This is a genomic window from Streptomyces sp. NPDC047000 (assembly GCF_040644295.1).
Lineage (GTDB): Bacteria > Actinomycetota > Actinomycetes > Streptomycetales > Streptomycetaceae > Streptomyces.
Window position 1 is genome coordinate 1 of record NZ_JBEYWE010000009.1, and the last position, 115,343, is coordinate 115,343.

At 72.3% G+C, this 115,343-nt stretch carries 85 protein-coding genes and 1 riboswitch; of the genes, 25 read left to right on the top strand and 60 right to left on the bottom strand.

Annotated elements, in window-relative coordinates; genetic code table 11:
- Positions 1-252 (top strand): hypothetical protein (locus tag ABZ862_RS16510; RefSeq protein ID WP_360958194.1); only part of this gene is annotated, 252 nt, incomplete at its 5' end.
- Positions 253-373: 121 nt separating this feature from the next.
- Here ABZ862_RS16510 and ABZ862_RS16515 read toward each other — a convergent pair.
- The 3 genes from ABZ862_RS16515 to thyX form a co-directional block, all read right to left on the bottom strand.
- Positions 374-2,059, bottom strand: a complete 1,686-nt coding sequence (locus ABZ862_RS16515; protein WP_360958196.1) for a ribonuclease J — start codon at positions 2,057-2,059, stop codon at positions 374-376.
- A 173-nt stretch (positions 2,060-2,232) separates the two neighbouring features.
- Positions 2,233-3,132, bottom strand: coding sequence for a 4-hydroxy-tetrahydrodipicolinate synthase (gene dapA, locus ABZ862_RS16520; protein WP_360958199.1), 900 nt, complete (start codon positions 3,130-3,132; stop codon positions 2,233-2,235).
- 255 nt (positions 3,133-3,387) lie between these two features.
- Complete coding sequence (thyX, locus tag ABZ862_RS16525) at positions 3,388-4,128, bottom strand: FAD-dependent thymidylate synthase (protein WP_360958202.1); 741 nt, start codon at positions 4,126-4,128, stop codon at positions 3,388-3,390.
- A gap of 219 nt (positions 4,129-4,347) precedes the next feature.
- Between thyX and ABZ862_RS16530 the strand changes: the two genes are divergently transcribed.
- A complete protein-coding gene (locus ABZ862_RS16530) occupies positions 4,348-4,899 on the top strand; it encodes a hypothetical protein (protein WP_360958205.1) in 552 nt (183 codons plus the stop codon).
- Positions 4,900-4,949: 50 nt separating this feature from the next.
- On the opposite strand, the gene ABZ862_RS16535 is transcribed toward ABZ862_RS16530, so the two are convergent.
- From ABZ862_RS16535 to rpsO, 5 genes are all read right to left on the bottom strand, one after another.
- Entirely contained in the window at positions 4,950-5,402 is a 453-nt protein-coding gene (locus ABZ862_RS16535) for a hypothetical protein (protein WP_360958208.1), read from the bottom strand.
- Positions 5,403-5,415: 13 nt separating this feature from the next.
- On the bottom strand, positions 5,416-6,168 hold the full coding sequence (gene dapB / locus ABZ862_RS16540; RefSeq protein WP_360958211.1) for a 4-hydroxy-tetrahydrodipicolinate reductase: 753 nt from the start codon (positions 6,166-6,168) through the stop codon (positions 5,416-5,418).
- A gap of 111 nt (positions 6,169-6,279) precedes the next feature.
- Positions 6,280-7,659 carry a pitrilysin family protein gene (locus tag ABZ862_RS16545; RefSeq protein WP_360958214.1) on the bottom strand — a complete coding sequence of 460 codons (1,380 nt, stop codon included), beginning with the start codon at positions 7,657-7,659 and terminating at the stop codon, positions 6,280-6,282.
- The gene (locus ABZ862_RS16550) at positions 7,656-9,890 is read right to left on the bottom strand and encodes a polyribonucleotide nucleotidyltransferase (protein ID WP_360958217.1); all 2,235 of its coding nucleotides are present in this window, start codon (positions 9,888-9,890) and stop codon (positions 7,656-7,658) included. Before ABZ862_RS16550 ends, ABZ862_RS16545 begins: the two co-directional genes overlap by 4 nt.
- A 456-nt stretch (positions 9,891-10,346) precedes the next feature.
- Complete coding sequence (gene rpsO, locus ABZ862_RS16555; RefSeq protein WP_360958220.1) at positions 10,347-10,634, bottom strand: 30S ribosomal protein S15; 288 nt, start codon at positions 10,632-10,634, stop codon at positions 10,347-10,349.
- 289 nt (positions 10,635-10,923) lie between these two features.
- Here rpsO and ABZ862_RS16560 point away from each other — a divergent pair, with 289 nt between their 5' ends.
- The gene (locus ABZ862_RS16560) at positions 10,924-11,217 is read left to right on the top strand and encodes a DUF397 domain-containing protein (protein ID WP_360958222.1); all 294 of its coding nucleotides are present in this window, start codon (positions 10,924-10,926) and stop codon (positions 11,215-11,217) included.
- A gap of 151 nt (positions 11,218-11,368) precedes the next feature.
- Here the strand turns inward: ABZ862_RS16560 and eccD are convergent, their stop codons facing one another.
- On the bottom strand, positions 11,369-12,874 hold the full coding sequence (gene eccD / locus ABZ862_RS16565) for a type VII secretion integral membrane protein EccD (RefSeq protein ID WP_360958791.1): 1,506 nt from the start codon (positions 12,872-12,874) through the stop codon (positions 11,369-11,371).
- Positions 12,875-13,221: 347 nt separating this feature from the next.
- On the opposite strand from eccD, the gene eccCa reads away from it, so the two are divergent.
- Positions 13,222-17,196 (top strand): type VII secretion protein EccCa, encoded by a 3,975-nt coding sequence (gene eccCa, locus ABZ862_RS16570; RefSeq protein WP_360958225.1) that lies wholly within the window; start codon positions 13,222-13,224, stop codon positions 17,194-17,196.
- 81 nt (positions 17,197-17,277) lie between these two features.
- Here eccCa and ABZ862_RS16575 read toward each other — a convergent pair whose 3' ends face one another.
- From ABZ862_RS16575 to eccB, 7 genes are all read right to left on the bottom strand, one after another.
- Positions 17,278-17,577 (bottom strand): WXG100 family type VII secretion target, encoded by a 300-nt coding sequence (locus ABZ862_RS16575; RefSeq protein ID WP_360958228.1) that lies wholly within the window; start codon positions 17,575-17,577, stop codon positions 17,278-17,280.
- 58 nt (positions 17,578-17,635) lie between these two features.
- Positions 17,636-17,980 (bottom strand): WXG100 family type VII secretion target, encoded by a 345-nt coding sequence (locus ABZ862_RS16580; protein WP_360958231.1) that lies wholly within the window; start codon positions 17,978-17,980, stop codon positions 17,636-17,638.
- A gap of 75 nt (positions 17,981-18,055) precedes the next feature.
- Entirely contained in the window at positions 18,056-19,201 is a 1,146-nt protein-coding gene (locus ABZ862_RS16585; protein WP_360958794.1) for a S8 family serine peptidase, read from the bottom strand.
- Positions 19,202-19,399: 198 nt separating this feature from the next.
- Positions 19,400-21,157, bottom strand: coding sequence for a hypothetical protein (locus ABZ862_RS16590; RefSeq protein WP_360958233.1), 1,758 nt, complete (start codon positions 21,155-21,157; stop codon positions 19,400-19,402).
- A gap of 2 nt (positions 21,158-21,159) precedes the next feature.
- Positions 21,160-21,585 (bottom strand): hypothetical protein, encoded by a 426-nt coding sequence (locus tag ABZ862_RS16595; protein WP_360958236.1) that lies wholly within the window; start codon positions 21,583-21,585, stop codon positions 21,160-21,162.
- 234 nt (positions 21,586-21,819) lie between these two features.
- On the bottom strand, positions 21,820-23,067 hold the full coding sequence (gene mycP / locus ABZ862_RS16600; protein WP_360958239.1) for a type VII secretion-associated serine protease mycosin: 1,248 nt from the start codon (positions 23,065-23,067) through the stop codon (positions 21,820-21,822).
- Between the two features lie 146 nt (positions 23,068-23,213).
- Positions 23,214-24,737 carry a type VII secretion protein EccB gene (gene eccB, locus ABZ862_RS16605; protein ID WP_360958242.1) on the bottom strand — a complete coding sequence of 508 codons (1,524 nt, stop codon included), beginning with the start codon at positions 24,735-24,737 and terminating at the stop codon, positions 23,214-23,216.
- A gap of 272 nt (positions 24,738-25,009) precedes the next feature.
- Here eccB and eccE point away from each other — a divergent pair, with 272 nt between their 5' ends.
- From eccE to ABZ862_RS16620, 3 genes are all read left to right on the top strand, one after another.
- Positions 25,010-26,380: a type VII secretion protein EccE gene (eccE, locus tag ABZ862_RS16610; protein ID WP_360958245.1), complete on the top strand. Its 1,371-nt coding sequence runs from the start codon at positions 25,010-25,012 to the stop codon at positions 26,378-26,380.
- Complete coding sequence (locus ABZ862_RS16615) at positions 26,380-27,174, top strand: hypothetical protein (protein WP_360958248.1); 795 nt, start codon at positions 26,380-26,382, stop codon at positions 27,172-27,174. Before eccE ends, ABZ862_RS16615 begins: the two co-directional genes overlap by 1 nt.
- A 356-nt stretch (positions 27,175-27,530) precedes the next feature.
- Positions 27,531-30,632: an SCO5717 family growth-regulating ATPase gene (locus ABZ862_RS16620; protein WP_360958251.1), complete on the top strand. Its 3,102-nt coding sequence runs from the start codon at positions 27,531-27,533 to the stop codon at positions 30,630-30,632.
- Positions 30,633-30,715: 83 nt separating this feature from the next.
- On the opposite strand, the gene ABZ862_RS16625 is transcribed toward ABZ862_RS16620, so the two are convergent.
- From ABZ862_RS16625 to rimP, 9 genes are all read right to left on the bottom strand, one after another.
- Positions 30,716-31,675, bottom strand: a complete 960-nt coding sequence (locus tag ABZ862_RS16625) for a bifunctional riboflavin kinase/FAD synthetase (protein WP_360958254.1) — start codon at positions 31,673-31,675, stop codon at positions 30,716-30,718.
- Between the two features lie 175 nt (positions 31,676-31,850).
- Entirely contained in the window at positions 31,851-33,647 is a 1,797-nt protein-coding gene (locus tag ABZ862_RS16630) for a serine protease (protein ID WP_360958256.1), read from the bottom strand.
- A gap of 465 nt (positions 33,648-34,112) precedes the next feature.
- On the bottom strand, positions 34,113-35,018 hold the full coding sequence (gene truB / locus ABZ862_RS16635) for a tRNA pseudouridine(55) synthase TruB (protein WP_360958259.1): 906 nt from the start codon (positions 35,016-35,018) through the stop codon (positions 34,113-34,115).
- Entirely contained in the window at positions 35,015-35,461 is a 447-nt protein-coding gene (gene rbfA / locus ABZ862_RS16640; RefSeq protein WP_360958262.1) for a 30S ribosome-binding factor RbfA, read from the bottom strand. The genes truB and rbfA overlap by 4 nt, the downstream gene beginning before the upstream one ends.
- 95 nt (positions 35,462-35,556) lie before the next feature.
- Positions 35,557-35,853 (bottom strand): DUF503 domain-containing protein, encoded by a 297-nt coding sequence (locus ABZ862_RS16645; RefSeq protein ID WP_360958265.1) that lies wholly within the window; start codon positions 35,851-35,853, stop codon positions 35,557-35,559.
- Between the two features lie 175 nt (positions 35,854-36,028).
- Positions 36,029-39,157 (bottom strand): translation initiation factor IF-2, encoded by a 3,129-nt coding sequence (infB, locus tag ABZ862_RS16650; protein ID WP_360958268.1) that lies wholly within the window; start codon positions 39,155-39,157, stop codon positions 36,029-36,031.
- Between the two features lie 152 nt (positions 39,158-39,309).
- A complete protein-coding gene (locus ABZ862_RS16655; RefSeq protein ID WP_360958271.1) occupies positions 39,310-39,606 on the bottom strand; it encodes a YlxR family protein in 297 nt (98 codons plus the stop codon).
- Positions 39,607-39,707: 101 nt separating this feature from the next.
- Positions 39,708-40,694 carry a transcription termination factor NusA gene (gene nusA / locus ABZ862_RS16660; RefSeq protein ID WP_360958274.1) on the bottom strand — a complete coding sequence of 329 codons (987 nt, stop codon included), beginning with the start codon at positions 40,692-40,694 and terminating at the stop codon, positions 39,708-39,710.
- A 2-nt stretch (positions 40,695-40,696) separates the two neighbouring features.
- Complete coding sequence (gene rimP, locus ABZ862_RS16665; RefSeq protein WP_360958276.1) at positions 40,697-41,206, bottom strand: ribosome maturation factor RimP; 510 nt, start codon at positions 41,204-41,206, stop codon at positions 40,697-40,699.
- A 220-nt stretch (positions 41,207-41,426) separates the two neighbouring features.
- Between rimP and ABZ862_RS16670 the strand changes: the two genes are divergently transcribed.
- From ABZ862_RS16670 to ABZ862_RS16680, 3 genes are all read left to right on the top strand, one after another.
- Complete coding sequence (locus ABZ862_RS16670; RefSeq protein WP_360958279.1) at positions 41,427-42,047, top strand: hypothetical protein; 621 nt, start codon at positions 41,427-41,429, stop codon at positions 42,045-42,047.
- On the top strand, positions 42,044-42,571 hold the full coding sequence (locus tag ABZ862_RS16675; RefSeq protein ID WP_360958282.1) for a ferritin-like domain-containing protein: 528 nt from the start codon (positions 42,044-42,046) through the stop codon (positions 42,569-42,571). Before ABZ862_RS16670 ends, ABZ862_RS16675 begins: the two co-directional genes overlap by 4 nt.
- An 84-nt stretch (positions 42,572-42,655) precedes the next feature.
- Positions 42,656-43,555 (top strand): aminoglycoside phosphotransferase family protein, encoded by a 900-nt coding sequence (locus ABZ862_RS16680; protein ID WP_360958285.1) that lies wholly within the window; start codon positions 42,656-42,658, stop codon positions 43,553-43,555.
- 353 nt (positions 43,556-43,908) lie between these two features.
- Here ABZ862_RS16680 and ABZ862_RS16685 read toward each other — a convergent pair whose 3' ends face one another.
- From ABZ862_RS16685 to ABZ862_RS16715, 7 genes are all read right to left on the bottom strand, one after another.
- Positions 43,909-45,612: a proline--tRNA ligase gene (locus ABZ862_RS16685; RefSeq protein WP_360958287.1), complete on the bottom strand. Its 1,704-nt coding sequence runs from the start codon at positions 45,610-45,612 to the stop codon at positions 43,909-43,911.
- 82 nt (positions 45,613-45,694) lie between these two features.
- Complete coding sequence (locus tag ABZ862_RS16690) at positions 45,695-46,225, bottom strand: GNAT family N-acetyltransferase (protein ID WP_360958290.1); 531 nt, start codon at positions 46,223-46,225, stop codon at positions 45,695-45,697.
- Between the two features lie 101 nt (positions 46,226-46,326).
- Complete coding sequence (locus tag ABZ862_RS16695; RefSeq protein WP_360958293.1) at positions 46,327-47,175, bottom strand: GNAT family N-acetyltransferase; 849 nt, start codon at positions 47,173-47,175, stop codon at positions 46,327-46,329.
- Positions 47,176-47,462: 287 nt separating this feature from the next.
- Positions 47,463-48,620, bottom strand: a complete 1,158-nt coding sequence (ispG, locus tag ABZ862_RS16700; protein WP_360958297.1) for a flavodoxin-dependent (E)-4-hydroxy-3-methylbut-2-enyl-diphosphate synthase — start codon at positions 48,618-48,620, stop codon at positions 47,463-47,465.
- A 169-nt stretch (positions 48,621-48,789) separates the two neighbouring features.
- The gene (locus ABZ862_RS16705; RefSeq protein WP_360958797.1) at positions 48,790-50,082 is read right to left on the bottom strand and encodes a site-2 protease family protein; all 1,293 of its coding nucleotides are present in this window, start codon (positions 50,080-50,082) and stop codon (positions 48,790-48,792) included.
- A gap of 8 nt (positions 50,083-50,090) precedes the next feature.
- Positions 50,091-51,362 (bottom strand): 1-deoxy-D-xylulose-5-phosphate reductoisomerase, encoded by a 1,272-nt coding sequence (dxr, locus tag ABZ862_RS16710; protein WP_360958300.1) that lies wholly within the window; start codon positions 51,360-51,362, stop codon positions 50,091-50,093.
- 229 nt (positions 51,363-51,591) lie between these two features.
- Positions 51,592-53,535: an acyl-CoA dehydrogenase family protein gene (locus ABZ862_RS16715; RefSeq protein ID WP_360958303.1), complete on the bottom strand. Its 1,944-nt coding sequence runs from the start codon at positions 53,533-53,535 to the stop codon at positions 51,592-51,594.
- A gap of 347 nt (positions 53,536-53,882) precedes the next feature.
- On the opposite strand from ABZ862_RS16715, the gene ABZ862_RS16720 reads away from it, so the two are divergent.
- Positions 53,883-54,899, top strand: a complete 1,017-nt coding sequence (locus tag ABZ862_RS16720; RefSeq protein ID WP_360958306.1) for a LacI family DNA-binding transcriptional regulator — start codon at positions 53,883-53,885, stop codon at positions 54,897-54,899.
- Positions 54,900-55,031: 132 nt separating this feature from the next.
- Here ABZ862_RS16720 and ABZ862_RS16725 read toward each other — a convergent pair whose 3' ends face one another.
- The 6 genes from ABZ862_RS16725 to ABZ862_RS16750 form a co-directional block, all read right to left on the bottom strand.
- Positions 55,032-55,748, bottom strand: coding sequence for a hypothetical protein (locus tag ABZ862_RS16725; RefSeq protein WP_360958309.1), 717 nt, complete (start codon positions 55,746-55,748; stop codon positions 55,032-55,034).
- A 46-nt stretch (positions 55,749-55,794) separates the two neighbouring features.
- Positions 55,795-58,029, bottom strand: coding sequence for a glycoside hydrolase N-terminal domain-containing protein (locus ABZ862_RS16730; protein WP_360958312.1), 2,235 nt, complete (start codon positions 58,027-58,029; stop codon positions 55,795-55,797).
- Positions 58,026-60,008 carry a beta-galactosidase gene (locus ABZ862_RS16735; protein WP_360958315.1) on the bottom strand — a complete coding sequence of 661 codons (1,983 nt, stop codon included), beginning with the start codon at positions 60,006-60,008 and terminating at the stop codon, positions 58,026-58,028. The genes ABZ862_RS16730 and ABZ862_RS16735 overlap by 4 nt, the downstream gene beginning before the upstream one ends.
- Before the next feature lie 134 nt (positions 60,009-60,142).
- A complete protein-coding gene (locus tag ABZ862_RS16740; RefSeq protein ID WP_360958318.1) occupies positions 60,143-61,093 on the bottom strand; it encodes a carbohydrate ABC transporter permease in 951 nt (316 codons plus the stop codon).
- 5 nt (positions 61,094-61,098) lie between these two features.
- Entirely contained in the window at positions 61,099-62,130 is a 1,032-nt protein-coding gene (locus ABZ862_RS16745) for an ABC transporter permease subunit (protein ID WP_360958321.1), read from the bottom strand.
- 47 nt (positions 62,131-62,177) lie between these two features.
- Positions 62,178-63,872 carry an extracellular solute-binding protein gene (locus ABZ862_RS16750; protein WP_360958324.1) on the bottom strand — a complete coding sequence of 565 codons (1,695 nt, stop codon included), beginning with the start codon at positions 63,870-63,872 and terminating at the stop codon, positions 62,178-62,180.
- A gap of 425 nt (positions 63,873-64,297) precedes the next feature.
- Here ABZ862_RS16750 and ABZ862_RS16755 point away from each other — a divergent pair, with 425 nt between their 5' ends.
- Positions 64,298-67,168, top strand: a complete 2,871-nt coding sequence (locus ABZ862_RS16755; RefSeq protein WP_360958327.1) for a glycoside hydrolase family 3 C-terminal domain-containing protein — start codon at positions 64,298-64,300, stop codon at positions 67,166-67,168.
- 118 nt (positions 67,169-67,286) lie between these two features.
- Here ABZ862_RS16755 and ABZ862_RS16760 read toward each other — a convergent pair whose 3' ends face one another.
- From ABZ862_RS16760 to ABZ862_RS16770, 3 genes are all read right to left on the bottom strand, one after another.
- On the bottom strand, positions 67,287-68,747 hold the full coding sequence (locus tag ABZ862_RS16760) for an aldehyde dehydrogenase family protein (RefSeq protein ID WP_360958330.1): 1,461 nt from the start codon (positions 68,745-68,747) through the stop codon (positions 67,287-67,289).
- Positions 68,748-68,894: 147 nt separating this feature from the next.
- Positions 68,895-70,538: a PucR family transcriptional regulator gene (locus ABZ862_RS16765; RefSeq protein WP_360958333.1), complete on the bottom strand. Its 1,644-nt coding sequence runs from the start codon at positions 70,536-70,538 to the stop codon at positions 68,895-68,897.
- A gap of 136 nt (positions 70,539-70,674) precedes the next feature.
- Positions 70,675-73,113 (bottom strand): ATP/GTP-binding protein, encoded by a 2,439-nt coding sequence (locus ABZ862_RS16770; RefSeq protein ID WP_360958335.1) that lies wholly within the window; start codon positions 73,111-73,113, stop codon positions 70,675-70,677.
- 297 nt (positions 73,114-73,410) lie between these two features.
- Between ABZ862_RS16770 and gabT the strand changes: the two genes are divergently transcribed.
- Positions 73,411-74,745: a 4-aminobutyrate--2-oxoglutarate transaminase gene (gabT, locus tag ABZ862_RS16775; protein ID WP_360958338.1), complete on the top strand. Its 1,335-nt coding sequence runs from the start codon at positions 73,411-73,413 to the stop codon at positions 74,743-74,745.
- A gap of 449 nt (positions 74,746-75,194) precedes the next feature.
- The gene (locus ABZ862_RS16780) at positions 75,195-75,941 is read left to right on the top strand and encodes a phosphatase PAP2 family protein (protein WP_360958341.1); all 747 of its coding nucleotides are present in this window, start codon (positions 75,195-75,197) and stop codon (positions 75,939-75,941) included.
- Here ABZ862_RS16780 and ABZ862_RS16785 read toward each other — a convergent pair.
- From ABZ862_RS16785 to ABZ862_RS16815, 7 genes are all read right to left on the bottom strand, one after another.
- On the bottom strand, positions 75,880-77,721 hold the full coding sequence (locus tag ABZ862_RS16785) for a glycoside hydrolase family 18 protein (RefSeq protein ID WP_360958344.1): 1,842 nt from the start codon (positions 77,719-77,721) through the stop codon (positions 75,880-75,882). The two genes, ABZ862_RS16780 and ABZ862_RS16785, sit on opposite strands and share 62 nt — an antisense overlap.
- A 114-nt stretch (positions 77,722-77,835) precedes the next feature.
- Positions 77,836-79,266, bottom strand: coding sequence for an FAD-dependent oxidoreductase (locus ABZ862_RS16790; protein ID WP_360958347.1), 1,431 nt, complete (start codon positions 79,264-79,266; stop codon positions 77,836-77,838).
- A 44-nt stretch (positions 79,267-79,310) separates the two neighbouring features.
- Positions 79,311-80,111: an ABC transporter permease gene (locus ABZ862_RS16795; protein WP_360958350.1), complete on the bottom strand. Its 801-nt coding sequence runs from the start codon at positions 80,109-80,111 to the stop codon at positions 79,311-79,313.
- A complete protein-coding gene (locus tag ABZ862_RS16800; RefSeq protein WP_360958353.1) occupies positions 80,112-81,041 on the bottom strand; it encodes an ABC transporter permease in 930 nt (309 codons plus the stop codon).
- On the bottom strand, positions 81,041-82,207 hold the full coding sequence (locus tag ABZ862_RS16805) for an ABC transporter ATP-binding protein (protein ID WP_360958356.1): 1,167 nt from the start codon (positions 82,205-82,207) through the stop codon (positions 81,041-81,043). The genes ABZ862_RS16800 and ABZ862_RS16805 overlap by 1 nt, the downstream gene beginning before the upstream one ends.
- A gap of 4 nt (positions 82,208-82,211) precedes the next feature.
- Positions 82,212-83,459 carry a spermidine/putrescine ABC transporter substrate-binding protein gene (locus tag ABZ862_RS16810; protein WP_360958359.1) on the bottom strand — a complete coding sequence of 416 codons (1,248 nt, stop codon included), beginning with the start codon at positions 83,457-83,459 and terminating at the stop codon, positions 82,212-82,214.
- Between the two features lie 56 nt (positions 83,460-83,515).
- The gene (locus ABZ862_RS16815; RefSeq protein WP_360958362.1) at positions 83,516-85,060 is read right to left on the bottom strand and encodes a gamma-aminobutyraldehyde dehydrogenase; all 1,545 of its coding nucleotides are present in this window, start codon (positions 85,058-85,060) and stop codon (positions 83,516-83,518) included.
- 179 nt (positions 85,061-85,239) lie between these two features.
- Between ABZ862_RS16815 and ABZ862_RS16820 the strand changes: the two genes are divergently transcribed.
- Positions 85,240-85,824 carry an NADAR family protein gene (locus ABZ862_RS16820; protein ID WP_360958365.1) on the top strand — a complete coding sequence of 195 codons (585 nt, stop codon included), beginning with the start codon at positions 85,240-85,242 and terminating at the stop codon, positions 85,822-85,824.
- A gap of 25 nt (positions 85,825-85,849) precedes the next feature.
- On the opposite strand, the gene ABZ862_RS16825 is transcribed toward ABZ862_RS16820, so the two are convergent.
- Positions 85,850-86,179 carry a DUF4190 domain-containing protein gene (locus ABZ862_RS16825; protein WP_360958367.1) on the bottom strand — a complete coding sequence of 110 codons (330 nt, stop codon included), beginning with the start codon at positions 86,177-86,179 and terminating at the stop codon, positions 85,850-85,852.
- 660 nt (positions 86,180-86,839) lie between these two features.
- Here ABZ862_RS16825 and ABZ862_RS16830 point away from each other — a divergent pair.
- The 3 genes from ABZ862_RS16830 (at position 86,840) to ABZ862_RS16840 (ending at position 90,708) form a co-directional block, all read left to right on the top strand.
- Positions 86,840-87,985, top strand: a complete 1,146-nt coding sequence (locus ABZ862_RS16830) for an adenosine deaminase (RefSeq protein WP_360958799.1) — start codon at positions 86,840-86,842, stop codon at positions 87,983-87,985.
- Positions 87,986-88,021: 36 nt separating this feature from the next.
- The gene (locus tag ABZ862_RS16835) at positions 88,022-88,732 is read left to right on the top strand and encodes a glycerophosphodiester phosphodiesterase (protein ID WP_360958370.1); all 711 of its coding nucleotides are present in this window, start codon (positions 88,022-88,024) and stop codon (positions 88,730-88,732) included.
- Between the two features lie 188 nt (positions 88,733-88,920).
- Positions 88,921-90,708: a metallophosphoesterase family protein gene (locus tag ABZ862_RS16840; protein WP_360958373.1), complete on the top strand. Its 1,788-nt coding sequence runs from the start codon at positions 88,921-88,923 to the stop codon at positions 90,706-90,708.
- Between the two features lie 39 nt (positions 90,709-90,747).
- On the opposite strand, the gene ABZ862_RS16845 is transcribed toward ABZ862_RS16840, so the two are convergent.
- The 7 genes from ABZ862_RS16845 to ABZ862_RS16875 form a co-directional block, all read right to left on the bottom strand.
- Positions 90,748-91,860 (bottom strand): hypothetical protein, encoded by a 1,113-nt coding sequence (locus tag ABZ862_RS16845; RefSeq protein ID WP_360958376.1) that lies wholly within the window; start codon positions 91,858-91,860, stop codon positions 90,748-90,750.
- Positions 91,857-93,122, bottom strand: coding sequence for a hypothetical protein (locus ABZ862_RS16850; protein ID WP_360958379.1), 1,266 nt, complete (start codon positions 93,120-93,122; stop codon positions 91,857-91,859). The genes ABZ862_RS16845 and ABZ862_RS16850 overlap by 4 nt, the downstream gene beginning before the upstream one ends.
- Positions 93,119-94,486 carry an alkaline phosphatase family protein gene (locus ABZ862_RS16855; RefSeq protein WP_360958382.1) on the bottom strand — a complete coding sequence of 456 codons (1,368 nt, stop codon included), beginning with the start codon at positions 94,484-94,486 and terminating at the stop codon, positions 93,119-93,121. Before ABZ862_RS16855 ends, ABZ862_RS16850 begins: the two co-directional genes overlap by 4 nt.
- Complete coding sequence (locus ABZ862_RS16860; protein ID WP_360958385.1) at positions 94,483-96,177, bottom strand: glycosyltransferase family 39 protein; 1,695 nt, start codon at positions 96,175-96,177, stop codon at positions 94,483-94,485. Before ABZ862_RS16860 ends, ABZ862_RS16855 begins: the two co-directional genes overlap by 4 nt.
- Positions 96,174-98,732, bottom strand: coding sequence for a glycosyltransferase (locus tag ABZ862_RS16865; protein ID WP_360958388.1), 2,559 nt, complete (start codon positions 98,730-98,732; stop codon positions 96,174-96,176). Before ABZ862_RS16865 ends, ABZ862_RS16860 begins: the two co-directional genes overlap by 4 nt.
- Positions 98,733-99,003: 271 nt before the next feature.
- Positions 99,004-101,184, bottom strand: coding sequence for an RNA polymerase recycling motor ATPase HelR (gene helR / locus ABZ862_RS16870; protein WP_360958391.1), 2,181 nt, complete (start codon positions 101,182-101,184; stop codon positions 99,004-99,006).
- A 183-nt stretch (positions 101,185-101,367) separates the two neighbouring features.
- A complete protein-coding gene (locus tag ABZ862_RS16875) occupies positions 101,368-102,807 on the bottom strand; it encodes a gamma-aminobutyraldehyde dehydrogenase (protein WP_360958394.1) in 1,440 nt (479 codons plus the stop codon).
- Positions 102,808-103,032: 225 nt separating this feature from the next.
- On the opposite strand from ABZ862_RS16875, the gene ABZ862_RS16880 reads away from it, so the two are divergent.
- From ABZ862_RS16880 to ABZ862_RS16910, 7 genes are all read left to right on the top strand, one after another.
- Positions 103,033-103,548, top strand: a complete 516-nt coding sequence (locus tag ABZ862_RS16880) for an Lrp/AsnC family transcriptional regulator (RefSeq protein ID WP_360958397.1) — start codon at positions 103,033-103,035, stop codon at positions 103,546-103,548.
- On the top strand, positions 103,533-104,915 hold the full coding sequence (locus ABZ862_RS16885; protein WP_360958400.1) for an aspartate aminotransferase family protein: 1,383 nt from the start codon (positions 103,533-103,535) through the stop codon (positions 104,913-104,915). Before ABZ862_RS16880 ends, ABZ862_RS16885 begins: the two co-directional genes overlap by 16 nt.
- A 278-nt stretch (positions 104,916-105,193) precedes the next feature.
- The gene (locus tag ABZ862_RS16890; protein WP_360958403.1) at positions 105,194-105,937 is read left to right on the top strand and encodes an ATP-binding cassette domain-containing protein; all 744 of its coding nucleotides are present in this window, start codon (positions 105,194-105,196) and stop codon (positions 105,935-105,937) included.
- The gene (locus ABZ862_RS16895) at positions 105,919-107,355 is read left to right on the top strand and encodes a hypothetical protein (RefSeq protein ID WP_360958406.1); all 1,437 of its coding nucleotides are present in this window, start codon (positions 105,919-105,921) and stop codon (positions 107,353-107,355) included. Before ABZ862_RS16890 ends, ABZ862_RS16895 begins: the two co-directional genes overlap by 19 nt.
- Before the next feature lie 123 nt (positions 107,356-107,478).
- Positions 107,479-107,886 carry a VOC family protein gene (locus ABZ862_RS16900; protein WP_360958409.1) on the top strand — a complete coding sequence of 136 codons (408 nt, stop codon included), beginning with the start codon at positions 107,479-107,481 and terminating at the stop codon, positions 107,884-107,886.
- Between the two features lie 40 nt (positions 107,887-107,926).
- Complete coding sequence (locus ABZ862_RS16905) at positions 107,927-109,057, top strand: LOG family protein (protein WP_360958412.1); 1,131 nt, start codon at positions 107,927-107,929, stop codon at positions 109,055-109,057.
- A gap of 176 nt (positions 109,058-109,233) precedes the next feature.
- Positions 109,234-109,968 carry an LAETG motif-containing sortase-dependent surface protein gene (locus ABZ862_RS16910; protein ID WP_360958415.1) on the top strand — a complete coding sequence of 245 codons (735 nt, stop codon included), beginning with the start codon at positions 109,234-109,236 and terminating at the stop codon, positions 109,966-109,968.
- A gap of 78 nt (positions 109,969-110,046) precedes the next feature.
- On the opposite strand, the gene ABZ862_RS16915 is transcribed toward ABZ862_RS16910, so the two are convergent.
- The 4 genes from ABZ862_RS16915 to rlmN form a co-directional block, all read right to left on the bottom strand.
- On the bottom strand, positions 110,047-111,069 hold the full coding sequence (locus tag ABZ862_RS16915; protein WP_360958418.1) for an ABC transporter ATP-binding protein: 1,023 nt from the start codon (positions 111,067-111,069) through the stop codon (positions 110,047-110,049).
- On the bottom strand, positions 111,069-112,670 hold the full coding sequence (locus tag ABZ862_RS16920) for an iron ABC transporter permease (protein ID WP_360958421.1): 1,602 nt from the start codon (positions 112,668-112,670) through the stop codon (positions 111,069-111,071). Before ABZ862_RS16920 ends, ABZ862_RS16915 begins: the two co-directional genes overlap by 1 nt.
- A gap of 71 nt (positions 112,671-112,741) precedes the next feature.
- Positions 112,742-113,830 carry a thiamine ABC transporter substrate-binding protein gene (locus tag ABZ862_RS16925; RefSeq protein WP_360958424.1) on the bottom strand — a complete coding sequence of 363 codons (1,089 nt, stop codon included), beginning with the start codon at positions 113,828-113,830 and terminating at the stop codon, positions 112,742-112,744.
- 90 nt (positions 113,831-113,920) lie between these two features.
- Positions 113,921-114,028: riboswitch (TPP riboswitch) on the bottom strand.
- Positions 114,029-114,073: 45 nt separating this feature from the next.
- Positions 114,074-115,177 carry a 23S rRNA (adenine(2503)-C(2))-methyltransferase RlmN gene (rlmN, locus tag ABZ862_RS16930; RefSeq protein ID WP_360958427.1) on the bottom strand — a complete coding sequence of 368 codons (1,104 nt, stop codon included), beginning with the start codon at positions 115,175-115,177 and terminating at the stop codon, positions 114,074-114,076.
- Positions 115,178-115,343 lie beyond the last annotated feature (166 nt).

The following is a 115,343-nucleotide window of genomic DNA, read 5'->3' on the forward strand; positions in this document are numbered from 1 at the left end:
TATCTGGCGTTGATTTTTGGCACGCTGTTGAGTTCTCAAGGAACGGACGCTTCCTTTGTACTCACCCTCTCGGGCTTTCCTCCGGGCTTCCCTTCTGCTTCCAAGTCTACCAGATCGTTTTCCGATCCGATTTCCTCGGCGCTTTCCAGGTTCTCGCTCTTTCGGGCGATTTCCTTTCCGGCGCTCCCGACTTTATCAGAAGTTCTGAGCCGGGTTTTCCGCCCCTTCCGGGAAGGACTCCGGCAAGCATGAAGCTGCCGGTTCCCCATCGGGCGGAGTCGTAAACGTACTGGAGCGGGGTGCCCCGATGCAAATCGGCGCACCCCGCTCCGGTTTCCGTGGCCCTCGGGTCACACGGAAGGCCGTACGGGCGTCAGACCTCCACCACGACGGGGAGGATCATCGGCCGGCGGCGGTAGGTGTCGGACACCCACTTGCCCAGCGTGCGGCGGATCAGCTGCTGGAGCTGGTGCGGCTCCATGACGCCGTCCTGGGCCGAACGTTCCAGCACCTCCGCGATCTTCGGGGTGATCTCCGCGAAGGCGGAGTCCTCGATGCCTGAGCCGCGGGCCTGGATGTAGGGACCACCGGTGGTCTTGCCGGTCGAGGAGTCGACGACGACGAACACCGAGATGATGCCCTCGTCGCCGAGGATCTTGCGGTCCTTGAGCGCCGGCTCCCCGACATCGCCGACCGAGAGGCCGTCGACGTAGACGTAGCCCGCCTGGACCTTGCCGGAGATCTTGGCCCGGCCGTCGATCAGGTCGACGACGACGCCGTCCTCGGCGATGACGATCCTGTCGTGCGGAACGCCGGTCAGGGCGCCCAGCTCCGCGTTGGCCCGCAGATGGCGCCACTCCCCGTGCACCGGCATCAGGTTCTTGGGGCGGCAGATGTTGTAGAAGTACAGCAGCTCGCCCGCCGACGCGTGGCCGGAGACGTGGACCTTGGCGTTGCCCTTGTGGACGACGTTGGCGCCCCAGCGGGTCAGGCCGTTGATCACGCGGTAGACGGCGTTCTCGTTGCCGGGGATCAGCGACGAGGCGAGGATCACCGTGTCGCCCTCGACGATGCGGATCTGGTGGTCCCGGCTGGCCATGCGGGACAGGGCGGCCATGGGTTCGCCCTGGGAGCCGGTGCAGACCAGGACGACCTGGTGGTCCGGGAGATCGTCGAGCGTCTTGACGTCGACGACGAGACCCGGGGGGACCTTCAGATAGCCGAGGTCGCGGGCGATGCCCATGTTGCGGACCATGGAGCGGCCGACGAAGGCGACCCGGCGGCCGTGCTCGTGCGCCGCGTCCAGGATCTGCTGGATGCGATGGACGTGGCTGGCGAAGCTCGCCACGATGATCCGCTTGCGGGCGCTCGCGAAGACCTGGCGCAGGACGCTGGAGATGTCCCGCTCGTGCGGGGTGAAGCCGGGGACCTCGGCGTTCGTGGAGTCGGCGAGGAGCAGGTCGATGCCCTCCTCGCTGAGCCTGGCGAACGCGTGCAGGTCGGTGAGACGGTTGTCCAGCGGCAGCTGGTCCATCTTGAAGTCGCCGGTGTGCACGACCATGCCGGCCGGGGTGCGGATGGCGACCGCGAGGGCGTCCGGGATGGAGTGGTTGACGGCGACGAACTCGCAGTCGAAGGGGCCGATGCGCTCACGGTTCCCCTCGGCCACCTCGAGGGTGTACGGGCGGATCCGGTGCTCCTGGAGCTTGGCCTCGATGAGGGCGAGGGTGAGCTTGGAGCCGATCAGCGGGATGTCCGGCTTCTCCCGCAGGAGGAAGGGGACACCGCCGATGTGGTCCTCGTGGCCGTGGGTGAGGACGATGCCCTCGATGTCGTCGAGGCGGTCCCGGACGGATGTGAAGTCCGGCAGGATCAGGTCGATGCCGGGCTGCTCCTCCTCCGGGAAGAGAACGCCGCAGTCGACGATCAGCAGACGGCCGCCGTACTCGAAGACCGTCATGTTGCGGCCGATCTCGCCGAGGCCGCCGAGCGGGGTGACCCGCAGACCGCCCTCGGGGAGAGGCGCGGGCGCGTTGAGTTCAGGATGCGGATGACTCAAAAGACTCTCCTCACCACGCACGCCACGTACCGGGGGCACGTGGCGTGCGTGACGTTCGTGCAGAAGCAGTTGTCGTTGTGGGGTGGAACGGCGCAGGCACTTCGGTGGCCCGCGTACTCAGCTGTCATGCGGTTGTGTCATTCGGTTGTGTCATGCAGTTGTGAAGTCTGGTGCTAGAGCTGTACCCCGCCCGCGGCAAGATCGATCTTGAGCTGCTCGATCTCTTCCGGGCCGCACTCGACCATGGGCGCGCGCAGCGGTCCGGCGGGCAGGCCCAGGAGGGTGAGCGCGGCCTTCGTGGTCATGACGCCCTGGGTGCGGAACATGCCGGTGTAGACCGGCAGCAGCTTCTGGTGGATCTCGGTGGCCTTCTGGACGTCGCCCGAGGTGAACGCCTCGACCAGGGCGCGCAGCTCCGGGGTGACCACATGGCCGACCACGGAGACGAAACCGACGGCGCCGATGGACAGCAGCGGCAGGTTCATCATGTCGTCACCGGAGTACCAGGCGAGGCCGGAGCGGGTGATGGCCCAGCTCGCGCGGCCGAGGTCGCCCTTGGCGTCCTTGTTGGCGACGATGCGCGGGTGCTCGCCGAGGCGTACGAGGGTCTCCGTGCTGATCGGGACGCCGCTGCGGCCGGGGATGTCGTAGAGCATCACCGGCAGGCCGGTGGCGTCGGCGACGGCCGTGAAGTGGCGGTACAGACCCTCCTGCGGAGGCTTGTTGTAGTACGGGGTGACGACCAGCAGACCGTGCGCGCCGACGCGTTCGGCGGCGTGGGCGAGTTCGGTGCTGTGGCGGGTGTCATTGGTTCCGACGCCGGCGACGACGTGCGCGCGGTCGCCGACCGCCTCGAGTACGGCTCGTACGAGGTCCGCTTTCTCCGCGTCGCTGGTGGTGGGGGACTCGCCGGTGGTGCCGTTGACGATCAGGCCGTCGTTGCCTGCGTCCACCAGGTAAGTGGCGAGCCGCTGCGCGCCGTCGAGGTCGAGTGCGCCGTCCGCCGTGAAGGGCGTGACCATGGCGGTGAGGACCCGCCCGAAGGGGGTCTGCGGAGTCGAGGTCGGAGCCATGGGTAACACGCTACTCGCTGCTCACTGCCAGGTCTGCCTGCGGGGCGGGCGACAGGTGCGGACAAATGCGGAGCCCGGCACTGCCCGCTCGGGGGTTCAAGCAGTGCCGGGTCCGTTTGATCAGGCTAGATGAACTTCAGCAAAAGCCGCAATACGGACACCTCGGAAGGCTGAACCGTACATCTGTCCTCGACTCGGCCGGGTCCGCGACGGGCGCCGACGGCGTGCACCTGCGGCGCGCAGCGGCGGCGGGCGCTACGGTGCGACCCGGCCGTTCTGGTTGAACGCGGCGTGGGTGAGCGGCATGAGGCCGGCCCACAGGGCCTCCATCTTCTCGCCGACCATCTCGATCTCCCGCTGCGGGAAGGACGGCACCTTGGCCAGCTCGTGCTGGGTGCGCAGGCCCAGGAAGTGCATCAGCGAGCGGGCGTTGCAGGTGGCGTACATCGAGGAGAACAGGCCGACCGGGAGGGTGGCGCGGGCGACCTCGCGGGCCACACCGGCGGCGAGCATCTCCTGGTACGCCTCGTAGGCGTGCCGGTAGGAGTCCTCCATCACCCGGCCGACCAGCTCCTGCTGACCCTGGGTGCCCTCGACGAAGCGGTACTTGCCGGGACGGCCCTCCTGGACCAGCTTGCGGGACTCCCCGGGGATGTAGAACACCGGCTGGAGCTCCCGGTAACGGCCGGACTCCTCGTTGTAGGACCAGCCGACCCGGTGGCGCATGAACTCGCGGAACACGAAGATCGGGGCGCTGATGAAGAAGGTCATCGAGTTGTGCTCGAAGGGGCTGCCGTGCCGGTCCCGCATCAGGTAGTTGATGAGACCCTTGGAGCGCTCGGGATCCTTGCCCAGCTCCTCCAGGGACTGCTCGCCGACGGTCGAGACGCGGGCGGCGAACAGCACATCGGCGTCCGAAGCGGTGTGCTTGACCAGCTCGACGGTGACATCGCTGCGGAAGGCCGGCTTCGGGTCGTCGGCGGGGGTGTCGGTCACGGCTCGGGGGGTCCTTCCATCGCGTCTGTCGGGCGGCGCCCACTTTACGGCGCGGCACCGGTCCTCTCCTCCTCCGCGGCCTCGTCCGCCGCGCGAACGGCATCATTGGCACGAATGCCTCAGCACGTACCCCCTTGGCCCTCCGAGGGTGGTGAGCAGCAACGACGGCGGATAGCCTCACCGGGCACAGCCCACGCATGGATGGAGTGAGGATCCGTCGTGCCCCTGCACTTCCTGACAGCCGACCGCGCCTTCGAGGCGGCCGACGTCGCGCTGCCGTACGACGACCCCGACCGCTGGCGGCGTCCTTACCGGCCGGGCCCGTGGCGCGTCGGGGCGGCGGCGCTGTGGCTGCTGCTCGCCTCGTACCTGCTGTTCGCGGCCGTCGCCCTCGCGCTCACCGGGAAGGTCTCCGACGCGGGGATCGTGCTCGGTGCGGGTCTCGTGGTCATCGCCGGTGCGGTGCGGCTGCTGCGCATGGGTGTGTGGGTGAGCGCGCGCGGACTGCGGCATGTGGGCTTCGCCGTCACGCGCAGTGTGCCGTGGGGGCGGGTCGTCACGGTGCGTACGGTGCAGCGGCCGGTGCGCTGGCTGGGTCTGCCGCGGACCGTGCAGGGGGAGGCGCTGACCGTCGTACGGCGGGACCGGGCACCGGAGGAGACCCCGGCGCTGCTGACCACACACAACGCGGACTTCCTCGGGCGCCCGGAGGCGTTCGACCGGGCGGCCGACACCGTGGAGGCGTGGGCCGCCGAGCACCGGCTGCGCTGAGCGCCCGTACGCCGCGGCTGGCGCCCGTACACCGGGGTCGCCGGCCGCGCTCAGGCGCGGACCGGCCTGCCGTCGTGCAGGGCTATCGCCCGTTGCATCGCCCTGCGGGCCCGGGGCGTGTCGCGGGCGTCGTGGTAGGCGACGGCCAGCCGGAACCAGGTGCGCCAGTCGTCGGGGGACGCCTCCGTCTCGGTCTTGCGGCGGGCGAAGACCTCGTCGGCCGAGTCACGGTCGATACGGCCGCCCGGGGTGCGTTTCAGCTCGTCGACGGGCAGGCCGCCCTCGGCGTCGAGTTCGGCGGCGAGAGCGTTGGCCCTGCGGACGAAACGGGTGTTCTGCCACAGGAACCACAGCCCGATCAGCGGCAGGATCAGCACCGCCACGCCGAAGGTGACGGTGAGAAGCGTGCCGGCCTGGATGAGCATGACACCGCGGCTGCCGACCAGGACGAAGTAGAAGACCAGGACGGCGGCCGTGACGGTGTAGGAGATCTTCGCGCGCATCGCGGGTCCGGTCTCAGCCCAGGTCCATGAAGTGCTCCAGGCCGTAGGTCAGGCCCGGGGTGTTCACCACACTGCGCACACCGAGCAGGATGCCCGGCATGAAGCTGCTGTGGTGCAGCGAGTCGTGGCGGACGGTGAGGGTCTCGCCCTCGCCGCCGAGCAGGACCTCCTGGTGGGCCAGCAGACCGCGCAGCCGGACGGCGTGCACCGGGACACCGTCGACGCTGGCGCCGCGGGCGCCCTCCAGGGCGGTGGCCGTGGCGTCGGGCGCGGGGGCGGAACCGGCCTTGGCGCGGGCCTCGGCGATCAGCTGGGCGGTGCGGGTGGCGGTGCCGGACGGGGCGTCCACCTTGTTGGGGTGGTGCAGTTCGATGACCTCGACGGACTCGAAGTACGGCGCGGCGATCTGCGCGAACTTCATGGTGAGGACGGCGCCGATGGAGAAGTTGGGCGCCACGAGGACACCGGTCTCCGGCGACCCGGCGAGCCAGCCCCGCAGCAGGGCGAGGCGCTCGTCGTTCCAGCCGGTGGTGCCGACGACCGCGTGGATCCCGTGGTGCACGCAGTAGTCGAGGTTGTCCATGACCGAGGCGGGCGTGGTGAGTTCGACGGCGACCTGCGCGCCGCTCTCGGTGAGCCGCTCCAGCGGGTCGTCACGGTCGAGGGCGGCGACCAGGTCCAGATCACCGGCGGCCTCGACGGCCCGGGCGGCCGCCGAGCCGATGCGGCCCTGGGCCCCGAGGACCGCCACGCGCAGCTTGCTCATGTCTCTTGCTTCCTTCAGCCGAGGACGGTGGTACGGGTGTGAGGGTGTACGGGTCCGCCCGTGACGAGCGGGTCGGGTCGGGTCGGACCGTGGTGAGCCGGGTCGGACCGGTCAGGCGACGGCGTCGTGGAGACGTGCCGCCTGTTTGTCCTTGAGCGGCCCTATGACGGACAGCGACGGGCGCCGCCCCAGGACGTCGCGGGCGACCGAGCGGACCTCGTCCGGGGTCACGGCCGCTATCCGGGTCAGCATGTCGTCGACCGACATCTGGTCGCCCCAGCACAGCTCGCTCTTGCCGATGCGGTTCATCAGCGCCCCGGTGTCCTCCAGGCCGAGGACGGTGGAGCCGCGGAGCTGGCCGATGGCGCGGCCGATCTCCTCGTCGGACAGGCCGTGTTCGGCGACGTGGTCGAGTTCGTCGCGGCAGATCTTCAGCACGTCGTGCACCTGGCCGGGGCGGCAGCCCGCGTAGACGCCGAACAGGCCGCAGTCCGCGAAGCCGGAGGTGTACGAGTAGACGCTGTACGCGAGGCCGCGCTTCTCCCGGACCTCCTGGAAGAGGCGGGACGACATGCCGCCGCCCAGGGCGGTGTTGAGGACGCCCATGGCCCAGCGGCGGTCGTCGGTGCGGGCCAGGCCCGGCATGCCGAGGACGACGTGTGCCTGCTCGGTCTTTCGGTCGAGCAGTTCGACGCGGCCCGCGGTGCGCAGGGTGCGCCGTCCCTCGCGCGGGGCGCGGGGCACGGCGTCCGCCGTCCGGAGGGCGCCGGCCTTCTCGAAGGCGGCGCGGACCTGCCGTACGACCTTGGTGTGGTCGATGTTGCCCGCGGCGGCGACGACGAGGTGCGTGGGGTCGTAGTGCTTCCGGTAGAAGCGGCGGATGCGGTCCGCGCCGAGGGCGTTGACCGTGTCGACGGTGCCGAGGACGGGGCGGCCGAGGGGGTTGTCGCCGAACATGGTGTGCGCGAACAGGTCGTGCACACAGTCGCCCGGGTCGTCCTCGGTCATCGCGATCTCTTCGAGGATGGCGCCGCGCTCGACGTCGACGTCCTCCTGCCGGATCAGGGAGCCGGTCAGCATGTCGCAGACCACGTCGATGGCGAGCGGCAGGTCGGTGTCGAGCACGCGCGCGTAGTAGCACGTGTACTCCTTCGCCGTGAACGCGTTCATCTCGCCGCCGACCGCGTCGATCGCGGCGGAGATGTCGAGCGCGCTGCGGCGTGCCGTGCCCTTGAAGAGCAGATGCTCCAGGTAGTGGGTGGCGCCGCCCAGGGCCGGCGTCTCGTCGCGGGAGCCCACGTGCGCCCAGATGCCGAAGGTCGCCGAGCGCACGGAGGGCAGCGTCTCGGTGACGACGCGCAGACCACCCGGAAGAATGGTCTTGCGGACGGTGCCGATGCCGTTGCTGCCCTTGATCAGGGTCTGGGTACGGGCGACGGCCCGCGCCTCCGAGGAGGTTCGGGCCGTCGCCGTGGAGTTGTCCGATGTCACTTGTCGTCCGCGCCGCCGTCGGCGGCGTCCTTCTTCGCGTCGTCGGAGTCCTCGCCCTCGATCACCGGGATCAGGGAGAGCTTGCCGCGGGAGTCGATCTCGGCGATCTCGACCTGGACCTTGTGGCCCACGCCGAGGACGTCCTCGACGTTCTCCACGCGCTTGCCGCCGGCGAGCTTGCGGATCTGCGAGATGTGCAGCAGACCGTCCTTGCCGGGCAGCAGGGAGACGAACGCGCCGAAGGTGGTCGTCTTCACGACCGTGCCCAGGTAGCGCTCGCCGACCTCGGGCATCGTCGGGTTGGCGATGCCGTTGATCGTGGCGCGGGCCGCCTCGGCCTGCGAGCCGACCTGCGCACCGATGTAGATGGTGCCGTCGTCCTCGATGGTGATCTCGGCGCCGGTGTCCTCCTGGATCTGGTTGATCATCTTGCCCTTGGGGCCGATGACCTCACCGATCTTGTCGACCGGGATCTTCACGGTGATGATCCGCGGCGCGTTGGGGGACATCTCGTCCGGCGTGTCGATCGCTTCCATCATCACGTCGAGGATGTGGAGGCGGGCGTCACGGGCCTGCTTGAGGGCGGCGGCCAGGACGGAGGCGGGGATGCCGTCCAGCTTGGTGTCGAGCTGGAGGGCGGTCACGAACTCCTTGGTGCCGGCGACCTTGAAGTCCATGTCACCGAAGGCGTCCTCCGCACCGAGGATGTCGGTGAGGGTGACGTAGTGCGTCTCGCCGTCGATCTCCTGGGAGATCAGGCCCATGGCGATACCGGCGACCGGGGCCTTCAGCGGCACACCGGCGTTCAGCAGCGACATGGTGGAGGCGCAGACGGAACCCATGGACGTCGAGCCGTTGGAGCCGAGGGCCTCGGACACCTGGCGGATCGCGTAGGGGAACTCCTCGCGGGTCGGCAGCACCGGCACGAGGGCGCGCTCGGCGAGGGCGCCGTGGCCGATCTCGCGGCGCTTGGGGGAGCCGACGCGGCCGGTCTCGCCGGTGGAGTACGGCGGGAAGTTGTAGTTGTGCATGTAGCGCTTGCGGGTCACCGGGGAGAGGGTGTCCAGCTGCTGCTCCATACGGAGCATGTTGAGGGTGGTGACGCCCAGGATCTGGGTCTCACCGCGCTCGAACAGCGCCGAGCCGTGCACCCGCGGGATGGCCTCGACCTCGGCGGCCAGGGTGCGGATGTCGGTGACACCGCGGCCGTCGATGCGCTTCTTCTCCTTGATGACGCGCTCGCGCACCAGGGACTTGGTCAGGGAGCGGTAGGCGGCGGAGATCTCCTTCTCGCGGCCCTCGAACTCCGGCAGGAGCTTCTCGGCGGCGAGCGCCTTGACGCGGTCGAGCTCGGCCTCGCGCTCCTGCTTGCCCGCGATGGTCAGCGCGGAGGCCAGCTCCGGGCGGACGGCACCGGTGAGGGCCTCCAGGACGTCGTCCTGGTAGTCCAGGAAGATCGGGAACTCGCCGGTGGGCTTGGCGGCCTTGGAGGCGAGGTCGGCCTGGGCCTTGCAGAGGACCTTGATGAAGGGCTTCGCGGCCTCGAGACCGGAGGCGACGACCTCCTCGGTGGGCGCCTCGGCGCCGCCCTTGACCAGCTGGATGGTCTTGTCGGTGGCCTCGGCCTCGACCATCATGATCGCGACGTCGCCGTCCTCCAGGACGCGGCCCGCGACGACCATGTCGAAGACGGCGTCCTCGAGCTCGGTGTGCGTCGGGAACGCGACCCACTGGCCGTTGATCAGCGCGACGCGGACGCCGCCGATCGGGCCGGAGAAGGGCAGACCGGCCAGCTGCGTGGACGCGGACGCGGCGTTGATCGCGACGACGTCGTACAGATGGTCGGGGTTGAGCGCCATGATCGTGCAGACGACCTGGATCTCGTTGCGCAGGCCCTTCCGGAAGGACGGGCGCAGCGGGCGGTCGATCAGCCGGCAGGTGAGGATGGCGTCCTCGGAGGGACGGCCCTCACGGCGGAAGAAGCTGCCGGGGATCTTGCCGGCGGCGTACATCCGCTCCTCGACGTCCACCGTGAGGGGGAAGAAGTCGAGCTGGTCCTTGGGGTTCTTGGAGGCGGTGGTGGCCGACAGCACCATGGTGTCGTCGTCCAGGTACGCCACGGCGGAACCGGCGGCCTGCTTGGCCAGGCGGCCCGTCTCGAAGCGGATGGTGCGGGTGCCGAAGGAACCGTTGTCGATGACGGCCTCGGCGTAGTGGGTCTCGTTCTCCACCAGCGTTTTCTCCGTTACTTGTCGTCTTTCGTCCTCGCCTGCCCGTGTGGCAGGGGGACGGTCGCGGAGAGGCGCTCCTTCTGGTGCGGGCCGGTCTTCGATCGAAGCACCCGGGGCTCGCATCCCCCGGGGGCCACTACCGAGGACCGGCGGCGGCGAGGTGCGCGTCTCCTCGTTGTGTGTCGTGCGTCGTGCTGTGGGCCGTACGGCAGGGGTGCCGTACGGCTTGCGTTCGGTCGTGCGGCGGCGGCCCTGCCCGCGCGGCGGTCGTGCCGCGTTGCGCGTGCCGCGTGGCACGTGGTGCCCCGTACGTTGTCGTACGTTCTCGTACGTGGTGCTACCACACTACAAAGCGTGAGTGACACTCCGCACGTTTCCGCACGTACGTACGGGCTGTCCGTGTACGGCAAAGGGAGCGGTCCCCGATCACCGGGGAACCGCTCCCTTCACGGCGTCCTACCTGGCGCCCGCCGCACCGCGGCGGATGCCGAGGCGGTCGACCAGCGTACGGAAGCGCTGGATGTCCTTCTTCGCCAGGTACTGCAGCAGGCGACGGCGCTGGCCGACCAGGATCAGCAGACCCCGGCGGGAGTGGTGGTCGTGCTTGTGGGTCTTGAGGTGCTCCGTCAGGTCGGAGATCCGACGCGACAGCATCGCGACCTGCACCTCGGGGGAGCCGGTGTCACCTTCCTTGGTGCCGAACTCGGCGATGATCTGCTTCTTCGTGGCGGTGTCGAGCGACACGCGTGCTCCTCGGTGGGTGAGGGCCGACCGAGCGCCCCCGGTCTGCTTCTCGGGGGGCTTCCTCGACTCGGAGGGCGGTGGTCCGGCGGGCGCGGTCACCAGAACTCCGGGGACGCGCACACGAACGGCCGTCACTCAGGGTACCAGGAGGTGGCGGGGGGTCTCACCGGGGTATGCGGACCCCCGGACGGGCGGGGGCGGGACTACTAGGGTGAGCGGTGGACTGATCACGTCCGGCGCACGCGCACGAGGCGCGCGTGCGGACCACGTCGGGAAGGGGTCGCTGCGGATGGCGGAGACGGCGGAGGAGATCAAGGCCCGCAAGGAGCGGGAGCGGGACGAGCTGTACGCCCTCGACATCTCGGGGGTCGAGTGGCACTGCGCACCGGGCACCGAGCAGCACGAGGAGCGGGTCGAGATCGCCTATCTGCCCGAGGGGGCCGTGGCGATGCGCTCGTCCCTCGACCCGGACACCGTGCTCCGCTACACGGAGGCGGAGTGGCACGCGTTCGTCCTGGGCGCGCGGGACGGGGAGTTCGACCTGGAGCCGGTGGAGCCCGACGAGGCGCCGGCGGCGGAGTGAACAGCCCGCGGTGATCGCGGGGTGCGGGGGGCCGCGGACGTGAACAGCGGGGAGGAGGGCGGCACACGCGTGCCGCCCTCCTCCCCGTGGTCCCCGCAGGCTCCGCCGCGCCGCTGCCTGCCGTTCCCGCGTCGGTCCCGCTCCGTGGGGGCTAGCTGGTCATCGCGCGGGCCCGGGCGTAGACGTCGAAGACGGCGAGTGCCAGGGGGATCAGGGTGAGCAGGACGAAGCTCTCCGCGATCTCCAGGAACCGGCCCCAGAAGGGCGTGAGCCCGCGCCGCGGGGTGATCAGTCCGATCGCGGTGACCAGGGCCGTGGCCACGCCGACCGCCGCGGCGAGCCAGACGCTGCGGATGTCGAGGGCGGTGGTGTCACCGTGGAGGGCGTCGAGCACATAGCCGTGGGGCGGGTTCAGGGCGAGCCCGAGGCCGAGGAAGACGATCGCGGCGAGGCCCGCGGCCAGGGTGGCGCCGACCTGCGCGGTGTAGCGGAACAGGTTCGCCCGCATCAGCATCGCGACACCGGTCGCGAGGGCCAGGAGCTGGGCCCAGACGTCGCTGGAGAAGCCGAGGACGATCGACGCGCCCACGGCGAGCAGGGCGCAGCCTCCGACGAGACCCACCAGGAGTTCGTGCCCGCGCCGGGCCCGTGCGGACACCCGCTCGAGGTCCACCGGTTCGTGCGGGGCGGGCTCGCCGGTGCCGTAGCCGCCGCGGGAGGGGCTGGGCGGTTCGAAGCCGATGGGCAGCCGCGCGAAGCGCATGGACAGGCCCGGCAGGAAGGCCAGCGCCACCACGGAGAGCGGGGCGCAGACGGCGGCCGTCTCGATCGGCTTCAGTTCGGTGAGGACGGCGGCGAACGTGGTGACCAGTCCGATGGCGGAGGCCAGGACGAACGCCACGAAGGGCGCGTCGCCGCCCGGTGACAGCAGGGTCAGCACGAGGGACACGACGAGGACCGCCGTGCAGGCGAGGAGGAACTGGAGCCGTCCGATGCCCTGGCCGTCGGCGAGCGGCAGAAGTCCGGAACCGCCCACGGCGGCGTTCGGCAGGGCGCCGAGTCCCAGGGCGACGGCGGAGCCCCGGTCGTCGTAGACGCGCGCGCGCACGCACGCGACGGTGACGAGCAGGATGCCGGTGACGGCCGCGATGACACCCTGAAGACTGTGCATGTCGTGGTGGATCCGGGAGCTCCAGGCCACGAACGCGAGCAGCGCGGGCAGGATGCCGCCCGCGACGAGACCGGCGGCACGGGTGAGGTCGCCGTTCCACAGGGTGCGGTCGCGGGTGACGGCGGCGGCCACCGCCTCGGAGACGTCGTCGAGGACGGCGGGCGGCAGCGACTCGGCGAACGGGCGCAGGGTGAGCAGTTCGCCGTCGAGGATGCGCTGCGCCGTGAAGGACCGGGCACCGTCGAGCACGGTGCCGTCGCGCCGTACGAGGTGGTAGCCGACCGGCGCGCCCTCCGCGGGGCTCTGCTGGGACAGGCGGAGGATCTCCGGGTACAGGTCGGCGACCGGTACGTCGTCGGGCAGTGCCACGTCGATGCGGCTGTCGGGGGCCACGATGGTGACCCGGCAGAATCCGAATCCCATGCCCGCCCCGGACAGGGGTCCGGTGCCCGGACCCGTCGCGCCGGGCGGCGCGGAGGCCGTCATGCTCACCTGCTGTTCCCCCTTTGTCGGTGACGGGCGGGCGACGCCGGTGCCGCCGTGCGCCCTTCCGCCCGTGAAGTTGCCGTGCAGATCGTGCCGCGCCGTCCGCTCGTCCCGTCGTGTCCGGGCCTCGCGGGCAGGCGGTGGGAGTGAACCGCCGCGAACCGTCGTGAACCGCCGCGATGTGTGCTGCCGTTCCGGCCCGGTTCGCACCTGCTCACATATCTCACCGGCACCATACCGCCCGCCGATGTCCGTGGTTGTCAGTAGGATCACGCTGCGCGGTCGACGTCCGCCTGACACGGGGCGGTGGACGAAAAATCTCGGTCCGGCAAGGGAATGGGTGCGTAGTGAGCCACATCGTCGTCAAGCGCCCACCACGGACGCTGCCGAGGGAAGTGCCCACGGACGAGGTCCTGTTGCAGGCTCCGCCCGAACTTCCGCGTGGTCAGCAGGAAGGCGCCCTGATGCAGCTCCTGCCGATGCTCGGCATGGGCGGATCGGTGGTGTTCTTCTTCAACCCCCAGGCCCAGCCCTTCATGAAGATCATGGGCATGGTGATGGTGGCCTCGACGATCGCCATGGGCATCTCGATGCTGGTCCGTTACCGCCGCGGGAACCAGGGCCAGTTGGCCGATCTGCGCCGCGACTATCTCCGCTATCTGTCGCAGACCCGGCGGGCCGCCCTGGACACCGCGACGGCCCAGCGTGACGCCCAGTACTACCTGCACCCTTCGCCGGAGCAACTGTGGGCGCTGGTGGCCGAGGGCAGCCGGCTGTGGGAACGGCGCGCGGGCGACGAGGACTTCGGGCAGGTACGGGTGGGCCTCGGCCCGCAGTCCCTGGCCACTCCCCTGGTCCCGCCGCAGACCGCGCCGGTCGACGAGCTGGAGCCGCTGACCGCGGGGGCCATGGAGCGTTTCCTGGCCACCCACAGCACACTCGACGACCTGCCGATGGCGGTGTCGCTGCGCGCCTTCTACCACGTGACGATCAGCGGCGAGCCCGGCACCGTGCGCGGCGCCGCCCGGGCGATCGCCGCGTCCCTCGCGTCGCTGCACTCCCCCGAGGACCTGGTCGTCGCCGTCGTCACCGGACGCGAGTCGGCGCCCGAGTGGGAGTGGGCCAAGTGGCTGCCGCACGCGCAGTCCCCGGGCCTCGCCGACGGCGTCGGCAGCATGCGCCTCATCACCACCGACCCCGTGGAGCTGGAGGACCGGCTCGCCTCCCGTCTCGAGGGCCGCCCGCGCTTCCATCCGGGCGGGCCGCCGGTCGCCGAGCAGCCGCACCTGGTGGTCGTGCTCGACGGCGTCTCGCTGCCGCCGGCGTCGCTGCTGGCCAACCCCGAGGGACTGCAGGGCGTGACGGTGCTGGAGGTCGTGCCGGGCGACCTCACGCTGGGCCGCGGCGACCTCGCGGTCGTCGTGCACCCCGGGGAGCTGCGCCTGGAGTCGGCGCACGGCATGGTCTACGAGGGGACGCCGGACGTGCTGTCGTACGCGGCGGCGGAGGCGCTCGCCCGTCAGCTCGCGCCGCTGCGGGTGGCGTCGGGCGGGGACGACGACGAACCGCTGCTCGCGAACCTTGAGTTCACGGACCTGCTGAACCTGGGCGACGCGGCCTCGGTCGACCCGAAGCGGACCTGGCGGCCGCGCTCGCAGTCGGAGCGGCTGCGGGTGCCGATCGGTGTCGGCGAGGACGGCCGGCCCGTGATGCTCGACCTCAAGGAGGCGGCGCAGGAGGGCATGGGCCCGCACGGTCTGTGCGTCGGCGCGACCGGTTCCGGCAAGTCGGAACTGCTGCGCACGCTGGTCCTCGGCCTCGCCGTGACCCATTCCTCCGAGACGCTCAACTTCGTCCTCGCCGACTTCAAGGGCGGCGCCACGTTCGCGGGCATGGCCCAGCTCCCGCACGTGGCGGCGGTGATCACCAACCTCGCGGACGACCTGACCCTCGTCGACCGCATGGGCGACTCGATCCGCGGCGAGCTCAACCGCCGCCAGGAGATGCTCCGCGACGCCGGCAACTACGCCAACATCCACGACTACGAGAAGGCCCGCGCGGCGGGCGCGCCGCTTCAGCCGGTCCCGTCCCTCGTCCTGGTGATCGACGAGTTCAGCGAACTGCTCACCGCGAAGCCCGATTTCATCGAGATGTTCGTCCAGATCGGCCGGATCGGCCGTTCGCTGGGTGTCCATCTGCTGCTGGCCTCGCAGCGCCTGGAGGAGGGCCGGCTGCGGGGCCTGGAGACCTATCTGTCGTACCGCATCGGTCTGCGGACCTTCTCGGCGGCCGAGTCGCGTGCCGCGCTCGGTGTCCCGGACGCCTACCAGCTGCCGAACGTCCCGGGTTCCGGGTTCCTGAAGTTCGGTACGGACGAGATGGTGCGCTTCAAGGCCGCGTACGTCTCCGGGGTGTACCGCACGAGCTCGCAGCAGGCCGCCGCACTCGGTGGTCCGCTGCCCGTCGACCGCAGGCCGGTCCTGTTCACCGCGGCCGAGGTCCCGGTGCATTACGTGCCCGTCCCGCGGCAGCGCCAGGACGCCGCCGGGGGACAGCAGGACGACGCGCTCGCCGACACGGTGCTCGACGTCGTCGTGCGGCGCCTGGAGGCTCAGGGGCCGGCCGCCCACCAGGTGTGGCTGCCGCCGCTGGACAGCCCGCCCTCGCTGGACGCGCTGCTGCCGGGGCTCGCCCCGGTGCCGGGCCGCGGCATGACCCAGCCGGGCTACGAGGGCGCGGGACGGCTGGTGGTCCCGGCCGGCCTCATCGACAAGCCGTACGAGCAGCGGCGCGACCCGCTCTGGATCGACTTCGGCGGCGCGGCCGGTCACATGCAGATCATCGGCGGCCCGCAGTCCGGCAAGTCGACGCTGGTGCGCTCGCTCATCGCGTCGTTCGGGCTCACCCACACACCGGTGGAGGTGCAGGTCTACGGGCTGGACTTCGGCGGCGGCGGCATGGCCGCGGTGGCCGGTCTGCCACACGTGGGCGGTGTCGCCTCACGCCTGGACCCGGAGAAGGTCCGGCGTACGGCGGCCGAGGTGTACGGCGTCATGACCCGCCGGGAGGAGTACTTCCGCTCCGCGGGCATCTCCTCCATCGCGGAGTTCCGTTCGCGCCGCGCCCGCGGCGACATCTCGGTGACCGACCAGCCCTGGGGCGACGTCTTCCTGTTCATCGACGGCTGGGGCAACTTCCGCACGGACTACGAGGCGCTGGAGCCGCTGGTCCTGGACATCGCCGCGCGGGGCCTGGGCTACGGCATCCATCTGGTCCTCACCGCCTCACGCTCCATGGAGGTCCGCGCGAACCTCAAGGACCACCTGATGAACCGCCTCGAGCTGCGGCTGGGCGACCCCATGGACTCGGAGATCGACCGCAAGGTCGCGGCGAACGTTCCCACCGGCGTGCCGGGACGCGGGCAGACCCCGCAGAAGCAGCACTTCATGGCGGCGGTGCCGCGCATCGACGGCCTCTCCTCCGACACCGACCTCGCGGAGGCGACGACCGCCCTGGCCGCCGAGGTCACCCGGCACTGGCAGCAGCCCGGCGCCCCGGAGGTCCGGCTGCTGCCCCGCGAGTTCCCGGCGGCCCAGCTCCCGCCGGGCGACCGTTTCCCCGACCGCGGCATCTCCTTCGCGCTCGACGAGGACAACCTGGAGCCGGTGTTCGTGGACTTCGACCAGGATCCGTTCTTCCTGGTCTTCGGGGAGAGCGAGTCCGGCAAGTCGAACCTGCTGAAGCTGATCGTCGGGCGCCTCACCGAGCGCTACGACGGCGGCACCTGCAAACTGCTCGTCGTCGACAACCGCCGCTCGCTGCTCGGGACGATCCCCGAGTCGCACCTGGCGGCGTACGTCCCCATGTCGAACCAGATGCAGCACCACATCGACGCGCTGGCGGAGCTGATGCAGCGCCGCACGCCGACGGCCGACGTGACCCCGGAGCAGCTGCGCAACCGCAGCTGGTGGCAGGGTCCCACGGTGTACGTCGTCATCGACGACTACGACCTCGTGTCCACGTCGAGCGGCAACCCGCTGGCGGCGCTGACGGAACTGCTGCCGTTCGCCCGCGACGTCGGCGTCCGCTTCGTCATCGCGCGGTCCACGGCGGGCGCGGGACGCGCCGGCTACGAGTCCTTCATGCAGCGCATCAAGGAACTCGGCGCCCAGGGTGTCGTCCTCGCGGGTGACCCGGCCGAGGGCGACCTGCTGGGCGGTGTGCGGCCACGCCAGATGCCCGCGGGGCGCGGCGTCTTCGTGTCCCGGAAACGGGGCAAGCCGATGGTGCAGGTCGGGCTGGTCCCGGACACGGCGGGCTGACGGCCGCACGGCAACGGGGTGGGCGCCTCCCGTGCGCGCCCACCCCGGATGTGTTTCCGCGAGCCGTGTCCTGAGCCGTGCCTAGTGGAAGTAGCTCGCCGCCTTCTTGTCGCCCTCCATGTACTCACCGCCGGACTGGGCGACGACGTGGCCGATGCCGGTCAGCGCCTGGTGGATGTCGTTCGCCTCCTTGTCCCAGCGGGTCAGCTTCTCGTGGAAAGTGCCCTGGGCGTGGCCCTCCCAGTACTGCTGGCTGCTCACCACCATCCGGCGGAGCTCCTGAAGGTCCTGCTCGAGCTGGCTCGCCTCGTTGCCGATCTTGGTGGCCGCGACGTCGAGCCCGTCATAAGTGACTGACAGCCCGTCAGCGTTGTTCCCCATGCCTGATTACCTCGTCTCGCTGGTGTGTACCGGTGTACGTGTGGATGGCGGCGTCGGCTCAGTAGGAGCTCAGGGGGGACACGGTGGGGGCGCCGTCGTGGACGTCGATCTTGTTGACGGCCGCACGCACCTCGTCCTCCTTGCTGTCCTTGATGTTGCGCGTGGTGGTCATCGCCTCGATGACGTCGGCGAGGATCGTGCCGATGTTGCGCAGCGACTCGTTGATCTCGTACTGCTTCTTGTCGAACGCGGCGCGGCCGATTCCCTGCCACTGGCCCTCGAGGCCGTCGATCACGCCCTGCAGTCCGTGCACCCGCTTCTGGATGCCCTCGTACTTCTCGGCCATCTGCTTCTGCAGGTGGACTACTGCCGCGTCTTCGAGTTTCTGGTTACCGTCGGCCATGATCAGCCCTGCCTTTCGTGTGTCCCTTGTCGGTCTGATGGTTTCGGCTCACCGCGGTGGTGACTTTCCCGGGCCTCACCCCGCGCGACGCGCCCTCGTCACGGCCACGGCGCCTCCGCCGATCACGACGAGCGCGGCGACGGCGCCCAGCACGATCCACGTGGTGCTGCCGCCGTCACTCGACGAGGACGCCGCCGCATTCGATGCTGACGCCGCGTCTCCGCCGGCGGAACCCTTTTCCCCCGCCTGTGACGCGGCTGATGCAGACGCCGTCGGTGACACCGCGGAAGAGGAGGCGGGGGAGGAATTCGACTTCGCCAGGAGGTCGCCGCCGTTCTCTTTGGCGAGTGGATCGACGTGCGCCGGACCGGCGTCGTAGTGGGCATTCGCCAGAACGACCCGGGGGCGAACGGCACCGTAACCGAGGTACGTGCTCGGCTTGTTCTTCGGCCAGTCGCGGCCGGCCGTGTCGACCAGAGCTCGGGTGACCTGGTTCACCGTCCAGTCCGGGTGCGCGGACCAGATGAGGGCGGCGGAGCCTGAGGCGATCGCCGCCGCCGAACTCGTCCCGTTGACGTTGTCGCAGTACGAGCGGAATGTGGCATCGCACCAGCCGGGGAAATTCTGGCCCGGCGCCGAGAGGTCGACATAGCCGCCGGATGACGAGAACTTGGAAACGGTGCCGGAGGAGTCGGTCGATGCCACACCGATCACGTAGGGGAATGCGGCTGGGTAACCGATGGTGTCACCTGCTTTCAAGCCGTCATTACCCACTGCGGCGATCAGGAGCTTTCCCTTTGAGGCCGCGTATTCGATGGCTGCCTTTTCCTTGGAGCTCGGCCCCACCGCACCGAAAGACATGTTGATGATCTTCGCGTCGGTGTCGGCCGCCGCCCTGATCGCTTCGGTGGGGTCGGGCGTCTTCTTCAGCTCATCCGCCCCGGCCTTCAACTGCTCGAATTTGACGCGGATCGGGATGATCTTCGCCCCCGGCGCCAGACCCTTCAGGCCACCACCAGCCCCTGTGCCGGCGATCAATTCGGCCATGGTGGTTCCGTGACCGCCGTAATCGTCGGTGGCACGGTACCCGACCGCTTCAGGGACCTCATCCGTAAGAACCTGCCCCTTGAGCGAAGGCGTTTGCGCGTTCACCCCGCTGTCGATGACGGCGACCTTCACGCCCTTCCCCGTGCTGACCTTCCACATCTGTTCGGCCTGCATGGGTCCCAGGTACCACTGCTTCGACTGGACGTCGTCCGCTGCGGCACTCGGGGCAAGGCCCACGAGCGCAGCGGCCAGGACACCGACGGCCGCGCCCACGGCACGCACTCGTCCGCCGCGGCGCGTTCTGTGGCGCACAGCCTGCTCGGCTCGTCGGCCGGTCCCTGACTTCATCGTCTTCCGTGTCCTCGCTCGTACTCAGCCGGCCACCGGCGGCTCATCACGCCGAGGCTCGTCGGGCAGGGGTGTCTCTTCTTCGTGTGCGTCCTTCTCGCGCCCGGACCTCCTGTTACGGCCGCCCGCATCGCGTGCCAGCCCGGCACCGCCACGGGTCATGCCGTTGCGCTCCGCTCTCGCGGCGGAGGTGCGTGCGGTCGCCTTGGCCGTGATGTCCTCAGGCGTACCGGCGGCAGCACGGGAGCCGGTCGCCCTCGTGCCGGGCCGCTCCGTGGAAGCGGGTTCACCGAAGACCCCACGTCGGCCGAGCCGCCCCGTCGCGGGCCGGGACTCGGCCTCCGCCTCGCCACCGATGACCGTCCCGCGCGGGATCCTCGATCCGTTCTTCGCCGAGGAACCACCTGCGGCCGTAGGCCGTCCACCGACAACCCCGTTCGACCGGCCTGCGCCGGTGGCGGGGCCGCCGTTCGCCCGCGGGGCCGCCGTACCACCGGCTCGCGGGGTGCCACCGGTGATTCCCCGGCCCATCGGGGACGACCTGGGTCCGGACGCAGCGCCCCGTGCGGTCGGCCGCTCGGTCGACGCGGTCCGCCCCATCTGGTTCAAGGGTCCCTGCCCCGCGGCACGACCCGTGCTGGGAGCGCCCGTAGCCGGCGTGCCTCGGAAACCACCGGCACCACCCACCGCCCGGCCCACCGGGGCGTTGGGAACCGGCGTCCCGAAAGAGCCCTCGGACACGGGGGTCTGCACACCGCTGGAGGGAGTGCTGCCCATGGCCGGTGGGGTGTGGCTGGGGCCCGATACGGTCGTGGCCGGGGGCAGCGTGCCGGTGGTGTCGATGTGCGTGCCGACAGGCGTGTCGACGTGTCTGCCGACAGGCGTCTCGGTGCGCGGCTGCGGGACCTCGGCGGGGATGTGTGTCGTGGGTGTGGGACTGTCGCTCACCGGCGTGACGTGCTGGGGGACTTTGCTGGTCACCGTCGTGTGATGTGCCACCGGAGATACGTGACCGGTGGTTGCGTGCGAAACGGTGCCGGACACCGGACTGTTGTTGCCGGACCACGTCGAGGGCTGAGGAACCCCCACATCAGGCATGGATGTGAAGGTCGGCGTCTGGTCCTTGGCCGGCAGGGCCGCCAGCATCTCCTCCGACACCGAGTAGTACGAGCCCAACCGGTTCATCTGGTTGATCGCCTCTTGGCGGTCCTTCTCCACCTTGACGGCGGCGGCGTAGCCTTCCTTGTCCGCCGTCTTCTCGGCCGCGCTGAACATGTCGGGCCGCTTCCGGTTCGCCTGCGTGTCGCGAGCCGGCATGGCGCTGCGGACGGCGGCAAGGCCCACGGCGGCAGCCGTGATCTGGTCGCCCGCCGCTCCGGCGAAGTCGCTCAGGTGATGGGTGCTGACGACCAGCGTGCCGCCCCAGGTGCGGAACGCGTCACCCGAGTCTCCGACCCAGTGGACCTTCTGGATATGGCCGTCGAGCTCTTCCGCCGCCGTCTTGATCGCGTCGCGCGCGTCCCACAGGGCCTTGCCGGACGATTCGAGATCCTCCGGGTCCGTCCCCTCGACCAGGTCGATCATCGCGTTCAGGGAGAGGTCGCGCTTGCCGAAATCCGTCCGCGTGGCGACGGCGCGCCCGACGGGCGTGACCCCGACCGCCGCGCGGATGATGCCGTCGAACAGCCCGTTGCGCGGGCCGTCCTCGACACCCCGGACGAAGTCGGTGGCGTCGTTCTGATCGCCGACCCGCTTCAGGTCTGCATCGTGTTTGTCCGTCATCGTCACAACCCCGCACCGCTCTTGGCGTCATTACCGGCGTGCTGCGTCTGGTCGCCCGTGCCCTCGATCTTTCCGATCTGTGCCTGGATGGCCCAGAACCGCCGTCGTTGCCGCTCTTCGAGGTTGTCGAAGCCGACGCGTGCGCCCTGTACCGCGATGCCCATCGCCTCGATCTGGAGGTGCAGGCTCTTGGACAGGGTCGTCAACTCGGTGTGGACCCGCTGGTACTGGCTGTAGAGACCGTGTGCCTCAGGAAAGACGCTCTCCGTCCCCGACGTGAGGGACGCGGGCTTGATCGTCTGGGCACCGACCTTCGCGGGGTTGCCCGCGGAGGACTCCAGGTCGCCGAGGACCTTGTCCACCTTCGCCGCGAAATCACTCAGCGCCTCGCTGCTGGCCTCCAGGTTCGCTGTCCTGTCAGCCGACACGCCCCCCACCATGTCTGCCGGAAGCACGACGCTCCTCCCCGTTCCCCGTTTCCCCGTACGTGCGCCGGTTCCCGACCAGGTCGGGGGCCGACCGCCCGCTCACTGTACGATCGCAAAGCGAGCCACGTCTCACAACGCCTTTAACACTGTAGCCACGCCGTGCGACAGGTCCAACCAGGCTTTGTCCTGACTCAGTTACGATGTCGGGCAGGTATACGGAAGGTGTCCGTTTCCTCACTCGTACGAGTGAACTTCGCTTCGCGGTCTCGGGCGTCGGCGCCGGGCGTCCCGTACCGCCACCGCCGTACCGCTCAGTCCCGCGACCAAGATCAGGCCCCCCACCACCGTGTAGGTGGCCAGGCGGGTGTTGCGTTCCTCCGCGGTCTCGCCGAAGTGCAGGGGGGCGACCGACGGTGCCTCGCCCTTGGACACGCCGTCCTCGGGTTTCGGCGATTCGACGGGGTGCCCGGGGTCGACGTCCGTGAGTGCCTTCACCGGGTCCACCACGCCCCAGCCCACCAGCCGGTCACGTCCCGGGATCGAGCGTTCCGCGGTCTGTTCGATCTGGGAGACGATCTCCTGGACCGTCCACCGGGGATACTTGGCCTTCAACAAGGCGGCCACGGCGGCGACATACGGCGCCGAGAAGCTCGTTCCGTTGTCCGAGCAGTGGCCGCCGCCCGGCACCGTGGAGATCATGTCGACGCCGGGCGCCGCCACCCCGACGAAGTCTCCGGACTGCGAGAACGACGCCCGTTCGTTGTTCCGGTCGGACGCCGCCACGGCCAGGACGCCCTCGTAGGACGCCGGATACGTCACCTTGACGTTGCCGCCGAGGCCGTCGTTGCCTGCCGAGGCCACGACCACGACGTTCTTGGCCAGGGCGTAGTCGACGGCGCCCTTCAGATCCGACCCGCCGGCGATCGCGTTGACCGTGTCCTGGGAGATGTTGATGACGTTCGCGCCCACGTCGACCGCGTAGCGGATCGCCTCGGCCAGCGTCCGTGTCGTACCGTCGCCCTCTGCGTCGTTCTGTTTGACCGGGATGACCGTGGCGTCCGGTGCGAGGCCCACGAAGCCGGTTCCCCGCATCGGGCGGGCCGCGATGATGCCCGCCACACGGGTGCCGTGGCCCACCGTGTCCGTGGTGCCCGACTTGTTGCCGCGATCGATCCGGTCGCCCTCGGAGTTCTTGGCCGGCAGCAGGTTCTTGCCCTTCGCCGCGTCCACCGCCTTGGTGAGCTGCGGGTTCCTGACGTCCACTCCGGTGTCGATCACGGCGACCCGGACGCCCTTGCCGGTGGACTGTGCCCACAGTTCGTCCAGGTTGACGCGCTGGAGCGCCCACGGCCGGGCCGCGTAGCTCTTCGACGGGAACGTGCACTGGCCGTCCTCCGCCCGGGCCGGGGAAGCGGGCAGGGCGACCGTCGTGGCCGTCGCCGTGAGGACGACCGCGGCGGCCGTCACCGCGGCTCGGACCACTGCCCCCGGTACCACTGCCCCCGGTACCACCGTCCCCGGCGTCGCCGTCCCCGGCGTCGCCGTCCCCGATGTCGCCGTCCCCGGCGTTCTCGCCCTCAGCATGCGTCCGCTCTCCTCCGTGCCTCTCCGCTCTCCTCCGCCCGGTGCTACGAACCCTGCGGCTGCCGGGCCGCCGCCTCCGACAGGCGGGGGCCCGTCGGCAGGAACGTGGACCACGCCATGGGGACGGGTGCGGGGGTCACCTTCTCGTAGCCGAGGCGGGTCTGCGCGATCTTCGCCTCGGTCAGCTCCTCCTTGCGCTCCTTGGCGGAGGTGCCGATGCCCTGGTCGTCGGTGGCGCTGTCGCTGTTGGACTGCAGGGCGTAGCGCAGGCCTGTGTCGGTGACCAGGAAGACGCCGCCCGCCGAGGTCTCGCTGCCCTGGAACTGGCGGTAGAGCTGACCGGAACCGGGTGTGACGTACGCGCTGGAGGAACCGGTGGGCAACTGGGCCGGGAAGTCGGTACCCACCCAGGTCGACAGGGTGGTCGTGCCGTCGGAGCCGACGGACCGCAGGACGTTGCAGAGGGTGTTGCGGCCGCTGGTGGTGCTGGAGCCGTCGTTCACCGTCCGCGGCTTGTGCGTCGGCCATTTCCGGTCGCCGTCGAACGTCGTGCTGTCCGTCACCGCGCCGGGACTGACCTGCTGCGCCTCACCCGCCTGGCCCACGCCGACGAGGGCTCTGCTGTTGAGCAGGAGCGTCGCCGTGAACTCGGAGACGCGGGCCACCTTTCCCTTCAGTACGACGTAGTACTGCATGGCCTGGCCGTCGTACGCCTTGATGACCTCGCCGACCTTGTCGTACTGCGCCGGCAGACCGGGGGCGCCGGCCTTCTCGCCGGGTGTCCCCCCGATCGACGGGATGGAGACCGGGTCGCCCTTGTGGAGGGTGTCGAGCCATCCCTGGGAGACGCGCTGCGGAGCCCGGCCCTGGGTGTCGAGGGCCTTGAGCAGTTCCGTGTCGCCCGGGTCGGCGATCCGGTACGCCGTGCCGCGCGCGTCGACGACGTACTGCGTGGCGCCGTCCTGCCCGACGACGTACATCAGATCGCCACCGGTGAGTCCCGCGGCCCCCTCGGTCCTGGACCACTCCTTCTTCGAGAGGACGAACGCCGCCTTCTGGATGGCCCGGCCGCCGTCACCGGGCCGTTCGCAGACCGCCCAGCGCTTGGCGGCCTCGGCCTCGCCCGCGGAGGGCAGGCGGTCGGGTGCGTAGGGGATGCCGATGGTGGCGCCGTGCGGCGGCTTGCCGCTGTCCAGGACCTTCTCGTCGACGGTGATGACGCTGTCCTTGTCGGGGCTGAGCAGCAGCTTGGCCGAGGCCATGTTGAGGACCGGGTGCAGCTGCTTCTGCTTGCCGGTCTTCAGCACGACGTACCGGGTGGTCGACTCGCTCGCGACGATGACGTGTGCTTCCGGGTCGTCCCAGCCCTTGGGCGCCGTGGGACTGAACATGCCGATCGCGCCGAACACCGCGAGGATCACGATGCCGACGACGAGGCCGGGCACCAGTGCGCCCAGCGGCTTGGGGGCGCCTTCCTCCGAGCCGGACGGCGACGGCTGGAGGAAGGATGCGAGCATGCGGCGCTTCGCGAAGGTGTAGGCGTTGAGTTCGTCCCGCCGGGATGCCATCTGTGTCCGTTCTCTCCCCGTTGTGGAGCGGTGGGGCCGGGCACGGCCTGTGGAGGTCCGTCCCTGGCCCCGTCACCGTCCCCGTCACCGTCGCTGTCCACCGTCCTCGGCCGCTCCGGTGCCGCGACGGTGTACCGACGGTCTCTCGACTGTCAGACCCGGCCCCTACTATGCCTGTTGTGCGGTCGTACGTGTGGCACGGGTAGGGTGCCCGGGGCGAGAAGTGACCGGAAGTGCGGCACATTCCGGAAGAGTTCGGGGGTTTTGGAGTGATGGCTTCCGCAGCGCGGATCCGGTCGCGATCGCAATCGGGTTCACGGTCAGATGGAGCGGGCCGTCCGGATGCCCGCGACCCGTCCTCCGCGCAGCCCGGCGGACGGCCGGCACCGGCGTCCCTCACGGGCACCTTCACGCCGTACAAGGACTCCCTCTCGGGGCGTGGCGGTTCACCGGTGGTACGGCGGCTGGTGCTGCTGGAGGTCGCGGGCGCGCTCGTGGTCTGCGGATGGCTGGTGGGGACGGTCGCGCTGATCGCCGCGGGGGCGGTCGCCGCGGTGGTCGTCGTGCTGGCCGTCGGCCGGCGCCGGGGGCGGGCACTGCCGGAATGGCTCGGCACCCTGCTGGCGTTGCGGGCCCGCAGACGGCGGGCCGCGAGCACTCCGGTGCCACCGGGCACCGACTCCGGTCTCGCGCCTGCCGTGGAGTGCGACCCGGCCCTGCGCACCTGTAGTTACAGCCGTGGTGAGAGCCGCGACCGGCGGCCTATCGGCATGGTGGGCGACGGGAGTTTCCTGACCGCGGTGCTCCAGGTGGAGTCCGACGCCGACGCGCTGCGGGCGGAACGCGGCCGCAGACCGCTGCCACTGGCCCTCGTCCGGGACGTCCTCGAGGTCGACGGGATCCGCCTGGAGTCGGCGCAGATCGTGCTGCACACCCAGCCCGCGCCCGCGCTGCACCTGCCCCAGCAGTCGGTCGTCGTCAGCAACTACGCGCCGTTGCAGGCCCGGACCGGTTCGCCCGCGGTACGCATCACATGGATCGCGCTGAAACTCGATCCGGAGCTGTGTCCCGAGGCGGTGGCCGCCCGCGGCGGGGGGCTGCCGGGGGCGCAGAAATGCCTGGCGCGCACGGCCGGACACCTGGCGAGCCGGCTGACCGGCGCCGGGTTCCGGGCGAACGTGCTCACCGAGGAGGAACTGACGGCCGCCATCGCCACCTCCGCGTGCGCCAACCCGATGATGACGGCCCAGGCGACCCAGTCCGGGCGCGGCGAGGCGCCGCAGCGACGGACCGAGGAGTCCAGTCGCAACTGGCGCTGCGACAACCGCCGGCACACCACCTACTGGGTGCGCCGCTGGCCCCCGTTGGGCGGTTCCGGCGGTTCGCTGGCGCAGCTGGTGGCGCAGCTGACCGCGGTGCCCGCGCTGGCGACGACGTTCAGTCTGACGCTGGCCAGGGGCGCTCGTCAGGATGTGGCCCTCACCGGCCACGTACGGATCACGGGGCGCAACAAGCAGGAGCTGGTCGACGCACGGCGCGCGCTGGAGCACGCCGCACGCGAGGCGCGGACCGGTCTCGCGCGGCTGGACCGCGAGCAGCTCCCCGGCGTACTCGCCACGCTGCCGCTCGGAGGTGCCCGCTGATGGCCGCCACGACATCGTCCGCCTCACCGGACCGGACCCCGGCGGGCCGGACCGCTGCGGACGGGACCCCGGTGGCAACGGGCCTCGGCGCGCGGCTGCGCACCGGCTTCGGTCTGCGGGGACCCCGCCACCCGCGGCACGCGCTGCCCGTGGAACAGGCCGACACGCTGACCCTGCCCGTCAGCGACGACGGTGTGGTGGTCGGCGTCAACAACGAGGGTGAACCGGCCGTCCTGGGCATCAACCGTCCGACGCCGTACGACGTCGTCCTCATAGGCGGTCTCTGGACCGCACAGGTCCTCGCGCTGCGGGCCGCGGCGACGGGGGCGCGGGTGGCGGTGGAGACGGGACGGCCGCAGGCCTGGATGCAGATGGTGCACGCGATGGGCGGCGGGCAGAACGGGCTGGCCGTCCACGACGTGGGGCGGGTGCCGCCGCAGGGCGCGTCGGCGGGCAGTCCCGTACTGGTGGTCCGGGACTGCGGTATGCGTCCGCCACGCGGGCGTGTGGTGTCGGGGCCCTGGCAGTCGGTGCTGACGCTGCTGCCGTATCTGAGCCCGGTCGCGCCCCGGCTGCTGCGGCAGGCGCGCCTCGCCGGGATCCAGCGTGTCTCGCCGGACGAGGCCGCCGAGCTGGGGCGTGCCATGGCGCTGTCGCGGACCGAGGTGGAGTCGCTGCCCGCGCTGCCCGACGGCGTCACCCTGTGGTGTGCCGACCGTGACCGGCAGTACGTGATGACGCAGCCCACGGATGCCGAGACCGGTTTGCTGGGCATGCCGCGCCGGATGGACTGACGTCCCCGGTCCGGACGGCTGTTCAACGTCCGGTGGGCGTTCTTCCCTTTTCCGGGGCCGACTTGTCCGCCCCTATCGACCGGTTTGCACCGGGGTGTGCCCGCTCGGTGCGGCAACTGCGTTCCGGGAGCGGTCTGCTGGGCTGGTGCGGAGGGGCGGACGGACCTGCCGGGGCGGGGCTTGTGGTGATTAGGCTGGGAGAGGGCGCGACGCGACAACCCGTGGACCGTACGCCGGCGCCCCGGGGGGGAACCTTCGGACGGACGGGCCCCCGAACGGCTCAGGACGACGAGAAACGGTCGCCCCGGCACGGCATGGGAGTGCCGTGACCGCATGCGACCCCATCAGGAGGAACTGTGAACAGCGATCGGGACGGGATCCGCGGGGGCTGGGCCACGCCCGGCGACGACCAGCCCGACGCGGAGTCCGGCATCGAGATGACGGGCGAGTTCACCATCGACTACGCGCCGCCGGCCTGGTACACGCAGAACGCCGCGGGCGCCCCGGACTCCGTCGATGCTCCGAACGCCGTGGACACTTCGGGGCCTTCGGGTGCGCCGGATCCTTCGGGCGCTCCGGTCGGGTCGGAGGACGGCTCGGCGCGGCCCGGGCCGCCCGCGCCGCCGGTCGGTCCTCCTGCTCCGATGCCGCATCTGCCGCCCGCCTGGACGGCCCAGCCCGCGCCGCCCGCTCCCCCGGTGTCTCCGGTCACGGTGCCGGCCGAGGAGGAGGGGCGGGGCGGTGAGGTGGTGAGCGCGGCGACCATGCGGCTCTCCTCCGCCGCGTTGAAGCGGCAGATCGTGGAGCGCGGCGGTTCCGTCGAGGGCGAGCCCTCGGCAGGGGCCGGGGCCGGGGAGAACGCTCCTGCCTCGGACACGGGCGCGGAGGCGGAGGCAGAGGCGGTGCCCGGGGATCCCGAGGCGTCCGGTGCGCTCCGGGCGGTGGCTCCGGCCGGGGATTCCGGGGCCGGTGAGCAGGTCGCGGCGGTGTCCGCGGAGACCGGGGACGCTGTGGCCGAGGGTGGGCGGGATACCGCGGCCGGGGATCCTGCCGACGGTGCCGCCGCGGACGCGGACAGCGCGGAGGACGCCGAGGGGTCCGCCGCCGTGGCACCGTCCGGGGACGCCTCGGGCGACGCGGCGGTGCCGTCCGCCGAGGACTCCGGACCGGCGGCTACGGGCGTGGCGCCGGACGCTGCGGGGGAAGCCCCGGTCTCCGATGCCGGCGTCGGTAGCGGCACCGGTGCGGGCACCGACGCCGTTCAGGACGTCGGCGCGCCGAGCGCGCCGGAGGGCGGCGCGGTCGAGGACGACGCGGTCGCTGCCGCAGCCGTCGCGGACGCGGCGCCCGCCGTACCCGCGCCGTCCCTGCCTCCCGTGCCCCCGGTCCCCCAGGACGCCCCGCAGGCCTGGACGCCACCGCCGCCGGTGCCGCAGGCCGGTGTGCCTCCGCTGCCGCCGTCCTATCAGCCCGCCGCGCCCGTCCCGGCGGCGCAGTGGCCCGTCCAGCCGCAGGCGCCGCAGCCCGACCCGGCCACCGCGCAGGGACAGCCACAGGCCCCCACCCAGCTGCCGCCCTTCCCGCCGTCCCCGCAGCAGCCCCAGCCGCACCCCCCGTTCGAGCCGCAGGCACCGCAGCCCGCCCCCGCCGCCTGGAACCAGCAGCCGGCCTACGGCTTTCCCCAGCCCCCGGCACCGGCACCGGCACCGCAGCCCCCGCACGCCCCCGGCTTCCCCCAGCAGGGCGGCTACGGCTTCCCGCCGCCGCCCGCGCAGGCACAGCAGTCGGCCTACGGCTTCCCCCAGCCCGGCGTCCCGGCCCCGCCCGCACCCCAGCCCCCGGCTCCGGCCCCGCAGCCCCCGCACACCCCCGGCGCCTACGGCTTCCCGCCCCCGCCCGTCCCGCCGGCGCCCGACGCCCAGGGCGGCTACGGCTTCCCCCAGCAACCCCCGGCACCGGCGCCTTCGGTGCCGCACCAGCCCCAGCCCCAGCAGCCCCAAGGAGCCGCCCCGGCCCAGGGTCAGGAACCCGCACCGGCCCCGCAGTTCCCCGTGCAGGCGCCCCAGCCCCCGCAGGCGCCGGAACCTCAGCAGCCGCAGCCGCAACCACCCCATCCGCAGGCCGACTCGGCGGTGGCTGCGCCGCCTCCCGTCGATCCCCGTACCGGGACGGCCTGGCCGCAGCCCATCCGGCACGACCAGCGGCAGCCCGTCAACCCGGGTGCGGCGCCGCTCGGTTACACCGCCGCCGTCGAGCTGTCCTCGGACCGGTTGCTCAACAACCGCAAGCAGAAGGCCAAGAGCGGCCGGCCGGCAGCCGCGGGCGGCCGGTTCAAGCTCGGCGGGAAGAAGGAGGAGGCCGAGCGGCAGCGCAAGCTGGAGCTGATCCGTACCCCGGTGCTGTCCTGTTACCGCATCGCCGTCATCAGTCTCAAGGGCGGCGTCGGCAAGACGACCACGACCACGGCGCTGGGCTCCACCCTCGCTTCCGAACGCCAGGACAAGATCCTCGCGATCGACGCCAACCCGGACGCCGGCACGCTCGGGCGCCGGGTGCGCCGTGAGACCGGTGCGACCATCCGCGACCTGGTGCAGGCGATCCCGTGGCTGCACTCCTACATGGACATCCGGCGGTTCACCTCGCAGGCGTCGTCGGGTCTGGAGATCATCGCCAACGACGTCGACCCCGCCGTGTCCACGACGTTCAACGACGAGGACTACCGGCGCGCGATCGAGGTGCTCGGCAGGCAGTACCCGATCATCCTCACCGACTCCGGCACCGGTCTGCTCTACAGCGCCATGCGCGGGGTGCTCGACCTGGCGGACCAGCTGATCATCATCTCGACGCCTTCCGTGGACGGTGCGAGCAGTGCCAGCACGACGCTGGACTGGCTGTCGGCCCACGGGTACCAGGATCTGGTGGCCCGGTCCCTGACCGTCATCTCCGGGGTGCGCGAGACCGGCAAGATGATCAAGGTCGAGGACATCGTGTCGCACTTCGAGACGCGGTGCCGCGGTGTGATCGTCGTGCCCTTCGACGAGCACCTCGCCACCGGTGCGGAGGTCGACCTCGACATGATGCGGCCCAAGGTGCGGGAGTCGTACTTCACCCTCGCGGCGATGGTCGCCGAGGACTTCGTCCGCCATCAGCAGGCCCACGGTCTGTGGACCAACGACGGCAACCCGCCCCCGGTGGCCGCCCCGCCCATGCCGGGCCAGCCGTACTCCGGTCAGCCGTACCCCGGTCAGCCGATGCCGGGTCAGCCAGCGCCGCCCGCGCAGTCCTATCCCCCGCAGGCTCCCGGCCAGCCGTACCCCCCGCAGTCCTACGGGCAGCAGCCGTACCAGCCCCAGCCCCAGCCGGGCCCGCAGTCGTACCCGTACCCGCCGCAGGAGCCGGCTCACCCCTACCCGCCCCAGCAGCAGCCCCAGCCCCCGCAGACACCCCCGCAGCCGTAGCGCAGGCAGTACCCGGAGAACGTGAAGGGCGGCCGGTGCTCACCGCACCGGCCGCCCTTCGCCGTCGTCCCGTCCGTTCGTCCCTACGGCTGTTCCTGCTCCTCCGCCGCCACCAGCTCCCGGCAGCGCTTCACATCACGCCCCATCTGCTCCATCAGCCCCTCCAGCGACTCGAATCGCGCCTGTCCGCGGACGAAGGCGAGGAAGTCGACGGCGACGTGCAGCTCGTAGAGCTCGAGGCCGACCCGGTCGATGGCGTACGCCTCCACCGTCCGCTCCGTGCCGTCGAACTGGGGGTTCGTGCCGACGGAGATCGCGGCCGGCATGGCCTCGCCGCTCACGTGCAGATAGCCCGCGTACACCCCGTCGGCCGGGATCGCGGTGTGCGGGAGGGTCTCGACGTTGGCCGTGGGGAAGCCGAGTTCGCGGCCGCGCCGGGCACCGTGGACGACCAGGCCCTCCACCCGGTGCGGACGGCCCAGGATCTCCCGGGCCCCCTCGACGTCGCCCTCGGCGACCAGGCGCCGGACGAGGGTCGAGGAGAACGGCTCACCGCCGCCCGCCACTCCGCTCAGATACAGGTCGACGACCTCGACCTCGAAGTCGTACGTCCGCCCCTGCTCGGTCAGGAACGCGGCATTGCCCGCGGCCTTGTGGCCGAAGCGGAAGTTCGGGCCCTCGACGACGGCCTTGGCATGCAGCTTGTCGACCAGCACCTTGGCCACGAAGTCGCCCGGCGACAGCTTCGAGAACTCGGGGGTGAACGGCAGGATCAGCTGCGCGTCCACGCCGAGGTCCGCCATCAGCTCGGCGCGGCGGTGGTGCGGGGCGAGCAGCGGGGGGTGGCTGCCGGGACGCACGACCTCGCTGGGGTGCGGGTCGAAGGTGACGACGACGGAGGGCACGCCCAGCTCACGGGCGCGGTCCACGGCGTGGCTGATGATCACCTGGTGACCCCGGTGCACCCCGTCGAAGGAGCCGATGGTGACGACGCTGCGCCCCCAGTCCTGGGGGATGTCCTCCAAGCCACGCCAGCGTTGCACTGTTACCGCTCCTCGAGCCCGTGTCCCGTGTCCGTCTCATGCGAAACGTCGCCTCTTACGCAGCTCTAAGGGTGCCATGCCGGACGGCCCCCGCTCGCATCGGCATGGTGGCTGTGACCCGGGGCACGTGCCGGACGGGCGGCGGCGAGCGGCGGGCGGCCGGAGGGCGGGGCGGTCACGCGGCGGTCCGCACCTGGTCGAGGAGGGCGCGTGCGGCGTTGTGCAGGGCGGTGTCGGAGGGGCGGGAGAGGAGGGCGAGAGCGGCGCGGCACAGCAGCTCACGGTCGGTACCGGTGCGCGCGTGCGGTGCGACCAGCCGCCCGTACACCGCCGCCGTCGCCCGGCGGGGCGGGTGCTCGTCGCGCGCCCAGCGCTCCACGGCCCGGCAGACGGCGGACGGCTCCTCCTCGGCGAGGCCGCCCAGCAGCTCGGCCGCGCGTGGCCGGTGCGCGCCGTCTCCCAGCGCCTCGACGAGGTCGTCCAGGGCCAGGTGCCGGTGGGTGTGCAGCAGGGCCTGCGCGGCGGCGGCCACGGTCGCGCGCGGCAGGGCGTGCAGCGGCCTCTCGTCGCCGAACCAGCGCACCAGATGCGGCTGTACGGCGACGGGGTCGGCGGTGAGGAGCCGCGCCGCCGTGTCGAGGTGACGGAGTCCGTCTCCCCGGGGTGCCTCGTCGGTGACCACCAGACGGCGCAGCAGGTCGAGTCGCTCCGCGTACGGCAGCCGCAGCCCGGCCCAGAACGGCGGGCCGAACTCCGCGGGCACGGGCCGCCGTTCGCCGTGCGGGCCGGTGAGCAGGTCGGCGAGTCCGCGCAGCACCGCGGTGCAGGGCGTGGCGTCGGGCAGCTCTGCCAGGACCTGGGTGAGCAGCGGGGCGGCCCACCGGTGTCCGGGGTCGGTCTCCAGGGCGTGGAGCAGCTCTGCCAGACGTTCGGCGAGCGGGGCGGTGGCCTGTCGGCGGGCGAGGATCAGCAGGGCCCGGCCGACGGGGGCCACGCGGTGGTCGGGGAGAGGACGGTGCTCCCCGCCGCCTTCCGGGCGGCCCGCGTCGCCCGGCCCGGTGCGGCCGGTGCCGAGCCGGGCGCGCAGCGCCTCGCCCAGGTCCAGCCGGGAGCCCTGGAGCCAGTCGGCCAGTTCCTCGGGGGCCGGGGCACGGTGGCCGCCGTCTCCGCGGTCGGCCAGGATTCCCGCCAGGTTGAGGTCGGCGCCGTACGCCGGGACGGTGGCGGCGTTCCGGGCGAGGAGGACGGTGAGCGGGGAGTCTCCGCGTCGGGCGGGCCCCGCCGGCGACGCGGCACCCGCACCGGGGGCGGCACCCGGGCGGGCGGGGGCGGGCGGCCCCGGGGCGCACAGCGGTACGGCCAGTCCCGAACGGCGTTCGCCGCCCGGCCGCAGACCGGTACCGAGGACCCCGAGGACGGTGCCCGTCGCGGCGTCGAGCACCGGGCCGCCGGTCGCCCCGCCGCCGGGCCGCAGGGCATCGCGGCCGGTCGTGCCGATCGCCAGCTCCAGTGCCTCGCCGGGATGGCGGCGGCGGCCGTCGGCGGCCGTGTACGTCACCGGCGTCACCCCGAGCACCCGTGCCTCGCGCCAGCCGCAGGCGGCGAGCCGCACATAGGTGCCGGGCTCGATACGCGTCCGGACCGTCACCGGGAGCGGATCCGCGTCGAGTCCCTCGGTGCGGATCACGGCGAGGTCCAGGTCGGGCAGCGGGGTCACCGCATCGGCGGTGCCGACCTCACAGGTGCGGCCCGTCACGGTCGTCACCGCCAGTACCGCCGCTCCCTCGACGACCTCGTGGCTGGTGAGCACGGTGCCGTGGTGATCGGCGACGAACCCGGTGCCGCGCCGCCGGCCGTCCGCGTCGCGGATCACGACGAGCGACCGTTCCGCGCCACCCGCCCTGTCCCGTACTCCCCCGGCCCCCACGGCCTCCCTGGGCCCGATGATCCCCGTGGCCCCGATGACCCCCATGGCCGCACCTCCCGCCACCCGCCCGCCGCGCACCCGCGGATCTCGCACGTCGTGCCCTCGCAACGCCGTGACCTCGACGTTAGGGGTACGAAGATCGGCGGAACAGCTCGCGTGGTGAACGCGCCCCCCTCCGCTCCCCCCGTTCACTCCGAGCGCCTGTCCACTCGGGTGAATAGGCGCGGGCGGTTGGACACACCCTAGGGGTGGGGGAACCGAGGGGGGACCGTGGAGCGGCGGACAGCGAAACCCCGTGTCCGCCGCTCCACGGGAAGGCCGGGGGAACCCGGCGAAACCGGGGAACGGCCGGGGGAGCCGGGCGAAGGCGGTGGGGCAGGCACGGGGCCGGGCGGCGGAGGCCCGGGGTGCCCCGGAGTCCGGAGCCCGGACCCGTCGAGACGGCCTCTCGGCCGACCAGCCGGAGCCGAACGCGGACGCCCCGCACCCCACACCTGACCCCGCCGGGCTTCAGCCGAACACCGCCAGGCTCTTCGCCTTGCCCTTCTCCTCCTCCACCAGCGCCAGGAAGCCGCCTTCCGGCCCGAACACGGCGACGGCGCCGGCCCCCGCGTACTCCTCGGGCATCTCCAGGCGCACACCGTTGATGAGCAGCCGGGCGCGCCGGGCGTCCACGTCCCAGCGGGGGAAGGCGGCCGCGGCGGCCTCGGCGATCGGCATCACCGTCAGCTCCGCCTGGAGCTGGTCGAGGGTGCGGGCCGAGTCGATCTTGTACGGGCCGACGCGGGTGCGGCGCAGGGCGGTGAGATGACCGCCGACGCCCAGACCGGCGCCCAGGTCGCGGGCGAGCGCCCGGATGTAGGTGCCGGACGAGCAGACCACGGAGACGACGAGGTCGAGCACCGGGGTGCCGTCCTCGGCGACGGCGGGACGCACGTCGTAGACGGTGAAGGAGGAGACGGTGACCGGCCGGGCGGGGATCTCGAAGTCCTCCCCCTCCCGGGCCCGTTTGTACGACCGTACGCCGTCGATCTTGATGGCGCTGACCTTGGACGGCACCTGCATGATGGCGCCGGTCAGTTCGGCGATGCCGGCGTCGACGGCCTCGCGGGTGACCGCGGAGGCGTCGGCGGACGAGGTGATCCCGCCCTCGGCGTCGTCGGTGACGGTGGCCTGGCCGAGACGGATCGTGCCCAGGTACTCCTTCTCCGTGAGCGCGAGGTGACCGAGCAGTTTGGTGGCGCGTTCGACGCCCAGGACGAGGACACCGGTCGCCATCGGGTCGAGGGTTCCGGCGTGCCCGACGCGGCGGGTGCGGGCGATGCCGCGCATCTTGGCGACCACGTCGTGCGAGGTGAAGCCCGACGGCTTGTCGACGATGACGAGGCCGTCGGGCGGGGTGGGCTTCTGCGTCATTCGGAGGCGTCGTCCTCGTCGTCGCCGGGCTTGCGGTAGGGGTCCGCCTCGCCCGCGTAGCTGGCGCCCGCCGAGACCTCGCGTACCTTCTCGTCGGAGGCGCGTGCCTTGTCGAGGAGGTCCTCGATGGTGCGGGCGGTGTCGGGCAGGGCGTCGGCCACGAAGGTGAGCGTCGGTGTGAACTTCACACCGGCCGCAGCGCCGACGGCGCTGCGCAGCACGCCCTTGGCGCTCTCCAGCCCGGCCGCCGCGGCCGCGCGCTCCTCCTCGTCGCCGTACACGGTGTAGAAGACGGTCGCCTCCCGGAGGTCCCCGGTGACCCGGGTGTCCGTGATGGTGACATGCGTGCCGAGCCGCGGGTCCTTGATCCCACGCTGCAGCTTCTGGGCCACCACCTCTCGGATGAGGTCCGCCAGCCTCTTGGCCCGCGCGTTGTCGGCCACTGGTCGTCTCCCGTTCTTTCTTGTCTCTGTGTTTCGTTTTTCTTGGTGCTTCGTGCTTCTCGGGACGCCCGTGCCCGGACGTCGCAGGGGAGGTGTCAGTCGTCGTGTTCCCCGTGAAAGCGCCGCCGCACCGACAGCAGCTCCACCTCGGGGTGCCCGGCGACCAGCCGCTCGCACCGGTCCAGTACCTCGGTCAGGTGCCCGGCGTCCGCGGACACCAGGGCGAGGCCGATGCCGGCCCGGCGATGGAGGTCCAGGTGATCGACTTCCGCCGCGCTCACCGCGAACTTCCGCTGGAGTTCGGCCACGATCGGCCGGACGAGGGAGCGCTTCTCCTTCAGCGACCGGACGTCGCCGAGCAGGAGGTCGAAGGACAGAGTCCCCACATACATAGATGGTCCGGATGACCCGCCGGTACGGGATCGAGGGGCCCGCCGGGCGATCGGCGGGCGATCGCGGGACCGGCAGGAACATCAGAACCGTACAACGAACGGCCGGGGCCGATCGACGGAATTGTTCTCCGCCGACCGGCCCCGGACTTCAGCGACCGTCCCGGAAGCCGGGCGCCTACGAGCGCGGCTTCTCGCGCATCTCGTACGTCGCGATGACGTCGTCGACCTTGATGTCGTTGAAGTTGCCGAGGTTGATACCGCCCTCGTAGCCTTCGCGGATCTCGGTGACGTCGTCCTTGAAGCGGCGCAGACCCTCGATGTTGAGGTTCTCCGCGATGACCTTGCCGTCGCGGATGAGGCGCGCCTTGGTGTTGCGCCGGACCTCGCCGGAGCGGATGAGCACACCGGCGATGTTGCCCAGCTTGGACGAGCGGAAGACCTCGCGGATCTCCGCCGTGCCGAGCTCGACCTCTTCGTACTCCGGCTTGAGCATGCCCTTGAGGGCCGCCTCGATCTCCTCGATCGCCTGGTAGATGACCGAGTAGTACCGGACGTCCACGCCCTCGCGCTCGGCCATCTGCGCGGCACGGCCGGCCGCACGGACGTTGAAGCCGATCACGATGGCGTCGGAGCCCATCGCCAGGTCGATGTCGGACTCCGTGACCGCACCGACACCGCGGTGCAGGACGCGGATGTCGACCTCTTCGCCGACGTCCAGCTGGAGCAGCGAGGACTCGAGGGCCTCGACGGAACCGGAAGCGTCACCCTTGATGATCAGGTTCAGCTGCTGGACCTCGCCGGCCTTCAGCACCTTGTCCAGGTCCTCCAGCGACACGCGGCGCGTGCGCTTGGCGAACGCGGCGTTGCGCTCACGGGCGGCACGCTTCTCGGCGATCTGACGGGCCGTACGGTCCTCGTCGACCACCAGGAAGTTGTCACCCGCGCCCGGGACGTTGGTCAGGCCGAGGACCTGGACCGGCGTCGAGGGGCCTGCCACGGCGACGTTGTTGCCGGCGTCGTCGAGCATGGCGCGGACCCGGCCGTAGGCGTCGCCCACGACCATCGTGTCGCCGACGTGCAGCGTGCCTCGCTGGACGAGGACCGTCGCCACGGCACCGCGGCCGCGGTCGAGACGGGACTCGATCGAGATGCCCTGCGCGTCCTGGTTCGGGTTGGCCCGCAGGTCGAGCGAGGCGTCGGCCGTGAGGATCACGGCCTCGAGCAGCGAGTCGATGTTCAAACCCTGCTTGGCGGAGATGTCGACGAACATCGTGTCGCCGCCGTACTCCTCGGCCACCAGACCGAACTCGGTGAGCTGGCCGCGCACCTTGGTCGGGTCGGCGCCCTCGACGTCGATCTTGTTGACCGCGACCACGATCGGGACGTCGGCCGCCTTGGCGTGGTTGAGCGCCTCGACCGTCTGCGGCATGACGCCGTCGTTGGCCGCGACGACCAGGATCGCGATGTCGGTCGACTTCGCACCGCGGGCACGCATGGCGGTGAACGCCTCGTGACCCGGGGTGTCGATGAAGGTGATCTTGCGCTCTTCGTCGTTGACGTCGATGGCGACCTGGTAGGCACCGATGTGCTGGGTGATGCCGCCCGCCTCGCCCGCGATGACGTTCGTCTTGCGGATGGCGTCGAGGAGGCGGGTCTTGCCGTGGTCGACGTGACCCATGACGGTGACGACCGGCGGACGGACCACCAGGTCCTCCTCGCCGCCCTCGTCCTCGCCGAACTCGATGTCGAAGGACTCGAGCAGCTCGCGGTCCTCCTCCTCGGGGCTGACGATCTGGACCTTGTAGTTCATCTCCTGCGCGAGGACCTGGAGGGTCTCGTCGGAGACGGACTGGGTCGCGGTGACCATCTCACCGAGGTTCATCATGACCGCGACGAGCGACGCCGGGTTGGCGTTGATCTTCTCGGCGAAGTCGGTGAGCGACGCGCCGCGGGAGAGCCGGATGGTCTCGCCGCCGCCGCGCGGCAGCATCACGCCGCCGACGCTCGGGGCCTGCATGGCCTCGTACTCCTGGCGCCTCTGCCGCTTCGACTTGCGGCCACGGCGGGCGGGCCCGCCGGGACGGCCGAAGGCGCCCTGCGTGCCACCGCGGCCACCGGGACCGCCGGGACGGCCGCCGAAGCCGGGACGGCCCGCGCCGCCACCGCCGAAGCCACCGCCACCGCCGCCGGGGCCACCGCCGCCGGGACGGCCGGCGAAGCCGCCGCCGCCACCGGGACGACCGGCACCGCCACCGCCGCCCGGACGGCCGGCGAAGCCGCCGCCACCGGGACGACCGGCACCGGCGCCGCCGGGACGGCCCGCACCGCCGGCACCGGGACCGCGGCCGCCGGGGCCGGGACGCGGACCGGCAGCGGGACGCTGCGGCATCATGCCGGGGTTGGGACGCGGACCCGCGGGACCGCCGCCGGGACGCGGACCGCCCTGCGGACGGGGCATGCCCGCCGGGGACGGACGGGCGCCACCGGGCGCCTGGGGACGCGGACCGCCGCCCTGGGCACCGGGCCCCTGCGGACGGGGACCCGCGCCGGGAGCGCCGGGGCCACCGGCCGGACGGGGTCCCTGCGGACGGGGCGCCTGCGGACGCGCCATACCGGCGTTGCCGCCGGAGGTGAAGGGGTTGTTGCCCGGACGCGGACCGGTCGGACGACCGCCGGCGCGCGGGGCCTGGCCGCCGGGGCGCTGGCCGCGCTGGTCCGGACGGGAGCCCTGGCCCTGTCCCTGGCCGGGACCGGCCGGACGGGAACCGGGACGGGGACCGCCGGGGCCGGGACGTGCGCCGGGGCGCGGTCCTGCCGGGGCGGACGGTGCCTGCGCGGCCGGGGCCGGCGGAGCGGTGAACTCCGGGGCGGCCGGAGCCGGACGGGGCGCGGGCTTGGGACCCGGCACCGGACGCGGACCGGAGGCCGCGGGAGCCGGGGTGACGGGGGCCGGAGCCGCGGGAGCCGCGGGCTGCGGGGCCACCGGAGGCCTGGGGGCGGCCGGCCTGGGAGCGGCCGGACCGGGACGGTCTCCCGCTGCCCTGGCAGCGGGGGCGGGGCCACCGGCCTGCGCCGGGGAGGGCGCTGCGGGCCTGGGGGCGGCCTTCCTGGGCGCGGGACGGCCGGCGGACCTGCCGTTGCCGCTGCCCGCCTGGAAGGCGTCAGTCAGTTTGCGTACTACAGGCGCCTCGATCGTCGAGGATGCCGATCGGACGAATTCACCGAGTTCTTGGAGCTTGGCCATGACGACCTTGCTCTCCACACCGAACTCCTTGGCGAGTTCGTATACCCGGACCTTAGCCACTTCGCTCCTTTGAGGTCCGGGTTGCGGCCGGACCGTCGCTAGTTCATGGGCGTACTCATCGCGTACTCATCGAGTGCTCATCGCAATCTCGACCTGCTTTCGACTCGCGAGGTACCAGGCCGCACGGGGACTTCCGTACGGCACTGCGTTTCTTACCGTGTCGCCTGTTCGGCAACTGTCATCTGCTCGACGTGCCGACGCAACGCCTTTGTGTCGAGCGCTCCCTGGGCACGCAACGCCCGCGTGAACGCCCGGCGGCGTACCGCCTGGTCGAGACAGACCAGGGCGGGGTGCACGTAGGCACCCCGGCCGGGGAGCGTACCGCGAGGGTCGGGGACACACGCGTCCCCGTCTTTCACGATGCGCAGCAGTTCCGTCTTGGCCGCCCGTTCCCGGCACCCCACACAGGTGCGTTCAGGGCATACTCCGGTCGTCGTCCGGCCAGACACTCCTCAGTCTACCTCCCCGCGGCGACCTCACCCTTTCGGGCCAGGTCTCGGACCTCTGCCGCGTCGACACTGACGTGATCCCAACCACAGCAGGCCGAGATCTATTCCCCGGCCTGCTCGGTGTCCGGCCGGATGTCGATGCGCCAGCCGGTGAGCCGGGCGGCCAGACGGGCGTTCTGGCCCTCCTTGCCGATCGCGAGCGACAGCTGGTAGTCGGGCACCGTCACGCGTGCGGAGCGGGCGGCGAGGTCGACGACCTCCACCTTGGACACCCGGGCGGGTGACAGGGCGTGCGCCACCATCTCGGCCGGGTCGTCCGACCAGTCGACGATGTCGATCTTCTCGCCGTTCAGCTCGCCCATGACGTTGCGCACCCGGCCGCCCATCGGGCCGATGCAGGCGCCCTTGGCGTTCAGGCCCGAACGGGTGGACCGTACGGCGATCTTGGTGCGGTGGCCGGCCTCGCGGGCGATCGCGGCGATCTCGACGGACCCGTCGGCGATCTCCGGCACCTCCAGCGCGAACAGCTTCTTCACCAGGTTCGGGTGGGTGCGCGACAGCGTGACCGAGGGACCGCGCACGCCCTTCGCCACCCGGACGACGTACGAACGCAGCCGCGTCCCGTGCGGGTACGACTCGCCGGGCACCTGTTCCTGCACCGGCAGGATGGCCTCGATCTTGCCGATGTCGACGAGCACGTTCCTGGGGTCGCGGCCCTGCTGCACCACGCCGGTGACGATGTCGCCCTCGCGGCCCGCGTACTCGCCGAGCGTCGCGTCGTCCTCGGCGTCGCGCAGCCGCTGAAGGATCACCTGTTTGGCGGTGGTCGCGGCGATCCGGCCGAACCCTGACGGCGTGTCGTCGAACTCGCGCGGCTCCTGACCCTCCTCCAGGTCCTCGGGGTCCTCCTTCGCCCACACGGTCACGTGCCCGCTCGACCGGTTGAGCTCCACGCGCGCGTGCCGGCGGCTCCCGTCGGTGCGGTGGTAGGCGATGAGGAGGGCCGACTCGATCGCCTCGACCAGCAGGTCGAAGGAGATCTCCTTCTCCCGAACCAAGCCCCGCAGGGCACTCATGTCGATGTCCACGGCTACGCCTCCTCTTCCTTGCTCGTCGCTGACTTGTCCTTGCGGTTGAACTCGACCTGCACGCGCGCCCTGGCGATGTCCGCGAAGGCGAGTCTGCGCGCGGTCGGCCTGCGGCCCTTGACGCCGGGCACCTCCAGGTCGAGGCCCTCGTCGTCGACGTCCAGGATCCTGGCGGACAGTTCGCCGCCGTCCGTCAGATGGAACCCGGCCATCCTGCCCCGGGCCCGCACGTAGTGGCGGTGCTCCGTCAGGGGGCGTTCGGCGCCCGGGGTGCCCACCTCGAGCTCGTACTCGCTCTCGCCCATCACATCGGTCTCGTCGAGCTTCGCCGAGAGCAGACGGCTCAGATCGGCGATCAGGTCCAGATCGGGACCGGTGTCGGAGTCGACGACGACACGAAGGCTGCGCATGCGCCCCACGGAGTCCACGGCGATCTCTTCGAGATCGAGGCCCTGGGAGGTGACGAGCGGTTCCAGCAGTTCCCGCAGCCTCTCGCTCTGGGTGGTGCTCATCCGGGTGACTCCTCGGCCGCGTGTGCTGTTGTGGGATGGGTCGCGTGTCTGGTCAAAGGGTATCGGAGCGCGGGGGGTGTTGCCGTCCACCTGTGTACGGGCGGTGTGCGCGGGCGGTGCCGGTGGCAGGTGCGGGGCACGCGCGCGGGTACCGTGATCACGGGCGTGTACGCCCCCCTCCCCCTCTGTCTGCCGTACAAGCTGCCGCGAGGACGTCCCCGTGTCCCTCCCACCGCCGTCGCGCACCTCCCCAGGGCCGCGCAGAAGAACCCTGTTCGCCTCCGCCGCGGGCGGCGTCCTCGCCGTCGTGGGCGCCGTGGGCGTCTCGGGCTGCTCCGGGCAGCCCGCCGACGGGGACTCCGGAAGCGGGGGCAGCCCCTCGGCGGCCGACCGCACGCGCGCGCGTGCGGCCCGCGACAGCCTGGCGCTGCTGGCGCGGTACGACGCCGCGATCGCCGCCCATCGGACGCTGGCGGCGCGGCTGCGTCCGCTGCGGGCGGCGGTGGCCCGGCATGTGACGGCGTTCGGGGGCGATCAGGCGAAGGCCGCGGGGACGGCGAAGGCGCCGTCGTCCGGGTCGCCGTCCGGATCCGCGTCGACGCCGGTGTCCGGACCCGCATCGGCATCGGCGTCCGTGTCACCGTCCGGAAGTGCCGGTGACACCCCGGAGACGGCGAAGGACGCCCTCGCCGGGCTGGCCGCCGCCGAGAGGGAACTCGCGGCACGCCGGACGGCCGCCCTGCCGGACGTGCCGGGCGAACTGGCACGCCTGCTGGCCTCCGTCGCGGCGGCCGGAGCGGCGCACGTGTTCCTGCTGACGGAGACGGAGGGCGGCCGATGAGCGGGACGAGGAAGCCGGGCACCACGACGGCGACGGAAACGGCGGGCGCCGCGAAGGCACGGCGGCTGACGGCCGTACAGGCCGCGCTGGCGGCCGAGCACGCCGCGGTGTACGGCTACGGTGTCGTCGGCGGCCGGATCCGCGAGGAGCGGCGCGCGGAGGCACGTACCGCGTACGACGCGCACCGGGCGCGCCGGGACGCGCTGGTGCGTGAGGTCCGCGACCTGGGTGGCAGGCCGGTCGCCGCGGACGCCGCGTACGCCCTGCCGTTCCCGGTGCCGGACTCGGCCGCGGCGGTACGGCTGGCCGCCGAACTGGAGGAACGGGTGGCCGCGGTGTACTCGGACCTGGTGCGCGCCACCGAGGGCGCGCGGCGGGTCACGGCAGCCGGGGCGCTGCGGGAGGCGGCGGTGCGGGCGGTGCGGTGGAGCGGCGGGAGCGTAGCCTTCCCTGGTCTCGCCGAACGGGCCGCGCCGACCACGCGGGCCTCGTCGGCCGCGCAGGGCGCGTCGCCGACGGCGTGACAGCCACGGGGTGGCCCACCGCGGTACGGCTGTGTGCCGGATCGCGTCCAGGGCCCGACGGGACAGGAAGGAAACGACTCGCGCATGGCTTTCGAACCGCCCCGGCGTCTGGTGCGGGCGCTCGGCGAGACGGCGCCGCAGGGTGACGACTGGCTGGAGAAACTGCCGGAGACGACCCGCAGGGCCGTCGCTCTACGCGAGTTGACCGTCGAGCGGGTCCAGGTGCCCGGCGGCCGCAGCAGTCTGGTGGTGCTGGTACGGCGGCCGGACGGCACCCCGGCCGTGCTGAAGCTCGCCCCGCCCCGGGCCCGCCCGGAGGGCGAGCGGGCGGCACTGGCGCAGTGGAACGGCCTGGGCGCGGTGCGGCTGCTGGAGCCGTTCACCGCCGAGGGGGTGCTGCTGCTGGAGCGGCTGCGCCCGGATGTGTCGGTGCGGTCGCTGCCCGAGCGGCGGGCGCTGCTGGAGGCGGCGGACACGCTGCGGCGGCTGTGGGTGGATCCGCCACCGGTCCACGGGTTCGAGACGGTGGCGGAGCGGACCGGACGTCAGGCGGCGGCGATGCGGGCCAGCGCGGAGGCCGACCCCGAGGTGGCGCCACTGGTCGCGGAGGCGCTCGCGGCGCGCGACGAGCTGGTCGTCGCCCCGCCCGAACACCGCCTGCTGCACGGCACGTTCCGGCAGAGCAAGGTACTGGCCGGGGACCGGATGCCGTGGCTGGCGGTGGGGCCCGACCCGGTGGTCGGCGAGTGCGCCTTCGATCTGGCGCGGCTGGTCCGGGACCGGGTGGAGGACCTGATCGCGACGTCGTCCGGCTCGGTGACGACCCGTCGCCGGATCCGCCGTCTGGCGGAGTCGCTGGAGGTCGACCAGGTGCGGTTGCGGGGGTGGACGCTGTTCCGGGCGGTCGAGTCGGGTGTGCGGGCGCGGCGGGTGGGGCGGCCCCGGGACAGTGAGCTGCTGCTGGAGTTCGCGAGCTGGTTGTAGGGGGCGGGGGCGGACGGGGGTTTTGTCCGCCCCCGCCGCCCCTTCCCGTCCCGTCCCGGGGGGGGGGGGGGCCCCCCCCCCCCCCCCCCCCCCCCGGCCCGCCCCCGCCCCCCCCCCCCCCGCCCGCCCCCCCCCCGCCCCGCGGGGGGGGGGGCCCCGGCCCCCTGGGGGGGGGGGGGGGGGGGGGGGGGGGGTGGGGGGGGGGGGGGGGGGGGGGGGGTTTGCCCCCCCCCCCCCCGCCCCTTCCCGTCCCGTCCCTGGGGGCTGCGCCCCCAGACCCCCTGTCGGCCCTGCGGGCCTCGTCCTCAGACTCCCCCAGAGGGGGTACCCCCAGGACGGGCTGAAAGAGAGGGCTACTGCGCGGTCAGCCGGGCCACCGCCTCGTCGACCGTCAGTTCCTCGCGGTTGCCGGTCTTCCGGTCCTTCAGTTCGAGGACGCCCTCGGCCGCGCGGCGGCCCGCGACCAGGATCCGGGGGACGCCGATGAGTTCGGAGTCAGTGAACTTCACGCCCGGGGAGACACCCGCGCGGTCGTCGACCAGAACCCGCAGCCCGGCCTCGGAGAGCCGCGCGGAGACCGACAGGGCCAGCTCGGTCTGGAGGGCCTTGCCCGCCGCCACCACGTGCACGTCGGCCGGGGCGACCTCCGCGGGCCAGCACAGGCCCTGCTCGTCCGCGGTCTGCTCGGCGAGCGCGGCCACGGCGCGGGAGACGCCGACACCGTAGGAGCCCATGGTGACGCGGACCGGCTTGCCGTTCTGGCCGAGGACGTCGAGCTTGAGGGCGTCGGCGTACTTGCGGCCGAGCTGGAAGATGTGGCCGATCTCGATGGCGCGGTCCAGCTCGATGCCGGTGCCGCACTTCGGGCAGGGGTCGCCGTCGCGGACGACCACGACGTCGACGTACTCGTCGACCTCGAAGTCCCGGCCGGCGACGACGTTCTTCGCGTGCAGGTCGGGCTTGTTGGCGCCGGTGATCCAGGCGGTGCCGGGGGCCACGCGCGGGTCGGCGAGGTACGTCACCTTGGCCAGACCCTGCGGGCCGACATAGCCGCGCACCAGGTCGTCGCGGCCCTCGAAGTCCTCGGCGGTGACCAGCTCGACGGCGGCCGGGGCGAAGTGCGCCTCGACCTTGTCCATGTCGACCTCGCGGTCGCCCGGCACACCCACGGCGACGATCTGGCCGTCCACCTTGACCAGCAGGTTCTTCAGCGTGGCGGACGCCGGGACGCCGAGGTGGGCGGCGAGGGTCTCGATGGTGGGGGTCTCCGGGGTGGGGATCTCCTCGAGGGCGGGCACGGCCGAGCCGTCGACCGGCTTCAGCTCGTACGTCATGGCCTCGGTGTTGGCCGCGAAGTCGCAGTTCGGGCAGTCGGCGAAGGTGTCCTCGCCGGCCTCGGCCGGGGCGAGGAACTCCTCGGACCTGGAGCCGCCCATGGCACCGGCGGTGGCGGCGCAGATACGGTAGTCGAGGCCGAGCCGCTCGAAGATCCGCTGGTAGGCCTGGCGGTGCAGGGCGTAGGACTCGCCGAGGCCCTCGTCGGAGAGGTCGAAGGAGTACGAGTCCTTCATCAGGAACTCACGGCCGCGCAGGATGCCGGCGCGGGGGCGGGCCTCGTCACGGAACTTGGTCTGGATCTGGTACAGGATCACCGGCAGGTCCTTGTAGGAGGACGCCTGGTCCTTCACCAGCAGGGTGAAGATCTCCTCGTGGGTCGGGCCGAGGAGATAGTCGCCGCCCCTGCGGTCCTTGAGGCGGAACAGCTCCTGGCCGTACTCGTCCCAGCGGCCGGTCGCGTCGTAGGGCTCCCTCGGCAGCAGCGCGGGGAGCAGCACCTCCTGGGCGCCGATGGCGTCCATCTCCTCGCGGACGATGCGCTCGACGTTGGCGAGCACCTTCTTCCCCAGCGGCAGCCAGCTCCAGACGCCGGCGGCGGTGCGGCGCACGTAGCCGGCCCGGACGAGCAGCTTGTGGCTGAGGACCTCGGCGTCCGCCGGGTCGTCGCGCAACGTCTTGGCCATCAACTGGGACATGCGCTGGACCGGTGCGTTCACCATGGTTCTCGTACTCCTGCCGGGGAAGGGTTGTGCCTTGGAGGTTAGCCCGGTGGCCGCCGCGGCCGGAAATCCGTTTACGGCCTCACCGGCGCAGCAGCGGCAGGGGGGCGCCCATCACGGCGTACGGCTTGGGGGCGCTGGGGAAATGGACCTGGCGGGCGAGGTCCTGGTAGCCGAGGGAGCGGTACAGGGCGCGGGCCGGGCTGTCGGTGTCGATCGCGGAGAGGATCGAGCGGGGCTGGGGGGCGCCGTCGGTGAGCAGGGTGATCAGGGCACGGCCGATGCCCCGGTTCTGGTACTCCGGGTGGACGTGCAGTTCGGTGATCACGAAGGAGTCGTCGAGCCACTCGTCGGTGCCGCGGGCGCGCAGATACGGCTCGACGACGGTGGACCACCAGTGCATACGGTCGTTGGGCATGCCGTAGACGAAGCCGACGAGGGTGTCGCCGACGGTGGCTCCGAGTGCCCGTGCGCCGGGGTTGGTCATGTGCCGCAGGACGATCTGACGCCGGACGGCCACTTCGTCGGCGCCCAGACCGAAGGCGACGGCCTGCACGGCCAGGGCCTCGTCCACGTGGGCGGACAGGTCGAGGGGGCCGATTACGGGGTCCATGGCCGGAGCCTACAGGCGGGTCGCGGGGGTGTGCGGCGGGCGGACGCCCTGTGCTATGCGGCGGCGGGCGCCCGGTGCCGCGCGGACCACGGGGGTTCCGTTCAGAACAGGACGCTCATGAACTCGCCGATCTCCCGGAAGCCGACGCGGTGGTACGTGCGCCGGGCCGCCGTGTTGAAGTCGTTGACGTACAGGCTGACGACGGGTGAGACGTCGGCGAGGGCGTAGCGCAGGACGGCGGCCATGCCGGGGGCGGCGTAGCCCTGGCCGCGGTACTCGGGAGCCACCCAGACGCCCTGGATCTGGCATGCCTTCGGCGTGGCCGCGCCGATCTCCGCCTTGAAGACGACCTTGCCGTGTTCGTCGAGGCGGGCGAACGAGCGTCCCGAGCCGACGAGTTCGGCGACCCGGGCCTGGTAGAGGAGGCCGCCGTCCCCGGCCAGCGGGGAGATGCCGACCTCCTCGGTGAACATCGCCACGCACGCCGGCATGATCGCCTCCAGCTCGTCCTTGCGGATGCGGCGGACGTACGGATCGGGGGCGATGTCGTCGGGCATGCGGTCGGCCGTCATGAGCGGCTGGTGGGCGCGGACCTCGCGGGCCGGGCCCCAGTGCGGTTCGAGGAGCCGCCACAGTTCGGCGGTGGGGCCGGAGGGGCCGACGACGGAGGAGCAGCGGCGGCCGGCCCGGCGGGCGCGGTCGGCGAAGGCGCGTACGGCGCGGGGGGTGGCGCAGATGGGGACGAGGTTGGCGCCCGCGTAGCACAGGGACGTGAGCATGCCGTCCTCGTACCAGCCCCACATCTCGCCGCCGAGGCGCCACGGGTCGAGTCCCGCGACCTGGACCCGGGCGGTGACGAAGGCGTTCACGACCGGCTCACGGTCGAGGACGGCGAGCGCGGCATCCAGATCGCTCGGTTCGAGCACGCGGGAGGTGGTCTGCGTCAACACGTGTGCGGGGCCTCACCCTGAGGGGCTGCTGATCCCCGCACTGTACCCGCCGACGGTACGGGGTGCCGCACGATGCCGTCCCGGACGGCCACAGCCGGGACGGCAGGGGCCATCGGGACGGTCCTCCGCGGTCGGGCGAGAGCGGTCCGGGGCGAGAGCGAGCGGGATGCCGGGCCCCGGCCGGAACACCGAAGACAGGCGAAACGACCAGGGCCGGGACGGCACGGCCCGGACGGGCAGCCGGTCCCGGCGGTTTCCGTCGGACCCGGCGGCTCGGTACGGGTGGGTCAGCCGGTGACGGAGATCTCGGGCTCGCCGGAGGCGACGCCGTCGGCCTCCATCTGCTCGGCCAGCTTCATGGCCTCCTCGATCAGGGTCTCGACGATCTTCGACTCCGGGACGGTCTTGATGACCTCGCCCTTCACGAAGATCTGTCCCTTGCCGTTGCCGGAGGCCACACCCAGGTCGGCCTCCCGCGCCTCACCGGGGCCGTTGACCACACAGCCCATGACGGCGACCCGCAGCGGGACCTCCATACCGGTCAGTCCCGCCGTGACCTCCTCGGCCAGCTTGTACACGTCCACCTGCGCGCGTCCGCACGACGGGCAGGAGACGATCTCCAGGCGGCGCGGCCTCAGGCCCAGCGACTCCAGGATCTGGTTGCCGACCTTGACCTCCTCCACGGGAGGCGCCGAGAGCGACACCCGGATGGTGTCCCCGATGCCCTGGGACAGCAGCGCGCCGAACGCCACCGCCGACTTGATGGTGCCCTGGAACGCCGGGCCGGCCTCCGTGACGCCGAGGTGCAGCGGGTACTCGCACTGTGCGGCCAGCTGACGGTAGGCCTCGATCATCACGACCGGGTCGTTGTGCTTGACGGAGATCTTGATGTCGCGGAAGTCGTGCTCCTCGAACAGCGACGCCTCCCACAGCGCCGACTCCACCAGCGCCTCCGGCGTCGCCTTGCCGTACTTCTGCAGCAGCCGCCGGTCCAGGGAGCCCGCGTTGACGCCGATCCGGATGGGGGTGCCGTGGTCCTTGGCGGCCTTGGCGATCTCCCTGACCTGGTCGTCGAACTTCTTGATGTTGCCCGGGTTGACGCGGACCGCCGCGCACCCGGCCTCGATCGCGGCGAACACGTACTTCGGCTGGAAATGGATGTCCGCGATCACCGGGATCTGCGACTTGCCCGCGATCGCCGCGAGCGCGTCCGCGTCGTCCTGCGTCGGACACGCCACGCGGACGATCTGGCAGCCGGACGCCGTCAGTTCCGCGATCTGTTGCAGTGTCGACCCGATGTCCGACGTGCGGGTCGTGGTCATCGACTGGACCGACACGGGCGCGTCCCCGCCGACCGCCACGGTGCCGACCTGGATCTGTCGGCTCTTCCGGCGCTCTGCGAGGGTGGTCGGAACGGACGGCATGCCGAGAGAAATCGCAGTCATCTGCTGTGCAACCCCAAGTCGTGAATCAAGGTCGGGTCCCGGAAACGGCGGGCTCCAGGCTTCGAGATTACGGCACCGGCGACGCCCCGGGCACCTCACGCCGGTGGATCCGCCCACAAGGCGGCGGCCCGGGAGCACGCGTCCCGGGCCGCCGTTGAACCGCGGGTTGCTAGGAGATTTTGACGGGGTTGACGACGTCCGCCACCAGGACGAGCAGGGTGAAGCAGACGAAGATCCCGGCCACCACATAGGCCACCGGCATCAGTTTCGCCACGTCGAACGGGCCCGGGTCGGGGCGGCGCAGCACGCGGGCGGTGTTGCGGCGCAGTGCCTCCCAGAGGGCGCCGGCGATGTGGCCGCCGTCCAGGGGGAGGAGGGGGAGCATGTTGAAGAGGAACAGGGAGAGGTTGAAGCCGGCGACCAGCATCACGAACATCGCCAGCTGCTGGGTGGCCGGGATGTCCAGGGTGAAGATCTCACCGCCGACGCGGGCCGCGCCGACCACGCCCATCGGGGAGTCGGCCTGGCGGGGGGCTCCGTTGAAGGCGGCGTCCCAGAGGGCGGGGATCTTGCCGGGCAGGGCCGCGATGGAGTCGACGGCCTCGCCGACGCGGTCGCTCATCCAGGTGACGGACTGGCCGAAGTCCTGGCGTACGACGCCGGTGGCGGCGCTGAAGCCGAGGAAGCCGGCGGTGACGTACTTGCCCTGGACGATCTGGCCGCTGGAGTCCTTCTGGGCGACCTGGTTGGTGGCGATCTTCGCGTGCAGGGTGAGCTGCTTCCCCTGGCGCTGGACGACGATCGGCACCTCCTTGCCGGGGTTGGCGCGGATCAGGTCGGAGAGCTGGTTCCAGCTGCCGGTGCTCACCCCGTCGAACGAGACGATCTTGTCGCCGGCCTTCAGGCCCGCGGCGGCGGCCGGGGAGGGCTGGTCACCCGTCCTGCAGGTGTCGCGGTTCTCGCTCTGGGCGATGACGCACTGGGACACGGAGCTGACGGAGGTGGTCTGCTGGGCGATGCCGAAGCCCATGAGGACCGTGAGGAACAGCGCCACGGCCAGGATCAGGTTCATGAAGGGGCCCGCGAACATCACGATGACCCGCTTCCACGGGGCGCGTGTGTAGAACAGGCGCGTGTCGTCGCCGGGTTCGAGTTCCTCGAAGGCCGCCGAGCGGGCGTCCTCGATCATGCCGCGCCACGGTGAGGTGGAGCGGGCGGTGATCCGGCCGTCGTCGCCGGGCGGGAACATGCCGATCATGCGGATGTAGCCGCCCATGGGGACGGCCTTGAAGCCGTACTCCGTCTCGCCCTTCCTGCGCGACCACACGGTCGGGCCGAAGCCGACCATGTACTGCGGCACGCGGATGCCGAAGAGCTTGGCCGTGGAGAGGTGGCCGAGCTCGTGCCATGCGATCGAGATCAGCAAGCCGAACGCGAAGACGACTATGCCGAGGATCATCATCAAAGCGGTCATGCACGAGCCTCCGCGGTCGCCGAAGTCGTCTGCGCTGTCAGTTCGCGGGCCCGGGCCCGCGCCCAGGTCTCCGCATCGAGGACGTCCGCGACGGTGAGAGAAGTTCCCGCGCTGGGCCGTCCGTGTTCCTCCACCACCCGGGTCACCGTGTCGATGATCCCGTTGAAGGGCAGCGTGCCGGTGCGGAACGCCTCCACGCACTCCTCGTTGGCGGCGTTGAACACCGCAGGCGCGGTGCCGCCGAGGCCGCCCACCTGGCGGGCGAGGGAGACCGCGGGGAACGCCTCGTCGTCGAGGGGGTGGAACTCCCACGTCGACGCCTTGGTCCAGTCGAAGGCGGGCGCCGCGTCCGGGACGCGTTCGGGCCAGCCGAGACCGATGGCGATGGGCCCGCGCATGTCGGGGGGCGTCGCCTGGGCGAGCGTGGAGCCGTCCGTGAATTCAACCATCGAGTGGACATACGACTGCGGGTGCACGACCACCTCAATCCGGCTGAAGGGAATGTCGTACAGCAGGTGCGCCTCGATGACCTCCAGGCCCTTGTTGACGAGGGTCGCGGAGTTGATGGTGATCACCGGTCCCATGGCCCAGGTGGGGTGGGCCAGGGCCTCCTCGACGGTCACCCGGGCGAGCTGGTCCCTGGTCCGGCCGCGGAAGGGGCCGCCGGAGGCGGTCACGACCAGCTTGCGCACATCGGCCCGGCTGCCGGCGGCCAGTGCCTGGAAGAGGGCGGCGTGCTCGGAGTCGACCGGGATGATCTGGCCGGGCTCGGCGAGCGCCTTGACCAGCGGGCCGCCCACGATCAGCGACTCCTTGTTGGCGAGCGCGAGGGTGCGGCCCGCCTCCAGGGCGGCGAGGGTGGGGGCGAGACCGATGGAGCCGGTGATGCCGTTGAGGACCGTGTGGCAGTCGGAGGCGGCGGTCTCGCCGGCCGCGCCGGGTCCGGCGAGTATCTCGGGGAGCGGCTCCCCGGCGCCGTACCGTGCGGCGAGCGCCTCGCGCAGCGCCGGTACGGCGTCCTCGCGGGCGACCGCGACGGTCCGCACCCGCAGCCGGTGCGCCTGCTCGGCGAGGAGGCCGACCCGGCCGCCGTTGGCGGAGAGCGCGGTGACCCGGAAGCGGTCCGGGTTGCGCAGCACGAGGTCGATGGCCTGGGTGCCGATGGACCCGGTGGAGCCGAGGATCACCACGTCCTTGGGGCCGTCTCCGGCGACGGGGTCGTAGACGAGGTGCGGGTCGGCGAGGGGGGCTGCTGGACTGTCGGTCATCCCCCCATTGTTGCGTCAAGCGGGCGTCCGCAGGACAGCGCGCCCGGCGGTGAGCGCGACATCGCGGACATATGAACCGTTCCGTCGGACATGAAGAGGTGCCGCCATGACGAGGACCCCGATCGACGTCGACGGGCGACTGCCGGCGGACGCGGGAACTCACCGCGAGCGGGAGGCACCGTTCGGCGGGCGCGGTGACTGATGCCACCGGGCAGCCGGTAGGAGGTGTTCACCCGGCGTGCCGGTGGACGTTCTCGGCCGTGGACGCGCCCGGGGTGGTGTCCGCGATCCAGGGGTCCTCGCCCGACAGGTCGACGATGCCGCGCTCCAGCCAGGCGTAGGCGCCTTCCATGACGCCCGCCGCCACCTTGCGGTCGGTGCCGTCGGTGTTGGTCCACAGCCGGTCGAAGAGTTCCCCGACCCGGATCCGGGCCTGGCGGCAGAAGGCGTCGGCCAGACGGTACGCCTCGGTGCCGTTGTCACCCTGGCCGCGCAGCATCTCGGCGCGTACGCAGGCCGCGCTCATCGCGAACAGTTCGGCGCCGATGTCGACGATCCGGCCCAGGAAGACCTGCTTGGTCTCCATCCGGCCCTGCCAGCGGGACATGCCGTAGAAGGTGGCGCGGGCCAGCTTGCGGGCGTGCCGTTCGACGAAGCGCAGATGGACGGAGAGGTCGGTGGCGTGCCGGAACCCGCCGTAGGAGCCCGGGACCTGGCCCGGTCCTGCGACCAGCCTGGGCAGCCACCTGGCGTAGAAGACACCGGCGTTCGCGCCCGCCCGCGCCTTGTCGGTCAGGGACTTGGCGGGGTCGATGAGGTCGCCGGCGACCGAGAGGTGGGCGTCGACGGCCTCGCGGGCGATCAGCAGGTGCATGATCTCGGTCGAGCCCTCGAAGATGCGGTTGATGCGCAGGTCGCGCAGCACCTGTTCGGCCGGTACGGCGCGTTCGCCGCGCGCCGCGAGCGACTCGGCCGTCTCGAAGCCGCGCCCGCCGCGGATCTGGACGAGTTCGTCGGCGATCAGCCAGCCCATCTCGGAGGCGTACAGCTTGGCGAGGGCGCCCTCGATGCGGATGTCGTTGCGGTTCTCGTCGGCCATCTGCGCGGCGAGGTCGCTGACGGCCTCCAGGGCGAAGGTGGTGGCCGCGATGAAGGAGATCTTCGCGCCGACCGCCTCGTGCCGTGCGATCGGCTTGCCCCACTGCTCGCGCGCGGCCGACCATTCGCGGGCGACCTTCAGACACCACTTGCCCGCGGCGACGCAGGACGCGGGCAGCGACAGGCGTCCGGTGTTGAGCGTGGTCAGCGCGATCTTGAGGCCCGCGCCCTCGGGGCCGATGCGGTTCGCGGCGGGGACCCGCACCCGGTGGAGGCGGGTGACGCCGTTCTCGATGCCGCGCAGCCCCATGAAGGCGTTGCGGTTCTCGACGGTGACGCCGGGCGAGGAGCTCTCCACGACGAACGCGGTGATACCGCCCTTGTGGCCCTCGCCCGCGGGCACCCGGGCCATCACCACCAGCAGGTCGGCGACCACGCCGTTGGTGGTCCACAGTTTCACCCCGTCGAGGACGTAGTCGTCGCCGTCCGGGACGGCCGTGGTCGCGAGGCGGGCCGGGTCGGAGCCGACATCGGGCTCGGTGAGCAGGAAGGCGCTGATGTCGGTGCGGGCGCAGCGCGGCAGGAAGGCGTCCTTCTGCTCCTGGGTGCCGAACATCTTCAGCGGCTGCGGCACGCCGATCGACTGGTGCGCGGAGAGCAGCACGCCGACGGCGGGGCTCGCGGAGCCGATCAGGGCGAGGGCCTTGTTGTAGTACACCTGGGTGAGCCCGAGGCCGCCGTACTTCGGGTCGATCTTCATGCCGAGCGCGCCGAGTTCCTTGAGGCCGGCGATGACCTCGTCGGGGATGCGGGCCTCGCGTTCGATACGGGCGGCGTCGATCTTCGTCTCGACGAAGACCCGGAGGCGGTCGAGGAACTCCTCCCCGCGTCGCACGGCCTCGCCGGAGGGGAGCGGGTGCGGGTGGATGAGGTCGAGCCGGAACCGGCCGAGGAACAGTTCCTTGGCGAAGCTGGGCTTGCGCCAGTCCTGGTCCCGGGCGGCCTCGGCCACCTTGCGGGCCTCGTGCTCGGTGACGGTGGGGCGGTGCGATGAGGGGGTGGTGGGGGCGGACATGAGGTTCACCTCGCCACTTACGGGGACGAAGGGGGACGGTTCATCGCCGATCAGCATCGGTCGGCATCATTCGATATCGATCATCACTGATCGACAGGTAACGACCAGTGCCACTGGATCGTTCGTACCGGAAACGGGCCGCACCCACCAGCCCCGGTGCGGCGTTCGGGGGACATCGCACCCACCGGGCAGCACGCCGCCACCACAACCCTCACGGCCCGCAGTCGAAGCGCTTCGACAGGCTATGGACACCCACCTCCGCTGGGGCTACTGTCGAACCGCCCCCACGCACCGTCAGCACCCACTCCGCGCACTGTCGAAGCGCTTCACATCATCGGGAGAGCCGGATGGTCACCCTCGCCGAGGTCGCCCAGCACGCCGGAGTCTCGGCGAGCACGGTGAGCTACGTCCTCAGCGGCAAGCGGTCCATCTCCGTCACCACCCGGCAGCGGGTCGAGGAGAGCATCCGGCTGCTCGGCTACCACCCGAACGCGGGCGCCCGCGCCCTGGCCAGCAACCGGTCGAACATCATCGCCCTGATGATCCCCCTGCGCACCGACATGTACGTGCCCGTGATGATGGAGATCGCCGTGGCCGTGGCCGCCACGGCCCGCACCCACGGCTACGACGTGCTGCTGCTCACCGGCGAGGAAGGCCCCGACGCGGTGCGCCGCGTCACCGGCAGCGGGCTCGCCGACGCGATGATCCTGATGGACGTCGAACTGGACGACGAGCGGCTGCCCCTGCTGCGCAGCACCGACCAGCCCTCGGTGCTGATCGGACTGCCCGCCGACACCTCCGCCCTGACCTGCGTCGATCTGGACTGGCGGGCGACGGGCGCACTGTGCGTGGAGCATCTGGCGATGCTCGGGCACCGCGACGTCGCCGTCATCGGCGAGGCCCCGGCGGTCTACGAGCGGCACACCGGGTTCGCCGAGCGCACCCTCGACGGGCTGCGCTCCCGGGCCCGGGAGCTGGGTGTCCGGCTGCTGCACCGGCCGTGCGAGGGCGGGTACGACGCGATGATGCTGACCCTCGCCCGGATCTTCGACGAGCGGCCCGGCACCTCCGGGTTCGTGGTGCAGAACGAATCGGCGGTGGAACCCCTGCTCGCGCTGCTGCGCCAGCAGGGCCGGGCGGTGCCCGAGGACGTGTCGGTGGTCGCGATCTGTCCCGAGCAGGTCGCCGCCCAGGCCTCCGTCCGGCTGACCTCGGTCGCCATCCCCGCCCAGGAGATGGGACGGCACGCCGTGACCCGGCTGGTGGCCAAGCTGAAGGGCTGTGGCAGCGACGAGGTGGTGCTGCTGGCCCCCGAGCTGACCGTGCGGACGAGCACGGGTCCGGCCCCCGCCGGGACCTCCTGACACCCGGCCCGACGACACCCGGCCTCCTGACGCCCGCCCTGTCGGCGCCCTCACGGGGCCGGACACGGGCACGGCCGGTCCCGGGGGAGCGGAACCGGCCGCGTGCCACGGGCGAGCCTCAGCGGTGCCGGCTCAACTGCTGCTGACGGTCAGGCTGTTGGTGACGAAGTTCAGTCCTCCGGACGAGCTGGTGATCTCGTAGCCGAACTGGACGTCCCCGATGGTCACGTTGCCGAACCAGCCCTTGGTGTCCTTGATCCACTTGAGGATCGGCAGGATGGTCACCGTGCCGGACGAGGAGTTCGAGGAGCGGACGAACGAGAAGACGTCGTTGGCGCCGTTGTTGCCCTTGTAGACGGTCCAGGTGGAGCCGCCGAGGGTCAGGGTGCCCTGCGAGGTGCCGAGCGGGCCCACGGCACCGGTCTTGTTGACCCAGAGCATGATCTCGTAGTCGTAGGCGGTGTCCCAGATGTCGTACGACGTGTTGTACGCGCCGGACGACGGCACGGTCACGTTGTAGCTGCTGCTGAGCGAACCGAGCGAGGTGATCGACTTGTTGATCACCTTCTTGGCGTTGGGGTACGCCTTGATGCCGCCGGTGTTGGGGTGGTCGGCCCAGACTCCCCAGTTGGTGCCGGAGTTGGCCCAGATGCACTGGCTGCCGGCGCCGGAGCCCCAGATGTCGTTGTAGAGGGTGTAGCCGTCGAGGGTGGTGCTGCCCCACTGGTCGCAGGAGTTCCAGACGGCGGCCGAGGCGGGGGCGGAGGCGAGCCCGACGGTGGCGCCGAGCGCCAGCGCGGGGGCCAGCAGGGCCTTGGTGATGCGGCTGAGCGTGCTGCTTGGTGCCATGGTGTCCCTTCCATGGGTGGGGGGAGTCACGGGGGATCTTTCTGGCTCACCACGTCCCCAGGGTGAGGACGTGGTCTTCTCCGGCGACGAGGTCGAGCGGCCGCGCACCGGAGGAAGTCCGGAGTTCGACACGGTGGGTGCGGTGGGGGCGGAGCACGGCCCGCAGGCCGTCGGGGGCCCAGGTCAGATCGAGTTCGGCACCGAACCGGGTCCGGATCCCGCGCAGTTCGCCCCGCGGGTACGCCGCCGGGAGCGCGGGCAGCAGGACCAGGCGGTCCGGGGTGGACTGGACGAGCATCTCGATCAGCACGGCGGGCAGGGTGTGCGCGGCGTCGGCGTTGTAGACGTGCCGGTGGGGATAGTGGGCGCTCATCAGGGAGTCGTGGAAGAAGTCCCCCTCCAGGACGGCCCGGAGGGCGTTCGTGACCCGCCCCGGGTCCCTGAGGCGGGCGGCGATCAGGGCGTGGTGGAGGTAGCCGTGCGCCGACTCGTTCTCCGCGCCGCGCAGTTCGAGGGCGCGGTGGGCGGCCCCGGCGAGGCCGGGGGTGTCGTAGGGGTTGATCTCGTCGAGGGGCCAGACACCGTAGAGGTGGCTGAGGTGGCGGTGGTCGTAGGTGTCCTCGAGGCCGGGCCGGGCCCATTCGGCGAGCGCGCCGTCGGCGTTGATCCGGTGCGGCGGGAGCCGGTCGGCGAGCGCGCGCCAGCGGTCGGCGTCGGGACCCGGACGGTGGTCGGCGGCCGTGTGCAGGGCGTGGCGGGCGGCGGAGAGGTCCATGGCCGCGTCGAGGGTGACCGGGCCGGCGTTCGCGGGACGGTTCTCGGGCGAGTAGGAGGGGACGACGACGAGATGTCCGTCGGCGTCGGTGCGGGTGAGGAAGTCCTCGTAGAACGTGGCGACCTCGGCGAGTGCGGCGGCGGTGCGCGGGTCGCGGGTGCCGGTGGTCTCGTCGTGGTCGACGAGCGGTTTGAGCAGCCAGTCGGCTCCCGCGGTCCACAGATGGAGCGGGTACTCGCGGTTGTAGTGGAACAGGTACCCGGACTCGCCGTCGGTGTGGGCGGGGGCGAGGACGCCCCGGGTGCCGAGGATGTCGCGGGCGTTGGCCCGCCAGTGCTCCCACTGGTGCCGGATCAGGCGGGCGTGGGCCTCGGTGACCTCGGGGAGGGCGCCGGCGGCGGCCGAGGCGGTCTGGAGGTTGAGGTTGGCGTCGGTGGTGAAGGCGCCGGACCAGGCGGTGTCCCAGTCCCCGGTCCACAGGCCGGTGAGGCGGGGCGGGAACAGGCCGCTGGCGGAGAGGAGGTGATAGCGGCCGGCGGCGAAGAGCCGTTCGAGGAGTGCCGGGCTGCCGGGGCGCTTCAGCAGTTCGCTGCCGGGGAGCGCGCGTTCGGCGGGCTCCGCGGCGAGGTCGAGGGTGACGCGGGTGTAGGCGGTGCGGTGCTCGGCGAGGTGGCGGGCGAGGAGGTCGTCGTAGCCGCGGCCCGTGAGGACGTCGCGCAGGGCGCGCGCCTCCTCGGTCACGTCGAGTTCGCCGGTGTGCCGCCGTACCCGGGTGAGGATCAGCACGGTCCCGGCGTCCTCGACGCGCAGGCCGGGCCCGGCGAGGGTGGTGGTGCCGCCGGTGACCGCGATCAGGGTGACACCGGTGTAGGCGCGGTCGCTGCCGGGGTAGCGGGCGCGCAGGGTGAGCAGGGCGCCCTCGGGGGTGAGGACGGCGCCGTGGCCGACACCGAGGTCGGCGGGGACGCCGGGGAGGCGGTGGTCGAGGGAGACGGTGCGGGTGAGGGCGGGTCCGGCGGCCGGGGCGGTGAGGTGCTGGACGATCACGTCGTCGGCGCGGGAGACGAAGACCCGGCTGAGCAGGCCGTCGCGGGCGGTGGTCACCTCGCCGGTGGTGAAGTCGACCGAGCGGCGGTGGAACCGGGCCGGGGCGGGCGGTTCGCCCAGCAGGATCTGGAAGGCGGGGTGGAAGGGTTGCACCCACTGAAGCTCACGGCCGTCCGTGAAGTCGTCGGCGGCGGCGGTCTCGCCTGCCAGCAGCCGGTCCTGGAGCTCGGCGAGCCGGTCCGCCAGCCGCGGCGGGCGGGCGTGCTCGGAGCCGTTGGGGCGGACCAGGGTGTGGTGGGTGACGACGACCCGGTCCTCGTCCGGAGTACCGGACACCAGGGCGCCGTGGCGGCCGTTGCCGCTGAGGAAGCCGTCCTCCCAGCGGGCGGCGGGGTCCGGCTCCCAGGTGCCGTGGACGGGGACGGTGGGCAGGGGGCCGTCCGTCGCGGTCGCCGTCATGGCCTCAGCACCTTCACGTCGTAGCGGCCGAGCACGGTCTCGTCCGTGACCGGAGCACCGGTGAGCAGGTCGCGGTGGGTGCCCGGGACGGGGACGGTGACCGGCTCGCGGCCGTGGTTGAGCAGGAACAGCAGCTCACCGCGGCGGACGGCCTCGACGCCCGCGGGCAGCCCGTCGAGCACGGGCCGGACGCCCGCCCCGGCGGCGATCCGGGCGAGCAGTTCGCGCAGGGCGTCCGGCTCGGGGAGCGTGGAGAGGTACCAGGCCCGGTCGCGGCGCAGGACGGCGGGCAGGCCGTCGAGTTCGCCGCCCCGGTACGGGACGGTCTCCGCCGCGCCGGGCACCGCCTCGATCTCCTCCGACCAGAGCGTGCCCCGGAAGCCCTCGCAGCCGACGGTCTCCCCCGGCGGCAGCGGCCACCACTCGTGCAGGGTGCGGATGCCGAACAGGTCGCGCAGCCGGGCGTCCATGCCGCCGGGGCGGATCCGGTCGTCCTGGTCGGCGATGCCGGTGAGGAAGCCGCACACCAGGGTGCCGCCGCCGCGGACGTAGCCGAGGAGGTTGTCGATCGCGGCGTCGGTCAGGACGTGCAACTGGGGTGCGAGGACCAGTCGGTAGCGGGCGAGGTCGTGCTCCGGGTGGGCGAAGTCGGCGGTGAGGTGGGCCTCCCACAGGGCGCGGTGCCAGGCGGTGAGGACGGTCGCGTGGTCCACCTCGGTGGAGGGCCGGCCGTCCTGCGCGGCGGCCCACCAGGCGTCCCAGTCGTGCAGCACGGCCACCTCGGCGCTCACCCGGCTGCCGCTCACCTCCGGTCCGAGCGCGGCGAGTTCGGCGCCGATGCGCTTGACCTCCTGGAAGGTACGGCCCTCCTCCCCCGCGTGCGAGAGCATCCCGGAGTGGAACTTCTCGGCGCCCTGCCGGGACTGGCGCCACTGGAAGTAGCAGACGGCGTCGGCGCCGCGCGCCACGGCCTGCAACGACCAGAGCCGGTTGAGGCCGCGCGGTTTGGGCTGGTTGACGCCGCGCCAGTTGACGGCGCCCGCCGCCTGTTCCATGAGCATCCACGGACCGCGTGCCTGCGAGCGGGTGAGGTCCTGCACGAGGGCGCCCTGCTGGGCGCCGGACGGGTCGCGCGGGTCGGGGTAGAGGTCGACGGAGACGACGTCCTCCTCCCGGGCCCAGCGCCAGCCGTCCTGGCCGATCCACAGGGGCATGAAGTTGGTGGTCACCGGGAGGTGCGGGGTGTGCCGGACGACGATGTCGCGTTCGGCGGTGTAGCACTCCAGCAGCATGTCGGAGGTGAAGCGGCGGAAGTCCAGGATCTGGGCGGGGTTGTTGCGGTAGTGGGCGTGCCGGGGCGGCAGGACGCCGTCCCAGCTGTCGTAGCCCTGGCTCCAGAAGGCGGTGCCCCAGGCGGTGTTGAGGGCGTCGAGGGTGCCGTGGCGGTCGCGCAGCCAGCGGCGGAAGGCGGCGGCGGCCTCGTCGCCGTGGTCGGCGGTGCAGTACTCGTTGTTGATGTGCCACATCGTGAGGGCGGGGTGGTCCGCGTAGCGGGCGGCCAGGTCCTCGGTGACGGCGGCGGCGTAGCGGCGGTAGGTGGCGCTGGAGTGCGAGAAGTGCTGCCGTCCGCCCCACCACTCGACGCGTCCGTCGGCGTCCCGGGGCAGGGTGTCGGGGTGCAGCCGGCCGAGCCACGGAGGCGGGGAGGAGGTGGGGGTGGCCAGGACGACGCCGACGCCGTTGTCGTGCATCAGGTCCATGAGCCGGTCCAGCCACCCGAACTCCCGCTCCCCGGGCTGCGGTTCGATCTTCGCCCAGGAGAACACGCCGAGGGTGACCGAGTTGACCCCGGCGTCCCGCATCAGCCGCACGTCCTCGGCCCAGACCTCCTCGGGCCACTGCTCGGGGTTGTAGTCCCCGCCGAAGAGGATGCGCCCGCGCGCGGCGTCGGCGAGCGTGGGGCCAGAACCCGCAGGCATTGTCCTACCTCTCCTGAATAGCTAGGGGCTTCCGGAAGCGCCCCGAAAGGGGCGCGGGGAACTGCGCGACCAGCCACGACGCACCCGCAGACGAAGAACCGCGGTCAGCGACACGCACCCGGCTCCCGCGGGCGCTAGCCCTTGACCGCACCGGTGAGCATGCCCTTCTTGAAGTGCTTCTGGACGAACGGCGACAGCACGGCCACCGGCAGCAGGGCCATCACCATGACCGCCATCTGCACGGCGAGGCCGGACAGTTCGCCGGTCTTGATGGCCTGGCCGAGCCCGACCGGGGCCTCCTGTTTCTGGACGAGCTGGATCATGACGTTCTGCAACGGCATCATGTCCTGGTCGTTGAGGTACAGGGACGCGTTGAACCAGGCGCTCCAGTAGCCCACCGCGTAGAACAGGGTGATCACGGCGAGGACGGCCCGGGACAGCGGCATGACGATCTGCCACAGGATCCGGAAGTCGCCGGCCCCGTCGATGCGGGCGCTGTCGATGAGTTCGGGCGAGATGCCGGTGAAGAACCCGCGCAGCACGAGGATGTTGAAGACGCTGACGGCGCTCGGCAGGATCAGTGCGAGGTAGGTGTCGGTCAGGCCGAGGGACTGCACGAGCAGGTAGGTCGGGATCAGGCCCGCGCTGAAGAACATGGTGGCGAGCAGGATCATCAGGAACCAGCGGTGTCCGAGCGACCCGGTGCGGGAGAGGCCGTAGGCGCACAGGACGGACACCGTCATGGAGAACAGCGTGCCGACGAGGGTGATGAGGACGCTGATGACGGTGGCGCGGGTGACCTGGCCGCCGCTGAGCAGTTCGCGGTAGGCGACGAGGGTGATGCCCTTGGGGACCATCACCAGGCCGCCGGCCTCGTCGATGGTCTTCCGCGACGACAGGCTGGTCACGACGACGATCCACAGCGGGAAGAGGATCGCGAAGCAGGCGAGGAAGAGCACCAGGCCCTTGCTCGCGAGGCCGGCCCTGCCGGGAGGCTCCTCCCACACCGGGCGCGGCGGTGCGGACCAGGGCCTGCGCGGCCGTTCGGTACGGAGCGCGGGCTCGCGCACGGGCTGTTCGGTCACGGCGGTCACTTCTGGTACACCCCCTGCTCGCCCATGAGATGGGCCACCTTGTTCGCGGCGAGGACCAGGCACAGGCCGACCACGCCCTTGACGAGTCCGGCCGCGGCGGCGTAGCCGAAGTCCTGGTTGCGGACGCCGGTCCACCACACGAAGGTGTCGAGGACCTCCGCCGCGCCGGGGCCGACGGCGTCGCGCTGGAGCAGGATCTGCTCGAAGCCGACGGTGAGGGCGTCGCCGACGCGCAGCACCAGCAGCAGGGCGACGACCGGGCGCAGCGCGGGCAGGGTGACGTGCCACATGCGGCGCCAGCGGCCCGCGCCGTCCATGGCGGCGGCCTCGTAGAGGTCGGGGCTGACGGAGGCGAGGGCGGCGAGGAAGACGATGATCCCCCAGCCGGAGTCCTTCCACACGGTCTGCGCGGTGACCAGGAACTTGAAGGTGTCCGGGTCGGTCATGACGCTCAGCCCGTCCATCCCGTGCTGCCGCATCAGCTGGGAGAGCAGTCCCGCGCCGCCGAACAGCTGCTGGAAGACGGCGATGACGAGGACCCAGGAGAAGAAGTGCGGCAGGTAGAGGATGGCCTGCGACACGGCCCGTATCCGGGGCCTGACCACGCTGTTGATGAGCAGCGCGAGCAGGATGGGGATCGGGAAGTACAGCACCAGCTGGAGGAAGAACAGGACGAGGGTGTTCTGGACGGCGTGCCAGAACGCGGTGTCCTCGAAGATCCGCTGGAAGTTGTCGAGGCCGACCCAGGGGCTGTGCAGCATCGCGACGATGCCGTTGTCGCTGATGTAGGGGTCGTAGTCCTCGAAGGCGACGATGTTGCCGAGGATCGGCACGTAGTTGAAGAGCAGGACGAGGAGGACGGCCGGCATCGTCATCAGGAGCAGGACGCGGTCGCGTCTGAACCTGAGGCGCAGACTCGGCTTTCCGGTGGGTTTCTTCCTGGGGGTGGTGCCGGTGGTGTCCCCGGGCGCCGCCGGGGCCTCCCCCGTCTCGGCCTCGGTGGTCCGAGGCACCGTGCTGTGCGACACGGCCGTTCTCCTTGCCCTGATCCGCCTGATCCGCCTGGTCCGTCCGGTCAGCTCGCCGCGGTGCCGTTGTCGTCGAGCAGCTTCTGGTACCAGTCGCGCAGTTTGTCGCCGCCCTTGCTCTTCCAGTCGGAGACGGCCTGCTGCATGTCGCTGATCTTCTTGCGGCCGCGGGTGATGTCGTCCTCCAGCTGCTCGAAGTCGTTGGAGAGGTTGGTGTAGCGGGACGGCTCGGTGATCTGCTGGCCGTAGAAGGTGGACTTCTTGGTGAAGGCGCCCATCCGCTGCTGCCACTCCACCTGGGCCCTGGCGACCTCGGGGAAGTCGGGGTGGGCCGTGGTGGCGGCGGGGCTCGCGACCATGACGTAGGCGTTGATGACCTCGTTGTTGCCCTTGGCGGTCTTGGTGGGCACGCCGTCCTTGACGGTGTAGTGGGTGCCCTCGACGCCGTAGTTGGTGAGCATGTACTCCTTGGTGCCGTACGGTGCGGCGGTGACGTTGGCGACGGCCAGCACGTCACGGATGACGGACTCGGACGCCTTCTTGTTGATGAAGGCGAAGATGCCGGCGGGCTGTTCGGCCCACAGGGTCGGGTCGCCGCCGTCGTGTCCGAAGATGTCCATGCCCCAGATCTTGTACTCCGGGTTCTGGGTGGCCTGTTCGGCGGTGCGGCTCCACCACTGGCTGATGTTGTTGGCGTAGATCAGGAACTCGCCCGCCGCGAACTTGGGGCCGGGGTCGGTGGCGGAGCTCTTGCCGAGCCGGGCGTCGGGGTGCACGACACCGGCGGCGAAGAGCTTGCGGGTCCACTCGAGCGCCTCGAGGTACTCGTCCGTCTCGATGCGGTTGACGAGCTTGCCGCCGACCATGTTCCAGCCGAGCGGCTTCTCGCTGCCGGACAGTACGCCGAAGGCCTGGAAGGCGGTCCACTTCATGTCCAGGCAGGCCCACCGCTTGGCCTTGGCGTTGGTGATCTCCTTGGCGAGGGCCATGAACTCGTCCGCCGAGCGCGGGACCTGGTACCCCTGCTTGTCGAAGATGTCCTTGCGGTAGAGGGGCGTGATGCCGGTGACGTACGGGGAGGGCTGCGGCAGGCCGCGCAGTTTGCCGCCGAAGATGCAGCGCCGCCAGGCGTCGGTGGGGATGGCGGCGAGGTTCGGGTACTCCTTGACCTTGTCGCCGGACAGGTACGGGCCGAGGTCGGCGAACTTGCCGATGATGGCGCTGGGGATCTTGCCGCCCATGTTCCAGCTGGGAACGACCACGACGTCCGGTACGTCGCTGGAGGCGAGGACGGCGCCGAGCTTCTGGTCGTAGGTGTTGCCGTCCTGGTTCTGCCACTGGACGTCGACGCCGATCAGGTCGTTCATGGCCTTGTAGTAAGCGTTGTCGCTCTTGGGCGGGGAGCCCCAGAACGGCGACATGATGCTGACCTTGCCGTCCTTCCCGAGCTTCTTCGGGACCGACGTCTTGAGGCCGGCGAGGTCGAGCTTGCTGGTGAAGCCGATCGACGAGCCGTTCTTGGCGGGGATGTCCGGCGTCACCACGTTGCTGGCCACGAACGCCGGCAGCAGCTTCTTCTCGCCCTTGCCCGAGGAGGAGCCCCCGCTGGAGCCGTTGTCCGAACTGCCGCAGGCGGCGAGCAGCGGCACCCCTCCCGCCACCGTGGCGGCGGCGACCGCCGAGGAGGCGAGGAAGCTTCTCCGGCTGGGTGAGGAGGCGGCGGAGGCGGCGTTCGGCGTCATTGCGTCAACCCTTCATGGCGCACCAGGACACCCGGCGGAGGGCCGTCGGCTGCGGTGTCTCGTAGTGGAACTGGCTGAGCTGAAGCACGTCCGGCGGCCCCCGGTGATCGGAGGACTGCGCGGTTCCCGTGGGGTAGTCCTCGCGGTCGACGAGTCGTCGAAGCGCTTCGATGTTGCTGTGAGATTAAGTGAAGGGCAGGAGGTACACAAGGGCAACTACCAAGAAATCCTCGGAGGTTTGCGCGAAACATGCCTTGTGCAGGGGGCTTGGAATATCGGTGCGGGGCGTCATTTGTTGCGACGAGGTCTCTTGACATCCGACCTGTGGTCCGCCCAGCATCGAAGCGCTTCGAAAGCCACACGTCGCTCCCGCACACGCTCCACCAGAAGCTCCGGCACACGCTCCAGTACAAGGGGACCCCCAGGTGAACCCGTCTACGCCGTCCGCACCGCCGTTCCGTGATCCCCGCCTGCCGTTCGCGAAGCGCGTCGACGATCTGCTGGCCCGGCTGACCCCGGCGGAGAAGGTGTCGTTCCTGCACCAGTTCGCGCCCGCCGTCGAACGGCTCGGCGTCGCCGCGTTCCGCACCGGCCAGGAGGCCCTGCACGGCGTGGCCTGGATGGGCCCCGCGACCGTCTTCCCGCAGGCCGTGGGTCTGGGCGCGACCTGGAACCCGGAGCTGGTGCGCCGGGTCGGCGAGGCGGTGTCGAAGGAGGTCCGCGCGATGCGCGCCCGCGACGGGCGGGTCGGCCTCAACGTCTGGTCCCCCACCGTGAACCTGCTGCGCCACCCGCTGTGGGGACGCAACGAGGAGGGCTACTCGGAGGACCCGAAGCTGACCTCGGCCATCGCCACCGCCTACACGCACGGTCTGCGCGGCGGCCATCCGGCGTACTGGCGCACGGCGCCGGTCCTCAAGCACTGGCTGGCCCACAACAACGAGACCGGCCGTGACATCACCTCGTCCTCGGTCCGCCCGCGCGTGCTGCACGAGTACGACCTGCGCGCCTTCAAGGACACCGTCGCAGCAGGCGCCGTCGCCGGGGTGATGCCCGCCTACAACCTGGTCAACGGCCGCCCCAACCACGTCTCCCCGTATCTGCGCGAGCAGCTGCGCACCTGGACGGACGAGGACCTGCTGGTGTGCTCCGACGCGGGCGCGCCCTCCAACCTGGTCGTCTCCGAGCACTACTTCGACACCCACGAGGAGGCCACCGCGGCCGCCGTCCTCGCCGGCGTCGACAGCTTCACCGACCACGACGCCGACAGCTCGAAGATCGTCGCGCGGGTGCGAGGGGCCCTGGATCAGGGGCTGCTGACGGAGGCGGACATCGACACGGCGGTACGGCGGCAGCTCTCGGTGCGCTTCCGGCTGGGCGAGTTCGACCCGGAGCACGACCCGAACGCCGGTGTGTCCGACTTCGACACCCCCGAGCACCGGGCCCTCGCGCGGGAGGCCGCCGAGCAGGCGGTCGTGCTGCTCCAGAACGACGGCACCCTGCCGCTCGCCCCGGACACCCGGATCGCCGTGGTCGGACTGCTCGCCGACGAGTGCAAGCTCGACTGGTACAGCGGCACCCTCCTGCACCGGTCGACTCCGCTGGAGGGGCTGTACGAGCGGTTCGGCGCCGAGCGCGTCGAGTTCGCGGAGGGCGTGGACCGCGTCCGGCTCAGGACGGCGTCCGGTGCCTTCCTGCGGGTCCCGGAGGCGGCGGGCGCGGCCGACCTGGTGCGCGGTGCCGAGGGCGCGCTGAACCCGGCCGACCTCACCGGCCGCACCGACCTGCCGCCGCTCACGACCGACGCCGAGGGAACCGGACTGGCGCTGATCGACTGGGGCGAGGACGTGCTCACCCTCCGCGCCCCCGACGGCCGTTACCTCTCGGTGGCCGACGACGGCTACCTGCGCGCCTCCGCCGACCAGCCCGGCGGCTGGGTCGTCCAGGAGACCTTCCGCCTGGAACCCCACGGGAACGGACACCTCCTCCGGCACCTCGGGACGGGTCACCATGTGTCGGTCGCCGCCGACGGCGTGAAGGTTGCCGCGGAATCCGGCGCCGAGCCGGAGGTCTTCGAACTGGTCGTCGCCGAGCGCGGCGAGGACGCGGTGCGCCGGGTGGCCGCCGGGGCGGACGTGGTGCTCGTCGTGGCGGGCAACGACCCCCACATCAACGGCCGCGAGACCGAGGACCGTACGACCCTGCGGCTGCCCGCCCAGCAGGAACGGCTGCTGGACGCCGCCCGCGCCGCCAACCCGGCGACCGTGCTGGTGCTGGTGTCCGCCTACCCGTACGCGGTAGACGCGACGGAACTGCCCGCGGTGCTGTGGACCGCGCACGGCGGCCAGGCGGCCGGCACCGCCCTGGCCCGGGTGCTGGCCGGGGACGTCTCCCCCGCCGGGCGCCTCCCGCAGACCTGGTACGCCTCCGACGCCGACCTGCCCGACCTGCTGGACTACGACGTCATCGGCAGCCGCCAGACCTATCTGTATTTCGAGGGCACGCCGCTGTTCCCCTTCGGCCACGGCCTGTCGTACGCGTCCTTCTCCTACGCCGGCCTGACCGCGGACCCCGGCGCCGACACCGTGCGGGTGGCGTTCACCGTCACCAACACCGGTGACATGACCGCCGACGAGGTCGCGCAGCTCTACGTCCGCGCCGCCGATCCGTCGGTCCCGCGCCCGCGCCGCCAGCTGCTCGCGCACCGGCGCCTCACCCTCGCCCCGGGCGAGCGGGCCGAGGTCGCCTTCGACGTCCCCTGGTCCGAGCTGGAGTTCTGGGACGTGGCCCGGGGTGCCTGGCGGCTCGACCCGGGGCCGTACGAGCTGCTGGCCGGCGCGTCCAGCGAGGACGTCCGCCTCCGTACGGCGCTCACGGCACCCGGTGAGCCCGGCGCGCCGCGCCCCGTCGCCGAACGGGGCCTGGAAGGCGCCGACTTCGACGAACAGTCCGGGATCGTGATCGTCGACCGGGCCAGGGTGGCCGGGGACGCGGTCACGGCGGCGGGCGGCGGCAGCGGCAGCGGCAGCGGCAGCGGCAGCGGCGAACTCCTCTACCGTGCCTGCGACTTCGGCGCGGGCGTCACGGAGGTGAGCGCCGAGGTGTCCGGCGGGGGGACCGTGGAACTGCTGCTGGACGGCGGGCCGGCCGGGGCCGTGCTCACCCTGGCCACGCCCGACCCGGACCCGTACGCGTACACGACGCTCACCGCACAGCTCCCCGTCTCCGGCGTGCACGACGTACGCCTGCGACTGCGCGGCCCGCTGCGGCTCGCGCGCGTCGGCTTCTCCGGCTGAGGGTCCGGACGAGGCCGGCGGACCAGGGAACGGGCCCGGTGCGGGAGTTCAGCGCTCCCGCACCGGGCCCGTTCGGGATCCGCGGAACGTCCCGGGCGCCTCTGCCGCCTCTGATGTCCTACAGGGCGAGTCCGGTCAGGACGAGCACCCGCTCGTAGGTGTAGTCGTCCATCGCGTACCGGACACCCTCGCGGCCGACGCCGGACTTCTTGGCACCGCCGTAGGGCATCTGGTCGGCGCGGTAGGACGGCACGTCGCCGATGACCACGCCGCCGACCTCCAGCGCACGGTGGGCACGGAACGCGGTCTGCAGGTCGTGGGTGAACACCCCCGCCTGAAGGCCGTACTTGGAGTCGTTGACGGCGGCGAACGCGGCGTCCTCGCCGTCCACCCGCTGCACGGTGAGGACCGGACCGAAGACCTCTTCGCAAGCCAGCGTGGCACTCGCCGGCACGTCGCTGAGGACGGTCGGCGCGTAGGAGGCGCCGTCACGCTTGCCGCCGGTGTGCAGCACGGCCCCCGCGTCCACCGCCTCCCGCACCCACGACTCGACGCGCCGCGCGGCGGCCTCGCTGACCAGCGGACCGACGTCGGTGGCGGCGTCGGAGGGGTCACCGGTGACCTGGGCCTCCACGGCGGCCACGACGCGCGGCAGCAGCCGGTCGTGGACCGCGGCGTCGGCGATCACCCGCTGCACGGAGATGCAGGACTGACCGCCCTGGTAGTTGGAGAAGGTGGCGATCCGGGCCGCCGCCAGGTCGAGGTCGGCGTCGCTCGCCCAGTCGCCGAGGACGACGGCGGCGCCGTTGCCGCCCAGCTCCAGGGTGACGTGCTTGCGCGGCACCGAATCCATGATCGCGTAGCCGACGGTCTCGGAGCCGGTGAAGGAGATCACGGGCAGCCGCTCGTCCTGGACGAGGGCGGGCATCCGGTCGTTGGGCACCGGCAGGATGCTCCACGACCCGGCGGGCAGGTCGGTCTCGGCGAGCAGTTCACCGAGGACCAGTCCGGAGAGCGGGGTGGCCGGCGCGGGCTTGAGGACGATCGGCGCACCGGCCGCGATCGCCGGGGCGACCTTGTGGGCGCACAGGTTGAGCGGGAAGTTGAACGGCGCGATGCCGAGCACGACGCCCTTCGGGAAGCGCCGGGTCAGCGCGAGCCGCCCCTGGCCGCCCGCGTCGGTGTCCAGGCGCTGCGCCTCCCCGCCGTTGAACCGCCGGGCCTCCTCGGCGGCGAACCGGAACACCGACACGGCCCGGCCGACCTCGCCGCGCGCCCACCTGATGGGTTTGCCGTTCTCGGCGGAGATCAGCCGCGCGATCTCCTCGGTGCGCTCGGCGAGCCGCCGGCTGACATGGTCGAGGGCGGCGGCGCGGACGTGCGCCGGGGTGGCGGCGAACTCGTCCCGCACGGCGTGGGCGGCGGCCACGGCCTCCTCCACCTGCGCGTCGTCCGGCACGCTCACCCGTCCGACCAGCCGCCCGTCCCACGGCGAGGTCACCTCGAAGGCGCTCTCCCCGACGGTCTCACGCCCGGCGAGCCAGAACCCCTGGGCGGCCGCCTTTTCTTCCTGTGCCATGTCCGAGTCCCGGCCTTCCGCGTCGCTGCTGCGTGTGGTGATCTGCGCGCTCCACGGTAGGGGCGGGGCGACACGACGGCGCTTGTCCAGCATGGAGCGGTCGGGGGCCTGGACGCTACGGAATGGCAGATGCGGGACGGCGGGCCCTCACTCGCCCGATGCCGTCTTGAGAGCCAGCCACAGCTCCATACGGGCGTCGGGGTCGTCGAGGGAGCGGCCGAGGATCTCCTCGACCCGGCGCATGCGGTAGCGGAGGGTGTGGCGGTGGACGCCCAGGTCGGCCGCTGCCGCGTCCCACTGGCCGTGGTGGGAGAGCCAGGCGCGCAGCGAGGCCACCAGGTCGCCGCGCCCGGTGGCGTCGTGTTCGTACAGCGGGCGCAGCAGGCCGTCCGCGAAGGCGCGTACCGCGTCGTCCGCGAGCAGCGGCAGGACGGAGCCCGCGGCCAGCTGCTCGTGCTCCACGCAGACCCGCCCCCTGCGGCGGGCCACCGCGAGGGCCTGTTCGGCCTGTCGGTAGGCGGAGGCCGCCGCGACGGGGCCGGCGGGCGCGGAGAGGCCGACGACGAGGCCGGGCTCGTCGCCGGTGAGGTCGTCGGGGTCCACCGGGCGGCCCGTCTCCAGGATCGTGGTGTGGTCGGTGCAGGCGGTCACCGCGGCGCCGCCGTCCGCGGCCAGGACGACCAGCCGCTCGCCCTCCGGGACGATCAGGACGGCCTCGCCGCAGCGGGCGGCGGCCGCCTCCACGGCCTCGGCGAACGCGTCGAGGGGGTCCGGCGCGTCCGTCGCGTCCGGGGCGGTCTCCGCGGACCTGCGGGGTTGTGCCGCGGGCTCGGACCCGCGGGGCCGTGCCACCGGCTCGGCGATGATCAGCCGGTACGGCGCGTCGAGCAGGGCGCCGTACAGGGTCCCGGCGACCGCGCGGGCGTGGTCGGGTTCCCCGGCGAGCAGCATGCGCAGCACGGCCGTGCCGAGGCGCTGTTCGGCGGCGTGCAGGGAGCGGGACCGTTCGGTGGTGAGGGTGAGCAGGGCGATGGCCGAGTGGACGGCGTAGCGCTCGGCGGTGCCGGGGGCGGCGGCGGTGCCGACGGCGAGCGCGGCGAGCGGCCGGCGCCCGGTGCCGAGGGTGTGGAGTTCGACGCGGTCCTCGTGGTCGGGGCCGCCGACCACGGAGGAGGCGGGTGCGGACCGCTCCCGCAGCCGTTCCACCTCGGGGGTGAGCCGGGCGGCCCGCCGGCCCGCCCACTCGGGCGCGGCGGCGGTGACGGCGCCCGTGGCGTCGTAGAGCGCGGCCCAGCCGTCGACCTGTGCGGCGAGTGCGGTGAGGAGCCCCTCGGGCCCGGCGCCGAGCGCCTGCCGCGTCAGTTCGCGCTGGGCGGCGAAGCCCGCGGTGACGGCCCGGTACTGGTCGGCGGCGATGGCGGCCGAGACCGCCTTGCTGATCGCGAGGAACGGGGTGCGGCGCGGCACCTCGATCAGCGGCAGGCCCTCCTGCCGGGCGGCGGTGACGAGGGCCGCGGGCACCTCGTCGTAGTTGACGCCGACGCCGAAGCCGAGGCCGACCACTCCGGCGCCCGCCAGCCGCTTCACGTACCGCCGCATCGCCGCCGGGTCCTCGGCGTCCAGTTTCAGCGCGGTGGTCAGCAGCAGCTCGCCGCCCTCCATGTACGGGACGGGGTCGGCGAGTTCGCTGACGTGCGCCCAGCGGACGGGCACGTCGAGGCGGTCCTCGCCCGCCCGCACGGTCAGCCGGAGCGCCGTGTGGTGGACGAGGGAGGCGAGCGTGGGCGGCATGGGACCTTCGGTTCTGGGGCGCGGCCGTGCGGCGGCCTCGCCCGGTGATCTCTTGTCCGCCGTGGAGGAACGGCCTGTGCCGATTCTGCCTCACCGTACGGTGCGGGCGCCCCCGGAAGGCCCGCCCGGTCCGGGGTCAGCCCCGCAGGTCGACGAGCGACGGCGGCGCGTGCTCCCCCGTCACGTCGGTCAGGGACAGCACGGCGTGGCCGGGCGGCACCTCGTGGGCGAGTTCGGAGGCGGACCAGCGTTCCCGCTCGACCTTGCGGACGGTGACGGCCTCCGTGGTGACCGCCTTGCCGGTGACGAGTTTGCGCAGGGCGTGGATGGCGCGGGTCATCGGCTGGTCGGCGAACACGGTGTGCCGGGCCACGTCCCGGGTCTCCACCCACTCGGTGCCCCAGGCCTGCGCGAACCGGCTGCCGTCCCAGGTGGTGACCCCGGACAGCGCCATACGGCAGCCCACCGCGCCGTACAGCGGCCCGTGCAGGGCCTCCGGTACGTCGCCCACGGTGCGCAGCGTCAGCACGACGCCCGCGTTCTCGGCGCGCAGCCGCTGGATGCGGCGCACCGAGTCGGGGGTCACCGTGCCGGTGGCGTCGTCGAGGACGAGGCAGGCGAAGTGCCCGCGCCCGTTCTCCCGGGCCACGGCGGTGAACTGGGCCAGCACCAGCCGGGTGATCAGCCGGCCGGCCTCCTCGTGGCCGTGGGCGGGCAGGTCGACGCGGACCCGGAGGGGGTGGTGGGCGACGGCGCGCAGCGAGAACGGCCGGACGCCCCGGCCACCGCCGTTCCCGCCGAAGAAGTCGGCGAAGGCGGGCCGGTCGAGGAGGGCGAGGCGGTCGGCGAGTGCCGGGCCGGGGTCGGCGGCGGTGCCGGACTGCCGGAGCCGGGCGTCGAGTTCGCGGCGCATCACGGTGTGGTGCCCGTCGTCCAGGGCGTCGCGCAGGGCGGTGAGGGCGGCCGGGTCGCCGTCGAGCAGTTCGCGCAGCACGGGCAGTGCGGGGAAGGCGCCGTAGGCCGCCCGGTAGGGGCCGAGGAGCTGGGCGAGCGCGGTGACGGCGCGCTGGCCGGAGACGGTGTCGAGGTCTCCGGCGAGCGCTTCGGCGAGGAAGGCGGCGGCCTCGTCGGGGTCGTCGGTGTCGGCGTAGGGGTCGAGGTCGTGCACGGAGCGGGGGTCGCCGACGCGTACCACCACGTCGTACGCCTCGTCCGGGCCGAGCGGGGTGCCCGCGGCGCACACCGTGACGACGGCGCAGCGCCCGGTGAGGGCCTCCAAGGCGAGGGACTCGACGACGGGCGCGACGACGTGCCGGGTCTTGCCCGACCCGGGCGGTCCCACGACGAGCAGGGAGGTGCCCAGGGTGTCGGGGCCGAGGGCGGCACCGACGCCCCGGTAGGCGAGCGGGGTGCGCTCGGCGGCCGCCCAGCGGCCGATGCGGACCTGGTGGGCGAGCAGATCGTGCCGGGCGGTACGGCCGGGCAGGTCGCGGGCGCCGGAGGGGTGGGTCCAGGCGGCGGCGCCCTGGCGCAGCACGGTCTCGGTGAACAGGGCGAGGCGGGCCTGGTGGCGGGCGCCGGTCCAGGCGTGGGTGATGCGGGCGCAGTCGACGTCGGTCGTCCGGCCCGCGAGGACCTCGGCGGTGAGGAGGTCGGCGGCCTGGTGCTGTCCGGCGGCGCGCAGCTCGGGCCACTGGGTGGGCGGGGTCTCGGCGGTGGGCGGCGGGGTACGGCCGTGGCGGGCGTCGGCGCGGGCGTCGAGGCGGTCGCGGAGCAGGGGCCACCAGCCGCCGACGCGGGCGAAGGGCCACAGCACGAGCAGGGTGACGAGCGCGTAGAGGCCGTCGGTGAACATCTGGGAGGTGAAGACGTCGTAGCCGCCGGTGATCAGGACGACGAGGGAGAACAGCGGGTCGACGACGGGCAGGGGGTTCCAGCCGACGCCGAAGGCGTCCGGGAAGACGAAGCTGAGCGCGATGAGCGCGCCGAGCGCGGCGAGCAGGGCGCGGGCGGGCTGCGCGCGCCGGGTGACCAGGTGCCGGACGATGTCGGGCCAGCTGCCCAGCCGTCCCATGACGCCGACGAGGATCGCGAAGAACACGCCGTCGGCGACGGTGACGGCCTCGATGCCCTTGCCCTTGGGGGTGCTGGTGCCGCCCCACCACCAGTCGTCCGGGGTGAACAGCCTGAGCAGCGCCCACTGGTAGGGGATGCTGCCGTGCCGCCACAGGGACCACAGGAGCAGTGCGACGACGAGGGGGACGAGGACGCCGACGACGGTGACGGCGGAGAGCCGCTCGCGTCCCTGTCCGCTGCGGGGCTTCTGGTAGCGGAACCGCCAGATGCCGGGCCCGGTGGCGGGGCGGGGGGCGTCGAGCCAGTCGGCGACGGGGGGCCGCCGGGCGGGGTCCTGCGCGTCGGCGGGCGGGCCGCCGGGAGCAGGGGGCGCGGTCGGCGGCTCCGGCGGCTTCCGCGGCACCGGGGGGACGCCGGAGGGCAGGTCGGGCGGCCCTGCCGGGCGTGGCACGGGGTGCGCATGTGTGCCCCGCGGGTCCCGCGTGCCGTCGCTGTCCATCGCCGTTGCCCCCTGACCAGCCGTTCCGTCCACCGTCCGCGAGCCAATCTAACGCCCCGGAAGGGGGAGTTCACCGATTGCGCGGCCAGACGTCGGTGCGCCTTCACGTCCCACAGGGTCCTTGCCTATGGCCACGGCGGACAACCGGGACCATCGACAACGCCCACATGGAGCATGCCCAGCTTCCGGCCGCCGTCCTAGCCTGCGAGAAAAGAGAGACGACCGCCCGAGAGGGCAGGCAGAGGCAAGCATCCGCACAGGCGTCCGTGCCCGCGGAAAGATCATCAGGGAGCCCCCATGACCGCAGTTCCGCAGGAGCGCCGTGTCGTCACCGCCGTCCCCGGCCCGAAGTCGCGGGAGCTGCAGGCCCGCCGCACCGCCGCGGTCGCGCAGGGCGTGGGGTCGACGCTGCCGGTCTTCGTCGCCCGGGCGGGCGGCGGGATCATCGAGGACGTCGACGGCAACCGGATCATCGACTTCGCGTCCGGCATCGCGGTGACGTCGGTCGGCGCGTCCGCCGAGGCGGTCGTACGGCGGGCGTCGGCGCAGCTCGCGGACTTCACCCACACGTGTTTCATGGTCACGCCGTACGAGGGCTACGTCGAGGTGGCCGAGGCGCTGGCCGAGCTCACCCCCGGTGACCACGCCAAGAAGTCGGCGCTGTTCAACTCGGGCGCGGAGGCGGTGGAGAACGCGGTGAAGATCGCCCGCGCGTACACCAGGCGCCCGGCGGTCGTGGTGTTCGACCACGGCTACCACGGCCGTACGAACCTGACGATGGCGCTGACCGCGAAGAACATGCCGTACAAGCACGGCTTCGGGCCCTTCGCGCCGGAGGTGTACCGCGTCCCGGTCGCCTACGCCTACCGCTGGCCGACCGGCCCGCAGAACGCGGGACCGGAGGCGGCGAAGCAGGCCATCGACCAGATCACCAAGCAGGTCGGCGCGGACAACGTGGCCGCGATCATCATCGAACCGGTGCTCGGCGAGGGCGGGTTCATCGAGCCGGCGAAGGGCTTCCTGCCGGCGATCCGTCAGTTCGCCTCGGACCACGGCATCGTGTTCGTGGCGGACGAGATCCAGTCCGGTTTCTGCCGCACCGGCCAGTGGTTCGCGTGCGAGGACGAGGGCATCGTCCCGGACCTGATCACCACCGCGAAGGGCATCGCCGGCGGTCTGCCGCTGTCCGCGGTGACCGGCCGCGCCGAGATCATGGACGCCGCGCACGCGGGCGGCCTGGGCGGCACCTACGGCGGGAACCCGGTGGCGTGCGCGGGCGCGCTGGGGGCGATCGAGACGATGAAGGAACTCGACCTCAACGCCCGGGCCCGGCACATCGAGGCGGTCATGAAGACGCGTCTGACCGCCATGGCCGAGAAGTTCGACGTGATCGGCGACGTCCGGGGCCGGGGCGCGATGATCGCCATCGAGCTGGTCGAGGACCGCGCCACGAAGGACCCCGCCCCGGAGGCCGCCGCCGCCCTGGCCAAGGCGTGCCACGCCGAGGGCGTCCTCGTCCTCACCTGCGGCACCTACGGCAACGTGCTGCGCTTCCTGCCCCCGCTGGTGATCGGCGACGCCCTCCTGAACGAGGGCCTGGACGTCCTGGAGCAGGCCCTCGCGACGCTCTGAGAGCGGGGCCCTCGCGACGCTCCCACGGGGGCTCCGGGGAGCCGGCCGGTCGGATCAGGTGAAGAAGGTGTGCGGGGTGCATGGCGGGACGCGGTTGTGCCTGTCCCCGCCGCATCCGTTGCCGTACGTTCTCCGCAGATGAGAGATACACCCGCCCGCGGGACACCACGGGCGGCAGCAGGCCGGGGCATCCCCTGCTTCGACCTGGCCGTGCCCTCGCGCACACCCCCGGGGCCTCCGGCTCCGGGATCTCCTCACCGATCGGACCGCCGTCCGCCCCACACCCCCCGGGGCGCGCGGTGTCCCGGTCCGGCCGGCCGCCCCGGAACGCCCCCCCTTGTTCCCGGGCGGCCGGCCTCCTTCCCCCGGCGACCGGCTGACGCCACCGTGCCGAGGCCCCGCACGGGCCCGCGCACGTCGCCGGGACGGGCTCCTGTCAGGCTGTGGTCATGTCCCTCTCCCCGGCACCGCGCACCCGGCGTCCTCGCACCGCGCGGGACTCTCGGCGTCCCTCGCCCGGGCGGGCCGCGGTCCTCGCTCTCGTCGCGCTGCCCGGTCTGCTCTTCGGGCTGATCACCTGGCAGGTCGTCGTCCACGGGCCGCTGGCGGGGGCGGACGAGCGGGTCGGCCGGGGGCTGCTGCGTCCGGACCGGACGTCCGAGGTGCTGTCCGACCTGGGGAACGTACAGATCGCCGTGCCGGTGCTGGTCGTGGCGGCCGGGTACGCGGCGCTGCGGGGGCGGCGGGCCCGCACGGGGGCGTGGTGGGTGGCACCCGTCGCGGCGGCGGTCGTCATGGCACTGGTGCCGCTGGTCGTCGTGCCGGTCAAGGACGCCGTCGGGCGGGGCGGGACGGCCGCCGTGCCGCCCGGGACGGGGTACTTCCCGTCGGGGCACGCGGCCACGGCCGTCGTCGCCTACGGGGCCGCGGTCCTGGTGCTGCTGCCGTGGCTGCGGGGGGTGTGGCCCCGGCGAGGGGTGGTCGCCGGGGCCGGGGCGGTCGATCTCGGGGTCGGGTACGGGCTGGTGCGGCGCGGGTATCACTGGCCGCTGGACGTGGTGGCGAGCTGGTGCCTCGGGACCGTGCTGCTCACCGGCCTCGTCCTCGTCATCGGCCCCGCCGGGCGCCTCGTCGTCAGCCGAAGTACGCGTCGAAGGTCTTCTGGAACTCCCCGTTCGAGAACCGGTCCCAGTTGACCGACCACGTCATCAGGCCGCGCAGCGCGGCCCAGGTGCCGTGGGTGGTGTACGAACCGCAGCCGGTCTTCTTCGTGAGGCAGTCGAGGGTCTTGGTGACCTCCGCCGGGGCCACGTAGCCGTTGCCCGCGTTGACGGAGGCCGGCATGCCGATCGCCACCTGGTCCGGGCGCAGCGGCGGGAAGACGTTGTTCGCGTCGCCCGCGACCGGGAAGCCGGTGAGCAGCATGTCGGTCATGGCGATGTGGAAGTCCGCGCCGCCCATGGAGTGGTACTGGTTGTCCAGGCCCATGATCGGGCCCGAGTTGTAGTCCTGGACGTGCAGCAGGGTCAGGTCGTCGCGCAGGGCGTGGATGACGGGCAGGTAGGCGCCGCAGCGCGGGTCCTGGCCGCCCCACTTGCCGGTGCCGTAGTACTGGTATCCCATCTGGACGAAGAAGGTCTCCGGGGCCATGGAGAGCACGAAGCCCGAGCCGTACCTGGCCTTCAGGGTCTTCAGGGCCGAGATGAGGTTGACGATCACGGGGGTCGTGGGGTTCTTGAAGTCCGTGTCGGTCGTGTCCAGGGACAGCGAGTGGCCCTCGAAGTCGATGTCGAGGCCGTCGAGGCCGTAGGTGTCGATGATGTTCGAGACCGAGGTGACGAAGGCGTCCCGCGCGGCCGTCGTCGTGAGCTGGACCTGGCCGTTCTGGCCGCCGATGGAGATCAGCACCTTCTTGCCGGCCGCCTGCTTGGCCTTGATCGCCGCCTTGAAGTCGGCGTCGCTCTCCACGGTCGGGCACTCGGTGACCGGGCAGCGGTTGAAGCGGATGTCACCGGAGGTCGCCGAGGTCGGTTCGCCGAAGGCGAGGTCGATGACGTCCCAGCTGTCCGGTACGTCGGCCATCCGGGTGTAGCCGGCGCCGTTGGCGAAGCTCGCGTGCAGATAGCCGACCAGGGCGTGGGTGGGGAGGGTGCCCGTGGAGCCGCCTCCGCCACCGCCTCCGGAGGCCGCGGACGTGGTCGCCGTGACCGTCGCCGACTTCGCCGACTCGCCCGCGTCGTCGGAGGCCGTGACCTGGAAGCTGTACGCCGTCGAGGCGGACAGTCCGGTCACGGTGGCGGAGGTGCCGGTGACCGTCTGGGTCCTGACGCCGTCCCGGTAGACCGCGTAGCCCGTCGCGCCGGACACCGCCGACCAGGACAGGGCGACGCTGGAGGAGGTGACCGTGCCGGTGGTGAGGCCGGCCGGGGCGGCGGGCGGCTGGCCGGTGGCGGCGCCGGGGCCGACCAGGGAGATGTCGTCGGCGTAGTAGGCGCCGGTGCCGTACCAGCCGTGGGTGTAGATCGTGACGCCGGTCGTGCTCGCGCCGGTGCGGAAGGTGGTCGACAGCTGCTGCCAGTCGCCCGCCGAGGGGGTCCAGGTGGAGACGTCGGTGGTGCCGGTGCCGCTCGCGCCCAGGTAGACGTACGCGCCCCGGACCCAGCCGGACACCGTGTACTGGGAGTTCGGCTGCACGGTCACCGTCTGGGAGCACTGGGCGTTGTCGCTGCCGGCGGGCGTCGCCTGGAGGGCCGAACTCCCGCTGTGCACGGGGGTGCTGACGGTGGTTCCGGCGGTGCAGGTCCAGCCGGTGAGGCCGGACTCGAAGCCGCCGTTCCTCGCGAGGTCCGCGTCGGCGGCGTGGGCGGTGGACGACAGGGCGGTGAGGCCGGGGACGGCCAGCAGCGCGGCCGTGAGGGCGGCGAGGACGGAGCGGGTCAGAGGTGGTCTGGCCGGGAGGGGGCTGGTGCGGTCCACAACTGCCTCCGGAAGTGGGGGGACGGGAGGGTGGGGCGCAACAACTTGGTCCAGACCAATCGCGTTGTCAAGTCCCGACGCCTCAACTCCCCTGCTCCCGCGACCCCGTGGGCCTCAGCTGTCGAACCCCAGCCCCAGCCGGTCCATCGTCCGCAGCCACAGGTTGCGCCGTCCGTCGTGCGCGTCGGCACGGGCCAGGGACCACTTGGTCAGCGCGATCCCCGTCCAGGCGAACGGCTCCGGCGGGAACGGCATCGGCTTCGTGCGGACCATCTCCAGTTCCGTGCGCTCCGTCCGCTCCCCCGCCAGCAGGTCGAGCATCACGTCGGCGCCGAAGCGGGTGGCGCCGACACCGAGGCCGGTGTAGCCCGCCGCGTACGCCACCCTGCCCCGGTGCGCGGTGCCGAAGAACGCCGAGAAACGCGAGCACGTGTCGATCGCGCCGCCCCAGGCGTGGGTGAAGCGCAGGCCCTCCAGCTGCGGGAAGCAGGTGAAGAAGTGCCCGGCCAGCGTGGCGTACGTCTCCGGGCGGTCGTCGTACTCGCGGCGCACCCGGCCGCCGTACGGGTAGACCGCGTCATAGCCGCCCCAGAGGATCCGGTTGTCGGCGGACAGCCGGAAGTAGTGGAACCGGTTGGCGCTGTCGCCCAGGCCCTGGCGGCCCCGCCAGCCGATCGAGGCGAGCTGCCCGGGCGAGAGCGGCTCGGTCATCAGGGCGTAGTCGTAGACGGGCACGGTGTACGGGCGCACCCGTCGGACCAGGTTCGGGAAGACGTTGGTGCCGAGGGCGACCCGGCGGGCGCGGACCTGGCCGTAGGGCGTGCGGACGGCCATGCCGGCGCCGTGGGGCCGCAGGGTGAGGGCGGGGGTGTGCTCGTAGAGGCGCACGCCGAGGGCGAGGCAGGCCCGTTTCAGGCCCCAGGCCAGCTTGGCGGGGTGGAGCATGGCCACGCCGCGGCGGTCGTGGAGGCCCGCCAGGAAGGTGGGCGAGTCGACCTGCTCCCGCACGGCGCCGGCGTCCAGGAACTCGATGCCGTCGGCGAGGCCGTTGTCCTCCAGTTCCCTGTGCCAGGCGCGCAGTTCGCGGGCCTGGTAGGGCTCGGTGGCGACGTCGATCTCACCGGTGCGCTCGAAGTCGCAGTCCAGGGAGTGACGGGTGACCGCCTTCTCGATCGCGTCGAGGTTGCGGGCGCCCAGTTCCTCCAGGCGGTGGATCTCACCGGGCCAGCGGGCGAGGCCGTTGGCCGTGCCGTGGGTGAGGGAGGCGGCGCAGAAGCCGCCGTTGCGGCCGGAGGCGGCCCAGCCCGCCTCGCGGCCCTCCAGCAGGACCACGTCCCGGCCGGGATCGCGCTCCTTGGCCAGGAGCGCGGTCCACAGTCCGCTGTAGCCGCCGCCGACGACCAGCAGGTCGCAGGTCTCGGTGCCGGTGAGGGCGGGTTCGGGGCGGGGTCGCGCGGGGCCGTCCAGCCAGTACGGGACCGGCTGGGCGTCGGAGAGGGCTCTGATCCCTCGTTCTTCTGCACGGCTCATGGCGCTCGGGGCCATGATGTCAACTCCCTACGGAAAACTCGCTGTACGGGGGCGCGGAATCACGCCTTCTGCCTGCCGCGCCGGTTCCCGGCCACCATCGACACCAGCACCAGCAGGACCGCGATGACGAACATCGCCGTACCGATGACGTTGATCTGGACGGGGGTGCCGCGCTGCGCCGAACCCCACACGAACATGGGGAAGGTGACGGTGGAGCCGGCGTTGAAGTTGGTGATGATGAAATCGTCGAAGGAGAGCGCGAAGGCGAGCAGCGCGCCCGCCGCGATCCCGGGGGCGGCGATCGGCAGGGTGACCCGCAGGAAGGTCTGCGCGGGGCCGGCGTAGAGGTCCTGGGCGGCCTGTTCGAGGCGCGGGTCCATGGACATCACGCGCGCCTTGACCGCCGTGACGACGAAGCTGAGGCAGAACATGACGTGCGCGATGAGGATCGTCCAGAAACCGAGCCGGGCACCCAGGTTGAGGAACAGCGTGAGCAGCGAGGCGGCCATGACGACCTCGGGCATCGCCATCGGCAGGAAGATCAGCGAGTTGACGGCGCCCCGGGCACGGAACCGGTAGCGCACCAGCGCGAAGGCGATCATGGTGCCGAGGACGGTCGCGCCGAGGGTCGCCCAGACGGCGAGCTGGAGGCTGAGGGAGAGCGACCCGCACATTCCGGCGACGCCGCACGGGTCCTTCCAGGCGTCGGTGGAGAACTGCTGCCAGTCGTAGTTGAAACGGCCCTTCGGCTTGTTGAAGGAGAACACCGTGACGACGACGTTGGGCAGCAGGAGATAGCCGAGGGTGGCGAGTCCGGCGATGACGACGAGGTGGCGCTTGAGCCAGGTGACGAGAGCCATTCAGACCAGATCCTCCGTGCCGGACCTTCGGATGTAGAACGTGACCATCAGGAGGATCGCGGCCATCAGGATGAAGGAGAGGGCGGCGGCCGTCGGATAGTCGAGGACTCTCAGGAACTGGGCCTGGATGACGTTGCCGACCATGCGGGTGTCGGTGGAGCCGAGCAGTTCGGCGTTGACGTAGTCACCGGCGGCCGGGATGAAGGTCAGCAGCGTGCCGGAGACGACGCCCGGCATCGACAGCGGGAAGGTGACCTTGCGGAAGGTGGTGAAGGGCCGGGCGTAGAGGTCACCCGCCGCCTCGTGGAGCCGTCCGTCGATGCGTTCCAGGGAGGTGTAGAGCGGGAGGATCATGAACGGCAGGAAGTTGTACGTCAGACCGGTGACCACCGCGAGCGGGGTGGCGAGGAGCCGGTCGCCCGCCGTCCAGCCGAGCCAGTCGGTCAGCTGGAGGAAGTGCACCTGGTCCAGGAACCGCGTGATCGGGCTGTCGTCGGCGAGGATCGTCTTCCAGGCGAGGGTGCGGATCAGGAAGCTGGTGAAGAACGGCGCGATCACCAGGACCATGATCAGATTGCGCCACCGGCCCGCGCGGAAGGCGATCAGGTACGCCAGCGGGTAGCCCAGCAGCAGGCAGAGCACCGTCGCGGCGGCGGCGTAGAACACCGAGCGCAGGAACTGCGGCCAGTACGCGGTCAGCGCGTCCCAGTACGTCGCGACGTGCCAGGTGACCTTGTAGCCCTGCTCCAGGGAGCCGGTCTGCACCGAGGTGGAGGCCTGGTAGACCAGCGGCAGCGCGAAGAAGACCAGCAGCCACAGGATGCCGGGCAGGAGCAGCAGGTACGGCGTCCAGCGGCCGCGCCTGCGCGGCGGCTTGGCGGTGGCCTCGGGTACCGGCGCCAGGGGCGGCGCCTCGGTGACGGCGGCCATCAGGCGGCGTCCTCGTCGGCGTCGGCACCGGCGTCGCCCACTGTCCCAGCAAGCAGGGACTGGGTCGCGTCCAGCCCGAAGGTGTGCGCCGGGTTCCAGTGCAGGACCACGTCGGCGCCGGGTGTCAGGCGGGCGTCGCGGTCGATGTTCTGCGCGTACACCTCGAAGTCGGGGCAGACGGGGCTGTCGACGACGTACTGCGTGGACACGCCGATGAAACTGGAGTCGGCGATCTTCCCGGTGATGCGGTTGCGGCCGTCCGGTATCGCGTCGGCGTCGTCGGCGTGGGTGAGGGTGATCTTCTCGGGGCGCACCCCGACCAGCACCTTGCCGCCGGAGGTCGTCGGGGCGGAACATCGGGCGCCGGGCAGCAGGAGTTTGCCGTCGCCCGCCCTGAGGACGATGTCGTCGCCGTTCTTGGTGTCGATCTCGGCCTCGATGAGGTTGGAGGTGCCGAGGAAGTTCGCGACGAAGGTGGTCTGCGGGTTCTCGTAGAGGTCGGTCGGCGCGCCGAGCTGCTCGACCCGCCCGGCGTTCATCACGGCGACCGTGTCGGCCATCGTCATGGCCTCCTCCTGGTCGTGCGTGACATGGATGAAGGTGATGCCGACCTCGGTCTGGATGCGCTTGAGCTCCAGCTGCATCTGGCGGCGCAGCTTGAGGTCGAGGGCGCCGAGCGGCTCGTCGAGCAGCAGCACCCTGGGGTGGTTGATCAGGGCGCGGGCGACGGCGACGCGCTGCTGCTGGCCGCCGGAGAGCTGGTGCGGCTTCTTGCGGGCCTGCTCGCCGAGCTGGACCAGGTCGAGCATCTCCTCGACCTGCTTCTTCACCGACTTGATACCGCGCCGGCGCAGGCCGAAGGCGACGTTCTCGAAGATGTCGAGGTGCGGGAAGAGGGCGTAGGACTGGAACACCGTGTTCACCGGCCGCTTGTACGGCGGGAGGTGGGTGACCTCCTGGTCGCCGAGGTGCACGGCGCCGGCGGTGGGGTCCTCCAGGCCCGCGATCATGCGCAGGGTGGTGGTCTTGCCGCAGCCGGACGCGCCGAGGAGGGCGAAGAAGGAGCCCTCGGGCACGGTCAGGTCGAGCGGGTGGACGGCGGTGAAGCTGCCGTAGGTCTTGCTGATGCCGGAGAGGCGGACGTCGCCGCTGGTGTCTGTGGTCATCTCGTCACGCCCCAGTGAGCTTCGCGAACTTCGATTCGTAGGCCGTCTCTTCCGTCTGCGACAGCGCGCGGAAGCCGTGCGACCGGGCGGCCGTGGCCTTGTCGGGGATGATCAGCGGATTGTCCGCGGCATCCTTGTCGAGCTTCGTCAGATACGGCTTCACGCCCTCGACGGGGCTCACGTAGTTGACGTAGGCGGCCAGCGCGGCGGCCTGCTCGGGCTCGTAGTAGAAGTCGATGAGCCGCTCGGCGTTCGCCTTGTGGCGCGCCTTGTTGGGGACGAGCAGGTTGTCCGTCGACGTCATGTAACCGGCCTGCGGGATGATGTAGTCGACGTCCGGGTTGTCCGCCTTCAGCTGCACGACGTCGCCGCCCCAGGCGATGCAGGCCGCGAAGTCCCCCTTGGCGAGGTCGGACGTGTAGTCGTTGCCGGTGAAGCGGCGTATCTGGCCCTTGTCGACGGCCTTCTGGATACGGGCGATCACCGCGTCGTAGTCGTCGGCGGTGAACTTGCCCGGGTCCTTGCCCATGTCGAGCATCGTCATCCCGACGCTGTCGCGCATCTCGGACAGGAAGCCGACGCGGCCCTTGAGTTTCGGGTTGTCGAGGAGATCGGAGACCGACTTCACCTCGACACCGTCGAGGGCCTTCCTGTTGAAGGCGATGACCGTGGAGATGCCCTGCCACGGATAGGAGTAGGCGCGGCCCGGGTCCCAGTCGGGGCTGCGGAACTGCGTGGCCAGGTTGGCGAAGGCGTGCGGCATGTTGGACGGGTCCAGTTTCTGGACCCAGCCGAGGCGGATCAGCCGGGCGGCGAGCCAGTCGGTCAGGACGATGAGGTCCCGGCCGGTGTCCTGGCCGGCGGTCAGCTCCGGCTTGATCTTGGCGAAGAACTCGTTGTTGTCGTTGATGTCCTCGGTGTACTTGACCGAGATACCGGTCCGCTTGCGGAACGCCTCCAGCGTCGGATGGTGCTTGCCGCTGTCGTCGACGTCGATGTACTCGGTCCAGTTGGAGAAGTCGACCACCTTCTCCTTCGCCGAGTGGTCCTCGGCGGAGGTGCCGCCCGTCGCCCTGCCCGCCGCGGGGATCCCGCAGGCGCTCAGCGCCCCGAGTCCGCCCAGGGCGAGCGCGCCGCCGGTCGAGGCGCGCAGCAGCGAACGGCGGGTGAATGCGGCCCTGCCGGTGCGCAGGCTGCGCCGCACGGCGGCGGCTCGGGCCGGGGTCAGGCGGTCGGGCTCGTACTGCTCCATGCGCGTGGTGCCCTTTCGGGATGGTCGGCCGCTGGTCGCGCTGCCGGTTCCGGTCTCTATCGGTCCCCGAAGACGGTGCGGTGCCAGTCCTTGCGGGCCACCGCCGTGTTGTCGAACATGACGTGTTTGATCTGGGTGTACTCCTCGAACGAGTACAGGGACATGTCCTTGCCGAAGCCGGACTGCCGGTACCCGCCGTGGGGCATCTCGCTGATGATCGGGATGTGGTCGTTGACCCAGACGCAGCCCGCGGCGATCTCGCGGGTGGCGCGGTTCGCCCGGTAGACGTCGCGGCTCCAGGCGGAGGCCGCGAGGCCGTACGGGGTGTCGTTGGCGAGGCGGATGCCCTCGTCGTCGGTGTCGAAGGGCAGGACGACGAGCACCGGACCGAAGATCTCGGACTGGACGATCTCACTGGCCTGGGGAGCGTCGGCGATCAGGGTGGGGCGATAGTACGCGCCGTTCCTCAGATCTCCCTGTGGGGCCTCGCCGCCGGTCACCACACGCGCGTAGCCGCGGGCCCGGTCGACGAGGGCGGCCACCCGGTCGCGCTGCGCGAACGAGATCAGCGGGCCGAGGTCGGTGCCGGGGGCGAACGGGTCGCCGAGCCGGACGGTCTCCATCAGTGCGGCGGTCCGCTCGGTGAACGCCTCGTACAGCGGGCGCTGCACATACGCGCGGGTGGCGGCCGTACAGTCCTGACCGGTGTTGATGAGCGCGCCCGCGACGGCGCCGTGGACGGCGGCGTCCAGGTCCGCGTCGTCGAAGACGACGAAGGGGGCCTTGCCGCCGAGCTCCAGGTGGATCCGCTTGACGCCGGCGGTCGCGATCTCCGCGACCCGCTTCCCCACGGCGGTGGAGCCGGTGAAGGAGATCATGGCCACGTCGGGATGGCCGATCAGGTGCTCACCGGCCTCCCGGCCCGTGCCGCTGACGATGTTGACGACGCCGTCGGGGATCCCCGCGTCGGTCGCGGCCCGCGCGAACAGGAGGGAGGTGAGCGGGGTGAGCTCGGCGGGCTTGAGGACGACGGTGTTGCCCGCGGCGATCGCCGGGAGGATCTTCCAGGCGGCCATCTGCAGCGGGTAGTTCCAGGGCGCGATCGAACCGACGACACCGATGGGCTCACGGCGGACGTACGAGGTGTGGTCGCCGGAGTACTCCCCCGCCGACTGCCCCTGGAGGTGCCGTGCCGCGCCCGCGAAGAACGCGGTGTTGTCGACGGTCCCCGGGACGTCGAACTCCCGGGTCAGTTTCAGCGGCTTGCCGCACTGGAGGGACTCGGCGCGCGCGAAGTCCTCGGCGCGGTCGGCGAGCACGGCGGCGAGGCGGTGCAGCGCGTCGGAGCGCTCGCCCGGGGTGGCCCGGGCCCAGGCGGGGAACGCGGCGCGGGCGGCGGCGACCGCGGCGTCCACGTCGTCGGTGCCGGCCAGCCCGTACGTCCAGACGTCCGCGCCGGTGGCCGGGTCGACGACCGTGTGCGTACGGCCCGACGTCCCCCCGGCGGGGCGGCCCGCGACGAACTGCGCGCCGTCCGCGAATCGTTCCCGCACGGGGAACGCGGGACACCGTTCCGGGGTGGCAGTACCCGGGTTGTGCATGTCGCTCTCCTCCGGTCGCCCCGCTGTTCACGGGGGCGGCTGGCGTAGCTCCAGCTCGATATGGGTGCCGATCCTGACAGAGCAATGGGACACCCACAAGGGATTCCGTTGTTGCCTTTCGGTTACACGACGAATTCTGTCGACCAGGTGTCGAGCCGACGCCGAAAAGCCGATACGGAATGTCAGTGGCGGCTGCCAGACTCGCGTGCATGGGGAAGATCGAGTCCGTGGAGTCCCTGGTCAGGGAGATCCACGCGGGGGCACGGGTCAGGTATCTGCATTTCTGGGGGCACGCCCCGCGGGCGGACGGGAGCATCGGCGCGAGCTGTCTGAGCCAGTGGTGGCCGTCGCCGTTCACCGTGGACGGGGTGACCTTCGCGACGGCCGAGCACTGGATGATGGCGGCCAAGGCCCGGCTGTTCGAGGACCCGGAGGCGCTGCGGCGGATCCTGGCCGCGGACCATCCGGCCCAGGCGAAGAAGGCGGGCCGCCTGGTGCGGGGCTTCGACGACGCCGTCTGGGAGCGGGAGCGCTTCGGTGTGGTGGCCGAGGGCAGCGTCCACAAGTTCGCCGCGCATCCCGACCTGCGCGCGTTCCTTCTCGGCACCGGTGACCGGGTGCTGGTCGAGGCCAGCCCGATGGACCGCGTGTGGGGCATCGGGCTGGCGGCATCGGACGAGGCGGCCTCGGACCCGGAGCGGTGGAAGGGGCTGAACCTGCTGGGGTTCGCGCTGATGGCGGCGCGGGAGCGGCTGCGGGGGTGACGGGACCCGGGGGCAGTGCGGCTGGCTAGGTGGCTATCAGGTACGCGACCCTGGCCAGGCCGAGGACGATACCGACGGTGCCGAGGACGATGCCGGACAGCGCCTGGGAGCCGTTGGTCGCCTCGCCCCGGCCCGCCTTCTGGCGGCCCAGCGCGCCGAGGGTCACCGCGACGCCGCCCAGCAGGATGCCCAGCGGCCACAGCCACCAGACGAGCGCGGCGGGCACCCCGGCCAGCAGCCCCGCCGTACCGGTCCCGTTGCTCGGCGGCGGCCGCAGCCCGGGCCAGCCGTACCCGCCGGGATAGCCGTAGGGCACCTGGCCCGGCCCGTCGGGGGCGATGGGCGGCGGCGGCACGGGTTCGTCCCGGAGGGAAAGGGGTGCGAAAGCGGCGGGGGGCGGCGGGGCGAAGGGATCGTACGGAGCCGGGGCGCCCGGCAGGGGGAAGGGGGGCGGGGCGGCGGGTGCCGGCGCGGACGGCGGGGCGAAGAGGTCCGGCCGGAGCGGGACGCCACCCGGAGACGGTGCGGCGAAGGGGTTGTACGGGGCGGGCCCGCCCTGCGGCGCGGACGGCTGGCCGGGCGTCGCGGGCCCCGGACCCGGGACACCGGGCGGGAACACCGGTCCCGGCGGAACCGGTCCGGGGACGGACGGCGGGGCGAAGAGGTCCGGCCGGGGCGGGTGGGGCGGTGCGGGGAAGGAGAGCGCGGCAGGCGTGTCGGGGGGCGGGGCGAAGGGGTTGTACGGGGCGGGCCCGCCCTGTGGCGGCCGGGGGAAGGGAAGCCGTGCCTGGGCCGGGGCGGGCGGCGCCGGCCGGGGCGGGGCGCCGGTGAGCGGGGCGGGAGGCACGGGCGGCGTGGGAGGCGTCCAGGGGGACGGGTCCGGCGGGGGCCAGGGGGACGGGTCCGGCGGGGTGTCGGTGGACATGGCTGCGGGGACCCCCTCCGGCGTGCGTTCCGCCATGTTAAGGCCCGCCACAACGTCCCCACAGGCCCGGCCTACGATGATGGCCGAGTCATCGATCAGCCGATCATCCGCGTCTCCCCGCCCGGCGGACCGGGCCGGGGACGCCGTTCCGGGGAGGAACCCGTGACCGACCACCGCGCCGCGCAGGCACCCGCACCCGCACCCGCCCGCGACCTGAACGCCTTCATCGCAGGGCTGCCCAAGGCCGAACTGCACGTCCACCACGTCGGCTCCGCCTCCCCCCGGATCGTCTCGGAGCTGGCCGCGCGGCACCCCGACTCCAGGGTGCCCACCGACCCCGAGGCGCTGGCCGACTACTTCACGTTCACGGACTTCGCCCACTTCATCGACGTGTACCTGTCCGTCGTGGACGTGATCCGCACCCCGGAGGACGTGCGGCTGCTCACGTACGAGGTGGCCCGTGACATGGCCCGCCAGCAGGTGCGGTACGCCGAGCTGACCATCACGCCGTACTCCTCCACCCGGCGCGGCATAGACGAGCGGGCCTTCATGGACGCGATCGAGGACGCCCGCAAGGCGGCGGAGGCCGACTTCGGCACCGTGCTGCGCTGGTGCTTCGACATCCCCGGCGAGGCGGGCCTCGAGTCGGCCGAGGAGACCGTACGGCTCGCCACGGACGACCGGCTGCGCCCCGAGGGCCTGGTGTCGTTCGGGCTCGGCGGCCCGGAGATCGGTGTGCCCCGGCCGCAGTTCAAGCCGTACTTCGACCGGGCCGTCGCCGCCGGGCTGCGGTCCGTGCCGCACGCCGGTGAGACGACCGGGCCGGAGACGGTGTGGGACGCGCTGACCGAGCTGAACGCCGAGCGCATCGGCCACGGCACCAGTTCCGCCCGCGACCCCGAACTGCTCGCGCACCTCGCCGAGCACCGCATCGCCCTGGAGGTGTGCCCCACCTCCAACATCGCCACGCGTGCCGTCGCCACCCTCGACGAGCACCCGATCAAGGAGTTCGTCCGCGCCGGAGTGCTGGTGACGATCAACTCCGACGACCCGCCGATGTTCGGCACCGACCTCAACAACGAGTACGCCGTCGCGGCCCGCCTCCTCGGCCTGGACGAGCGCGGCCTGGCCGAGCTGGCCAGGAACGCCGTGCACGCCTCGTTCCTCGACGAGGCCGGCAAGGCCCGTGTCGCCGGGGAGATCGACGCGTACACGGCGCAGTGGCTCGCCCCCTGACAGGGATGCCGTACCGGCGCCCGCACAATGGGAGCCATGCAGACCGTGACCGCCGTGGCCCACCGCGGCGACCCCTACCGCTTCCGTGAGAACACCATCGGCTCGCTGCGTGCCGCGCTCGATCTGGGCGCGGACGCGGTCGAGTTCGACGTACGGCTGACCCGGGACGGTGTCCCCGTGCTGCTGCACGACGCGACGCTGACGCGGCTGTGGCGACTGGACCGGCCGCTGTCCGCGCTGTCCGCGGACGAGGTGAGCGGGGTCACGGAGGGCGGGGTGCCCACGCTGGCCCAGGCGCTGGCCGCGACGGAGGGCAGCCGGGTGATGGCCGATCTGCCGGGGCTGAGCGACCCGCGGGCGGCCCGGCGGATCGTGGACGTCGTACGGGCCTGCGGCGCGCAGGACCGGGTCTACTACTGCGCCGACGCCGCCGCCATGCTCGCGGTCCGCGCCGCCGACCCGTCCGCCGAGATCGCCCTGACCCGGACGACGCTCGCCCCGCCACGGCCCGCGCTGCTCGCGGCGGTGAAGCCCCGCTGGCTCAACTACCGCTTCAGCCTGGTCGACCGCGCGCTGGCCGCCCGGGTCCACCGGGACGGCCGGCTGCTGTCCGTGTGGACCCCGGACACCCGCCGCTCCATGCGCCGCCTCATCGCCCTGGGCGTCGACTCGATCACCACCAACCGCGTCGACGTGCTGTGCGCCCTGCGCGACTCCTCCGACGGCCCCCGGAAGCTCCCCGGGTGACGGCCTGACCCGGACGGGTGAATCCCGGCCGGGTCAGCACGGTGAGCCGCCCTTTCCGCCCCTCGGTGGCGGTAACGACTTCCCATGCGTGCGCACCCGCGCCGCAGACCTCGCCGACGCGCACCGCGCACCCGCGCGCCGCTGAGCAGGTCGTCGTCAGCACCGAACTCCCCCTGGCGGAAACTCCCATGCATCCATCCCCGACAGCTCCCACGACCGGACGCCGCCGAAAGCGGCACCTGGCCCGCGCCGCGGCCACCGCGCTCCTCGCGATGACGGCCGCCGCCGCCCTGCCGGGCTCGGCGAGCGCCGATCTCCCGGGCGCAGACCCGCAGTTGACGCGGGCTCCCTACCTCACCGACCTCGACACCACCCGCGTCCAGGTGAACTGGGCCACCACCACCCAGAGCCGGGGCATCGTCAAGTACGGTCCGCTCGGCAACTGCACCGCGAACACGGTGCAGTCCACCGTGCTGGGCTCGCCGACCACCATCAACGGTGTGCGCGAATACACCAATTCGGTGGCCGTGACCGGCCTCTCCGCCGACACCCCGTACTGCTACCGGATCTACACCGGCGGCACCGTCCAGACCGACCTGCTCGGTACCAATCCCTCCCCCGACTTCACCACCCTGCAGACCGCGGGCGGCACCAGCCCGGTGACCTTCGCCGCGTTCGGCGACTGGGGCGACACCACCAACAGCGGCGTCAACGACGGCTCCCTGAACGTCAATCAGGCCAACCTGCTGTCCCGGCTGGCGAGCAGCGGCGTCCGCTTCGCGCTGACCACCGGCGACGTGGCCTACCCGGGCGGCACCCCCACCAACTACGGCGACCTCAACCAGACCGGTGTCAACATCAGTGCCGTCTTCGGGCCGCGGTACTGGGCGGTGCCCGGACAGCGGATCCCGTACTTCTCGATCAACGGCAACCACGGCCGCAACCAGACCCTGCTGACCACCTGGCCGGAGACGGCGACCGCCGCGGCCTCGGGCGGCAGGTACGCCATGGAGGACTACCCGTCCATCGACGGCACGACCCCGGCCAGTTACCCGTCGACGTGGTACGCCTTCTCCACCGGCAACGTCCGCGTCTACATGCTCGACGCTTCCTGGTCCGACACCAACACCGGCAACGCGACCGGCGGCGCCTGCGGTGCGCGGTGCGCCGAGTACCAGGTGGACCACGACGCGCACTGGACGCCCACCTCGGCGGAGTACCAGTGGCTGGCGCAGGACCTGGCCGCGCACCCCGGCGGCGTCAAGATCGCCGCGTTCCACTTCCCGCTGCGCTCCGACGACTCGACCGAGCCGGACGACGACTATCTGAAGAACAACCCGGGCAGCACCCAGAGCCTGGAACAGCTGCTCCACGACAACGGTGTCAACCTGGTCCTCAACGGCCACGCCCACATCTACCAGCGGAACATCGCCCCGCCCGGCGGTGTGATCAGCTACGTCACCGGAGGCGGCGGCGCCAGGCTGAGCGGCTTCGCGGGGCGCGGCTGCTCCTCCACCGACGCCTACGGCATCAGCTGGTCGTACTCCTCGAACACGGGCCGGCGGTGCGGCGCGGCGCCCGCCCCGACCGGTGACGCCCAGGTGTTCCACTTCCTGAAGATCACGGTGAACGGCAGCCAGGTCACCGTCGCCCCCACCGACTCGCAGGGCACGGTCTTCGACCAGCAGACCTACGACTTCGGCCCGGACACCACCGCCCCCACCGCGCCCACCGGGCTGACCGCTCGGCGCCAGGGCCCCGGAACCGTACGGCTGAACTGGGGTTCCGGCACGGACGACAAGGCGGTGGCGGCGTACGACGTCTACCGCGACGGCCAGTACGTCGCGACGATGACGCCGGGCACCCGGACGTACGCCGACCGGCCGGCAGGCTGCCCGCGGCCCGTCGTCTACCGGGTGGCGGCCCGTGACCTGGCGGGCAACACCGGTTCCTCGGCCACAGCGGCGGTCTGCTGACCGGGGAACACCGCGCCCCGGGACACCACGTGCCCGGGGCTAGGGTCGCCTGCGCCGCTGCCACGCGGCGGCGCAGGCGACCGCCAGGGCCGGGACCGCGACACCCGCCGTGACGAACAGCACCCGGGCCGTGCCGGACCGCACCGACCCGTCGCTGGAGTCGGCGCCCGCCGCCGCCAGGGACCCCGGGACGGCGCCGTGCAGGGTGCGCAGCACGTCGAGGTACCGGGTGCCGAACGATCTGCTCGGCTCCACCTGGGAGTTCTCGCTGAACTCGTTCCAGCTGATCAGGCCCAGCACGTCAGGTGAGGACCGGACGGCGGCGGCGTACTCGGCGCGCAGTGTCCGTCCGTCGCGGCGCGGGACCGTGCTGGTGCCGCCGACCGGGCGGGCGTCGAAGCCGGGGGCGAACGGCGCGATCCAGTAGTGCCCGTCGGCGTGCACCGTACGGGCCATGGCACGCAGTTTGGCCGGGCCGGCGGGGCCCGCGGTGTACGGGTCGACGGAGGACCAGTAGTAGGCATCGCCGTCGGTGACGTCGGCCAGCCGCCGACAGCCCTCCGGGTTCTTCTCCGTCGCCAGGACCCGCAGCGCGGGACGGACCGGGCCGGTGACACGGCCGACCTGGGCGTGGGTGTACTTCCAGGTGCCGCTGAAGAGGGTGAGGGGTCGGCCGCCCAGGCGCAGGATCACGGAGTCGGAGGCGTAGCGGTCGCGGAAGGTGCGGAAGTCGGCGGCGACGCGGTCCACCGGCAGGGGGCGGCGGTGGAAGTCGAGGCCCTGGTAGATCATCGCGAGCTTGAAGTGCTCGGAGCGGGCGGTCCTCATCAGCAGTTCGAGGCGGGCGTCGAGGCGCGGGGTGTCCTTCCAGCTGACCATGAAGCCGTCGATGCCCGCGGATCTGGCCCACCGGATGTGACGGCGCACGACGCCGGGGTCCCCGCTGGAGTAACGGCCGAGGAGAGGCAGATCGGTCTTGCCGCGCCGCCAGGAGGCGGGGTCGTACCACGGGTAGTAGTACGCCAGCAGCGGTACGGCGCTGTGGGCGGCGGCGGGACGCCGGGCGGGCGCGGCCGGCCGGCCGGCGGCGCAGCCCAGGACGGGCAGGCAGCACAGCAGGACGGCGGCGAGCAGCGCGAGGACGCGCTTCACGGCGCTCCCGTCCCGGCCGGGGAAGCGGTGCCGGACCTCGCCGCTTCCTCCGGCTCAGGGAGCCCCGGTGGTTCCGGCGGATCGGCCGGCCGCCTTCCACGGGCCGCGCGGACCCGGCGGATCAGCACGACGCCGCCGGCCATCAGGAGCAGGGACGCCCCCGCGACGAAGAAGTCGAGGCGGGTGATCACGGCGGCGTCCACCGTGCGCGACCGGGACAGACGGAACTCCTGGACCGACACCAGTCCGCCGTGCACCCGGACCGCCACGCGGTAGCGGCCGCGCGGGAGATGCGTGACGACGGCGGTGCCGTTCGCGCCGAACCGCACGGTGTGCCTGGTGCCGTCCGGGCCGGTGACCTCGGCCCTGCGGCCCGTGCGGCCGCCGAAGACCGCGTCGTGCGCGGTGATCGTGAGGTCGTGGAACGGGCCGGCGAAGGTGACGGTACGTCCGGAGGCGGGGCTGAAGCGCTGCCGCCCGGCGTCGGCGAGCTGGGCGCGGTCGTAGAGGAGGCTCTGGAGTCCATAGGTGACGGGGGTGAGTTCGACCCGGCTGCCGCGGTAGACGGGCACGGCGCCGTCGAGCCAGGTGGTGCCGTGGGTGCGGAGCCCGAGGAGACGGCCGGTGGAGCTCTTCACGGTGGCCTCGGTGATGCGGGTGGTGTCCAGGGCGGTGCCGTGCTGGTCGGTGAAGCGGGCGATCACCGGGTAGGCCACGGCGAACGCCGCCGTGACGGTGTAGTCGGCGCGCAGCGGAAGGCCGTGCACGACGGGGCGGTAGGCCTGGTCGGGGTCGCGTTGCCCGGTCCAGCGGGCGAAGCGGTAGTGGCGCCGCCCGGTGTCGAGGGTGGTGTCGCGCAGCGCCAGGGTCTGCGGCGCGGAGGTGCGCGGGGCGGTGCACGCGGCGCGTCCCGCCGCATCGGTGGTCATGGCCCGTCCGCCGAACACGAGCCGCACGCCGGGGACGGCGGGCACGGTGCGGAAGGTGACGGTGACCTGGCGGGGGGCGGCACGGTGCGGGTGCGCGGGGGTGGGGGCGGGCTTCGCGGATGTGTGGGCGGGGGCGGGTGCCTGGGCGGGGGCGGGGAGCTGTCCGGCTGCGGCGGCCGGCCCGGTGAGTCGCCCGGCGGCCGGCCCGGCGGGCTGCGTGGCGGTGGTCGGGGCGAGGACCGACGCGGCGAGCAGCAGCGGCACGGCGACGAGCGGCAGCCGAAGGGCGATGCGGCGGGGCCGTCCGGGGCTTTTGGCACGGGAGAGGTTCACCGGCTCGCTCCTTCCCGGTGGGCGGGGCGGGTGCGGATGGCGGCGAAGGCCACCAGGGCCAGGGTGGCGAGGGCGGCGGTGCCGTAGACGGTGTGGATCATCGCCGAGTCGACCCGGCCCACGGGGCGGCGGTCGGGGGCGGCCGGAAGGATCTCGGGGGCGCGCGGGCCGTGGCGGAAGTCGAACGCGCCGGTGAGGCTCGCGGCCGCCGCGTCCCGTGCGGCGAGCGGCTTGAGGTGCCAGTTGTCCTCGACGAAACGCAGCGCGCTGGTGGAGTCGAGGACGGTGTGGTCGATGTGACCGGGCCGGGCGTACGGGCTGAGCAGCACCGCGGGCACGCGCGGGCCGCGGGGGCCGTCGACGGCGCGGGGCGGGCGGACGTGGTCGTACCAGCCGCCGGAGCCGTCGTAGCTCCACAGCAGCGCCGAGCTGTCCCAGTAGCGGCTGAGCATGAGCTGGGTGGCGACGGTGCGGATGAGTCTCTGACCCGCGGGCAGGGAGCGGGCGGAGCGTTCGGCTGAGCCGTTGGTGGCGAGGTAGGCGACGGACGGCAGGGTGCCGTGGTCGAGGTCCTGGTAGTACTGGTCGAGGCCGGCGATGTGGCCGCGCAGGGCGGGGTCGTCGGTGAAGCGGGCGTAGCCCAGCAACGGGGCGCGGACCGGCTGGGTGGCCCCGGATGTTCGCCAGGTCTCCCGCGGCCGGTAGCCCTCGACGTAGAACTTCCAGCTGACGCCTGCCTTCTGGAGCCGGTCGAAGAGGGTGGGCCGGTCGCCGTAGCCGCCGGCGGGCACGGTGTCGCCACCGCCCGGTGCGGGGGTGCCGGACACCCAGTAGGAGCGCTGGGTGGCGGCGCCGTAGGGGGCGGTGGAGAAGAACCGGTCGAAGAGGGCGCCCTTGCGGGCCGCCGCCCAGCTGAAGGGCAGGTCGCGGGCGTCGTAGTGGCCCATGGCAGGAGCGCCGTCGCGGCCCTGCCGGGTGTAGGCGGAGACGAAGCCGTCCATGCGTCCGCCGTCCAGCTGGTTGCCCAGGACCGTGCGGGTCGGTGACAGCGCGGGCGGAACGGTGCCGTGCAGTGCGAACGGCGCCACGCAGCCCCTCGAGGGGTCGTGGGCGGAGCGTGGCTGGCAGGTGCCGCGCGGGAGTCCGTCGGCGCCGGGATAGGTACCGAAGTAGTTGTCGAAGGTCCGGCCGCCCTGCATGAGGAAGAGGAAGTGCCGGACCGGGGTGGCGGGTTCGGGTCCGGGGTCCTGCCGCCGGGCCGCTTGGGCGGCGGCCGGGACCAGCATCAGCGTCAGCAGGCCGGCGGCCGCGGCCAGCGCGACGAGTGCGACGAGTGCGACGAGCGGACGGCGCGGGAATGTCATGACGCACGCACCCGGTAGATCACGATGGTCTCGCGGTCCGCGCGGCCGCTGCCGGTACGGACCCGCTCGACGCGGGTGTAGAGGGCGATGCCGTGGTACCTGGCGGCGAGATCGCGGGCCTGGGCGCCGTAGAAGGGCGAGCGGGCGGCGGTGTACGAGTCCCAGACGACGTACTGGAACAGGCCCTCGCGCAGCGCGCGGTCGGGGTTGCGCACCGGGACGTAGGCCGGATTGTGCTGCCGGCTCCCGCCGGTGACGGACAGCGCCGAGACCTGGCGGTGACCGTAGAACTGGAGCACGTTGGCGAGCGAGGGGCCCGCCGCGAGAAGCCGGGCGCCTTGCGGCACGTGGCCGCGCACCCAGTGTCCGGCCTCGCGTCCGCCGGGAAGGCCGCCGGCCCCGGCGAGCCGGGTGCCGGTGGGCGCGGGGTCGATCCGCCCGGCGGCCGGCACGGCGAGGGAGGCCGCGAGTCCGAGGCTCAGCAGCACGGCGGCGGCCGGGGCCAGTCGGGGCACGGGCAGGCGGAGCCCGGCGACGGCGGCGACGGTGCGTCCGGCGAGGACGGCGAGCGGCGGGGCCAGCGGCAGGAGATAGGGGTAGCCCTTCACGGGCCAGGCGGTGAAGAACAGCAGCGGTACGGCGATCCACCACAGCAGCAGCGGCTCGCGCCAGGTGGCGCGGTGCCGCAGCCACACCAGACCGGCCACCCCGGCGGCGAGCACGCCCCAGCCGATCACCACGGGAAGGGTGGTCGCGTAGAACCAGAGGGAGTGGTTGGCACGGCGGAAGAGCTGCCAGAGCAGATAGTTCTGACCGGTGGCGTGATGGCCCGCCAGCGTGGTCGCGAGGGGGAAGGCGAGGTACACGGCGGCCATGGCCGTCAGGCCGCCCAGCAGATGGCGGGGTCGCACCGGTACGCCCCGGGTCAGCGCGAAGAAGCCGTACAGCGACCCGAGGAAGATCGCGCCGGTCTCCTTGGCGAGGACGGTGGCGCCCAGCGCGGCCCCCGCGGCGATCAGCCACTCGGCCCGCTCGCTCTCGGTGTAGCGGACCACGCAGTACAGCGCACCGGTGGCGCACAGCGTCAGCAGCCCGTCGAGGAGCACCTGGCGGCTGACGACGACGTGGTAGGGCATGACGGCGAGCAGCAGCGCCGCGACCGAGGCGGTCGCCCGACCGTACAGCCGCCCGGCCAGCGCGTAGGTGAGGGCGACGCACACGACCCCGATCGCCGCCGTCACGGCGCGGGCCGACTGGTCGTCGACACCGTGGCCCAGAAGTCCGGACAGGAAGGTGGCCAGCAGCAGGGGGTGGGCGCGGAAGACCGGGAAGAACTGCTGGAGCGTGGGATCTCCGGCGAGGGACGCGGCGGTTCCGGTGTAGACGGCCTCGTCGCTGTTGAAGCCGGTGGCGTTCAAGTCCCAGAAGCGCAGCAGGGCGGCAAGGGCGAGGATCGCGGTGAGGGCCGCCGCGGAGGCGGAGCGGGGGGTGAGCCGGGTGGCGAGGCGGCCGGTGAGGGCGGTGCGCCGGTGACGGCGGGGGGAGGTGCCGGGGTGCGGCCCGGTGGGCGGGGCGTGGGCGCCGGCCGGAGGACGGGTGTCCTGCGTGGCGGGCCGGTTTCCGGTGAGCGTGCTCAGGCCGGGCACCTGGAGGGCGGTGCCGGTGAGCCGTGCCCTGACCTGCCTGATCACGAAGGGCCTCCGGAGGGCAGCGCGCGGATGGGAGCAGGCAGGGCGACGGGGGCCTCGAACCGCCAGTCCCAGTGCGGCCACTGCTCGCCGTTCACATGGCCGGTGGGCGCGCTCGGCACGTGTTCCCGGGCCAGCAGGCGGGGGATCTCGTCGGCCCAGCCGAAGCAGTCGGAGGCCAGCGTCCGGACCCTGACGCCGGAGAGGAATCCGCGCAGGATCTCCCTTTCCCTCAGGCGGAGATCGGCGTGGTCGAGTCCGGCGACGGTGAGCGCGGGCGCCAGCTGGCGGAAGGGCGGGAAGCCGTACGCGTCCTCGGTGTTGGCCAGCAGCCGCCGCAGCGCCTCGTCGTGCGGGAGGCCGGCGAGCCGTGGCATGCCGCGTTCGATGACGAACAGGTCCCGTACGACCGTCGCGGTGCCGATGGCGCACGGCACGAGCCGGTCCACGGCGTACTTGGGTGGCGGCACGAGGATCTGGGTGAGGGCGTTGACGGCCATGATGGGGAGGTTGAGGCGGGCGAGGGTCAGCGCGAACGAGCGGCCGCCCTTGGAGTGCAGCCGGCTCTGCCACCGCAGACGGGTCCACTCGTGGCCGGTGAGGTCGTCGGCGTGGACGGCGCGCAGGGTGTGGGCGCTGATGGTGAGCGGCTTGGGGAAGCACAGGGCGTGCCCGGCGGCGTCGACGAGGGTCATGTCGTCGGAGAGGAAGCAGCCGCCGTGCTCGCGCAGCAGCCTCAGGACGGTGGCGGTCTTGCCGGTGTCGGTCAGGGCGGACAGCATCACGCCGGTGCCGTCGAGGTCGAGGCACGCCGAGTGCAGCAGCATCCAGCCGCGCGGCACCAGGGCGAAGCGCAGCAGCGCCTCGATGATGTTGGTGTAGACGACGTGCGGCGAGCGGGCCAGCAGAGGGCTGACCTCGACGGTGATCGGGTCGCCCAGATCGATACTGAAGTTGGCTCCGAGGCGGCCGAGTTGCTCCTCGTAGCGCAGGCTGGTGGGGCGTTCGTCGGCGGGGCGGGCGAGTTCGGTCATCGCGGCGCGGTGGTGCGGTCTGCGACTGCCGATGTCGCCGGCCCGTACGACGATGTCGCAGCTGTCCGGAGGGAGCCACTGGGCGCGGAAGAACTCCAGTTCGGGCAGCGGTATCTGGGAGCCGATGCTGAGCTGGCCGGCGATGTCGTAGCGGTAGGCCAGGTAGCGGGTGCGGCGGTGGGGACGGCGGGGGCGGCCGTGCCGAGCGGCAGGCGCGGGCTCGGCTGCCGGCGCGGGTGTCCGGGGGGCGGTCCCGGCGGGCGTCGGGGCGGGCGCGAGGGCCTCGGGGTCCACGAGCGTGCGCACCGGGTCGCGCCGTGCGCCGGAACCCTCCTGGTCGGCGCCGTAGATGATCCGGTCGCTGAACAGGAAGCGCAGCAGGAACAGGACGACGAGGGTGAGGATGTTCGCGGTGAGGACTCCGGCGCCCCAGTCGATCAGCAGCGCCAGGAAGGGGAGTCTGCCGAGCAGCAGGAGGTTGTTGAGGGCGAAGAAGCGGACCCCCCTGCCGGAGCGCGTGCCGTTGCCGGCGCCCCGGTAGACGAGGCCCTCGACGAGGGCGAAGTTCCAGGCCGTGGAAACCTGGGTGGCCAGCGCCGCGCCGAGCAGGGGCGGCAGGCCGAGCACGTGGAACAGCAGCCACAGGGCGGCGGTGTTGACGGCGATCCCGGTCAGCCCGACGGCCCCGAAGGCGAGCAGCCGGCCGAATTCCCGGGCCCGGGGTCCGGTGCGGCGACGGCACGAGCGGCGCAGCCGCGCCAGATGACGCAGGTAGGTGATCCCCTCGCGCAGGGACGCCTTGGAGCGGCCCGCGGCGCGTGGGGCGAAGGTGTAGGCGACCTCGGCGACGCGTGCGCCGGGAGTGCGCACGAGAATCTCCAGCAGCACCTTGAAGCCGGCCGGGTCGAGCCGGTCCAGGTCGACGGCGTCTTTGCGGAACGCGAAGAGCCCGCTCATCGGATCACTGATCCCGGCCAGGCGGCGGGGGAAGAACGTCTTCGCCAGGACGGCGCTGCCCGAGGAGACCACGGCCCGTCCGGCGCCGCCGAGTCCGCCGCTGGAGCCGGACCCGGCGTGCCGGGTTCCGAGGACGATGTCGGCGTCGTGCCCGAGAGCGGTCCGGGCGACGGCCGCGGCGGCCTGGGGCGGGTGCTGGAGGTCGGCATCCATGACCAGCACCCAGTCGCCGCGCGCCCGGCGTGCCCCGGCGAGCACGGCGCCCGCCAGTCCACCGGCCCGGTCCCCGGGCGCGCGGTGCAGCAGACGCACCGGCTCAGGGCATGCCGCCGCGTGCCGCGCGGCGACGTCGGGGGTGCCGTCGTCACTGTCGTCGACGAAGAGCAGTTCCGCGCCGAGGTCCGCGAAGGCGGGGCCCAGCTCCCTCAGCAGCAGGGGAACGGCCTCCCGCTCGTTGCGGGTCGGCACGACGACGGTGAGACGGGGCGGGGTCCGCGGTGCGGACCCGTTGAGGTCCAGGCAGGGCGGGGTGGCGGAGCGGGGGGTGGTGGTGCCGGTGCGGTCCATCGTTCTTCCGCCTCCAGACGGGAAGCGCAGAGCCGTATGTTTACGCCGTAAGCGTACGATTCAGTGTGCGCCGCCTCACCCGCGAGGTCAAGAACGAACTGGATGAAAGTGGGGCTTTCCGGAAACATGCAGAGCCCCGGCTCCCGCCCCGGCCGGAGGCTGTGCGGCAGCGGCGGGCGCGCAGGCCGCTCCGCCGGCGGGGCGGCCGTGCCACTCACGGCAGGAGCGTGCACCGTAAACGAACACGTTCGAGAAGCGGGGTCCGTGACGGTCAGGAGGTGGTGAGCACGACGAGTTGACGGGTCGCCCTGGTCATCGCGACGTAGCGGTCGACCGCGCCCTCGATGCCGTCGCCGAAGCCTTCCGGATCGACGAGGACGACCAGGTCGAACTCGAGTCCCTTGGCCAGCTCCGGTGTCAGGGAACGCACCCGGGAGGACCGCGGCCAAAAGCCCGGGGCGCCGATGACGCAGGCGGTCCCCTCGGCCCGGACGGCGAGCCAGGTCCCGACGATCTCGTCGAGGCCGGCGGCGGACCCGTACCGGACGGGCACGCCGCCGCTGCGGACGGAGACCGGCACGTTGGCGTCCGGCAGCACCGCCCGGATCACCGGCTCGGCCTCCGCCATGATCTCCTGCGGCGTACGGTAGTTGACGCTCAGCGAGGCCAGGGTGATCCGGTCGAGGCCCACCCGTTCCAGCCGGTCCCGCCACGGTTCCGTGAACCCGTGCCGGGCCTGGGCGCGGTCGCCGACGACGGTGAAGCTGCGGGACGGGCAGCGCAGCAGCAGCATCTGCCACTGCGCGTCGGTGAGTTCCTGCGCCTCGTCCACGACGACGTGCGCGAACGGGCCCGCGAGCAGGTCGGGTTCGGCGACGGACGGCATGTCGTGGCCGTCGAGGGCGTCGCGCACGTCGTGGCCGCGCAGCATCGTGATCACTCCCTCGCCGTCGTCGTCGGCGTCCAGCAGGGCGTCGACGACGTGGGACATCCGGGCGTGCTCGGCGGCCAGGGCGGCGGCCCGGCGGCGCTCGCGCAGCGCGCTCTCCGGGTCGCCGAGCCGCTGACGTGCGGCGTCCAGCAGCGGCAGGTCGCAGACCGTCCAGGCCTGGGCGTCGGCGCGCTGGAGGTGCCGTACCTCGTCGGGGGTGAGCCAGGGGGCGCACAGCCGCAGATAGGCGGGCACCGACCACAGGTCGCCGACGACGTCGGCCGCCTCCAGCAGCGGCCACGCCCGTCCCAGGGCCGTACGCAGGTCCCGGTCGCGGCGCAGCGCCTCGCGCAGTTCACCCGGCGGGGCGTGGTCCCCGTAGGTGTCGGTCAGCACGGTGAGGAGTTCCTGCCAGACGTGCTCACGGGCCTCGTTGTGCGGGGTGCCGGGCTCGGCCGCCGCGAAGGCGGTGGCCCAGTGGGCCGCGTCCACCCGGATGTCGCCCCAGGGGGTGGGGACGGTGAGCGTCTCGGTGGGCGGCTCCTCGTAGAAACGGACGGCCTTCTCGATCGCCCGTACCAGCTCGGCGGACGACTTCAGCCGGGCGGCCTCCGGGTCGGTCTCGACGCCCGCCGAGGCGCCCTCCGCGACCAGGTCGCGCAGAGTGCAGATCTGCACGCCTTCCTCCCCCAGGCTGGGCAGCACGTCGGAGACGTACCCGAGGTAGGGCTGGTGCGGGCCCACGAACAGCACACCGCCCCTGCGGTGGCCGAGGCGCGGGTCGGAGTACAGCAGGTAGGCGGAGCGGTGCAGGGCGACGACCGTCTTGCCGGTGCCGGGGCCGCCGTCCACGACGAGCGTGCCGCGCGACCCGGCGCGGATGACGGCGTCCTGGTCGGCCTGGATGGTGCCGAGCACGTCCCGCATCCGGGGCGAGCGGTCCGCGCCGAGGCTCGCGATGAACGCGGACTGGTCGTCGAGCGCGGCGCCGTCCGTCAGCCGGTCCGGACGGAACACCTCGTCCCAGTAGTCGCCGACCCGGCCGCGGGTCCAGCGGTAGCGGCGCCGGCTCGCCAGGCCCATCGGATCGGCGTGGGTGGCCCCGAAGAACGGCTCGGCCGCCGGGGAACGCCAGTCGATCAGCAGGCGGCGGCCGGTGCTGTCGGTGAGGCCGGTCCGCCCGATGTAGAGGGTCTCGCCGCCGTCCTCGCCGACCATCCGCCCCAGGCACAGGTCGAGCCCGAAGCGGCGCAGCAGGCGCAGCCGGGCGGTCAGCCGGTGGATCTCGGCGTCCCGGTCCATCGCCTGCCGCCCCGTCCCGCCGGGGGCCCGCCGCTCGGCGTCGAGCCGGGCGGACACCTCGGCGACCGACTCCGCGAGGCACCGGGCGACGGCGGCGAAGTGCCGTTCGTCGTCGGCGATCAGCGCGGGGCCGGCCTTGGCGGCCAGCCGCTCGGGCAGGTCGAACGCGCCGGCGGCGGCACCCTCATACGCCTCATACCCTGACAAAAGTTCACGCACGACGCGTATCTCTCCTTTTCGCTGACTTCCGGCGGCAAGGAGAGATTGTGCGCCAGGCGGGGGGCCTTGCGGCAAGGCCCCCCGTGCGCTATAGGTTAAGAGTGGAGAGGAGCGGGAACGCCCCTTTCCCTTTTCTTTTGCCCGCGACCGTCCGGTTCTGCCCCGGCGGCCGGTCCCCGGTGGTCAGCCGTCGAGGGACGTCATCACGTGCTTGATGCGCGTGTAGTCCTCGAAGCCGTACGCCGAGAGGTCCTTGCCGTAGCCGGACCTCTTGAAGCCGCCGTGGGGCATCTCCGCGACCAGCGGGATGTGGGTGTTGATCCACACGCAGCCGAAGTCGAGCTTCTTGGACATGCGCATGGCGCGGCCGTGGTCCTTGGTCCAGACGGACGAGGCGAGGGCGTACTCGACGCCGTTGGCCCACTCGACGGCCTGGTCCTCGTCGGTGAAGGACTGGACGGTGATGACCGGGCCGAAGACCTCCTTCTGGACGATCTCGTCGTCCTGTCGGAGCCCGGAGACGACGGTCGGGGCGTAGAAGTAGCCCTTCTCGCCGACCTGATGGCCGCCGGTCTCGACCTTGGCGTGGGCGGGGAGGCGCTCGATGAAGCCGGCGACCTGCGCCAGCTGGTCCGGGTTGTTGAGGGGCCCGTAGAGCACGTCCTCGTCGTCCGGCAGACCGGTCTTCGTCTCGGCCGCCGCCTTCGCGAGCGCCGCGACGAACTCGTCGTGGACGGACTCCTGGACCAGGACGCGGGTGGCCGCCGTGCAGTCCTGGCCGGCGTTGAAGTAGCCCGCGACGGAGATGCCCTCGACGGCCTTGGGGATGTCGGTGTCCTCGAAGACCACGACCGGCGCCTTGCCGCCCAGCTCCAGGTGGACGCGCTTGACGTCCTTGGCCGCGGAACCGGCGACGGACATGCCGGCGCGCACCGAGCCGGTGATGGAGGCCATCGCCGGAGTGGGGTGCTCGACCATCAGCCGGCCGGTGTCGCGGTCGCCGCAGACGACGTTGAAGACGCCCTCGGGCAGGATCGAGCCGAGGATGTCGGCGATCAGGACGGTGGAGGCGGGGGTGGTGTCCGAGGGCTTGAGGACGACCGTGTTGCCGGCGGCGATCGCCGGGGCGAACTTCCACACGGCCATCATCATCGGGTAGTTCCACGGCGCGACCTGCGCGCAGACGCCGACCGGCTCGCGGCGGACGATCGAGGTCAGCCCGTCCATGTACTCGCCGGCCGAGCGGCCCTCCAGCATCCGCGCCGCGCCCGCGAAGAAGCGGATCTGGTCCACCATCGGCGGGATCTCCTCGTCGCGGGTGAGCCCGACGGGCTTGCCGGTGTTCTCCACCTCGGCGGCGATGAGTTCCTCCGCCCGCTCCTCGAACGCGTCGGCGATCTTCAGCAGGGCCCGCTGGCGCGCGGCCGGGGTGGTGTCGCGCCAGCCCGGGAAGGCCGCGGCGGCGGCCGCCATGGCGGCGTCCACGTCCGCGGGTCCGGACAGCGGAGCGGTCGCGTACGCCTCGCCGGTCGCGGGGTTGACCACCTCGGTGGTCCGTCCGTCGGCGGCGTCCCGGAACTCACCGCCGATGTAGTTGCGCAAACGACGCAGCTCGGTGCTCACTGCCGGCCTCCTGTCGGGGTTCCAACTGTGCTGGGTGGGTGGGGTGTCGTGCGGGTCCCGACCGGTCCGGACAGGCGTGACCGTCCGGTCGCCGGGACACCCACACTAATCGGCGGGCCCACGTTTTCAACACCCCCGATCGGAGTAATGCTGCGGATTTCGCATGTCTCGGGTGCGTAAACAACGAATTTCATCGCTACAGCCTTGCGAAACCGACGAGGGGTCGTGCACAGTGAGCCCGTGGCCAGTCGAAGCGCAGAACCGAGGGGCTCCCGCGAGTCCGGGAACGGCACCCCGCATCTGGATGCCGTCTCCCTCGCCATCATCGAGCAGTTGCAGGAGGACGGCCGCCGGCCGTACGCCGCGATCGGCAAGGCCGTGGGCCTGTCGGAGGCGGCCGTGCGCCAGCGCGTCCAGAAGCTGCTCGACCAGGGCGTGATGCAGATCGTCGCCGTGACGGACCCGCTCACCGTGGGCTTCCGCCGCCAGGCGATGGTCGGCATCAGAGCCGACGGCGACCTCGAACCCGTGGCCGACGCGCTGAGCGCCATGCCGGAAGTCGAGTACGTGGTGATGACCGCGGGCTCGTTCGACGTCCTCGCCGAGATCGTCTGCGAGGACGACGACCACCTCCTGGAAGTCATCAGCAAACGCATCAGGGCACTGCCCGGCGTGCGCTCCACCGAGAGCTTCGTCTACCTCAAGCTCAAGAAGCAGACCTACATGTGGGGAACCCGATAACCGTGACCTCGAAGGACCTCAGCCGAACCGCGTACGACCACCTGTGGATGCACTTCACCCGCATGTCCTCGTACGAGAACGCCCCCGTGCCGACCATCGTGCGCGGCGAGGGCACCTACATCTACGACGACAAGGGCAAGCGCTACCTGGACGGTCTCGCGGGTCTGTTCGTGGTCCAGGCCGGTCACGGCCGCACCGAACTCGCCGAGACGGCCTTCAAGCAGGCGCAGGAGCTGGCGTTCTTCCCGGTGTGGTCCTACGCCCACCCGAAGGCCGTGGAGCTGGCCGAGCGGCTCGCGCACCACGCGCCGGGCGATCTGAACAAGGTCTTCTTCACCACGGGCGGCGGCGAGGCCGTCGAGACCGCCTGGAAGCTCGCCAAGCAGTACTTCAAGCTGACCGGCAAGCCCACCAAGTACAAGGTCATATCGCGCGCGGTCGCCTACCACGGCACCCCGCAGGGCGCCCTGTCCATCACCGGCCTGCCGGCCCTGAAGGCCCCCTTCGAGCCGCTGGTGCCGGGCGCGCACAAGGTCCCCAACACCAACATCTACCGCGCCCCGATCCACGGCGACGACCCCGAGGCGTTCGGCCGCTGGGCCGCCGACCAGATCGAGCAGCAGATCCTCTTCGAGGGCCCGGAGACCGTCGCCGCGGTCTTCCTGGAGCCCGTACAGAACGCCGGCGGCTGCTTCCCGCCACCGCCCGGCTACTTCCGGCGGGTCCGCGAGATCTGCGACCAGTACGACGTGCTGCTCGTGTCGGACGAGGTCATCTGCGCCTTCGGCCGCCTCGGCACGATGTTCGCCTGCGACAAGTTCGACTACGTACCCGACATGATCACCTGCGCCAAGGGCATGACCTCGGGCTACTCCCCGATCGGCGCGTGCATCGTCTCCGACCGGCTCGCCGAGCCGTTCTACCAGGGCGACAACACCTTCCTGCACGGCTACACCTTCGGCGGCCACCCCGTGTCGGCGGCGGTGGGCCTCGCCAACCTCGACCTGTTCGAGCGCGAGAACCTCAACCAGCACGTCCTGGACAACGAGGGCGCGTTCCTCTCCACCCTGCGGAAGCTGCACGACCTGCCGATCGTCGGCGACGTCCGCGGCAACGGCTTCTTCTACGGCATCGAACTCGTCAAGGACAAGCACACCAAGGAGTCGTTCGACGACGAGGAGACGGAGCGCGTGCTGTACGGCTTCCTCTCCAAGGCCCTCTTCGACAACGGCCTGTACTGCCGTGCCGACGACCGCGGCGACCCGGTCGTCCAGCTCGCCCCGCCGCTGATCTCGGATCAGCAGACCTTCGACGAGATCGAGCAGATCCTGCGCGCCTCGCTGTCGGAGGCCTGGACGAAGCTCTGAGCCCGGCGGCCACCCGGCCCGCCCACCCCGTGATCACCGGCCCGCCCACCCGGTGATCACCGCCCGGCCGATCCCCGTGATCGGCCGGCCGCTGGTCAACCCGTGCCCCGGTGCCGTCCGTTCGAGTGAGAAACGGCGGCCCGGGGCCGCGTGCTGTCCGGCGCGGCGCCACCGCCTGCCTAGCGTGCCAGTGACCGATCGGCCCTGCCTTCGTTCCCCCGTACGGGGGACTCCGCATTCCGCGCACGGCATTCCTGATCTGAACCGAGGTGTACGCCATGGTGGCCCCGCCGGACAACGACGTGCTCTGGGCACGGTCCCTGCACTTCACCCATCCCGACGGCTCGCCCGCGCTCAGCGGGGTCTCGCTGAGCGTCCGCGAGGGCGAGATCCTCGCCGTGGGCGGCCCGCGCGGCAGCGGCAAGACCACGCTGCTGCGCTGTCTGTCGGGGCTCGCGCGGGCCCAGCAGGGCGAGGTCTGGTTCAACAGCAGCCCGATCCACACCCTGGGCCCGTTCGCCCGCGAACGGCTGCGCCGCGACCGCTTCGGCTGGATCGACCCCGTGCCGGTGCTGGTGCCCGAGCTGACCGTCTGGGAGAACACCGCGCTGCCGCTCATGCTGCGCGGCACCGGGCGACGCCGTGCCAGGGCGGCCGCGCAGGAGTGGCTGGACCGCCTCGACGTCGGTGCCACCGCCCGCAGGCACCCCGGCGAGCTGCGGCAGGCCGAGCGCCAGCGCATCGCCATCGCCCGCGCCCTCGCCCCCTCCCCCACGGTGCTGTTCGCCGACGAGCCGACGGCACCGCTGCACCGCGCGGACCGCGGGCACGTGCTGCGCACGCTCACCACGGCGGCCCGCTCGCACGGCATCACCGTCGTCCTCGCCACCCACGACGCGGAGACCGCGGCGCTCGCCGACCGTACGGTGCCGCTGCTGGACGGGCGGCGCGTGACGACCGTGCATCTGCCGCCGGTCGCCGAGCCGGAGGAGGGCCGGGCCGCGTGCTCGCTCTCCGTCTGAGCCGCTGCGCGCGGCCCGCCGTACAGCTGCGCCGGCTGCTGGTGACGGCGGCGTCGGCGGGCACCGCCTTCCTGCTGCTGTGCGTGCTCGGCGACGCGCTGGGCCATCCGCAGGCGACCGCCGCGTCCGCGCTGCGGCTCGCCTGGTGCGGGGTGCCGCTGGCCGCCACGGTGTACCTCGCGGTCGCGGTGGCCCGCACCGACCCCGGCACCCGGCCACGCCCCGGGCTGTCCGCGATCGGCCTGGGTCCCGGGCGGCTGATGGCGGTCTCGGCGACCACGACCGCCCTCTCGGGCGCCCTGGGCTCGGCTGCCGCCCTGCTCTGCTTCCTGCAACTGCGCGGTGATCTCACCGGGCGGCCCTTCACCGGCGCGGCGACGGCCGGCTTCCTCGCGACGGGCCTGGCGCTGCCGGTGCCGGGCGCGGTGACCCTCCTCGCGCTGCCACCGGTGACGGCGTCGCTGGCGGTGGCGCTGGTCCTGCGGCCCCGCGAACGGCGCCGGGGCGCACCGGTGGACGGTACGCCGGGCCGCGGTGCCGCGGGCGACCGGGGTACGGCCCGGGGCGCGGCCGACGGCGGCACCCCGACCGGGGCCCCGCCTCTGCCACCGGCCGCGACCGGCTCCCTGACGGACACACCCGGTACCACAGACACGGCGGGCACCGCAGGCACGGCGGACCCGGCGAACGGGCACCCGAGGCGCGGCGGCACCGCCCTCCGCACGCCCCCGGCCGCGTCCTTCCCCGCCCCCCTCGCCTGGACCGGTGTCCTGCCCGCCCCGCCCGCACCCGCGCACCCCTACGAGGTGCCCCGTGAGCTGCCCTGGGGCATCGCCGTCACCGCGGCCGGTCTGGCCGTGGAGGCTTACGCGGGCCGGGCCGCCGCGCAGTCCGGCCAGGGCGGCGTGAGCATGCCCGGCGGACTCGCGGGCGGACCGGTCACGGTGCTCGTCGGCTGGGTGCTGACCGTGCTCGGCCTGGCCCTCGCCGGTCCCGGCCTGACCTATCTGTCCGGCCGGCTGCTCCAGGTCCTGCGCCCCGGCGCCCTGCGGCTGCTCGGCGGACGCGTGCTGATGGCGGAGGCGCACCGCATCGGCCGTCCGCTGGGCGTGGTGTGCGCGGTGGCCGCGGGCGGGTACGCGATGAGCGTCCTGTCCGGCACGGGCGGCTCCTCCTTCGGACCGCTGACCCTGCTGGGTGCGCTGGTCGTCAGCGGCTGCGCGGTCGCGACGCTGCTCACCGCCGCGGTGGAGGCCAGGCTGGCCCGCGCGGACAGCATGGCGGCCCTGCTGCGCCTGGGAGCCCCGGTGACCCTGCTGCGCGGCGCGGCGGCCCTGCGCGCGGGTGCGCTGCTCGCCCTGTTCGGTCCGCTCACCGCGCTCGTGGCGGCGCTCGCGGCGCTCCCGCTGACGCGGTGACGGCGGCCGCCGGGGAAAAGGTCCCGGACCGCCGATGAGTTCCGCGGCGGTCCGGGGTCCACCCATCGAACGACGCCGGACGCCGGCACGGCGGAACCGCACACCCCCGGACGGGAGAGCCCCATGTACCAGCAGATGATCTTCGTGAACCTGGCCGTCGACGACGTCGACGCCTCGAAGAAGTTCTTCACCGAGCTCGGCTACACGATCAACCCGCAGTTCACCACCGACGACTGCGCCTGTGTCGTGATCAGCGACACCATCATCGCGATGCTGCTGGGCAAGCGGCGCTACGCCGACTTCACGCGGAAGGAGATCGCCGACCCCACCCGGACCAGCGAGGTGCTGCTCTGCCTCAGCGCGGAGAGCCGGGAGAAGGTCGACGAGCTGGTCGGCAAGGCGATCGCGGCGGGCGGCAGGGCCACGGGCGAGCCGACGGACGAGGGCTTCATGTACGGCCGTTCCTTCGACGACCTCGACGGCCACACCTGGGAGATCGTGTGGATGGACCCGGCGGCGGTGCAGGGCTGAACTCCCCTTCCCCGCCCGCCGGGACACCTAGAGTGGGCGGGTGCCTCCGATACCCGCCCGGCCCCGCCGCCGCGCCCACGACCGCGAGATAGAGTCCCTCGACGAGTTCGACGAGGTCGTCGCCGCCCGGGGCACCCTCTCCCGGTACCGCGTCCAGGCCGTCGATCTCACCGGCCGCACGAACGCGTTGCTCTCCCTCGACACCGAGGGCGCCGTCTTCCTCGGCTGCCCCATGGACCCCGGTGCGGCCGCCCGTGTGCGGGCCGCCGGGGCCCTGGTGTTCCCGCCGGTGCCCGGACTGCCCTTCGACCCCTACCGCGGGTTCGTCTACACCCCGGAGGAGCTGTTCGACGCGCTGCGCAAGGGGGGTTACGACGCGACGCCGGACGCCCGCGCGTACGCCTGGTTCCAGCGGACGAAGGCCGACGGCGACGTCTTCGCGTCGATGCTGCGCGCCGTCCATGACGACGCCGTCTCCGACGCGCTCGACGAACTCCTCACCGGCGCACGGGTGGTGGGCGTGATGGGCGGCCACGCGATGGCGCGCGGGACGGACGAGTACGCCGGTGCCGCCCGCCTCGGGCGTGAACTGGCCCGCGCCGGGCTCACGGTGGCCACCGGCGGCGGCCCCGGCGCCATGGAGGCGGCCAACCTCGGTGCCTATCTGGCCCCGTTCGACGACGACGCGCTCGACAAGGCCCTCCCGCTGCTGGCCGCCGCGCCCGGGTTCACCCCGTCGGTGAGCGACTGGGCGGGCGCCGCGTTCGAGGTGCGCGAGCGGTGGCCGGACGGCGGCCCCTCCGTCGGCATCCCGACCTGGTTCTACGGCCACGAGCCGCCGAACGCGTTCGCCGCGCACATCGCCAAGTACTTCGCCAACGCCACCCGCGAGGACGGCCTGCTGGCCCGCTCCGACGCCGGAGTGGTGTTCCTGCCGGGCGCCGCCGGAACCGTCCAGGAGATCTTCGACAACGCGACGCCGAACTACTACGGGTCACGCGGCGAGCCCACCCCGATGGTGCTCGTGGACCGCGCGCACTGGACCGAACGGCTGCCCGCCTGGCCGTTGTTGCAGGCCCTGGCCCGCGGGCGGGGCATGGAGTCCAGGATCGCCCTGGTCGACCGGATCGAGGACGCGGCGGAGGCGTTGAAACGTCTCGGCGGGCAATGAGAAGGTAAATCCAACGCCCGTTGTGAGCTTACGCATTGACAGTTCTTACGGCGCGCTTATAGACCTGTGAGTCACCTGGGGGTGGTGGAACCTCAGTGCCGTCCGGTACCGAACGGATCCCGGACGTAGAGGTGTCGATGCCGCCGCCCCCTCAACCCCCCGCAATTGCGCATCCCGTGAAGGGCACAGTGGCCATCTTCCCCATATCCCGCCGCACCGCACGCTCCGTGCGCGTCCTCGGTGTCGCCGCCGGTTCGGCCGCGCTCGCGCTCAGCGCCGCCGGAAGCGCGCTCGCCTGCGACATCAGCGAGTTCTCCGCCGAAGCCACCTGCAACGGCTCCCAGGGTGTCATCACCGTCACCGACAAGGACGGCTCCGGCACCCCCGCCGTCGTCACCGTGTTCCTGGAGAACAACGGCGCCGACGCCCGGCAGGTCGGCAAGCCCACGGAGGTCAAGGGCACCCGTGAGGGTGTCACCGTCACCTTCGAGGAGGACTGGCAGCCCAACGCCGTCTACCGCGTCCACGTCAAGGCCGGCAGCATCGTCGACAAGGACATCTCGCCGAACCTGACCACCCCGTCCAAGGCCTGCGCGGCCGAGGACACCCCGACCCCGACCCCGGCTCCGTCGGACGACTCCCCGTCGCCGTCGGACTCCGCCTCGGCCCCGGCCGCCTCCGGCACCCCGGCGCCGTCCGCCTCCGGCAGCTCGAGCACCGCGCCCGCGGGCACCGTGGACAACGCGCCCTCCCCGGCGGTCGGCGACTCCAACCTCGCCGAGACCGGTGCGAACTCCAACACCGGTCTGATCGCCGGCATCGCGGCCGCCCTGGTCGTCGTCGGCGGCGGCGCCGTGTTCCTCGGCCTGCGCCGTCGCGGCACCGGCGGCTCCGCGGACAGCGGCAGCTGATCCGCCGCGGTACGCGTCGTGTGCGGCCCGTCCCCGGTGGGGGCGGGCCGCACGCGCGTCGGGGCCGGCGTGACGGGGTCAGCCGAGCACGGCTACCTCGGCCGCGTCGAACTCCACACCCACCGCGGCGCCGGGCTCCGGTGCCTCCCGCAGCGCGCAGGCCGCCTCCAGCGGCGGGCCGCCGTCCCCGGGACGCAGCCGGACCGCGACATGGGTGCCCTTGAAGGTGCGGGCGGTCACCGTGCAGCGCAGGCCCTCGCCGGCCGGCAGCAGCCGTACCCCCGCGGGCCGCACCAGCAGGGTGCGGGTGCCCTGTAGAGCGTCCTCGGGCACCGGGACCTTCCCCCACGGCGTGAGGGCGATCGTACCGGCGACGGTCGCCGTCACCACGTTGTCGAAGCCCAGGAAGCGGGCCACGAACTCGTCCGCCGGGTGCTGCCACACCTCCAGGGGCGTACCGGACTGGGCGATCCGTCCGTCCCGCATCACCACGACCCGGTCGGCGAGCGCGAACGCCTCACCCTGATCGTGCGTCACCGCCAGCACGGTGGTGCCCAACCGGCCGAACAGTTCCCGCAGTTCCACGACCAGCCGGTCCCTGAGCGAGCGGTCGAGCTGGCCCAGCGGCTCGTCCAGCATCAGCAGCCGGGGCCGGGGCGCGAGGGCGCGGGCCAGCGCGACCCGCTGCTGCTCACCGCCGGACAGCGCGGCCACGGCCCGCCGGGCGGCGCCGGGCAACCCCACCATGTCCAGCAACTCCGCGACCCGCTCGCGCTGTTCGCCGCGCGCGGCGCGGTGCATCCGCAGCCCGAACGCCACGTTGCCGCCCACGTCGCGCTGCGGGAACAGCTGGTGGTCCTGGAACATCAGCCCGACCCCGCGCCGGTGCGCGGGCACACCCGACTGGTCGCGTCCGTCGAGCAGCACCCGCCCGGCATCCAGCGGCTGAAGCCCGGCCACCGCCCGCAGCAGCGTGGACTTGCCGCTGCCGCTGGGCCCGAGCACGCACACCACCTGGTGCTCGGCGACCGACAGGTCCACGGCGTCCAGCACCGGCCGCCCGCCGAACCGTACGGTCGCACCTTCCAGACCCAGCAGCATCAGAACTCCCCCGTCCGGTCCGTCCGCAGCCGCTCCAGCACCAGCAGCGCCACCGCGCACACCACCATCAGAATCGTCGAGAGGGCCATGGCCTGGCCGTAGTTGAGATCACCGGGCCGTCCGATCAGCCGGGCCACGGCCACCGGGAGAGTCGGCCGGTCGGGCCGCGCGATGAACACCGTCGCGCCGAACTCGCCCAGCGACACGGCGAACGCGAAGCCGGCCGCGACCAGCAGCGCCCGCCGCACCAGCGGCAGATCGACCTCCCGCCACACCCGCCACGGCGACGCGCCGAGCACCGCCGCCGCCTCCCGCAGCCGGGTGTCCACCGCGCGCAGCACCGGCAGCATGGTCCGCACCACGAACGGCACCCCCACCAGCGCCTGCGCGAGCGGCACCAGGATCCACGAGGAACGCAGATCCAGCGGCGGCTCGTCGAGCGCGATGAGGAAACCGAAACCGACGGTGACCGCGGAGACGCCGAGGGGCAGCATCAGCAGCGCGTCGAACCCGCGCACCAGCCGTCCGGCGTCGCGCCGGGCGAGGGCCGCCGCGGCCAGGCCGCCGACCAGTACGGCGATGCCGGTGGCGGCGAGGGCGTACTGCAACGACGTGCCGATCGCCGTGATCGGCGCGACCAGGAAGGTCCCGCCGTCGTCACGGGTGAGCGCCCGGTAGTAGCCCAGGCCCGGTGCGCCCAGGGACCGCTGCACCAGCACGGCGAGCGGCAGCACCAGCAGGACGGCGACGGTGACGAGGACCCCGCCGAGCAGCGCCCGCTGCCCGGCGCCGCGCGGCCTGCGCGCGGTGACCGACGCGTCCACCAGCCTGAGCGCGCTCTCCCGCCGCCGCACCGTCCACGCGTGCACGGCGAGGATCGCGCCGACCGCCGCGAACTGGACGAGGGTGAGGACGGCGGCCGTGGACAGGTCGAAGATCTCGGAGGTCTGCCGGTAGATCTCGACCTCCAGGGTCGAGAACGTGGGCCCGCCGAGGATCTGGACGACGCCGAAGGAGGTGAAGGTGAACAGGAAGACGATCAGCGCGGCGGCGGCCACCGCCGGGGCGAGCGCGGGCAGCGTGACCCTGCGCCACGCGGTGAACGGTGAGGCGCCGAGCATCCGCGCCGCCTCCTCCTGCCGAGGGTCGAGCTGCGCCCAGAGTCCGCCCACGGTGCGCACGATCACGGCGTAGTTGAAGAAGACGTGGGCGAGCAGGATCGCCCACACGGTGGTGTCCAGGCGTACGCCCCACAGCTGGTCGAGCGGTCCGCCGCGGCCGACGAGCGCGAGGAACGCCGTACCGACGACGACCGTCGGCAGCACGAACGGCACGGTGACCACGGCCCGCAGCACCTGCTTGCCCGGGAAGTCCAGACGGGCGAAGACGTACGCGGCGGGCAGCGCGACCAGCAGCGTGAGCGCGGTGGACGCGAGGGCCTGCCAGAGCGTGAACCACAGGACGTGCCGGATCCCGGGGTCGGCGACGACGTCCGGGATCCGGCCGAGCCGCCAGACCCCGTCGACGCGCAGGCCGCGGGCGACGATCGCGGCGACGGGGTAGGCGAAGAACACGCCGAAGAACGCGACGGGCAGGGCCATCAGCCCCAGCCGCGTCGCGCCCGCCGCCCATGGCCGCCGCGTCCGCCGGTCCGCGCGGCCGGCCCGGGGGGCTACTTCAGGACGAGGGACGTCCACTGCTTGACCCACTCATCGCGGTTGGCGGCGATCGTGCCGGGTGCCATGGTCTCGGGGGCCTTGGCGGCCGGACCGTACTTCGTGAACTCGGCGGGCACCGAGGCACCCCGGACGACCGGGTACACGAACATGTTGAGCGGCATGTCCTGCTGGAACTCCCTGGAGAGCAGGAAGTCGATGAACGCCTTGCCGCCCCGGGTGTTCTTCGCGTTGCTCAGCAGCCCGGCGAACTCGATCTGCCGGAAACAGGTGCCGTACGACACCCCGGTCGGCGCGGTCGTGGGCCGCGGGTCGGCGAAGACGACCTCGGCGGGCGGCGACGAGGCGTACGACACGACGAGCGGCCGGTCCGCCTCGGCCTTCCTGCCGCCCGCCGAGCCGGAGAACTCCTCGTTGTAGGCCTGGTCCCAGCCGTCGACCACCTTCACGCCGTTGGCCTTGAGCTTCTTCCAGTAGCCGCTCCAGTTCCCGTCGCCGTACCGGGCGGCGGTGGCGAGCAGGAAGCCGAGGCCGGGCGAGGAGGTGGCGGCGTTCTCGGTGACCAGGAGGTTCTTGTACTGCGGCTTGACGAGGTCGTCGAAGGACTGCGGCGGGGTCAGCCCGTGCTTGCTGAAGTACGCCTTGTCGTAGTTGACGCAGATGTCGCCGTAGTCGACGGGTGTGACGCGGTGCCTGCCCCCATCGAGCTGGTAGGCGGCGCCCACCGAGGCGAGGCCCTTGGCCCGGTAGGGCTGGAAGAGGCCGTTGCCGAGGGCGCGGGAGAGCAGGGTGTTGTCGACACCGAAGAGGACGTCGCCCTGCGGGTTGTCCTTGGTCAGGATCGCCTTGTTGACGGCCTGCCCGGCGTCGCCGCTCTCCAGGACCCTGACCGTGTATCCGGACTGCTTCTCGAAGTCCTTGAGGACGCTCTTGGAGACGGCCCACGAGTCGTGGCTGACGAGGGTCACGGTCTTGGACCCGGAGCCGGAGGAGCTCTTGGTGTCGGACGACGCGCACGCGGACAGCGTGGCCAGTGCCACGAGGCCGAACCCGGTCGCGGCGGCGACGAACGTCTTGTACTGCACTGGATTCCTCCTGGGGGTGACCAGGAAGAGACGCGGCCCTGCCCGGGCACCCGCGGAGGGTTCCGCCGGTGCCCGGGCAGGGCGCAACAGCTCGAGTGATGACCGAACTTCCTACCCAGAATGACCTGGGCGAGGTTCAGAGGGTCTGCGGACCGGTTGCCGCACTCTCAGCGCTGTGGCGCTCCCCTGTCGGAATATGAAGATGTGATCCTGCCGGCACGGGCTTGTGCCGACGGCCCAAGGTTACCGCTCGGTGGCCGCGAGCTGACCGCAGGCCCCGTCGATCTCCTGGCCGCGGGTGTCCCGGACGGTGACCGGCACCCCGTGCGCCGCGATCGCCGCCACGAACGCCTTCTCGTCCTCGGGCCGCGACGCGGTCCACTTCGAGCCGGGCGTCGGGTTGAGCGGGATCAGGTTGACGTGCACCGGCTTGCCCTTGAGGAGACGGCCGAGCCGGTCACCACGCCATGCCTGGTCGTTGATGTCCCGGATCAGGGCGTACTCGATGGACAGCCGGCGGCCGGACTTCTCGACGTACTCCCACCCGGCGTCGAGCACCTCACGCACCGAGTAGTGCGTGTTCAGCGGGACGAGCGTGTTGCGCAGCTCGTCGTCGGGGGCGTGCAGGGAGATCGCGAGGCGGCACTTGAAGCCCTCGCCGGCGAACCGGCGGATCGCGGGCACCAGCCCGACGGTCGAGACGGTGATGCCGCGCTGCGAGAGGCCGAGACCGTCCGGGGCGGGGTCGGTGAGCGCGCGGATGGCCCGCACCACCCGGTTGTAGTTGACCAGCGGCTCGCCCATGCCCATGAAGACGATGTTGCTCAGCCGCGCCGGGCCTCCGGGCACCTCGCCGTCGCGCAGGGCGCGCATGCCGTCGACGATCTGGTGCACGATCTCGGCGGCGGACAGGTTGCGGTCGAGGCCCGCCTGCCCGGTCGCGCAGAACGGGCAGTTCATCCCGCAGCCGGCCTGCGAGCTGATGCACATGGTCACCCGGTCCGGGTAGCGCATCAGCACCGACTCCACGAGGGTGCCGTCGAACAGCCGCCACAGCGTCTTGCGGGTGGTGCCCTGGTCGGTGGACACATGCCGCACGACCGTCATCAGGTCCGGGAACAGCGCCTCGCGCAGCTTGTCACGGCTCGCGGCGGGGATGTCGGTCCACTCCGCCGGGTCGTGCGCGTAGCGGGCGAAGTAGTGCTGCGCGAGCTGCTTGGCGCGGAACGGCTTCTCGCCGGCCTGGGCGACCGCGTCCTTGCGTTCGGCGGGCGTGAGGTCGGCGAGATGCCGCGGCGGGCGCGCGCCACGGGGGACGATGAGGGTGACTTCTCCGGGCTTGGGCATGGTGCTACCAGTGTCGCAGATCGATTCCGGTGCCCCTTCCCGCACCCGGACAGCCCCGCGCCACCCCGTTCCCGCCCCCACAACCCGCCCGCCGACACGTCCGACACCGGGTCCCGGACCGGGGCCGGCTGGGGGCCCGGCGGCGGGTCCCGGTCCCCGGCCGGGG

Coding starts and splice junctions, on each gene's coding strand:
- ABZ862_RS16535 (WP_360958208.1), bottom strand. CDS start 5,402: ATGCGCGCGAAGATCTCCTACACCGTCACGGCCGCCGTCCTGGTCTTC.
- ABZ862_RS16590 (WP_360958233.1), bottom strand. CDS start 21,157: ATGACGGACAAACACGATGCAGACCTGAAGCGGGTCGGCGATCAGAAC.
- ABZ862_RS16575 (WP_360958228.1), bottom strand. CDS start 17,577: ATGGGGAACAACGCTGACGGGCTGTCAGTCACTTATGACGGGCTCGAC.
- ABZ862_RS16580 (WP_360958231.1), bottom strand. CDS start 17,980: ATGGCCGACGGTAACCAGAAACTCGAAGACGCGGCAGTAGTCCACCTG.
- rimP (WP_360958276.1), bottom strand. CDS start 41,206: ATGAGCACCACCCAGAGCGAGAGGCTGCGGGAACTGCTGGAACCGCTC.
- ABZ862_RS16865 (WP_360958388.1), bottom strand. CDS start 98,732: ATGGACCGCACCGGCACCACCACCCCCCGCTCCGCCACCCCGCCCTGC.
- ABZ862_RS16645 (WP_360958265.1), bottom strand. CDS start 35,853: ATGTATGTGGGGACTCTGTCCTTCGACCTCCTGCTCGGCGACGTCCGG.
- dxr (WP_360958300.1), bottom strand. CDS start 51,362: ATGACCGACAGTCCAGCAGCCCCCCTCGCCGACCCGCACCTCGTCTAC.
- ABZ862_RS16920 (WP_360958421.1), bottom strand. CDS start 112,670: ATGGCCCTGCCCGTCGCGTTCTTCGGCGTGTTCTTCGCCTACCCCGTC.
- ABZ862_RS16730 (WP_360958312.1), bottom strand. CDS start 58,029: ATGACGGCGACCGCGACGGACGGCCCCCTGCCCACCGTCCCCGTCCAC.
- ABZ862_RS16915 (WP_360958418.1), bottom strand. CDS start 111,069: ATGCTGCTGGGTCTGGAAGGTGCGACCGTACGGTTCGGCGGGCGGCCG.
- ABZ862_RS16560 (WP_360958222.1), top strand. CDS start 10,924: ATGGCGGAGACGGCGGAGGAGATCAAGGCCCGCAAGGAGCGGGAGCGG.
- ABZ862_RS16790 (WP_360958347.1), bottom strand. CDS start 79,266: ATGGCCCCGAGCGCCATGAGCCGTGCAGAAGAACGAGGGATCAGAGCC.
- ispG (WP_360958297.1), bottom strand. CDS start 48,620: ATGACTGCGATTTCTCTCGGCATGCCGTCCGTTCCGACCACCCTCGCA.
- gabT (WP_360958338.1), top strand. CDS start 73,411: ATGACCGCAGTTCCGCAGGAGCGCCGTGTCGTCACCGCCGTCCCCGGC.
- ABZ862_RS16725 (WP_360958309.1), bottom strand. CDS start 55,748: ATGGCACCAAGCAGCACGCTCAGCCGCATCACCAAGGCCCTGCTGGCC.
- ABZ862_RS16720 (WP_360958306.1), top strand. CDS start 53,883: ATGGTCACCCTCGCCGAGGTCGCCCAGCACGCCGGAGTCTCGGCGAGC.
- ABZ862_RS16750 (WP_360958324.1), bottom strand. CDS start 63,872: ATGACGCCGAACGCCGCCTCCGCCGCCTCCTCACCCAGCCGGAGAAGC.
- ABZ862_RS16615 (WP_360958248.1), top strand. CDS start 26,380: ATGGCCGCCACGACATCGTCCGCCTCACCGGACCGGACCCCGGCGGGC.
- ABZ862_RS16680 (WP_360958285.1), top strand. CDS start 42,656: ATGGCTTTCGAACCGCCCCGGCGTCTGGTGCGGGCGCTCGGCGAGACG.
- ABZ862_RS16815 (WP_360958362.1), bottom strand. CDS start 85,060: ATGCACAACCCGGGTACTGCCACCCCGGAACGGTGTCCCGCGTTCCCC.
- ABZ862_RS16630 (WP_360958256.1), bottom strand. CDS start 33,647: ATGGGGGTCATCGGGGCCACGGGGATCATCGGGCCCAGGGAGGCCGTG.
- ABZ862_RS16760 (WP_360958330.1), bottom strand. CDS start 68,747: ATGGCACAGGAAGAAAAGGCGGCCGCCCAGGGGTTCTGGCTCGCCGGG.
- eccB (WP_360958242.1), bottom strand. CDS start 24,737: ATGGCATCCCGGCGGGACGAACTCAACGCCTACACCTTCGCGAAGCGC.
- ABZ862_RS16810 (WP_360958359.1), bottom strand. CDS start 83,459: ATGGAGCAGTACGAGCCCGACCGCCTGACCCCGGCCCGAGCCGCCGCC.
- rlmN (WP_360958427.1), bottom strand. CDS start 115,177: ATGCCCAAGCCCGGAGAAGTCACCCTCATCGTCCCCCGTGGCGCGCGC.
- ABZ862_RS16890 (WP_360958403.1), top strand. CDS start 105,194: ATGGTGGCCCCGCCGGACAACGACGTGCTCTGGGCACGGTCCCTGCAC.
- ABZ862_RS16685 (WP_360958287.1), bottom strand. CDS start 45,612: ATGGTGAACGCACCGGTCCAGCGCATGTCCCAGTTGATGGCCAAGACG.
- ABZ862_RS16805 (WP_360958356.1), bottom strand. CDS start 82,207: ATGACCACAGACACCAGCGGCGACGTCCGCCTCTCCGGCATCAGCAAG.
- ABZ862_RS16765 (WP_360958333.1), bottom strand. CDS start 70,538: ATGCCGCCCACGCTCGCCTCCCTCGTCCACCACACGGCGCTCCGGCTG.
- eccD (WP_360958791.1), bottom strand. CDS start 12,874: ATGACGGCCTCCGCGCCGCCCGGCGCGACGGGTCCGGGCACCGGACCC.
- ABZ862_RS16800 (WP_360958353.1), bottom strand. CDS start 81,041: ATGGCCGCCGTCACCGAGGCGCCGCCCCTGGCGCCGGTACCCGAGGCC.
- ABZ862_RS16675 (WP_360958282.1), top strand. CDS start 42,044: ATGAGCGGGACGAGGAAGCCGGGCACCACGACGGCGACGGAAACGGCG.
- ABZ862_RS16705 (WP_360958797.1), bottom strand. CDS start 50,082: ATGATGATCCTCGGCATAGTCGTCTTCGCGTTCGGCTTGCTGATCTCG.
- dapB (WP_360958211.1), bottom strand. CDS start 6,168: ATGAGCAAGCTGCGCGTGGCGGTCCTCGGGGCCCAGGGCCGCATCGGC.
- ABZ862_RS16585 (WP_360958794.1), bottom strand. CDS start 19,201: ATGCAGGCCGAACAGATGTGGAAGGTCAGCACGGGGAAGGGCGTGAAG.
- ABZ862_RS16820 (WP_360958365.1), top strand. CDS start 85,240: ATGTCAGTGGCGGCTGCCAGACTCGCGTGCATGGGGAAGATCGAGTCC.
- ABZ862_RS16840 (WP_360958373.1), top strand. CDS start 88,921: ATGCATCCATCCCCGACAGCTCCCACGACCGGACGCCGCCGAAAGCGG.
- ABZ862_RS16835 (WP_360958370.1), top strand. CDS start 88,022: ATGCAGACCGTGACCGCCGTGGCCCACCGCGGCGACCCCTACCGCTTC.
- dapA (WP_360958199.1), bottom strand. CDS start 3,132: ATGGCTCCGACCTCGACTCCGCAGACCCCCTTCGGGCGGGTCCTCACC.
- ABZ862_RS16735 (WP_360958315.1), bottom strand. CDS start 60,008: ATGCCTGCGGGTTCTGGCCCCACGCTCGCCGACGCCGCGCGCGGGCGC.
- eccE (WP_360958245.1), top strand. CDS start 25,010: ATGGCTTCCGCAGCGCGGATCCGGTCGCGATCGCAATCGGGTTCACGG.
- truB (WP_360958259.1), bottom strand. CDS start 35,018: ATGACGCAGAAGCCCACCCCGCCCGACGGCCTCGTCATCGTCGACAAG.
- ABZ862_RS16690 (WP_360958290.1), bottom strand. CDS start 46,225: ATGGACCCCGTAATCGGCCCCCTCGACCTGTCCGCCCACGTGGACGAG.
- ABZ862_RS16770 (WP_360958335.1), bottom strand. CDS start 73,113: ATGGACAGCGACGGCACGCGGGACCCGCGGGGCACACATGCGCACCCC.
- ABZ862_RS16795 (WP_360958350.1), bottom strand. CDS start 80,111: ATGGCTCTCGTCACCTGGCTCAAGCGCCACCTCGTCGTCATCGCCGGA.
- ABZ862_RS16855 (WP_360958382.1), bottom strand. CDS start 94,486: ATGACATTCCCGCGCCGTCCGCTCGTCGCACTCGTCGCACTCGTCGCG.
- ABZ862_RS16715 (WP_360958303.1), bottom strand. CDS start 53,535: ATGTCCGCCCCCACCACCCCCTCATCGCACCGCCCCACCGTCACCGAG.
- ABZ862_RS16900 (WP_360958409.1), top strand. CDS start 107,479: ATGTACCAGCAGATGATCTTCGTGAACCTGGCCGTCGACGACGTCGAC.
- ABZ862_RS16780 (WP_360958341.1), top strand. CDS start 75,195: ATGTCCCTCTCCCCGGCACCGCGCACCCGGCGTCCTCGCACCGCGCGG.